The sequence below is a fragment of the Cupriavidus sp. PET2-C1 genome, assembly GCF_054515855.1.
In genome coordinates this window covers 516,315-629,528 of the sequence record NZ_JBTNRJ010000003.1, presented here as the reverse complement: position 1 = coordinate 629,528, position 113,214 = coordinate 516,315, and the positions used below count along the sequence as shown (strand labels likewise).

Sequence of the window (113,214 nt, the reverse complement as noted above, 5' to 3'; positions counted from 1 at the left end):
AGCGTTTGGCGATGGCAGCCCACTTGGAACTGGTGGGCTTGCCTTCGAAGCCATTGAGCAGTCGGTTTAGCAGCTTCACTTGCCGCTCGTTCAGTGGCGTGGTCGCTCGGCGCTGCCAGAACCGCGTCTTGACCAGCACAGCATCAAGCGTGTCCTGCGCCTGATCGAGGGCGCGATGCAGCGTATCGAGGAACCAGGCCAGCCACTCGGTGACATCCATCGACCGCTTCTGGATCCGCTCCAGGATATCGTAGTAGGCCTTGCGCTCCCGCTGGCTCTGCGCCGACAGGCTGTAGAAACGCTGCGGACTGCCATCGGCGCGCGCCAGCAGCAGGTCGCCGATCGCACGGGCGATACGGCCGTTGCCGTCGTCAAACGGATGCAAGGTGACAAGCCACAAATGGCCGAGGCCCGCCTTGCACCGGCGGCGGATCGGGCGGGCGTCTCGCTCACGCTGAATACCCTTCTGGCCGTCCAATGGCCAAATCGAGGCCGCCTTCTATAACGCAGGCGTTGCAGCCGCAAATCCCTCGATTCGACTATCAGGCGGATGCCAATGCCTGAAATTGTGTAAATCCTGACCATTCAGAACGGAACATCTCGCATAGCGTGGATGAAGTGGGCGTCCCCCTGATGCGAAACGCCCTCCGTTCGGCTCTCACCCCGCGGCCCTCCGCTGGGAGGTGCATCCCTAGCATTCCAGCCAGAACAGCTCAATGCTGCAAGAAATCCAGCACGGCGTGCGTGAACAGTTCGACCTGTTCGAGGTTCGAAAGGTGCGCAGCGTCCAGTTCGGCATAACGTGCGCCCGGAATCTTCTGCACCAAATACTGGCCGTCGCGCGGCGGCGTGGGGATGTCGCCAGAGCCGGCGATCACCAGCGTCGGGCGGGTGATGCCCGCCACGGCATCGCGCAGATCCGAGTCCCGCACCGCGCGACAGTTGGCGGCGTAGCCGGCAGCATCGGTGGCGGACAACATGGCTTGCAGCAATTGCACCAACGCGGGCTGTCCCGCGGCGTAGCCCGGCGTCAGCCATTTGTCGACCACGGCGTCGGCGATCGAACCCACACCGTCGCGTTCCACCGCAGCTGCGCGATTCGTCCAGTTTTCCGGTGGGCCAATATAGGCAGCCGTGTTGCACAGCACGATCTTGTCGAATCGGCCGGCATGGTTCAACGCAAGCCACATGCCCGTGATACCGCCCATCGAGAGGCCGCAGAAATGCGCGCGATCGATTTTCAATGCGTCGAGCAATGCGATCACATCTTCGCCGAGCTGCGGGATCGTGTACGGACCAGGCGTGACGGACGACTGGCCATGGCCGCGCGTGTCGTAGCGCAGCACGCGGAAGTGTTTAGCGAAGGCCTCGATCTGCGGATTCCACATGTCGAGGTTGGTGCCAAGCGAATTGGCCAGAACGAGGACGGGAAGCGTGTCATCCCCGTCGAGGCGGTAGTGCAGGCGCACGCCGGAAAATTCAGCAAAGGGCATGAACGATAGCAGGTTGAGGGCGCAACGTACAAGGCGCGCACCGGATTGACGGAACGGCAGTCTTAGTTCTGGGCAATGGCCGAGCCGTGCTGGGCCAGCGCCGTGACGCTGATCTCCATGTACGGGTACAGCGGCAGTGACGTCAGCAGCGTATGCAACTCGTCGTTGTCGCGCACATCGAAGATGCTGACGTTGGCGTACTTTCCAGCCACACGCCACAGATGGCGCCACTTGCCTTCCCGCTGCAACTGCTGCGACAGCGCTTTTTCGTTCGCCTTCAGTTTCTCGACGACTTGCGGATCGAGATCGTGCGGAATGCGGACGGTCATTTCGGCCATGAACAACATAGAGGTCTCCTTTTGCTAGCGGTATTGGGGATATTGGGGTGGCCGGTGCCTAACGCCTAGACAGTGGCGACGGGCGTGACGGGCGAACCCATTGCGCCCGGCAACCGCAGCGGCGGCGCGGTGAGGAAAAAGCGCGTGCGGCGGTGGCTGCGCAGCCACGTCGCCAACTCGCGCAGGTACCAGAGTTCGCCAAGCGGCAATCCCAGCTTGAACAGGCAATGGTGGTGCAGCGGCAACGCCGGGGCAGCGCCGGCCGCCTCGCGCGCCGGGAATCGTTCGACGGCGTAGTTATCGGCCGCGATGGCGGCGATGCCGGAGTCAGTGATCCATTGCAGCAGCCGTTCGTCGCGGCCATCTAGCGCGGCGCAACTGTTGTGCAAGCGATGGGGGTCGGGTTCGCGCTGCATTTCCAGCACCATCTCGGCAAAACCGGTGCGCAGTACCAGGATGTCGCCTGATTCGACGTCGACCTGGTGGGCCTCCATCAAGCGCATCAGGTCATCGTAGCCGATCGTCCGGAACTCCCGCCCAAAATACTCTGCCAGGTCAACCAACACGCCACGGCCCTGGATGCTGTGCTCGGCCAGAGTCTCGATGCCCAGCGCATTGGCGCGGCTGTGATCATGTCCGCAAGCGTGAGCAGCGAAACCATCGTCCTCGCGGTAGTCGACTGGTCCGACGATGTCAGCATTGGGACGGTAGCCGTTGTAGTAAACGCGCTCCGGCACGCCATCGCCGTCGGCGTCGAACAGGGCCCCAACATGGGCCAGCGAATCCCACTGGGTCGAATACTGGAGCGACAACAACACTTGGTCGTCGCTGAGCACGTCGGTCGCGCGAGGATCCACCTTGGTGAGGGGAAAGTTGACGTACGCGATATCCTCACGGTACGTGGGGCGCAGTACCGGCGGATGTCGCCGGACGTTGAGGCCGTTGCCGCCGGGATAGTCCAGCGGTAACGACAGGCAGAAGCGCTGGCCGGTGCGGATTTCGCGCGCTGCAGCAAGGATCCGCTCGGCGGTGAGCAGGTTCAGGCGACCGAGCTGGTCGTCGTGGCCGAAGTCGCCCCAGTTGGAGCCTTCCGGCCGATTCTTCCATCGCATGGCTTGCGTTTTCCAGTAGCGGGCTGGGGCGGCATGATGCCATGCCGCGCGCGCGGCGCCGAGGCCTGTCGTTGATAGCGGTTCAGAGGCAGCAGGTGCCCTCGAGATAGGCCTTGCGCCAGCGCGTGATGCGGACCTCGGCGAACAGGCTGACCTTCGTGAAGGGGTCGGCATCGATGAACGATTGGGCAGCTTCGCGCGTATCGACATCGATGATATAGACACCGCCGCCCGCATCGCTGCCGTCGTCGTTCAGCTTGGCACCGCACGCGAGCAGCAGTTGCTTGTGTTGCTCAAGGAACTCGAGGTGGACTTGGCGGGTCGCCTGGCGGACCGTCTGGTGGTTCGGCTTGTCCCAAGTCTCGATAAAGTAAGGCATCTAGCATCGCCTGGTCAATGGCCCGCCGGCAGCGGGCCGTGGCAAAAAAAGAGCGAACGTGTCGTCAGACGATCTGCGCGCCCCACAAGAGCATCGACACAATGAAGATGAAGCCCACCCAGAACATCATGATGACGGTATAGCCCATCACGTCCTTCAGGCTGAGCTTGGACAGCGCCAGCGCGGGCAGGATCCAGAACGGCTGCACAAGATCGTTCCAGGCGTTGCCAAGCATCACCGACATCGAGGTCTGGCTCACGGAGCTACCGATCGCCTTGGCGGCGTCGATCATGAACGGACCTTGTATCACCCAGTGGCCACCGCCCGATGGCGCGAAGAAGTTGATCACAAACGAGCTGACCAGACCCCAGAACGGCAGCGTCTGCGGCGTGGCTATATCGACGAACACGCGCGATATGGTATCGACCAGGCCCGAGCCCGCCATGATAGCCATGATGCCGGCGTAGAACGGGTATTGCAGGATGATGCCGGAGATCGTCTTGATGCCCTCGTTGAGCTTCGCCACGTACTTGACGGGTGTGCCCAGCAGCAGCACGCCGATGAACAGGATCAGGAAGTTGATCAGGTTCAGGTCCAGCGTGCCCCCCTGCGTGAAGTACAGCACGGCGTACGCGAGCCCGCACACGCCAATCACGAGGCTCAGCAACCGGCTGTTGTTCATGCGCCAAGCCAGTGTGCCGTCGCCGCCGATGCTATGCGAGACGGCAGCGGCAGCCTCGGCCTTGTCCTCGGCGCGCGTATCCAACTCGACCACGTCCTTGGCATCGCGTGGGTGCAGCCAGGCGTTGAGCAGCGGCAGCGTGACGATGACTGCCAGGCTGGTTAGCAGCATCGGCGTGGAAAAGATGGTTTCGGACAAGGGGATCACGCCCATCAGCTTTTCCATTGGGTGCCCCTTGGTGGAGATCAGCACCGGGATGCTGGCCGACAGGCCGAGGCCATACATCGTGAAGCCGCTATAGGCTGAGGCGATAATCAGCGGGTAGTGCACGCCCTTGATGCGGCGGGCCAGTTTCTTGGCGATGATGCCGCCGATGACCAGACCGAAGCCCCAGTTCAGGTAGCTGCCAATGCCACCCACCAGGGTGGCGACGATGATGGCGCCGCGCGGCGTGTTGACCTTGCCGACGATCCGGTCGAGCAGGCGGTCGGTCAGTGGCGCGGTGGCCAGCACGTAGCCCATGGCCAAGATCACCGCCATCTGCGTAGTGAACGCGAGCAGATTCCAGAAGCCCTTGCCCCAGCTAACTATCACGGCCGGCGCGGCCTGGCCTTGCACTAGCATCGCCATAACCATCGTCAGCAGCGTCAGCCCGATGGCGAAAACAAACGGATCCGGCAAATACCGGCGCATCAGTTCTGTAAAGAACCCGGCAATCTTGTTCACTTCACTGTCCCCTAAATGTAGCCAAACTCACCATATATCGAACATTAGTTCTATATGCGAACCTTTGTGGCGGTTGCGCGCATCCTAGACGCTTAGGTTTGTGGCGTCAAGTCAACAAAAATGGCGGATTATTGCGTTTTACGAAAATATATGAAATTTGTGCAGTGCGACATTGCGAGTCCAACGAGACCCGGTCGGAGCGGAGCTTGTCTCGTTCGCCGAAACACGCCCGCAGCCTCGATGAAATGGATCCGCGGGATTCATGAGGCTATGTCTATGTATGAATAGACTGTTGAGCTCAAGTTCTGCCCAGATTGCAGAGGTAGACGGACGCGTTTCCATACGACCGCGTCACCCGCGCGGAGCGTTTCGTTGCGTCCTTCTGCGCCTTGGTAGCCGATCCCAACAGTGAATCGTTGCCAGAATCGCAGCGACGCATCCACGCAGCATTCCGAGGCCAAGGGAAACTCGCGATCAACGCCGTTCGGAGGTGCGTCGGCGCGGGAACCGCCAACGGAGCCAGCCATATCTAAGGGCGCCCAGAAGCTAAATCCATGCCCCTTCTGCGGGCAACCGGCCGCCACGAAGACAGGCGGCGATTGGTACGCCGCCGGCTGCACAACCCACATGGCCCCGGGCGTGCTGTGTTGTGCTACGGGCAGTGAACTGTCGCCCGCAGTGCCGATGTTCTACCAGTTCGTCGGCAACCGCATGATGTGGTGGGAGTGCCGGCGCCTGAGTCCAACGGAACCGCATCCTGCTTCATGTGGGCCTTCCGGCCGCCCCTCACACCACGTCGCTCAGCTGACGTGCCGGAATTCCAGAGTGCGCTCTACTCGCCCGAGCCGCTATAATTCCTTCCCTGTCGTCGAGTGCTCGGACTTGGCCGACCGTACTGACGCGCTAGTGCGCGTAGACGGCCTCCCAGGCCTTGAATCCCTTGACCTCAATCGGATTGCCAAATGGATCGATGAAGAACATCGTCCACTGCTCTCCTGGCTCGCCTTCGAATCGAACGTGAGGCTTCAGTACGAAGTCCGTGCCGGCCGCAGTCAGCCGGTCAGCCAGCGCGCTCCATTCCGGGAGCAACAGGATGATGCCGAAGTGCGGCATCGGCACCAAGGCGTTGCCCACCCTCCCGGTGCGCGCCGTCTCGAACGGTTTGCCTAAGTGCAGCGAGATCTGGTGGCCAAAGAAGTCGAAATCAACCCAGGTGTCGGTACTACGACCTTCCTTGCAGCCCAGTACGTCGCCGTAGAAGCGGCGCGCCTCGTCGAGGTCGGTGATATTGAATGCCAGGTGAAAAACGGACTGCGTCATGATTCTTCAGTTTGCTGGGTTAGTGGATAGGAGTGGATAGGAGCATTATGCGCGATGGCCAGGCCGGATGACGGTACCGGCACGCGTGCCGGTCGCCGCCCTGTCGCGCCATGCCAGGCCTCCATTGACGAACACATATGCGATGCCCGTGGCCTGCGCCACCGGCTGTTCGAACGTGGCCGTATCGGCAATGCGCGCGGCGTCAAAGATCGTCACATCGGCGAAGTTGCCTTCGGCCAGAACGCCACGCCCGGCCAGGCCGAAGTGTCGCGCCGTCAGGCCGCTCATCTTGTGGACCGCCGTCTCGAGCGGAAACAGCCCCGCATCGCGACTGTAGTGGCCTAGCACGCGCGGAAATGTGCCCCACAGGCGGGGATGCGGCGCGGGATCGTGAGGCAGACCGTCGGAGCCGATCATGGTCTGCGGAAATGCCAGGATGCGGCGGACATCGGCTTCATCCATCAGGAAGTAGATCGCGCCCGCCGGCTGCAACGCATCGACGGCCTCTTCCTCTGAAAGGCCCATCGCAGCCGCGATCACGTCAAGATCCTGCCCTGCATACTCGGGATGCGGCCGCGAGCGGGTCACGATAACGCGGCTCGACATGGCAAGACGATCTTTGCGCAGGATCGTCGAGCCGGCCTGATACGGATAACAGTCGAGGCCCACGCACCGGTGGCGCATCGCCTGTGCAAGGTGACCGAGCGTTTCCACCGAGCGCCCGTGGTTCTTCGGGCCGATCAGCTTGTGATGCGAAACCACGGTCCGGGCCTCGCCCGCTGCACCGATGGCCACGGCTTCGTCGATGGCCTCGCATACGCGATCGCCCTCATCGCGGATGTGACTGGCATGTACCCCGCCGAAGCCCTGAAGCGCCGCGGCGACCCGCGCCATTTCATCGGTCGGGGCCGACATGGCCGCAGGATAGGCGGCACCGGTCGACATGCCGCAGGCACCGCTGACCATCGCATCGCGCAGCAGCGCCTGCATGGCGGTAATCTCGGTGTCGCTCGCGGCACGGTCCAACCGGTCCATTACCGCCACGCGCAAGGTGGTATGGCCCACCAAGCAGGTCACGTTGACGGCAGGCGCTGCGCGCTCCAACGCATCGAGGTAGTCGCCGAACCCGCTATAGTGGAAGGCCGAAGGGTCGTCGCCGAGCAGGTCCAGCGGCGGCGGCACGACTTGCCCTGGCGCCGCGCGCCACGGCGCCAGGCTGATGCCGCAATTGCCGGTGACAACCGTCGTCACCCCCTGGCTCAGCTTTGCTCGCATCAGCGGGTTCTGCATCAGGTAGCGGTCGTCGTGGGTATGCGCATCGATGAAGCCAGGCGCCACGATGCAGCCTCGCACATCGAGCTCGCACCGGCCGCGTGCCCCGGACAGGTCACCGATAGCCGCAATTCTTAGACCGTCGATGGCCACGTCGGCATCGAAGCGTGGCGACCCGGTGCCGTCGATAACCGTCCCGCCGCGCAGCACTACGTCGAAATCGGCCATGGACGTCAATCCAGCGTAGCGCCAGAGGTGCGGATCACCCCTGCCCAGATCGGACGTTCCTTGCGGGCCAGATCGAATAGCGCACCGCGCGGCCCCGTCGTGACCTCGTACGCCATGTCGGCCAGGCGCGCCTTGATGGCATCTGAGTTGGCAGCCCTGTTGAACGCGCGGTTCAGCAGGTCCAGGATCTGCGGATCGATGCCCGCCGGCGCGACATATCCGGTCCACGCCACGGCCTGATAATCCTTGAGCCCACTCTCGGCCATTGTCGGCAGTTGTGGCAGGCGGCTGTCGCGCTGCCTGCCCGTCACGGCCAGCGGCACGATGGAGCCGTTCTTGAGGTATGGGGAAATCGACGTAATGTTCTCGAACACGAGATCCACCTCGCCGCGCAGCACTGCCAGATCGGCCTCCGGCCCGCCCTTGTACGGAACGTGCGTGATCGAGACGCCGGCCATCGACTTGAACATTTCTGCGCTCAGGTGTCCCGTGGTACCGTTGCCGCCCGAAGCCACGGCCAGCTTGCCGGGCTCGCCCTTGGCCTTGGCGACCAGTTCGGCCACGCTCTTGACGCCAAGGTCCTTGCGCACGGCCAGAACGTTCTGCACGAAGCCGGTCAGCGCCACAGGCGCCAGTTGCTTGTCGGCGTCATACGGCAGCTTCTTGTAGAGTGACTGGTTTATCGCCAGCGTGGCCACGTTGGCAAAGCCAATCGTGTACCCATCAGCCGGCGCATTGACAATGGCCAGTGTGCCGATGATGCCGGACGCACCCACGCGGTTCATGACGACGATCTGTTGGCCGATGTCGCGGCCCACAGCGTCGGCCAGCAGGCGCGACACGATATCAGGCGTGGTGCCAGCGTTGAACGGCACGATCAGGGTGATCGGCCGGTCGGGGTACGCAGCAAAGGCCTGGGCGGAGAGCAGCAGAGACGCAGCCGCTAGTGCCATACGCGCGAACGCACGCAACGAGGTGAACTTGAGAGACATGACGAACAGTTCCTGAATCAGCGGGGGTGGACAGACATCCGACGGGGCTGCAAAGCACGCCGGCATGAGCGCGGTCGTCTCAAAATCCGTGCGAAGCGGCTGCAGTGGGCTGCAGCATCGTTTGTAGGAGCGGCAGGTCAACGTTCCCGCCGGATAGCACGAGAACGGCATCGCGTCCGGCGAGGTCGATCCGGCCCACCAGCAGCGCCGCCAGCGCCACGGCGCCGCCAGGCTCTACGAGTAGCCGCAATTCTTCGAGCGCGAAACGGATTGCGGCGACCACTTCGTCATCGCTGACCGCCACCGCCGCATCGAGATAGCGGCTATTGATCGCAAAGGGCAGTTCGGCGGGCGTGACCGCCTGCAGGGCGTCGCACAGCGATGTCGCGCCCGCTGCGTTGGTCTCGCGCTGGCCGCTGCGCAGCGAGCGCATGGTATCGTCGAATGCAGCTGGCTCGGCCGCCACGAGTCTGGTGCCCGGACTCAACGCTTCGATCGCCACGCCGCAGCCGGCCAGCATGCCGCCGCCACCGCACGGCGCGGCAAACGTGCCGAGGTTTTCGCGCGCAGCGTGCGGCAGATCCTGCAGCGCCTCCAGCGCAAGCGTGCCCTGCGCCGCCAGCACGTCGGGGTGGTCCCCGGGCGGCACAAGCGTACCGCCGGTTTCGCCCAGCAGCCGCATGCCGATCGTCTCGCGGCTTTCGTGTCGGCGGTCGTAGAGCACGACCCGTGCACCCTGTGCCAGCGCGCGCTCCACCTTGTTGCGCGGCGCGTCGGCCGGCATCACGATCGTGGCGGCCACGCCGAGCTGCTTCGCACTCCAAGCAATGGCCTGGCCGTGATTGCCGGTCGAATAGGCGATGACGCCGCGCGCCCGTGTAGCGTCGTCCATCGCCAGCAACGCATTGAACGCGCCGCGTGCCTTGAACGAGCCCGTGACCTGCAGGCACTCAGGCTTGATCCAGACCGGTGCGCCGGCCAGCGCATCAAGCCTGGCATTGCGCAGCAGCGGTGTCCTGACGATATGCGGGGTGAGCGCTCGCGCCGCACGTTCCACGTCGGCAAAAACAGGCAGGCGCATTTCGCCAAGCATCTCGTGGCGAATCGATGCCGGTAGCGCCGGCCTTGCCTGGGTGACGATCGTTTTCATGGGGCAGCTCCTTCAGACAGACGCCGGCGTCCAGACCTGTGGCGCTTCGCTGCCGGTCTGCCCCGTAATGCGGCCATAGGCTTCCACACGGCGGTGCAATCCGAAATTGAAGACTGTGGAGCGGCCCAGTTCGCACAGGTCGAGGTTGCAGTCGGCCACGACCAGTTCGTCATCCCACGTGGTGGCCTGCGCCATGATCTCGCCCTGCGGGTTGACGATGATCGAATGGCCGAACATCTCGTGACCGTCCTCAGTGCCTGCTTTGGCCACGGCAGCCGCGAACGTTGCGTTCTGGTAGCAGCCGGCTTGGATCGAGAGCTGCGAATGGAACACGCGCAGATGGTGGGCCTCGAAGCCACGGTTCTCCTGGTTCATGCTGGGCGTGTTGTAGCCCAGCATGACCAGTTCCACCTGCTGCAGGCCAAGCACCCGCCAGGATTCGGGCCAGCGGCGGTCGTTGCAGATCATCATGCCCACGTTCACGTCCACTTCGCCAATCGGCGCACGCTTGACCGGGAATCCAAGGTTGCCGATCTCGAAGTAGCGCTTCTCCAGATGTTGCACCTTGCGATGTGCCGCATATTCGGCATGGCCGGGCAGATGGACCTTGCGGTACTTGAGCACAACCTCGCCGGAAGGCGCGATCACGACTGACGTATTGAACCGGCGCTTGCGCACCACGCCAGTCTCGTCGGGCTCGAAAGCGATTTCGGCGTAACCCAGGTAGACGGTCAGCCCGTAGCGGCGAATCGCGTCGAACAGCGACTGCGTGGCCGGTGACGGCAATTCGGCCTCGTACCAGCCGTCGGCGTCAGCCAAATCTTCTTGATACCAGCGCGGAAAGAACGTGGTCAGCGCCAGTTCTGGGAACACGACAACCTGCGCCCCACGCTGGTGCGCGCGTTCGAGCAACCGCACCATGCGGCCAACCGCGACGTCGCGGCCCTCGTGTTTCTGGATCGGGCCGAGTTGCGCAGCCGCTACGGTGATGAGTCTGGTCATGAATCGGGGGTGCTTGGAGCATCAGGCGTTGAAGGCAAGGTCAGTGTAGGGAGCTCCCCGCCGTGCCGGAAGCGCGCGGCCCGCGCGCCGCGCCGCCCTGCGCCAATGCACGTCTTGCGTGTCATGCCCTTGGTTGACAAGGCAAAGCGCGGCATCGCGGGTGTCCCCGCCGCGCCCGGCTCATAACCTCGCGTTATGGTTGCCAGACAAACATTGATACTGTGGCGGGCGCCGCGCGTCGCTACGCCGCCACACTCAGGTCGGCTGCCGCTCCAGAAGATGGGTCAGCGTCGCGACAAAGCCCTTGGCAAGGGTCGACATGGCCTGTTGCCGCGCGTGGATCAGGTAAATCTTGTGGGACAGCGCAGGGCGAATCGGTTTGAGCACGATATCGCCGGCACCCTCGGGGGTGTACCCGAACGATTCCATCAGGGCCACCCCGACGCCTTCGCGCACCAGCGCCATGGCCTCGGGTGTCGAACGGATTTCGATATCCGGCGTCAGCGTGCCGCGTTCCGATGTCAGGAATCGTGCGGACAGCCTGCCGAATGGCGTATCGCCGCCATACCCAATAAACGTGGAGCCGCGAAGATCGTCAACCGTCAGCTCATCGCAATCGGCCAGCGCATGCCCGCGCGGCACTGCGCACATGATGTTGCCTTCGCCAATCTCGCGCGCACGTAGCTGCGATCCTTCAGGCGGCGCCATCGAGGCAATGCAGAGATCGGCCTGCCCCTGCGCCATAAAGGGCAGCAGCGCGTCGAACGGCATCGGCCGGTAGAGAACGCGCACCGAGGGATGCCGATGCCGGAAGCGCTGGATGGCGCGCGGCATCAGCCATTCGCTGTAACTGGGACTCGACACGATCGACAGCTTGCCGTCGCCATGCTCGGCCAGGCTGGCGGCCACGGCGTTGAAGCGGCTCACGCCATCAAGGATCGGCCGTACCTCGGCAAACAGCCGGTGCGCTTCTGGCGTGGGCTGCAGCCGGCCGCGCTCTCGGTCGAACAGGGTGAATCGGATGCGCGCCTCGATCGTGGCCAGTACCCGGCTGATTGCCGGCTGCGAAACGCACAGCATGCGGCCCGCTTCGCTGAGCGAGCCGGCCACCATGATGGCGTGGAACACTTCGATCTGCCGCAGGTTCAGCGGCGCGACGGGATGCCTGAGCGGCGGTGCGGAAGGAGACATGCAGGGCGAAAGTGGATGCAAGCGTACAGCTAGAGACTGCCGGACCGACGCAAGATCCACGCCACCACCCGTCGGAGACTACAGCGCACCCATGGCGTCGAGCGCCCCGTCCAGCATGTTGCGCAACACGGGTTGCACACGCGCAGCCGCGTCCGGCAGATACGCGAACGGCGGCTGCTCGCGCATGTAAATTGCCTGCACCATTTCGAGCTGGATGGTATGCACGCCTTCAGCGGGCCGGCCGTAGTGGCGAGTGATATGGCCACCCTTGAATCGATCATCCGCCACCCAGGTGAACGGACTGCCAGCCGCCGCCGCGATCACCGCATTGCGCATGGCCGGCGCGCAACTCGCACCGCTGTGGGTGCCAAGGTTCAGGTCGGGCAATCTACCGTCGAAGAGCCGTGGCAATACGCCGGCAATCGAATGGGCTTCCCAGACCAGAACATTGGCGTGCTGCCCACGCAGCCGCGTGATCTCGGCGGCGAGCGCACCATGGTACGGTTGCCAGTAATCGCGCTTGCGCGCGTCGATTTCCTCGGCCGATGGACCATTGCCCTGCAGATACAGCGGGGCACCGCGGAAAGTCTCCACCGGGCACAAAGTGGTCGTGGTCTGCCCGGGATACAGGCTGCTACCGTCGCCGGGTCGGTTCACATCGATGACATACCGCGAAAAGTTGGCCTCGACCACCGACGCGCCCTGCTCCGCCGCGAAAGCATACAGCCGGCGCAGATGCCAGTCGGTATCGGGGCGCAGGCACGCCACGGGCGTCAGGCGTGGCACTAGCCAGTCGGGCAACAACTCGCCGCCGTGTGGAATCGAGATGACCAGCGGCAGCCGGCCCTGGGCGACCTTGCAAACCGGGGCGTTCATGTCTGCACCTCCATTGCGCGTTGCACCGCGCCGTGCCGACGGCGCAGCCATACCGACGGATCGAGCATATGGTCGGGCTGCCGGCCGGCAAGCACGTCGATGACCTGCGTAGCGCACTGGCTGGCCGTGTCGGCCAGCGCCTCCTGCGTGGAGCCCGCCTGATGCGGGCTCAGTACGACATTGGGCAACGCCGCCAGCGGCGACGTCACCGGCAACGGCTCGCGTTCGAAGACGTCGAGCCCCGCGCCAAACAGCTTGCCAGCGCGTAACGCACCGACAAGCGCCGACTCATCGACCAGCCCGCCGCGCGACGTATTGACCAGGATCGCGCCGGGCTTCATCACCGCCAGCGCAGCAGCATCGATTGTGTGATGTGTATCGGGCCGCAGCGGGCGATGCAACGACACGACATCGGATACTTCAAGTAGTGCCTGCAAGGTCCCGACGCGCCCGGCGCCTTGTGCCGTTACCTCGGCCTCGTCGACGCGCGGCGACCACACCACCACGCGCATGCCGAAGCCGACCCGCGCCATTTGCGCCACGATCTGTCCCGTGCGGCCAAATCCCACGATGCCAAGCGTCTTGCCAGACAGCGAATGCATCGGCACGTTGTAGCGATGCTGCCAATCGGACCGGCGCGTGGCCGCATCGGCCTGCACCGCGCCACGCGCTACGGCCAGAATCAACATCATCGTATGTTCAGCTACCGCGCGGACGTTGGCTGCCGGCGTGGACACCACCGGTATGCCGCAGGCGTGCGCATGCGCCACCGCGATCTTGTCGGTGCCCGTGCCGTGGTTGCTGATGACGGCCAGGAGCGGCGCAGCATCAATGGCTGCTGCCGACAGGCCCTCGCGGACAATCACTGCGTCGACGTCACGAACTTCCGCGATGCGCTCGGCCTCGTTCGTGGCGGTGCTGTGGCGCACCTCGATACCAGCGGCACGCATGCGTTCGGCGCCAATGGCATGAATTGGCTGGGTTATCAAACAGACTGGCATGAATTCAACGTCAATGTGGAAACAGAAACACCGGCTCGCACGCCGAGCACGCCGGCCAGTACGCGCGTAGCCTGCGCAAAATCGTCGAGCCGCATCGACTCGTCCGGGTTATGGCTGCCGTGGGCGTTGCGAACGAACAGCATCGCGGCCGGTACGCCTTGGGCGGCAAACAACGCCGCATCGTGGCCGGCACCGCTGGGCATGGCACGGGCCGACACGCCGGCTTCAGCGGCAGCAGCCGTCAGCATGGCCTGCAATCCCGCGTCCATGGCCGCCGCCGCACTCGCCGTGACCGGACCAAGGTCTATCTCGACGCGGCAGGCCTGCGCGATGTCGGCCCGTATAGCCTGGACGGCCGAATCCATCGCATCGAGCGTGACACGGCTGCGGGAGCGCATGTCGATACTGAAGTCGACGCGCCCCGAGACCTTGCTGAAATCGGCCTGCGCCGCATCGGTACTGCATTGCCCGACCGTCACCGTCAGCTCATGGCCCGCGGCCTCGAGCTCCACCCAAGCGCGCTGCAATGCGGTAACCAGCGCCGCTGCTGCCACCACGGCATCGCGCCGGTGGCTGCGTGGCGTGGCGCCAGAATGCGCATACTGGCCGCAGATCGTGGCGTGCCGGTAGCGCTGGCTGCCACAGATGCCGGTCACCACGCCCAGCACATCGCCGCTTTCATCGAGCACGGGACCCTGCTCGATATGGAGTTCGACAAAACAGTCGATATCGGCAGCCTTCAGCATGGGAACGCCGGCCGCCACGACCCCGGGGTCACCGCCCGCTGCACGCATATGGTCAGCCAGCGTGCGACCGGTATCGGCGCGACGCGCATCCAGCGCCGCCGGGTCGAGCAGCCCGAACGCTGCCTTGCTGCCTGCATAGGACACAGGAAACCAGGCACTTTCCTCCGCACGGATGGCCATGACGGTCACGTCGCGGTCCGGCAAGATGCCCGCGCGGCGCCATCCCGCCAGAATGACCAGTCCGGCCACCACACCAGCGGCGCCGTCGAAGTTGCCGCCACGCGGCACGGAGTCAAGGTGAGACCCCGTCATCACGACCGGTGCGCTGCGGTCACGGCCCGGCAGGGTCAAATAGAGATTGCCCGCAGCGTCGCAGCGTACTTCTAGTCCCCGACTCTTCGCCGTCGCGCCAAGCAATTCGTGCGCGGCGTTTTCGCCAATGCCATAGCTATCGCGCGTGATGCCCACACCATCGTGGCTTTGCGCGACCAGTTGTTCGAAAAGCGATGCTGCCAGCGCGTGATCGGGTTCGACTGGCAGGTTCATGGCGCCTCCATCGCTTCGGCTTCCGGCGCGTCGGACGGCTGCACGGCCTGCGGATCCCACGACTTGCCGGGCATCGAGTCGATCAGGCGGCGCGTATAGGCATCACGCGGGGCGTCGAATATCTCGGCTGGAGTACCCTCCTCCACCACGCTGCCACGATGCATCACCAGTACCTTGTCGCAGATCTGCGCGGCCACGCGCAGATCATGCGTTATGAAGATCAGGGCGATGCCGAGGCGCTTCTGCACATCGGCCAGCAGCCTGAGCACCTGTGCCTGCACCGACACATCAAGCGCCGACACCGACTCATCCGCCACGATCAGACGCGGCTCCATGGCCAGCGCGCGGGCAATGCCGATGCGCTGGCGCTGGCCGCCCGAGAACTGACTCGGATAGCGGTCGAATGCGCCGGGTTCCAATTCCACGAGCTTGAGCAGTTCCCGGGCGCGTGTTTCGGCCTGCGCACGGGGCACACCGTTTGCCATCGGGCCGTCGCAGAGAATACGGCCCACCGTGTGCCGCGGATTCAGCGATGCGAACGGATCCTGGAAGATCATCTGGATATGGCGGCGCAGCGGGCGGAATGCCTGCTCGCTAATAGGCGCGATATCGCGCCCTTCGAATGCCATCACGCCACCATCGTTACTGGTCAGCTTCAGCAGGCATTTGCCAATCGTCGACTTTCCGGAGCCCGACTCGCCGACTATGCCCAGCGTCTCGCCGGCACGGATTTCGAAGCTCACACCTTTGACGGCTTCCACCACACGCTTGCGCTGGAACAGACCGCCCGGTGTCTTATAGGTCTTGCGTAGGCCCTCGACGCGCAGCACCGGGTATCTCGCGGAATCGTCCGCGGTCGTGCTGGCACGTGCCCGGTGCGACGGCACGCTGCCGATCAGGCGACGCGTGTAGGGATGCGCCGGGCGATTCAACACCTGCTCGGCCGGCCCTTGTTCAACGATGCGGCCCTTTTCCATGACGATCACGCGGTCGGCAATCTCGGCCACCACGCCGAAGTCGTGCGTGACAAACATCACGCCCATACCTTTCTCTTTCTGGATGCGGGCAATCAGCGCCAGGATCTGCGCCTGCGTGGTCACGTCCAGCGCCGTGGTGGGCTCGTCTGCGATCAGGAAGGCCGGTTCCAGCGCCAGGGCCATGGCGATCATCACACGCTGGCGCTGGCCGCCCGACAGCGCGAAAGGATAGGCGTGGTACAGCGACGGCGGATCGGGCAGGCCGACAAAGGCCAGCAGTTCCAGCACCCTCGCGCGGCGCGATTCCGTGTCGAGCGCCCCATGCACGCGCATCACTTCGGCAATCTGGTCGCCCACGCGATGCAGCGGGTTGAGCGCGGACAGCGGCTCCTGGAAAATCATCGCCATGTCTTTGCCGCGCATGCCGCGCAGCATAGCCTCGTCCAGCGTCAACAGGTCGCGACCCTGAAACAGGATCCGGCCTGATTCGGGTTTCAGGTACTGCGGCAGCAAGCCCATGATCGCGTTCGCGCTCATTGACTTGCCCGAGCCCGATTCGCCAACGATGCAGACCAGTTCGCCGGCACCGATATCGAAGCTGATGCCGCGTACCGCAAAAGGCCGGTCGCCGCCCTTTGGCAGGGCGATACTCAGGTTGCGGATCGACAGCAGTGGCGCGAGCGTCGCGTGATTGCGGGGTTCGTTCATCGGTCAGCTCCCTCGTTTGCGCAATTGGGGGTTCAGGGCATCGTTGAGCCCCTCGCCAATCAGGTTGATCGCGAGCACGGTCAGCATGATTGCCACCCCCGGGCACAGGCTCATCCACGGGGCCTCGCGCAGCATCGTGCGTGCCGCGCCGATCATGAAGCCCCAGCTCATCAGGTTGCGGTCGCCCAGGCCCAGGAACGAGAGCGCCGATTCCGTCAGGATGGCAGTGGCGGTCATCAGCGAGGCCGTGACGATCACCGGCGACGCTGCGTTGGGCAGGATCTGCGTGAAGATGATGCGCGCCGGCGATTGCCCGATCACTACTGCCGCCTGCACGAACTCCCGCTCCTTCAGCGTCATGAACTCGGAGCGGACCAGCCGCGCCACTGGAGGCCACGACACGATCGCGATGGCGCCCACGATTGAATAGAGCGACGGCTTGAAGATCGCCACGAGCACCAGAGCCATCGCCAGTTGCGGAATGGTCTGGAAGAACTCGGTGCCGCGCATCAGGGCATCGTCGATGCGACCACCGTAGTAGCCGGCCAGCGCACCGACCACGATGCCGATCAGCACGGCCACCAGCGTCGATATCACACCGATCATCAGCGAGACGCGCGCGCCGTAGGCAATGCCGGCGGCGATATCACGTCCGAGCATGTCGGTGCCTAGCGGATAAGCGCCGTCATGGAACGGCGCCAGCAGCGGGTCCGCCACCATCATCCAGGGGGGATCTTCATACAACGTGGAAGCCAGCGCCGCAGTCAGGATCACGACCAGCAACAGCACCAGGCCCACGGCGGCGCCACGATTGGCGCCAAAGCGTTTCAGGAAGGACATCTCGCAGCTCCTCAGGTCCGACCGATGCGCGGGTCGATCAGGCGGTACACCAGATCGGTCAGCAGGTTAAACACGACGACCATGGTCGACGTGACCAGGAACACACCGAGCAGCAGCTGGTAGTCGCGCTGGATCAGCGCGTCGAACATCAGGCGGCCGATACCGGGCCAGCCGAACACGGTCTCGGTCAGGACGGCGCCGCCTGCCATCTGTCCAAGCTGGATGCCCGCGAACGTCACCACGGGCAGCAGTGCATTGCGCAGCGCGTGGCGGCGAATGGTTTCGCCAAGCGGCACGCCCTTGGCGCGCGCTGTCTTGATGAAATCCATGCCGAGCACTTCTAGCATCGACGCGCGCGTGAGCCGGGCGTAGACGGCCATGAAAAAGCAGCCGAGTGATACGGTGGGCAGCACCAGATGGTGGGCGATGTCACTGACGCGCGCCCAGCCCGACAGATTGCCGCCCACCTGTTCCATACCGTAAGGCGGCAGCCAGCCGAGATGCAGCGAGAAGAACAGGATGGCCAGCAGCGCCAGCCAGAACTGGGGCGTCGCGTAGATCAGCAGCGAGCCTGTCATCAGCACGCTGTCGAGCCAGGTGCGCCGCCCGGCATAGCGGGCACGCGACGCGATTACGCCGAACAGCACGCCAAAGCCCAGCGCGAACACGAACGCGCACGACATCAGCAGCAGCGTGGCCGTCAGCCGGTCGAGAATCAGGTCGAGCACAGGCAGGCGCTCCCGATACGAGTACCCGAGGTCGAGATGCGCCACGCCCCAGAGATAGCGGCCAAGCTGCACCGGCAGCGGCTGGTCGAGGCCGAACTCCTTACGCAGTTCTTCCACATAGGCCGGATCGGACGAACCGGACTCGCCGGCCAATACCGTAGCGGGATCGCCAGGCGCCATGCGCACGAGCATGAAATTGATGATGACCACGCCAAGCACGACGAATAGCGCCTTGCCTAACCTGGCGATCAGGATGGAGAGTGCTTTTTCCACGTGATCGGATCCTTTTTGGGACTGGAACATCCGATGCACCGCCAACGCAGTGCATCGTCCTGTAGCAGAGTTACTTGCTGATATAGACGTCGGCGAACGTGTCGTTCAGCCCTATGGCCGTCTGGACCAGGTTGTGCACCTTGCCGCTATAGAGCGTGGGCAGCTCCATCTCGAATAGGTAGCCGTTGGCCACTTCCTGGACCAGCGTCTTCTGGATGTTCGAATAGAGCTGCTGGCGCTCGGTGTCGGACGTGGCGGCCGCGGCCTTGTCCCACAGCGCATCCACGCCCGGATTCACATAGCCCTGGTTGTTCACGAACGCCGAGCCCTTGACCTGATTGCGCGCCAAGTAGAGCCGCGAGACGCCCAGCGCGGGGTCGCCGTACTGTGATGTGAAACTGAAAGTCAGGTCGAAGTCGAAGTCGGACACGCGCTTGGCCCAAGTGCCCGCATCGGCGGACTCGATCTCCACCTTGAAGCCGAGCTGCTCCAAGCACTGGCGCGTGTACTCGCCAAGGCGGTCCCATGTGGCGCCGTACGGGTAAGAAAGGATGCGGATAGTGGTCTTCGACGGATCCACGCCCGATTCCTTGATCAGCGCGCGCGCCTTCTTGAGGTCGAAGCCATATCCCGGCACATTGGCATCATAGAACGGGGTGGTCGACGAGATTGGCCCAGTCGCGACCTTGCCCAGTCCGAAGAAGATGTTGTTCACCACGAACTTTCGGTTGATGGCTTCCATGATGGCCTGACGCACCTTCACATTGTTAAACGGTACCTTGCGCTGGTTCATCTGGATGTAGGCAAGCTTGGAGAACATCTCCCAGCCCTTGGTCGTGTACTCCACGTTGGGCAGCGCTCGCAGGCGCTTGATCTCCACGTTGTCGACGTCGCCAGCGCTGACCACCTGTACGTCGCCGCGTTCGAAGGCGACCGCACGCGAGGCCGCGTCCGGAATCACGTTGAAGACGATCTCGTCCAAGTAAGGCTTGCCCTTCTGCCAGTAGTTCGGATTGCGCGTGAGTACGATATAGGCGCCCTTCTTCCACTCCTTGAACATGAAGGGTCCGGTGCCGATCGGGGTCTGGTTGGCGGGGTTCTTCGCATAGTCGGTACCGTCATAGATGTGCTTCGGCACCATTGGCATGTTGTCGCTCACGAACGACTTCAGGAACGGCGCGAACGGCTCCTTGAGCGTGATGACCACCTTGTTCGGGCCCTGTGCCTTGATCGACTGCACGAACTGATCGATTACAACGCGGGCGCGCGGATGGACCGTACGCAGGAACTTGTCGATCGAAAACACCACGTCGTCTGACGAGAACGGCTTGCCGTCATGCCACTTGACGTTTGGCTGCAGCTCGAACGTGTAGACCTTGCCGTCAGGCGAGATGGTCCACGAGCTGGCCAGGCTCGGCTGGGGCTTCATGTCAGGGGACCAGGTCAGCAGGCTCTCGTAGATCTTGCCGGCCACGTATTGGGTAGGCGTCTGCTGGTTCAAACCCAGCATCAGCGTGGGCGGCTCGGGCTGAGCGATGGCGCGCAACGTGCCACCACGGGTCTGTGCGTGAGCACCCGCGGCAATACCGACGGTCAGGGCGATCGAGCACGCCGCGATTTTGAGCAGGCGGGCGGTGGGCAGGGGGAGCTTGGTGGACATGGATTTACCTGGTTATCGATGAAAACGAGGGGCGGGAGGTTACAGCGGTTGGACGACGACGCCGTCGGCAGCCAGTGCATCGCGGATGCGTTCGGCGAACAGGACGGCACCGGGCTGGTCGCCGTGGAGGCACAACGTGTCGGCCGCGATGGGCACCGACTTGCCTGACAGTGCCTGCACGCTGCCGTCCAGCACCATGCGGCGCACTTGGGCGATCGACGCCTCGACGTCTTCGATCATGGCGTGCGGCATAGAACGCGGCGTTAGCGTGGCGTCGTCCTGGTACGAACGATCCGCATAGACTTCATTGGCCACACGCAGGCCGGCCGCCGCTGCCGCCGCCGCCATGTTGGCGTTCGCCACATATATGAGCACGTCGGGCGCCACGGCCTGTACGGCGTCGGCCACTGCGGTGGCGAGCACCGCGTCGCGCGCGGTCATGTTGTAGAGCGCTCCATGCGTTTTGACGTGGTGGAGCGGCACGCCGACGGCGCGCGTAACGCCAAGCATGGCGCCGACCTGATACACGGTCAGCGCGTACACCTCGGCAGCCGTCATCGCCATGACGCGACGGCCAAACCCCTGCAGATCGGGCAGGCCAGGATGGGCGCCGACGGCTACGCCAGCGTTGGCGGCTGCGCGTACCGTGGCCAGCATCACGTCGGGATCTCCGGCATGGAAGCCGCACGCAATATTCGCGGACGTAACGTGACGCAGAATCGCTTCATCGTCGCCCATGCGCCAGGCGCCAAAGCTTTCGCCCATGTCACAGTTGATATCGAGAGTTGGCATCGAATGATCTCTTCGTGTTTTCTGAGGTTATTGGGGCGGAAGACCGAGCAGACGCGCTGCCTCGGCCGCAATGGCGTGCAGGCGGTCTTCCATCGCCAGCAGCTCGCGCTGCGCGGTATCGGCCGTCACGGCACGGAATTGCAGCGCAGTGCCCGGCATGGCTTGGGCCAGCGACGGCAGGTCGGCACTGATGACGTAGGCGATCTTTGGATAGCCACCCACGCTCTGCCGGTCAGCCATCAGTACAATGGGCGCGCCACCGGGTGGCACCTGAACGGTGCCAAAGCTGACGGCCTCCGACACCATCTCGAGCGGAGAGGACAGCGCCAGCACCGGCCCTTCGAGGCGGTAGCCCATGCGGTCCGACTGATTCGACACGGTGAAGCTCTCCTGCTCGAAGGCCTTTCGAGCCGCGGGCTTGAAGCGCTCCCATTGCGGACCGGGCAGAAAGCGAATCGCATCGCACGCCTCGGGACCTGTTACGCCGGCGGGCCTTGCGGCTGCGACGGATGCCATGGCGCTCTGCACCATCATTCGGGCCAGCGGCAACATTTCGCGGTACGGGGAAGCGACGGCGACGCGATCCCCGGCGCGTAGCGGGCGGCCCTCGAAGCCACCGAATCTGGCACGCAGGTTCGTACTTCGGCTTCCCAGCACCGCGTCGGGTGCAAATCCGCCGCGCACCGCCAGATATGCTCTGGCGCCACGACGGCAATGGCCAAACGCGATCGGCACGCCATGGCGCACCATCAGCGCGCAGTGCGTAGGCAGCGGCACGCCGGCGGCAGTCACGACGATGTCGGCGCCCGTCACGGCGATCAGCGTGTCCTGTGTGAAGCGCACGGTCGGACCATTGAGCGTCATTTCGAGCGCCGCTGTGTCGGCGGCGTTGCCCACCAGCACGTTCGCCAAGCGGTGCGACCATTCGTCCATCGCGCCATTGACCGGCACGCCAAAGCGCTGGTAGCCGTAGCGGCCGCCGTCCTGCAGCACCGAAAGCATGCCGGGTCGGTCCACACACATGAGGTTCATGGCCGTGGTTCCAGCATGGCATCGAACTCGGCCGGGGAAATGGGCACGAAGCGCAGCCGGTCGCCAAGCTGCAGGCGGGTCGGCGGGTTGCGGTTGACGTGAAACAGGTTCCAGGGCGTGCGCGCGATCACATTCCAGCCCCCGGGCGACGCGTTCTGATAGATCGACGAGATGCCATTGGCAATCGCCACCGAGCCGGCCGGCACCAGTGTGCGTGGCGTGGCACGGCGTGGTACGGCAAGACGTGGATGCAGCGGCCCGGCAAACGGATTGCCTGGTGAGAAGAAGAATGTGTAGAGCACCAGCGGCGTGGCGCAATGCAGCCGGATCACTTCGGCCGTATCGATCTCGCAGGCACGTGCTACGTCTTCGAGGTCGGGACCGTACTCGCCACCATAGCAGGCGGGCACCTCTACTTCGCGCCCAGCATGGACCACGGCGGGCACACCTTCGACCAGCACGTCCCGGATCTGCGCGGAAAGCTGCGCGAAGGCCGGGCCCTTGTCGCGCGCAAACATCTCGGGGCGGAAATGCACGGCGACCGTGGTAAAGGCCGGCATCACGTCGCGCACGACCGGCCAGTGCTGCTGCAGCAGCCACTCCGTCACGGCATGCACAGTCTGGCTGACCGCCACGCTGACCTGATCGCCCAGGCGGATCTGGAGGCAGCGGTCGCCAACGGGCTCGATGCGCCAATCGGTCAGCGCGAGCAGCCCGGATTCCGGTTGCGCGATGGCCATCACGCGCGTTCCAACGCGGCGCAGGCCATCACGATGCGCTCGCAAGCCATGCTCAGGCGAGCATCGGCCAGGGCAAAGGCCAAGCGCACATAGGGTGCCAGCCCGAAAGCCGAACCGGGCACCACCGCCACGTTGGCGACATGAAGCAGGTACATCGCGAAGTCGGTATCGGTTTCGATGCGCGTCCCGTCCCGCGTGCGCATGCCGATGGCCGCGCCGCAGTCTGCATAGAGATAGAAGGCGGCGGGCGGACGACGCATGGTCAGGACCGGTGCCGCGTCCGCGAGCACAGACAACGCCAGATCGCGGCGATCGCGCAGGCGGGCACGCCAGCCATCGAGGAAATCCTGCGGACCATCGAGAGCGGCGACCGCACCCGCCTGGCTGATCGCGCTCGGATTGCTGGTGCTTTGGGACTGCAACAGCGCCATGGCCTTGATCAGCCAGGCAGGGCCCGCTGCATAGCCCAGGCGCCAGCCGGTCATCGCGTAGGCCTTTGATACGCCATTGACGGTCAGCGTGCGGCCCCGCATGTCCGGTGCGGCTTGCGCGAACGACACGAACTCACCCTCGAACACGATCTCCTCATAGATCTCGTCCGACAGGACCAGCACATCAGGGTAGTCACACAACACGTCGGCCAGCACGCGCAGTTCGTCAGCCGAGTAGAGCGCGCCCGACGGGTTGCACGGCGAGTTGAGCATGAGCCAGCGCGTGCGTGGCGTCAGCGCCGCGCGCAGCGCGGCGGGCGTGAGTTTGAAGTCGTCGGCGGGCGTTGCCGTGACCAGCACTGGTGTGCCGCCAGCGATATGCACCATGTCGCTATACGACACCCAGTAAGGCGCCGTGACGATGACTTCGTCACCCGCGTCGACAGTGGCAAGCAGCGCATTGAACAGCATCTGCTTGGCACCGGTGCCGGCGATGATTTCTGCTTCGTCATAGTGCAAGCCGTTGTCGCGTGCCAGTTTTCGTGCAATCGCTGCCTTAAGTTGGGGCGTGCCGGCCACGCTCGTGTAGCGCGTTTCCCCCGCCGTCATCGCCTTGATGGCGGCAAGCTGGATATGGGCCGGGGTGTCGAAATCCAGCTCGCCCTCGGACAAGCTGATGACCGACTCGCCCGTGTCGGCAAGCCGCCTTGCGGCTTCGGACATGGCGCCGGTGGCGGACGGGCGCGCCATGGCGAGGCGCTGGGAAAGACGAGGGGCGGCAAATGAGGTCGGCATGAAAATCGCGTATTGTCGGAACCGGCATTCCCACTGAATGCCATTGGTATACCACTGGCATTCAAGCAAACCCCGTGCCATACTTCGAGACATGACGAAAAAGACTGCCCTTGCCTATTCAGTGTCCGCCGCGGAGACCGACCCGGACGCGGAGCCGTTGGCTGACGAACTGCCCAAGGAGCGCGCCTTGGGAAACGTCGCCTATGAGGCGGTACTCGATTTGCTGGTTTCCGGTGGACTGCATCCCGGAGACCCGATCCAGGAACGCGCTCTCGCCGTCCAGCTCGGCTTCTCGCGTACGCCGTTGCGCGAAGCCTTGCATCGGCTTGAAGGCGAACGGTTGCTCGAGCGCGGCGCGAACAGCCGGTTGTTTGTGAGGCAGGTGACCGTGCAGGAGATCCTCGAAGCATTGCACGTACGGCGCCTGCTCGAGCCCGATGCGGCCGCTCGCGCGGCTGGGCAAGTTCCTCGATTCGAACTGGACAGGCTTCGCCAGCGGGTGGAGGAGCTGCTCGCGCACAATGAGCCTGGAAATCCCGAGCATCAGGTACTGGACGCAGATCTGCACGGCGTCATCTGCAACTACTGCGACAACGAGATGTTGGCCGGCATCATCGGGGAGGTACGACGCAAGACACGCATGTTCTCGCTCAAACGGTTGGAGCGACGTCTGGGACCCGTTTGCCATGAACACCTCGCGATGATTGACGCCCTCGAACGAGGGGACAGCGAGGAAGCAGCGCGCCAGACGGCCCAGCACATCGACAATATTCGTGCTTCGATCCTGGAAAAGTTGGCGCGGTGGTAGCCGCAGGGCTTCGGTGCTGATGCGGGGTCGCCTAATGCCACGTGGCACCCCTAACTCTGATCCGGACACGCCACCGCCGGATCCAGATGTGCCCGCAAACGTGCCAGCCGGCGCAGATCACGGCGAAAAGCCAAACCAGGCATCGTGCCATGGTGGCGCTTCGCCGAGATGGGGAGATGGCAACTCGCCACGCGGCTCCGTCCGCCCTACCATAGTGAACAGGGAAAGGACGCGGCTGTAAGGCTGCACGCGTCAATGCGCATCTGATGAGGGATCGCGCCATGTGGACTGAATCAGCGACACGGGAACTTGTGATCCCGGCCGGGGACGTGTACCTGCAGGGCATACTCACACTGCCGCCGGGTGCGGGCTCCTTGGTATTGTTTGCGCATGGTAGCGGCAGTTCCCGACATAGCCCGCGGAACAAGTACGTGGCCGCCGAACTCAATCGAAGCGGCATGGGAACGCTGCTGATGGACCTCCTATTGCCGCAGGAGGACAGCATCCCGGCAACCCGTTTCGACGTTGATCTCCTGGCGGCGCGGCTAGTGCAAGCGACAAAGTGGGTGACAGAGCAGCAGGCGATACCGCTGCCGTTGGGCTACTTTGGAGCAAGCATTGGTGCCGCTGCGGCAATCCGTGCTGCGAGCACGTCGCCAACCCGAATCCACGCTATCGTCTCGCGAGGTGGCAGAGTTGACTTGGCCGGTCGTGACGCTCTCGCAAAGTTGCTTGCGCCTACCTTATTGATCGTTGGAGGGCTCGATTCAAGCGTTATCGAACGCAATGAGTCGACATTTGCTTTGCTTACATGCCAAAAGGAACTGGACATTGTGCCTGGTGCCTCCCACTTGTTCGAAGAGCCCGGCGCACTGGAAACGGTCGCTCGGCTGGCGACCCAATGGTTTGAGCGCCATCTTGCCAAGGCATAGAGCAACCAGCCATGCCGGCGCGGCGTACTCAAAATGCCTAGCGAAGCCCCGCCCTGGCACGGGGCGATCCTGGTCTGCGCGTACTCGTGAAGTGTAGTAATCGTGTTCCGTTTAAGTTGGTGTGCGCCTTGATTACGCCTATTTCACCGTGTCACGGCTATCCTTCACTGCTGCAGTTCGGGGAGCGCGTGTCTGCCCTTGTGGGAAGGGCCGGTGTCATGTGCGCCGCTGGCTGCCGGATTGTGGCGCAGCGAAGGGCCGCCGCCCCGGGTCGTCACTTCCGCCCGGCACGCCAGGGCGCCATGTCAGTCCGGTGCTTCGGCCTTGCGGAAGTACGCGCTCGGGCTGACGCCGAAGGTCTTGCGAAAAACCGCCGCGAACGCGCTGGGGCTGTCGTAGCCGTGATCCAGCGCCACCTCCAGGATGGCATCGCCCTGCGCCAGCCTGGGCAGGCTGAGCAGCAGTCGCGTGTGGCGGCACCAGGCGCCGAAGGTCATGCCGGTCTCGCGCTTGAACAATCGCGCGAAGGTGCGCTCGTTCATATGCAGCTCTGCCGCCCAGCCGGTCAGGGTGGCCGCCTGGGCGGGGCTCTGGATCAGGCGTGCGCACAGCTGCGCGGCGCGGGCGTGCTGCGGCATCGGCAGGTGCAGGGAGAGCACGGGCGCCGCCCGGATTTCGTCCAGGATCAGTGCCATGATGCGCTGGTCGCGCCCTTCCGGCGCATAGCTGGCCGGGATCCGTACCGCATGCAGGATGAGCTCGCGCAGCAGCAGGCTGACTTCGATGGCGCGGCAGTCCTGCGGCATGGCCGCGCAGGCGTCGCCGGCCACGAAGACCGTGCGCATGCGCACATCGCCGACGGCGCCGATGCGGTGCCTGAGCTGCGGCGGCACCCACACCGCGCGCCCGATCGGGACCACCCATTCGCCGCGCGCGGTGCGCACAATCATCACACCGGAGATGGCATGGATCAGTTGTCCGTGCTGGTGCCAGTGCTCGGCCAGCTCGGAGCCGTCCGGTTGGTCGTTGGCCACCACCACGATCGGCCGGGGCGTCTGCAGCGATTGCTGGAGGGCGGCGTCGGACAGGGTCTTCATGAGGCAGATCTATGGTCCGGTGAAAGCGTCATCGTGCGCGCCAGTGTAGCCCGGCCGCCGCCCATTGGCTGGCGACGGGCGGTGCCTCCTTACCGCTGGCTAGGCGGCGACAAGGCCCTGCTCGTCGATGCGCGGGGCGCGGTCGCGCAGGCGCAGGGCAAGCGCGCTGGCCACGCACAGCACGCCGAGCACGGTGGCCAGCGTGAAGGCAAGGCCGCGTGCGTCGGACAGCAGGCCGAACAGCGGCGATGCCATGCCGCCCACCGACAGTGCCAGGCCCAGCGTGATGCCGCTGGCCATGGCAGGGTTGCGCGGCAGGTAGTCCTGTGCCAGCGTGACCTGCGCCGTGAACGGCAGGAACATGGCAACGCCCAGCAAGACCGTGAACACCAGCGCCAGCGGCGCGCTCTGCACGAGCACCAGCCCAGCCAGCATGGGCAGCATCAGTACATAGCCGGCACGGATCGCGGTCATGCGGCCGCGGCGGTCACCAAGCCAGCCGCCCAGCAGCGTGCCCACCGCGCCGGACGCCGTGAACGCGGTCAGCACCGCGCCGCCGAAAAAGGCGCTGCCGCCGAGATCGCGCGTCATATGGAGCGATAGCATCGACAGCACCGTGACATAGGGAATCGACCAGCAGATGATGGTGGCTACCAGCAGGCCGAACGCGCGCCAGTGATTGGGCACCGGCGCCGCCTGCGAACGCCTGGCCGCGGCTGCGCCGGGCACGGCCGCCGGACGCGCCGACGCAACCAGCCACAGCACGGCCATCAGCACGGCCGGGATGCCCAGCAGGTAGCTGCGCGCCAGCGCGCCGCCACCAACCGCGAGCGCGGCCAGCAAAGGCGCGAACGACGCACCGACGGTGCCTCCCACGGAGAACACGCTCATTGCCTTTTGCGAGGTGCCGCCGGCAGCGCGGGCGGCCACCGTGGCCGGCGGATGGTAGGCAGCGATGCCGAGGCCGGTCAGCGCGATGGCCACCCAGGTGGCGAAATAGGTGGACGCCATGCCGGCAAGCACTACGCCGAGCGCGGCCACCAGGAAGCCGGTGGGCACCAGCCAGCCGCGGTGCGCGCGGTCGGCATAGGCGCCGAACAGGGGCTGCACCACGCTGGAAAGGCCGGTGGCTGCCAGCATCAGGCCGCTCACGGCCGCGTAGCTGTAGCCGCGCTCCAGCACCATGAAGGGCAGCAGGGCCGGCACGAGCCCCTGATAGAGATCGTTGACCGCGTGCGTGCCGGTGAGCAGTCCGAGCCGCTTCTTGTTCATGCGGCGTCTCCCGTGCGGCAGGCGAGGCGTGGCGAGGGGGCGAATAATGGCATGTCTGGATCCTCCTTGATGTTTGAATGGAAGATGGTAGACAGCACCCGGAAATTGATCTCGCGCGGAAACCACAAGATTCGTCGCGAAATGGACAAAAGGGCTTGTCGCAAAGGCTTGGAGTAGACTTTGTCGGTGTCGAACGGGCATTGTTAACTTACCGAGAGTAAGACGTGCCGGCGGCAGGTGCGAGCATCGTTCAGATCGGAGCCTGCGGATTTTGGGCGTGTTCGGTCAATTCGCGCCAGGCAACGAAACGTGCGGCAAGCTGCTTGCGATAGAGCGAGGCGCGCAACAGATGTCGCTTGAGCGCGAAGTGCCTCCCGGATGGGGCCGAAGCTCGACAGGAACGCCCGCGTACGCGTCAGGGCGCGAAAGCCACAGCATGCGCCGCTCCCGTTCGCGGGTTGGCTGGTGACTGTTCTCTGCCCGATTGTTCACCCTATTGCACCAGCAATGGATCGTCTCGTAGGTCACAGTCACGCTGCGCTCGAACAGCAATTCCTCGATGTCGCACAGGCTCAGGTTGAACCGGAAGTACCAGCGCACCGCCTAGCTGATGACCACCGCCGGGAAGCGGTGGCCGCGATAGTGCGATTTCGTCTTCATCATCGCACTATCTTACGCGACCGCCCCATCAACGTGACAGTGCCAGAGGGAGTCAACACCGTCATCACTTCAATCGGCGTTGGCGCAACTTGTCGGCTTCGGCAAATGCCCGCTACCGTGCGATCTCAGAACTGCGCTTCGCTCAACGCATTGACCGGCACCGCGCCCGCCACGATGGCATCGCGCAAACCCCTTGCCTGCGACAGGATGTGCTCCGCGAAGAAATGCGCCGTCGAGATCTTGGCGTCGTGGAAGGACGGATCCTCGGCGCGCTTCGCGTCCGCCGCGAGCATCGCGCGGCCAAGCTGCCAGCCTTGGATCGCGGTCGTGCCTTCGTAGATCGGCAGGATGCGGGCATCGCGATAATGCTGGGCCGCGCCAGTCTCCTCGATGAAGCCCATGCCGCCGTGCACCTGCACGCCGAGGCTGGTCACATCGATGGACAACTCGGTGCTCCAGCCCTTGACGATGGGCACCATGAACTCGTAGAACGCCTGGCTTTGCTTGCGCACCGCGTCGTCGGCATGCTGGTGCGCCGTGTCGCACGCGGCCGCGGCCACATACGCTACCGCGCGCGCGCCTTCGATCAGCGAGCGCATGGTCATCAGCATGCGCTTGACGTCCGGGTGATGGATGATGGCCACAGCCTCGCGCGCGGAACCATCGACCGGACGGCTTTGCACGCGCTCGCGGGCAAAATTCACAGCCTGCTGGTAGGCCCGCTCCGACACGGCGATGCCTTGCATGCCGACCGAGAAGCGCGCCGAGTTCATCATGATGAACATGTATTCCAGGCCGCGGTTTTCCTCGCCGACCAGCGTGCCGATGGCACCACCGTGGTCGCCGAACTGCAGCACGGCTGTGGGGCTGGCCTTGATGCCCAGCTTGTGCTCGATCGACACGCAGTGCGCATCATTGCGCGCGCCCAGCGAACCATCCTCATTCACCAGGAACTTGGGCACGATGAACAGCGAGATGCCCTTGACGCCCTCGGGCGCCGTGGGCGTGCGCGCCAGCACGAGATGGACGATGTTCTGCGCCATGTCGTGTTCACCGTAGGTGATGAAGATCTTGGTGCGCAATGGCCTTCTCGAAATAGCGCCGCGCCGCAGCCTTGTCGCGCTGGGCGCCCAGTAGAAAATCGATGGTGTGGCCCGCCCGCACGAAGCAGGATGCGGTTCCGTTGGACCCAGGTACCGGCACTCCCGACAAGAGGATGCGCGACACGAAGCCACGCAGTATAAGCACCGAATCGGGTGGACCCGCTAAGGCGGCCCCCGCCCTCCTGCCAGCGGGTCAAATTTGCTTGATTATCACGGCAAGTGATTAATTGCATCCCTTGAGAGCGGATATGGATTGCGAACACCGTCGCGCGGGCTCAAATCCTGGCTCAATCTAGCGCAGCGCGAATGAGCTTCTGCACTAGCAGTTCATGTCGCTCCAACGCTTCATCAAGGGTGCAGGCTCCATAGCTCTCGTTTTGGTCCGCCACCTTCCCAACAACACGAGTCACGAACAGTGGCGTGTCCCTAGGTGCTCGCTCAGACACTCCGCGGAAGCGGGTGGTGACCACGACGCCGCAGTCTTCCAACAGCGTGCGGCGGAAGATCAGTTCGTTTTCAGCCATCCAGCGCGACCACTCGCCCTGGCCCAACACCTGGACAGGCCGGTTCTTCGCATCCAGGATATAGAAACGACTCCATCTGGGTGGTACCGATCGGGATCTCATAGGAAAATGATCGGGGGCGTCGCAGCCCGTCGATACTGAATGATCTTCCTAAAGGGTATTGGAGAACATGCCCCCACCGAACACTCACAGAGCATATTCGGCACGCTCCCGTGTATCTTCACGCTGGCATGCCTGCGTCAAATTCCCCACTCATGCCATTGGATCGGGCGGGGTATCGCCAACCACGGCAAGCTCCAAGGCACCCTCGGAAGGCCTCCAGAATCGCAGAGCTGCCGAGGAAGTTGGCGTAGGCAATGCTGGCGCCCAGCCTGCCCTGCTCGCTGGCGCTACGCGGCCGCTTCTGCAGGGCTTCGTTCCGGTCGGCCACGACTAGCTTTGCTCCGGCCGGGACCGTCGGTTCCGGGGCACCCGGCTAGGTGAATGCATACGCGCCAAAGGCGCCGCACAAGGCGACGGAAAACAGTGCGCGGACAGCGCGAGCAAGAGTTCGAGGCGGCAAGATGCGCGAAGTGCTTGCCTCGCCGACGGAGAATTCGCGCCCGAGCTTTTCTCGCGGTGCCGGCGCGGCGGATTTTCCGGAGAGAAACAGGAGACTGCCCCACGACGTGGCATTCTGGTAGTGCGCCGCGGGCTTGCTTGCAGTTCGGGGGCCAGCGACAAATCTCGCAAGGCGTTCTCAGCAGCCCATGGTGGTTTTCTTTGATTGCACAGCGGGAGCAGCGAGGCCGCGCCGGAGAATTGAATCTCAGGCTGCGCCGCTGCCACTGCCAACCTTCAGCCGATACTCAGTGACCAGTCCCGCCGGCTTGTAGATCAGCGCCAGGATCAACCCCAGGCCGATCAGCATCAACCGCAGCGATGCCAGCTGGCCGGGCGTAAGCCAGGCTATGTAGTCGTTCAGAAAACGCGTTCCCTCCAGCAGGAGCACGACGGTGAACGCGCTCAGCAGCACACCCCGGTTGCTGCCGCGCCCACCGATGATCACCCCCATGAAGGCGTAGGCGGTGATGATGGGGCCGAACTGGGTGGGGTCGATGTACTGATAGTAAACGGCGTGGAGGCAACCGGCCAGGCCAATGACGCCGCCGCCCAGCGCAAACAGGCGCAGCCGCAGCGCCAGTACGTTCTTGCCCAGCGTGGCGGCCACCAGCGGGTCGTCGCGCAGGGCGCGGGCAGTGCGGCCCAGCGGAGCCCGCGCCACCGCCTCGAACAACAGGAACACCGCCGCCAGGCTGATCAGCGTCAGCGCCAGCAGCGCGCCATCGCTCGCCACCGGGCGCGCGATGTTGGCGATGCCCAGGCTGCCGCGCGTGAGCCATTCCTCATGGATGGCCACCAGCTTCAGGCATTCGGCAAAGCCCAACGTGACGATGGCCAGATAGTCGTCGGAGAGCCGGATGGAGATCAGGCTGGTGAGCGCGCTGGCAATCGTGGTCAGCGCAATGGCAGCCAGCAGCGCCAGCCATGGATTCCAGCCCACGTGCGTGAACTGCGCATAGGCGTAGGCGGCCAGCATATAGAAGCCGAACAGCCCGAAGTTGACGAGGCCGCTCAGGCCCCACTGCAGGTTCAGGCCGAGCGCGGCAATGCCGGCGATAGCCACCAGCATCAGGATGGAGATGAGGTAGGGGGTCATGACTTAACGGCTCACTTGTTGACGCGGGCCTGGCCAAACACGCCCCACGGGCGCACCAGCAGCAGCGCGCTGAGCACGGCGAAAGACACCAGCGTGCGGTAATGGGAGGGCAGCACCAGCGTGGAGGCCTCGGCCGCCACGCCCATCAACAGCGCGCCGAACACCGCTGCCATGGGGTTGGCGATGCCGCCCAGGATGGCGGCGGCGAATACCGGCAGGACGTAGTTCCAGCCCATCTGCGGATCGAGCGTAGCGTCAAGCCCCACCAGCAGGCCAGCAGCGCTGGCCAGGGCGCCGGAGATGAACCAAGTCAGCCCCACCACGCGCGCGCGCGAGATGCCCCGCACCGCGGCCAGCGCGGGGTTGTCGGCCACAGCGCGCATCGCGCGGCCCAGGCGGGTGTAGCGAAACACGGTCCATACCAGCGCCAGGCTAGCCACGCCGACCAGCACGATCAGCCACTGCTCATGGTTGACCCGCAGGCCGCCGAGCGGCTCCATCGCGGCAATGCGCAACGGCCGCGAAGGCTCTGTCTCGTACCCCAGCGGCGTACTGCCGGCAACGAAGCGCACCGCGTTTTCCAGGATGAATGCCACCCCCATGCTGGCCACCAGCAGGGTCACGCCAGAGCGTTCACGCAAGGGACGGTAGACCAGCCAGTCGACCGCCATGGCGATCACGCCACCCAGCAGCGTCCCGGCCGCGGCGGCCCACGGCAGCGGCCAGCCCAGGCCAGCGTTGAACAGGTAGATCAGGTAGGCGCCCAGCGTCAGCATGGCGCCGATGGCGAAGTTGGCAAAACGCAGCACGCTGAAGCTCAGCGCGAGAGCCAGCGCCGGCAGCGCCACCAGCAGGCCGGAAACCAGGCCGTTGAATACAAGTTGGAGCATCGGAATGGGGGTCTTCAGGAAGCAGCGGCTTCGGCGGGGCGAGAGCCCAGGTAGAGGCGATGCACCGCGTCATCGGCAGCCAGCCCCGCCGCCGGAGCGACGAGCCTGACCTGGCCAGCCGCGAGCACCAAGCCGGTGTCGGCCGCGGCCAGACCGAGCTTGACGTTCTGCTCGATCATCAACAGCGTGATCCCCGTGGCGCGGATGCGGGCAATCGATTCGAACAGCAACCCCGCATTGCGCGGCGACAGTCCCGCCGAGGGCTCGTCCAGCACCAGCAGCGAGGGCGTCTGCATCAGCGCCGAGGCGATCGCCACCATCTGGCGCTGGCCGCCGCTAAGCAGGCCGGCACTGGTCGCCAGGCGGCCACGGATCTCGGGGAACAGCTCAAGCACGTAGTCCAGCCGCTCGCGGCGCGCGCCGGCGCCGGCGCGGGGGTGCAGGAATTCCCAGCCCAGGCGCAGGTTGTCGGACACCGGCAGGTTGGCAAAGACGTTGCCTTCCTGCGGCACATAGGCAAGGCCGAGGCGGGCGCGGGCCGGTGCGTCCAGCGTGCCGATCGGCCCGTCGCCAAGATGGATGGTGCCAGCCGACAGCGGCAACAGACCCACTACCGACTTCAGCAACGTGGACTTGCCCGAGCCGTTGGGCCCGATCACAGTGAGCGCACCGCCCCGCGGAATCTCAAAGCTGACCTCGTGCAGGATGTCCTTGCCCTGATAGCCTGCACAGACGCCATGCAGCCTCAAGCCCGTCTTCATTGCAGTGCTCCCAGGTAGGCTTCGCGCACGCGCGCATCGGCGGTGACGGCATCAAAGCTGCCTTGCGTCAGCACGCGCCCTTCGGCCAGCACGTAGACGTGGTCGCACAGCGCTGCCACCATGTCCATGTTGTGCTCGACGATGGCAAAGGTCTTGCCCTCGTCGCGCAGCGCGAGGATGAACTGGCACAACTCCTCGATCAAGGCCGGATTGACGCCGGCTGCCGGCTCGTCGAGCAGCACGATATCCGGCTCCAGCATCAGCGCGCGGCATAGCTCCAGCAGCTTCTTCTGGCCGCCCGACAACGCGCTGGCGGATTCATCGGCCAGCCGAGTCAGGCGCACACGCGCCAGCAAAGACAGCGCGCGCTCGATGGCCTGCTCTTCCGCGCGCCGCACGCTGCGGCGGGAGAACAGCAGACGCCTCAGGCTTTCGCCGGGTTGCACGGGTGCTGCCAGCAGCATGTTCTCCAGCACGGTCAAGCTGTCCAACTCGCGCGCCAGCTGGAAGGTGCGGGCGATGCCGGCATGGGCACGCGCATGCACCGGCAAGCGCGTGATGTCCGCACCGGCGAGCCGCACGCTGCCGCGATCTGGGCGCAGCGAGCCGGCCAGCACGTTGAACAGGCTCGACTTGCCAGCGCCGTTGGGCCCGACCAGCCCGGTGATGCGGCCTGGCGCCAAGCGCAGTGTGGCACCATCGAGCGCGCGCACCCCGCCAAAGGCCAAGCTGACCGCTTCGGCCGACAACGTGCGTAGGGTACGTTCGGTGCGTTGAGAGTGCAACGGCGTGGCCGCGTGGACGTCCGCCACGAGGCCAGCCTGCAATGCAGCATCAGGCATCACTTCAGCGTTTCGAGCAGCTTATTGGCACCGTCCTTGACGACGAAGTGCCCGTACTGCCGGTTGAGCTGGTCGCCGGTGGGGGTGAACTGGAAGCGCGAGCCGGCACCGCTGTAGGCGATGGCCTGCCTGGCGCGCAACGCCTTCAGGCCGTCCACCGGGTTCTCGACGAGCTTAGCGCCGGTGCCCGTGCCATTGACCACGGGCAAGATGGCTTTGGAGAATACTTGCGGATCAGCGCTGCCGGCACGCTCGATGGCGAGCGCCAACACCGAGATCTCGTCCCACACATTGGACGGGAAGATAGCCAAGGTGCCAGCCGGGATAGTGGCCTGGCGCGCGAAGGTCTTGTAGGCGGTGGACTCGGCCGGCGGAATCGACTGGATATGGTGGATCCCCTCGGCCACGGCCTTGCCCACGTTCTTGACGAAGGCGCCCTCGGCATCGGCCGACGACGAATTGGCATAGATGCGCGTCTCGCTAAAGCCGCTGCGATAGACCTCCCGCGCGATGGCGGACAGGTCCGGCAGATAGCTCGGCAGGAACACCGCATCGGGCTTTTTACCGAAGACCTTCTCCACCTCCGCACGGTAGGAGGGCTGGTTCGGGTTGTAGTACACCACATCCAGGATCTGCCCACCGCCCTGCCTGAAGGCGTTGATGAAGGGATCAACCATGCTCAGCGTGAACGGCGTCTGCAGCACCAGCAGCGAGGCCTTGCGCGCGCCGTCCTTGAGCGCGGCGCGGGCGAACACCGCGCCCCAGTCGCTGCCGCGGGCCTGGAAGCGCCACACCAGGCCCTTGTTGTCACCCTGGGTCACTTCGTCGCCCGACCCGCTGACCAGCAGCGGCACGCCTTTCTCGATGGTCAACGGCTTGATGGCCATGGCCACGGCGCTGCTCCATACGCCGACGATGGCCGACACCTTGGACACATCCAACAGCTTGCGCACCGCGGCCACGCCGGCAGTGGGATTGCTTTCGCTGTCTTCGACCAGGATCTCCAGCTTGCGCCCCCCCAGCACGCCGCCGCCTTCGTTGTTGATGAACTCGGCCGCCTTGCGCGCGGCGTTGGCCATGCCCGGCCCGTAGGCGCCACCACCGCCGGACAGCGGCACCAGCACGCCGATGCGGATCGGTCCGTTGCCCTGCGCGACGGCGAGGTTGGGGATGGAAAGCGCGGCTAGCGCGGCGCCGGCGAGACCGAGGAATGCACGGCGGTCAAGGGAAGATTCAGGCATGAATACGTATTCGAGAGAGGGAAATGACTTCAATAGCGTGGTCAGTGCGAGCGCTCAAACCGGATGCACGGCGGTGGCGTCCTCGCCGATCTGCAGTGCCTGGTTGAAGCGGTTGAAGAAACCACACAGCGAGATACGCAGCGTCAGCTCCACCACCTGCGCCTCGCTGAAATGCGCGAGCAGCCGGGCAAATACCCCGTCGCGGATACGTTGCGGGGCATTGGTGACGGCAACGGCATACTCCACCACCAGCTTGTCCACGGCGTCCAGCTCGGGATGATCGGCGTAGTCGAGCAGGCGCTGCGCGCCGGCCTCGCTGACGCCTTCCACCGCCAGCCGCGGCGCATGGCTGCGTACGCAGTAGTCACAGTCGTTAAGCAGCGACACCACCACGATGGCCATCTCGATATAGCGGTGGGGCACAGCATTGCGCGCCTTCAGTTCCAGCAGCATGCGCGGCAGGTGTTCGGCTGCCGGGCCAACGTGGGACAGCACCGAGAACTGGTCGGCAAAGTGCGCGCCGTTGCCGGTGAACTGGTTGAACAGCTCGCGCTGGGCGTGGCCGAAGGTATTGGGGTCGAGTTCGCTGACGCGGGGCATGGTGGTCCTGCTATGGAATTGGTGGGAAAGGAATGCGGCTCAGGCCGCATCGCTGCCGCGGCGGAAACCTGCGCCGACATGCGGTGCCTGCAGCCGCGGGCCGCTGCCGAGCAGCTTCTCGCGCAGCGTGCCCGCCGCATAGCTGGTCTTGTAGGCACCACGGTGCTGCAACTCGGGCACGAGATACTCGACGATGTCATGGAAGGTCCGCGGCGATTCCACCCAGGCCAGGTTGAAACCGTCGATGCCGGTGTCCTCCATCCAAGCCTGCAGCTCGTCCGCCACCTGAACCGGGTCACCCACCACCACCGGGCCGCGCCCGCCGATCGCGATGAACTCCACCGCGTCGCGCACGGTCCAGATGCGTTCGGGGTCCAGCTTGCTAAACGAGGCCAGCGCGGATTGGCCGGCCTGGGTGTCCACATAGGTGAGGGTGTCGTCGGGCGCGTAGTGCGACAAGTCGATGCCGGTCCAGCCGGAGAGCAGTGCCATCGCCCCTTCGTAGCTGGCGCGCTGCTTGTAGGCGGCGTAGCGGGCCTGCGCCTTCTCGGCGGTTTCGTCGACGATCACGGTGAGCATGGCGAACAGCTGAGCGCTGTCGGGGGCGCGGCCGGCCGCTTCCAGCTCCGTGCGCAGTGCCTGCACCGACTTACGCAGGCCATTGCGCGTGGGTGCACCAACGAAGACGCATTCGGCATGCCTGGCCGCAAACCGCGTGCCGCGCGCCGAGCCGCCGGCCTGGAACAGCACTGGCGTGCGCTGCGGCGAGGGCTCGCACTGGAACACGCCGTCGAGCTGAAAGTAGCGTCCATCGTGCTTGATGGCATGGATGCGGGCAGGGTCGGCGTACACGCCGCGCTGCGCGTCGCGCTGCAGCGCGGCGTCTTCCCAGCTTCCCTCCCACAGCTTGTAGCAGACCTCCAGGTATTCGTCGGCACGCTCGTAGCGTTCGTCGTGGGCGCGCTGCTCGCGCTGGCCCAGGCTGCGCGCGCCGCTGTCCAGGTAAGAGGTGACGATATTCCATGCCACGCGCCCGCCGCTGAGGTGATCCAGCGTGGTCAGGCGGCGCGCCAGCAGGTAGGGGGCCTCGTAAGCCACGGATACCGTCACGCCGAAGCCCAGGTGCCGGGTGGCATGCGCCATCAGCGGGATCAGTGGTACGGGATCGTTCATCGGCACCTGGGCGGCAGTACGCAGCGCGACGTCGGCACTGTCGCCAAATACGTCATAGATCCCAGTGATGTCGCCGAGGAAAAGGCCGTCGAACAACCCCTTCTCGAGCAGCTTGGCGAGATCGACCCAATAGCTGGGGTCGAGGTAACCAATCGAATTGTCGTCCGGAGCGGTCCATTGACCAGGTGCGAGGTGCACCACGCAATTCATCAAGAAGGCATTAAAGCGAATCTGGCGAGGCATAGGAAAGCGCTGCTGGCCCTTGCGGAACGCAAGTACCGGAACATCAAAAGCGTAGATTCTGGACTGCGACGAGGGTCGGGCCAAGCGCCCATTTCGCCTGAGCATATGCGGGGCGGATGCATATGCTCAGGCGAAATTCGATAGGTGCATGGCTCGGGACAAGTGACCATCATCAAAGCGGATGTGCTGCGAGCCCGGGTCCGTGCAGGATGTGCCTAACAGCCCGAGCCCGAGGGAAGCCACCGGAGCGCTAGCTTGCGCAGCTTCCCCGGCTGCGCGAAGACTGGCGCCCCTTGACGGTTGATCTCTCACTGATTGAGATGGCGGCCACCACGAGGCGGCGGGGCGCCTCCCCCGCCCCGCACTGGTCTGCTATGCAGGAGCCCACCAGCGCTGCAGCCAGCGCGCGCAGCTGTCGAGTAGGAAACCCAGCAGCCCGATCACCAGCACGGTCGCAAGCAGCTCCGAGTACGCCAGCCGATCGCGCGTATCGAGGATGAAGTAGCCCAGGCCGGCATTCACCCCCAGCATTTCAGCCGGCACCAGCACGATCCACACGATGCCGATCGACAGCCGCAGCCCAGTCAGCACGCTGCCCACTACGCCTGGCAGCACCACCCGCATCAGCATCTCCCCGCGCGTGGCGGCCAGGCTGCGGGCGAGCGTGACCCAGCGGGGGTCAAGGTTGCGCACCCCGGCGGCGGTATTGAGCAGAATGGGCCAGACTCCGGCGAAGGCCAGCAGGAACAGCACCGGGCGGTCGCCCACGCCCAGCACCATCACGACCACGGGCATCCAGGATAACGGCGAGATCATGCGCAGGAACTGGAAAGCCGGCGACACCGCGGCATCCACCAGCGCCGCTCCGCCCACCAGCAAGCCAAGCGGCACGCCCACGGCAAGTGCCATCGCCAGTCCCAACAACACGCGTCGCAGGCTCACCAGCGCATGCTGGGCAAAGTCGGGCTGGCGCAGCAGTTCCGCCGCGCTGGCCAGCGCGGCGCCGGGCGTGAAGCGCGTGGCTAGCCCTTGCGCCTGCCCGGCACCGGTGGCCAGCCACCAAAGGAGGAGCAGCACCGCCATACCGGCCAATCCCGGCCACAACCGTGCCGCCAGTGCGCGCATTATGGCGCTGGCGGACCAGGCATCGTTGGCAGACTCGTTCACGCTGCAATCTCCTCCTGCCGCAAGAAGCCCTCGCCAAAGCCGAAGGCCTTGAGCCCACCCACCTCGGCCAGGCTGCGGCGCACGAAGCGATCGTCCACCAACTCACGTGCGGCGCGCTGCGGCTCCAACCCGGCCAGGAAGGCACTATTGCCCTCGATCAGCGTGCCCTTGAGCCGGCGCACGAGTTCTTCCGTGTAACTGGGGTAGGGATAGGGCTGGAAATCGATGCGCTTGTCGTTCCAGTCGGCATGATGAATGGCGCCGCTGGCCAGATAGCGGGCACGCTCGCCCGCATCGGGAACCAGCACCCGGCGCAACGCGTCCAGCGTGTGTGGCGTGTAGCGGTTGGCGCCATCCTTGGACAGGAGCGCGGCCGCCTCGGCGCGGTTGTCCTGAGTCCAGCGCTGCGCCTTGACAATGGCATTGACAACCTTCTGCGCCCACACCGGGCGCCGCTCCAGATCCTGCTGGTGCATGAACACCACGCAGCAGGCATGATTGCGCCACACGTCGCCAGTGAAGCGCAGTATCTTGCCGATCTTCATCGTCTCCGCTGCGGCGTTGAACGGCTCGGCTACGATATAGCCCTCGATCTGGCGTGTGGCCAACGCGGGCGGCATATCGGATGGCGCCATCACCACCAAGTTGACCTCATTGGACGCCAGCGCCCCGCTCTTGCGGCTCACCGGCACCAGGCCGTCCTTCTTCAGCATCGTCTGCAGCACGACGTTGTGAATCGAATACCAGAACGGGATCGCTACCGTCTTGCCCCCCAGGTCGCGCAGCGATCCGACCTGCGGCGCCACCGTCAACCCGGAGCCGCCCACGTGATTCCACGCCACCACCTTGGCGGGAACCTGGCTGCTGAAGCGCGCCCAGACGGTCATCGGCGACAGCAAATGCACCACATTGACCTGGCCGGAAATGAAGGCCTCCACCAACTGTGCCCAGCTGCGCAGCAGCGTGGGCTTCTCGGCTTGAATGCCTTCCTTGTCGAAATAGCCATTGTTGTGCGCCACCAGCAGTGGCGTAGCATCGGTGATCGGCAGGTAGCCGATGCGCACAGGTGCATCCGGCTCGCTGGCCGCGCGTGCGTTCAGTGCATTGAGCAGCGGCAGAGCACCGCCAGCGGTGAAAAGCGCGGAGAGCTTCAGAAGCTCGCGCCGGGACATCGGAACCTGGCACATCGTTGACCTCGTCTTGGTGTTTCGTGGTGTCTGTCGCGCTGCCTCAAATGGCCGCGGTCTGGTGCAGCGGCGCTGGATGCGCTGCCAGCGCGGTGGAAGTCCTGCCGCCGGGCCGCAGCAGGCTGCGCAGTGCCCGTACGATCTCCACGCGTAGGGCACCCAGAGCCTCGACCTCCGCCTCCCGCGGATGGGGCAACGCGATGCGCCATTCGCGCAGCACGCTGGCCGGCTCGCCGGGCGCGGCCCCCAATAGGACGATGCGGTCGGACAACAGCAGCGCCTCGTCAATGTCGTGGGTGATCAGCAGCGTCGCCGGGCCGTACTCGCGTACCATGCGCAGCAGCAGCGCCTGCATGTCGGAGCGCGTGATCTCGTCCAGCGCGCCGAAAGGCTCGTCGAGCAGCAGTGCCAGCGGTTGGCGCGCCAGACAACGCGCCAGGGCCACCCGCTGCGCCATGCCGCCGGACAATTGCGCGGGAAAGAGGTGCTGCGCATGGCTCAGCCCGACGGCAGCCAATGTGCGCGCCACACGCTGATGACGCCCTGCGCACGCCAGGGCTGGCTGATGCCGAAAGTCCAGGCCGAACCCCACGTTGCGCGCCACGGAAAGCCATGGCAGCAGGCAGGCATCCTGGAATGCCACGGCAATGCGTGGATGCGGTGCGTCCAGCACCTCCCCCTGCATGTGCACCCTGCCTCGCGTGGCCGGCTGCAGCCCGGCCAACAGGCGCAGCACACTGGACTTGCCGGCGCCGCTTGGGCCGATCACCGACACCACCTCGCCGGCTGCCAGCCGCAGGTCCACACCGCGCAGCACAGTGCGCGACGCCGCGCCGCTGCCGTAGACCAGCGTCAGGCCCTGCCCCTCCAGCAGCGCTCCGCTCATGCCGCCACCCGGGGGGCTAGCACCGCTTGCCTCGCCAGCTCTGTCTTCAGTTGCACCAGGCTGGGCGTGACGATGGGCAGGAACGCCGCCTCGCGCCAGCGCCGCGCAAAGCCATCGGTACGCGCGTGCAGGTAGGCTGCACCGCCGCGCGCTTGCAACTCCAGTTGCATCGCCGACGCGGCCAGCTCTACCAGGCGAATACGGATGCCAAACAGCGTGCGGGGAGCAGCGAGGAAGTCGCCGACTCCCAGTCCATCATGCAGCGTGCGTGTCTCGCCGACGAGCGCGGCGGCAAGCGCATCGAGTTCTTCATCCAGTACGGAACGACCGCTTTCGACACCGTCGCGTGCCGCCGCAATGCCGCGCCGGGCCAGACCGATTGCCAGGCCGCACTGCAGGCCCAGGAAGGCCGGCCGTACACGCGGCAAGAACTGGTGCGCGTCTTCGTGCAGCAACCAGCCGGCATCCAATGCGACGCCATCGAAGCGCACCGACGCGGTATGACTGCTGCGCAGGCCGATCAGGTCCAGGTCTTCGCTGCGCGCCACGCCCGGCAGGCCCGAAGGAATGGCATAGACGGCGGCACATCCGCCGGATGCGCTGGCCGCAGTCACTGCCACCGCAAAGCCCGCGGGATGCAGATTGGTGGCCCACGGCACCACACCATCGATCAGCCAGACGTTGCCCGCCTCGCCGACGCGCGCGGTTACCTGTAGCGATTCGATGCCACCAAGAAACTTCATGGCATTGGATAGCCCGGTGGCGCCGGCAAGGCGGCCATCCAGCAGCGCGCGCAGGCAGCGCTGCGCCAGTGCGCGGTTGGGTGTCTGCAGCAGGTATTCGATGAAAGCGCGCTGGCCCCACAACACGAATGCCGCCGTCTGCGAATATTCGGCCACTGCCGCCACTGCCTCGACAGCATCCGAGAGGGTGCCGCCATTGCCGCCCAGGATCTGCGGCACGCCGACGCCAAATAAGCCGGCCTGAGCCAGGCGTGGCAGTACCTCGCCCGGGTCGGCGGTGCCGTTGTCCAGCCCGTCGGCATGGGCGGCCAGCCATTGCGCCAGATCCGGCGGCAGCACGCTTGAGAATGTGGAGAAAGTCATCGGCGTTCCTCTGCGATTCAGCGATGTCAGGCCGCGGCAGGTGTCCACCGGTACGCGTCCAACTCGGGGTTCAAGGGTGTCTGCGCCAGGCTGTTGCCGAAGTTGCACAGCGTGGCCAGGCTCACGCCCAGCACCACATCCAGTGTCTGCGCCACGGTGAAGCCTGCTGCCAGGAAGGCATCGAACACGTCCTGCGGCACCGCGCCGCGCATGCTGATCACGGCGCGGGTGAAGTCGGCCAGTGCCTCCAGCCGGACTTCAGGCAACGCGGCCTGGGCGCGCAATGCGCCCACCGTGTCAGCATCCAGCTTGGCCTTCTTCACCGCGATTGCCGTATGGCCGGCCACGCAGAAGCCGCAGCCATGCGTGGTGGCCGCGGTGAGCTGCACCACCTCTCGCTCGGCCAGTGTCAGTGAGCCGCGGCTATTGATCTCCGACACGGTCAGGTAGGCCTCCAGCGCCGCCGGCGCGTTGGACAGTACGGCGATCAGGTTAGGCAGGTAGCCGTTGTTGGCGATGGCGCGCGCCACCAGGGGGCGGCTGGCTTCGGGGGCGGTCTCGGCGGATTGCAGCGGGATACGGCTCATGGCGTCACGTTGGGATTAGGTGGAACACCAGCCGATTTTGCGACGAGTGGCTGCCAGGAGCCATGCGCGAGCGTCGCGATTCCCTGCCATTTCGTCTGCGTTTCGCTGGCCGGTGTGCCATGCCCGCCCAGGGGAGTGCTACGACAGCGACAACCGCTGCCCCTGTCGCCGCATGGCTCCCGGCTGCAAGCCGGTTACCTTTTTGAAAGCGCGCGCGAAGGCCGCCTCCGAGCGATAACCAACACGCTCGGCCGCCTGGGCGATGCTGCATCGGCTGCCCAACAGCTGCTCGGCCACTTTCATCCGCAGCAACAGCAGGAAGGCAGCCGGCGACTGCCCGCTAGCCTCGACAAAGCGTTTGCAGAAGGTGGCGCGGGACATATGCACCAACGCCGCCATGGCCTCCACCGTCCACGCCCGTTCAGGATGCCGGATCAGCGCAAGCATCAGGCCCGAGAACTCAGCGCTGCGCAACAGCGGCCACAGTCCCTGCGCCACGTCGTCGCGCGCGGCCAGGTGACGCACCACATAAAAGAACAGCAGATCAATCAGCCGCGCGATCAGCGGCGAAGGCTCGCTGCCGCCACGCCGTGCCTCGGCGAGGATCAGATCAAACAAAGCGCAGGTGGCAGCCAATCCATCATCGGCATCGTCACGCTCACCGCCCTCCCCTCGCAATACCAAGTAGTCGGGGAATGGTGCCAGCAGCACCTCGCTCAGGCCGGGGCGGAAATCGAAGAAGCCGCAGGCGAGTCCGGTCGAGGACAGCGATGGCGGCAAGAGCGCATCCAATGACAGCATCTCGCCGTCTGCCACGCAGGCCTGCGGCTCGGCGTGTGGCCCCAGATGGTGTGGCACGTCGCGTAGGAAAAACACTGCATCGCCTGCCCGCAGCTGCACGGGGGCCATATCGCCGGGCAGGTGCAACCAGCAGTCGCCATGCAGCACCAGATGAAACCCTGCACGCAAGCGTCCAGCAACCGAGGCGCGCCAGTTGCCACAATACTGCCCTAAGTGAAAGAGGGTGGTCTCGAGTTCGAGGCTGCTCAGAACCCAATGGACCACGCGATCCGTGTGGTTCATGACGTGCTACAAAGTTTGCCGCGAAGACGAGCGCAGCATGCCTGCCGAACATAACGCAGGTGCCGTGCGGCACGGAAGGTACTTATACGTATTTGCTTATGCGGACTAGCGATAAGGCCAGCTTCGAATTCGAAATCAGAGTTGGCTAGAGAGCCGAAGCCCGGTGTATTCCATACTCCGCCCCTAGTGCACACCCATCCGAGTAAGCGTCTACGCAAGTATTCGTAGGAACGTCGTGGAAAGCATGCTGGAATCAGCGCTGGAGCGCTTTCCGATTCTAATTGCTCGCGGCGCTAGACGATGCGATCGTTGTTGCACGTCTGGCGCGGCGTGCCGCATGTGTGGCGGCGCGCTCTGCCATCATCACGTCGCCATAAGCGCATGCAGAGAACACTCTCCCGCAAGCGACCGCTTGGCCACCGCCCCGAACGCCCCCACCAGTGCATTTTCCGTATTGGTCAGCGAGGCCATCACCAGGGGATATCGCAACGAAGAACGGGATTCCGTCACGTCGATATAGACCACGCCCAGCGCCTGCACCCTCGTCATTGCCCTGGGCACAATGGCAATGCCCAGGTTCCCGGCGACCAGCGTGATGATGGTCTGCATCTGCGCCGCCTCCTGAACCACACGCGGAAAAAATCCCGCGCGCTGGCAAGCCGCCAGAATCACCCCTGAGTAGCCCGGCCCTTCCGCGAAGGGGAACGCGACGAAGGCTTCGGCCTTCAGCTCTTCCAGCCGCAGGCGCTTGCGCCTGGCCAGCGCATGCGCCGCCGGAACGGCGACCACCAGTGTTTCCTCGCACAGGATATCCATGCTCAGGTCCTTGGGCTCATACACCGGCGGCACCACGATGGCGACATCCGTATCGCCGCGCCGCAGCAGCTCCAGCTGTTTGCCGCTGCTCTCGCCTGTCAGGATCAGCTTGACCGCAGGGTACTCCTGCTGGAATCGCCTGAGGATGTCCGGCAGCACGTCAAGCGCCGCACTCGGCACGAACGAAAGCCGCAAGGTCCCGAACATGCCGCTAGCCGCGCGCCGCGCCGATTCGACCGCGATCTCGGCCTGGGCAATGGTCCTGCGCGCCTCCACCAGGAAGACTTCCCCGGCCGGGGTCAACCGCACCATGTGCCGGTTCCTCTCAAACAGTTCGGTGCCGATGGTTTCTTCCAGCTTCTTGATGGCCACCGTCAGGGGCGGCTGGGACATGTGCAACGCCTCGGCCGCGCGCCGGAAGCTCAGCAGCTCGGCCACGGCGACAAACTGTTGAAACTGGCGCAAGTCGGTCACGGTGATTCACTCCATGTATCAAGGATAGCTTTGAATAGTATTTGGAATATCAGGGCCGTGCAAACTACAGTGAGCCCATATAGCAAAACGCAAGAGCCCCACAGGACCACACAATGCGCCCCTCCCTGCTTGAAGAACTCACGCCCGTTCCCAACCCGTACCCCATCGTCTCCACCCTGGCCTACGAAGATGTCTGGGGCCTTTGCGAGCAGGCGCGTGCGCTGGCGTGGGACCCGACGCAGATCGATTACTCGGACCTGGAGCAGGCCGACATTCCCGCGGAAGTGCGCGAGGCTGGCGGCGAGTGGTGGAGCCTGCGCGCCTGGATGGAACACGGCGCCATTCCCTACGGCGCCGAGCGCTTGCGCGATGCGATCTTCGAGCACCAGCCGTTCGAGGTGAAGCAGCACGTCGTCAACTTCATCGCCGAGGAACTGCGCCACCACGAGGCCTCGTTCCGCGTAGCGCGTGCCATATCCGGCTACCAGGAGTCGCCGCGCTCGGATTACTTCCGCGCCATCATCCCCCGCTTCCACGATGAGCGCGATGAGAAGCAGATGAGCTTCTTCGCCGGCCTGGCGGTGAACACCTTGTTCGAGCAGCTATCCGGCGAACTGCTGCAGGCCCGCTACGAGAACGCGCGCTTCGCGTCCATTAGGACGGCCTGCAAGCTGATCCTGCGCGACGAGGCGCGGCATATCCAGTTCGGACGCATCATCATGCGGCGCTTCTTCTCGGAAATATCGGCGGACGACAAGGCGCTGCTCGGGCAGAAATTCGCCAAGAAGCTGCGCGGCAGCCTGCTCAATGGGGTCTACGCTGTCGTCAACCTGCCAGAGGACGAGCAGCGGCGCGCGGGCCGGGCACGCGCCCTCGCTGCCGAATACGGCCTGGGCGCCACGCATCCCGAGCAAGAGATGGCGATCATTAAGCGCTCGCTGGATGAGATCCGCGAAGACGTCGGCTGCCATGGCGTGGAGATCCCGGCGATTGCCGAAGTCGACGAAGGCAAAGCCCCGCTGCTGTCCTGAGCGTTCCGCGCCGACCGCGCGTCATTCTTCCTCTGCCTTGCTTATGCTGACATCTCTTTACCGGCTGCTTGCACTCGCCGTAGCAAGCACCACACTGGCCTTGCCAGTGCCCGCCGTCGCGCAAGTTTTTCCGGACCGCGCCATTCACCTCGTCGTGCCCTATCCGCCTGGCGGCACCGCCGATATCCTGGCCAGGTTGCTCGCCCAGCGGCTCGCCGAACGGGTGGGCAAACCTGTGGTGGTGGACAACCGCGCGGGTGCCGGCACCGCCATCGGGAGCAAGTTCGTGGCCCAGGCAGCACCCGACGGCTATACGCTGCTGATGGGCACGGTCAGCTCACATGCGATGAACCCCGCGCTCAATCGTGGCGTGGGCTATGATCCGCTCAAGGACTTCACGCCGATCTCCCGCGTGGCATCCGTGCCGTTTGTCGTGCTGGAGAACCCGTCCGTGCCGGCAAAAACCATGGGCGAACTGATTGCGCTGGCGAAAGCCCGCCCCGGCCAGATCACCTATGCATCGGCTGGCGCCGGCACCTCGAACCACCTCGCGGGCGAGCTGTTGGCCAAGGCTGCCAATATCCGGTTGCTCCACGTCCCGTACAAGGGCAGCGCACCTGCCCTGGCCGACCTGCTTGGTGGCCAGGTCAACCTGATGTTCGACCTCCAGGTCACCGCCAAGGCCCAGATCCAGGCCGGTACCGTCCGCGCCTTGGCCGTCACAGGAGCGCACCGCAGCAGCTTGCTGCCGAGCTTGCCCACGGTCGCCGAGTCTGGCGTGCAGGGCTTCGACGTGACCGCCTGGTTTGGAGTCTTCGGGCCGGCCGGCATGCCCGCCCCGGTTGTGGATGTCCTCAACCGGCATCTCGTCGCCGTCCTCAAGTCGCCTGAGGTGCGCCAGCAGTTCGCCGCGCAGGGAGCCGAGATCGAATGGAGCAGCCCCGAGGCGTTCAGGACCTTCGTGCAAAGCGAGTACGCGAAATGGGGCGACCTGATCCAAAGCAAGCACCTAGCGGTGCAGTAACCCATGCACGCGCCATCCGCCTCCGCCCCCGAGCGCTACCCTTCCTTCAAGGCTGCCGTGCATGGCAGCGAGATGGTCATCGCATCCCAACCGCTGGCCGCGCAGGCGGGGCTCGACATCCTCGCGTTCGGCGGCAATGCGGTGGACGCAGCCATCGCTGCGGCAGCCGCCATCGCGGTGGTGGAGCCCACCAACAACTCGATCGGCGGCGACGCGTTTGCCCAGGTCTTCGTTGCCGGCAAGCTGCATGGCCTCAATGCCAGCGGCCGGGCGCCACTGGGTATCGACGTCGCTCGTCTCGCCAGGCAGCCCGCGATGCCGCAGCGCGGATGGGATAGCGTCACCGTTCCCGGCGCCGTCTCGGCCTGGACCGCGCTGGTCACGCGCTTTGGCCGGCTCGATCTCGCTACCGTGCTGGAGCCGGCGATCCGCTACGCACGGGCCGGCTTCCACGTCTCTCCCAGTGTCGCGCAGAAGTGGCGGGAACAGGTGCCCAAGCTGCGCAGCCAGCCGGGCTTCGAGGCGGTGTTTCTCCCCGGCGGCGCAGCGCCCGTGGCCGGGGCGCTGTTCCTGCAGCCGACGCTTGCGCAGACGCTCGAACGCGTGGCGCGCACCAACGGCAAGGACTTCTACACCGGTGAGACCGCCAGGCGAATCGCCACGTTCGCCCGCGAAACAGGCGGTGCCCTTAGCGCCGAAGACCTACGCCTGCACGCACCCGAGTGGGTCGATGCCATACAGGCGCCCTACGGCACGCTACAGGTAAGCGAGTTGCCGCCAAACGGCCAGGGCGCGGTGGCACTGTTTGCGCTGGGCGTGCTCGCGCATCACGATGTCGCGCGCTTGCCGGCCGACTCGGCGGCCTCGCTGCATCTCCAGATCGAGGCCATCAAACTGGCGTTTGCCGAAGTCGGGCCGTTGATCGGCGATACGGACTACGCAATCGGGCAGGTCAGCGACCGCCTGCAAGCCCCCTGCCTTCAGGCCGCCGCGGCACGCATCAATATGCGGCAAGCTTCGGATTTCGGCCACACGTTCGGACCACTGGCGGGCACGGTCTACCTTGCGGCAGGCGACCGCGATGGCATGATGGTCTCGCTGATCCAGTCTAACTACATGGGATTCGGCTCGGGGATCGTGGTGCCCGACGCCGGTGTTTCGCTGCAGAATCGCGGCGCATGCTTTTCCACCGATGCCGGTTCCCCGTCTTTCCTCAGGCCCGGCAAGCGGCCCTTCCATACCATCCTGCCGGGATTCGCCTTTGCCGGCGACGGCGAGCCGATTGCCTTCGGCGCGACCGGCGGCACATTCCAGCCGCAGGGCCACGTCCAGATGATGGTGCGCCTGGACGATTACGCGCAGAGCCCGCAGGCCATTGTCGATGCACCGCGCTTCAAGGTCGGGCCGGGGCGACAGGTGGTGCTGGAACCCGGTTTTCCTGCCGAAACCATCTCGGGCCTCACCGCCCTGGGCCACGACGTGGTCGCCAGGACCGAGAGTACCTGGGACTTCGGGGGCATGCAGATCCTGCTCAGGAAGCGTGGCTCGTATGTCGGCGCCAGCGATTCCCGCAGGGATAGCCATATCGCGGTCAGATAGGAGCTGCTGTCTGGTGGTAGGTGCCCCATGTGGATCTGGCGGGTCAGCATGCGGGACACGTTACACAGGCCGGTGCGAAACGGGCACAGGGACTACAAGCCCAACGTGCGGCGCGCGTTATCTCAGCCAGCGACTGCGCCGAATCCCAACTGATTTGTCGTGGGGTGCGTGCACCTGCGCGTGTGTAGTGCGCTGCCGAAGCGCGATCCGGGCATCGCATCCCTGCACTCGACGACTGGAATCCATTGCTCGTTGTTGAGCTGCCGCGGACACCATCGCAGCTACCGCCGTCGCGCTCTGCGCTTCCTGCTCCAGGCCTTGCCCTACGCGCCTCTGGCGGCCGACATTTCCTGTTACGGGTTGGGGTGCGATTAATTGCATTAAAGCTGAAGGAGCACTGTCATTGTAAAACAACCCCTTCAATTCGCCTGCCGCCTTTGTACTCATCGTTGATGGATTGAGCCACGTGCGCGCTGTTGATCGCGGATAGAGGTCTCGGGTGCGTGAACAAGCCCAGATCGGATGCCTGTGCGAAATCGGCTTCGCGCGCGAACACACTGGCCATGATGACAAGTGGGCCGTGTTTCCCTGCCCTTCAACCCATGCCTGGATCAAGATGCGCATAGAACCTCTTCGCGAGAGTCTGTCGACAGATTCCCTTTCGCGACGGATTTCCCCATGCTTTTTGCTCATTCGCCAGCATGGACCTGGAACAAATAAAAAAGCAACGCTCACATGGGAAGATGGGGAATGCGGCTATGAGATCCACCACTACAAGTTAGAAGGCACGCATGGTTTCGAACCGCTCAGACCTTTACTTCAAACAAGCAGCCGGACTGCGTCGCCTTGGCCAGCGTTTCCAGCGGCACCTGCTGCCGCGAGGTGGTGATGTAGAGCGTGTCCAGGTTCGCGCCGCCGAGCGCCACATCGCTGGGACACGGCACGGGCATGCCCACCACGCGATCGAGCGTGCCGTCACGCGTGAAGCGCACCACGCTCCACCCCTCGCTCAGCGCCGTCCATATGCCGCCGCTGGCGTCCAGCGCAAGCCCGCTCAGCTTGCCCGCGCCCGGCGGCATGCTGGCCAGCCGGCGCACCGCCGCGGAGCCGGGTTGCAGCATCAGGATGGCGCCGGAGGCGGGCGTGGTGGCGTAGAGCGTGTCGTCCGCCGCGCTCCAGCACAGCGCCTGCACGGCCTCGCCGAGATGCCAGCGCACCTCAAGGCTGCCGTTGGCGTGCAGCAGGCCGACCGACGATCCGCCTTCGGCGGACTCCATGGCAGCCCACGTCGCTTGCGCAGCTTGCGCGCCGTTGCCTGCGTCGCCGCCATCGCAAAACGCCTGCAGCGGCGCGCGGGGCCAGCCCTCCAGCGGGCGGCGGCTGCCATCCGCCGCGATGGCGACCGCGCCATCGTCGTGCATGGCCCATACCTCCTCGCCGCGCAGCAGCATGCCCGTGATGGGCGCATCCAGCCGCAGCAATTGTTCATCGCGCGCGGGGACTTGCGTGGTGTCCAGCACGCGCACCGACGGTGCCAGCACGTCGGCCCAGTACAGCCGCTGGCGCCGCGCGCACCACAGCGGATGCCCGCCCTGGAAGGCCCACGGCCCAGGCACGGCAGTCACCGCGGCGTCTCCTGCCGGGGCGCGTACGCCTTCGAGCTGCGCGCCGATGCGGCGGGCGGCCTGCGCCACCTCGGGGCCGAGCAGCTCCAGCCGCGCGCGCGTGAGGCGATAGGCCGGGCCGGCCACGCTGATGGCGCCGCGCACCACGCCTTCGGGGTCGACGATGGGCGCGCCCACGCAACGCACGCCCATCACGATCTCTTCGTCGTCAATCGAGTAGCCGCGCGCCGCGGTGATATTGAGCTCCGCGTTGAGGCGGCGGCGATCGGTGATGGTGAGCGGCGTGAGCGCCTTCAACGTCAGGTCGCGCACGATGGCATCGCGCGCCGGGCCGTCCATGGCTGACAGGATGGCCTTACCCTGGCTGGTGCAGTGCAGAGGCTTGCGCTGGCCCAGCACCGCTGCCGAGCGTTCACTGTGGGCGCCGTCGCAGCGCTCCAGCGAGATCACCTCCAGCCCGTCCAGCGTGGCGAGGTAGCAGGTCTCGCCGGTCAGGTCGCGCAGGCCGCGCATCTCGTGCGCGGCGGCGGCCACCAGGTCCGGCATGGTGTAGGCCTGGCGCGCCATCTCGAAGCAGCGAAAGCCCAGCCGGTATACCTTGCGCAGCGGATCGCGGCGCAGCATGCCGCGCGCCACCAGCGTGGCCAGCAGGCGGTACACCGTGGTGCGCGGCAGCGCGAGTTGCGCGGCCAGGTCGCTCTGGCTGACGCCGCCGGGGGTGGCGCCCACCGCTTCGAGCACGTCGATGGCTTTCTCGATTGCGCCGGTACCGTCACCGGGATTCACTGACATGGTGGCTTGTCTCAATATATGGAAAAAACGAAGGAGTCTGGCGGCGCCGCCCCTCTGGTGAGCATTTTAAGTTTTCGTGAAGTTCAATACCATGCAATCAGCCAGCACAGCTGACACGCGGCCAGGTTTGTCCCACCGATTGGGACAAGGGCCGCCCCGACCACTTGCAACCTGGACCGCGCGCATCATGAGCACCAGCCCCACCCTCACGCCTCCCCCGCCCCTGGCCAATATCCCGCAACGCGCGCCCGCGCCGTTCGTGCCGGATTCGGTACTTGACCGCCTGGCCAAGGTGACCAGCGGCTCGCTGACCACGCAGCTCTACATCAAGGGCTTTCGCCAGCCGGTATTGCACGGCCTGACGCCGCTCAACCCCAAGGTCAAGCCCTTTGCCGGGCGCGCGTACACCATGCGCTTCATCCCGGCGCGCGAAGACATCGACATCTATGGCAACCTCACCACCGAGCCTTCCGCCGACAACCTGCAATGGGTGGGCGTGGAGCAGATTGAACCGGGCCATGTGCTGGTGATCGACAGCAACCGCGACGGCCGCGCCGCCTCCATGGGCAATATGCTGATCACGCGGATGATGATGCGCGGCGCCCGTGCGGTCATCACCGACGGCAGCTTCCGCGACGGCACCGAGCTCAGCCAGATGGATTTCCCGGTGTGGAGCACGGGCGTGACCGCCACCACGCGGCTGTCCTACCATCACGTGGCCGACCTGCAAGTCCCGATCGGCTGCGCCGGCGTGGCGATCTATCCTGGCGACGTAATCCACGGCGACGGCGACAACATCACCGTGATCCCCGCCCACCTAGCCGAGGAAATGGCCAGCCTGTGCGAGAAGCGCGACGACGTTGAAGCCTACCTGGCGCTGCGCGTGCAGGCCGGCGAAGCGCTGTGGGGCCTCTACCCGCCTAGCGAAGCCACGCGCGCCCAGCATCGCGAATGGATTGCCGCCGGCCGCCCGCCGATCCCTGCAGCCAAACCCGCCGGCAGCCGCTGAATCCGCCCAACCGGATACATGACCAAGATGACCGCCAAATTCACCCCCGAACAACACGCCGCGCTGATCCGCCGCTACTTCGACGCCTGCAACGCGGCCGACTACGACGCACTGGTGGACTGCTTCACGCCGGACGCGGTGCACTATTTCCCCGCCGGCCTGCCCGAAGTGCCCTGGCGCACCGCTGACACCATCGCCAAGAAATGGATCTGGTGCGTGGAAACGCTCGGCTCGCAATGGACCATCGAGCGCCTCATCGTCAGCCATGACAGCCCGGAGGCGATGATCGAATGGACGCACTGGAAGAACAAGAGCGGCACCGCGCTGCGTGGCGCCGAGTGGTACGACTTCGATCCCGAAACCGGCAAGATCGCCGAAATCCGTGCCTACTACGCCTCGCCCGCCGACAAGGCGACGCCCATCAATGAACTGGTGGCGTTCGACTACGCGGGCCGCGGCTATCACCTGAAGAGCGTATGACCATGTCCTCCCTGCTGCAATCCATCGACGCGCGCAGTGGCCAGCCCATCGGCGCAAGCTGGCCGGCCTCCACGCCGGCGCAGATCGACGCCACTGTCGCCGCTGCCGCTGCCGTGGCCGGCCAATGGGGCGCCAGCCCCGCCGCGCAACGCGCCGCCCTGCTGCGCGCGCTGGCCGCCGCGCTCGAAGCGGATCGCGAAACCCTGGTGCCGCTGGCCGACCGCGAGAGCGGTCTCGGCCTGCCGCGACTGAATGGCGAACTGGACCGCACCGCCTTCCAGCTGCGCGGCTTTGCCGATGTGCTGGAGCGCGGCGACGCGCACACCAGCCTTGACGATCCCGCCGTCGCCGGCGCGCCACCCGCGGGGCGGCCGCGCCTGACACGCGTGCGTGTGCCCGTGGGCCCGGTGGCGATGTTCTCCGCCAGCAATTTTCCGTTTGCGTTCTCGGTGCTCGGCGGCGACACCGCCGCCGCGCTGGCGGCCGGCTGCCCGGTGGTAGTGAAGGCGCATCCCGCGCATCCGGAACTGTCGCGCAAGACCGCCGCGCTGGCGCAACGTGTGGTGGCCGGGCAAGGCCTGCCAGCCAGCATCTTCGGCTTTGTCGAAGGCGCTGGCATCGAGACCGGCGTACGCCTGGTGCAAGCGGAGGCAATCGCAGCCATGGCATTCACCGGCTCGTTCAAGGGCGGCACCGCGCTGGCCAAGGTGGCGGCTGAGCGAGCGCATCCGGTTCCCTTCTACGGCGAACTCGGCTCCGTCAATCCGCTCGTGGTATTGCCAGGCGCGCTGAGCGGCAACGGCGCCGCGCTGGCGCAAAACCTGGCCAGCTCGATCTGCCTGGGCAGCGGCCAGTTCTGCACCAGCCCCGGCGTGATCGTGGTCGGCAAGGATGCGGCCGGCGACGCCTTCGTGGGCGAGTTGGCCGGCGCCCTGCACGCGCTCGCGCCGCATGCCATGCTCAGTGCCAGCATTCGCGCCGCGTTTGACCAGGGCGTAGCGCGCTGGCGCGCGTCCGACAAGCTCAAGCCACTGCTTGGTGAAGTGGCGCGAGCGGACGCCGGCGCCCTGCCGCGCCCCTACCTCGCCGAGGTCGACGCCGCGGACTTTATTGCCGACCACAGCCTGCACGAAGAAGTCTTCGGCGCCGCCGCGCTGGTGGTGCGGATCGACTCGCCCGAGCAGGCGCAGCAAGTGCTGCGCGCCGTAGGCGGCTCGCTCACCGTAACGCTGTGGGGCGTGGATGCCGGCAGCGAAGCGCCGGACGCCGCCACGCTGGAACTCGTACGCGCCGCCACCCAGGTGGCTGGGCGCGTGCTGTTTGCGGGCGTGCCCACCGGCGTGGCCGTGACCGCCGCCCAGCACCACGGCGGCCCCTTCCCCGCGTCGACGCAACCGTTCACCACCTCGGTGGGCTACGCCGCGCTCGATCGCTTCCTGCGTCCGGTGGCGCTGCAAGATGCACCAGCCTGGCTGATTGCGCGCGAGGGGGTGCCATGCTGAAGGCAAGAATGCGGCATATCGTGTTGTTCCGGCGCAAGCCGGATGTGCCCAAGGACGCCACGCTGGAAGCCGCGCTCGCCGCGCGCATGGCGGCCCTGGGCGCGCTGATCCCCGCCATACGGAGCTGGCGCTTTGCCGCAAATGAACTGGATCGCGCGATTTGCTCGGACTATGTGCTGGAGTCCGAGGTAGACGACAAGGCGGCGCTGGATGCTTATCTCTTCCATCCCTTGCACCAGGCCCTGGTGGCGGATCTGAAGCGCTATTTCGAGTGGGCTGCGGTGGATTACACGGTTTGAGGCGGCGGGGTTTTCCCGCGCATCGGGCGCGACCGTCCCATTGGCTGGGAGTGCGCTGTCGATCCCGCCCCGCGAGCATCGCCAGCGCACCCAAAGCTTCCTATTGTATTGATTCCCGCAAGATCAACACAAAGGAGCCCGGGCATGGAGACACAAGCCGATTCGCACCAACCTGAGGAGCATCCGCTTCCGCTTCAGCAAGCCACTTCGCCTCGGCGTCGCGGCTTCCTGATGGGTAGCCTCGCACTGGCCGCCAGCGCTACCGCCGCTAATGCCACCGCGCAGTGGACGCCATCGCTGCGCTACCCTGACCCCAGCGTCGTCATCCTCGATCCGTCCTTCGCGAAGTACCGCCTGTTCAACGCCAGCGTGGAACAGCTCGCCACTGGCCTGCGCTGGGCCGAGGGCCCGGTGTGGATCGGCGACGGCGGCTACCTGCTTGTCAGCGACGTGGCGTCCAACCGCATCATGCGCTGGGACGAGGCCAGCGGCCAGCTCACGAGCTTCCGCGCGCCCGCCAACTATCCCAACGGCAACACGCGCGACCGCCAGGGCCGGCTGATCACCTGCGAAGGTGCCATCACGCGGCGCATCAGCCGTACCGAGCACAGTGGCAAAGTGGTCACGCTGGCCGACAACTTCGTAGGCAAGCCCTTCAACTCGCCGAACGACATTGTCTGCAAGTCCGATGGCTCCATCTGGTTCACCGACCCGCCCTTCCAGCTCAGCAACAACTACGAAGGCCGCATCGGCAAGCCGGAGCTGCCGCACGCGGTGTATCGCATCGACGGCGAGACCGGCAAGCTCACCCAGGTCATCAACGACCTGGCCGGGCCGAACGGCCTGTGCTTCTCGCCGGACGAGAAAACGCTCTATGTGATCGAAGGCCGTGCCCAGCCCAACCGGCTGGTGTGGGCCTACAGCGTCGGGCCCGATGGACGCCTGGCGAACCGCACCAAGCATATCGACGCCGACGGCCCCGGCGCGCTGGACGGCATCAAGTGCGACGAGGACGGCAACATCTGGGCTGGCTGGGGCAGCGGCGGCGCGCCCGGCGTGGACCCGGCACCGCTGGACGGCGTGATGGTGTTCAACCCCAAGGGCAAGCCCATTGGCCATGTCCGCCTACCGGAGCGCTGTGCCAACCTGTGCTTCGGCGGCCTGGAGAACAACCGGCTGTTCATGGCCAGCAGCCATTCCATTTACGCGCTGTACGTCAACACGCGTGGCGCTGGCGCGGCGTAACGCGAAGCGGGCGTTAAACGCAAGCGGCGCGCCCTGGAGCGCGCCGCTTGCGTATGGCTTAGTGCGCTATCGCTAACGACTGCCTACGGCCTCGCCCCAAACTCCACCTTGTCCGCCGTCCACGCCAGCGCCTGGTCGCTCAAGCTAAACCCAAGACCCGGCCGGCTGGGCACGATCATCCTGCCGTCGCGCAGTTCCAGCCGTTCGTTGAACATCGGCTCCAGCCATTCGAAATGCTCCAGCCACGGCTCCTGCGGATAGGCGGCAGCCAGGTGCAGGTGGATCTCCATGGCGAAGTGCGGCGCCAGCTTCAGGCCCTTGAAGTCCGCCAGGCTCATGATCTGCAGGAAGGGTGTGATACCGCCAACGCGCGGCGCGTCGGGCTGCACGAAATCGCTAGCATGCGCGGTGATGAGCTGTGCGTGCTCGCCGAAGCTGGTGAGCATTTCGCCAGTGGCGACCGGCGTATCGAGCGAGGTGGCGAGCGCGGCGTGGCCTTCGATGTCGTAGGCGTCCAGCGGTTCTTCAATCCACGTCAGGTTGAACTGCTCGAGCACGCGGCCGAAGCGCTGCGCGGTGGTGCGGTCCCATTGCTGGTTGGCGTCCACCATGAAGGGGAAGTCGTCGCCCAGCAGTTCGCGCACCGCTTTGACGCGCTTGAGGTCGGTGGCGGTATCGGGCTGGCCGACCTTGATCTTGATGCCGCCGATGCCGTTGGCGCGGGAGGCGTCGATGTTCCTCAGCACCTGGTCCAGCGGCATCGACAGGTAGCCGCCCGAGGTGTTGTAGCAGCGCACGGAATCCCGGTGCGCGCCCAGCAGCTTGGCCAGCGGCAGGCCGGCACGCTTGGCCTTGAGATCCCATAGCGCGATATCGAACGGGGCGATGGCCTGGGTGGTCAGGCCGCTGCGGCCCATCGACGCGCCGGCCCACAGCAGTTTGTTCCAGATGCGGGCGATATCGTTCGGGTCCTCGCCGATCAGCTCCGGCGCGATCTCCTTGGCGTGGGCGTACATGCCGGGGCCGCCGGCACGCTTGGAATAGCCGAAGCCGATGCCTTCGTGTCCGTCGCGGGTACGGATCTCGGCGAAGATGAAGGCGATTTCGGTCAGCGGGCGCTGCCGCCCGGTCAGCACCTTGGCGTCGCTGATCGGGGCGGGCAGCGGCAGGTAGACCAGCGAGACCTTTACCCACGCGATACGGTCGCCCGAGGCTTGTGCCGATGGTGCCAACGCGGCGGTTGCTTGATGTGAAACGTTGCTCATGAGTCGTCCTCGTCTGTCTCGAAGTCTGTCTTGCGGCCAGGCGCGTGCGCCATCATTCCGGCTTGATGCCGGCCTCCTTGATCACCTTGCCCCAGCGCTCGGTCTCGGACTGCACGAAGCGCGCGTAGTCCTGCGAACTGGATGCCACCACCACGAAGCCGTTGGCCTCCAGCTTGGCTCGGACCTCCGGCTGGCGGAACGCCTTCATCATCTCCGCCTCCAGCTTGTCGACGATAGGCTTTGGCGTGCCCTTGGGTGCGGACAGGCCAACCCATGACACCGCCGAAAAACCGGGATAGCCGGACTCCGCCACGGTCGGCACATCCGGGAACAGCGCGTTGCGCTGCGCGCTGGTGACCGCCAGCGCCCGCAGCTTGCCGGCTTTCACATAGGGCAGCACCGCGTCCTGGTTCACGAACATGGTGGGGATCTGGTTGGCCAGCACATCGGTCAGGGCCGGGCCGCCGCCACGGTAGGGAATGCCGACCATGTTCAGGCCCGCCGTCTGCTTGAGCAGTTCCATCGCGAGGTGGCCGGACGACGCATTGGTCACGCCGTAGTTGACCTTGCCCGGGTTGGCCTTGACGTAGTCAACGAATTCCTTGAAGGTCTTGGCCGGAAAGGCGGGGTTGACCACCAGCACGTTGGGACCGGCAATCAGCTGCGAGATCTGGGTGAAGTCGCGGCTGGAGTCATAGTCGGGCTTGGGCGACATGCCGTGCGCGATGGCGTTGCTGCCAATGCCGGAGAGCAGCAGCGTGTAGCCATCCGCAGGCGCCTTGGCAGCCTGCTCCGCACCGATGGTGCCGCCCGCGCCGCCCTTGTTCTCCACGATAAAAGGCTGCTTGAGCGCTTTGCCGAGTTGCTCGGCGATCAGCCGGCCCATGATATCGCTGGTGCCGCCGGCAGGGAACGGCACGATCATGCGCACGGGCTTGGTCGGCCAGGTATCGCCCTGCGCGTTCGCGGTGGGCATGATGCCTGCGAGCGCCAGTGCGCAACCGGCTAGGAACGTTCTTTTGCTGATGCTGGTCATGCTGTGTCTCCTGGATTTCTTTTAATGAGATGCGGAAAAAGCAAGAACTGCAGGGGATCAATCCACCACCCCGATCGGCCAGGGCACGAACTCGTTCAGCCCGACCCCGAGCGCTTCGCTGCAGGTCTTCTCGCCGGAGGCGTGGCGCAGGATCTGCGCGAAGATCTGCTGGCCCATCTGTTCGATGGTGGCCTCGCCGTCGATCACCACGCCGCAGTTGATATCCATGTCCTTGACCATGCGCTGGTACATCGGCGTGTTGCTGGCCAGCTTGATGGTGGGCGCGGGCACCGAGCCAAAGCAGGAGCCGCGTCCGGTGGTGAAGCAGATCAGGTTGGCGCCGCCGGCAATCTGGCCGGTAGCGGATACCGGGTCGTAGCCCGGCGTGTCCATGAACACCAGGCCATGCTGCATCACCGGCTCGGCGTATTTGTAGACCTCCATCAGCGGCGCGTTGCCGCCCTTCTTGGCGCCCCCGAGGCTTTTCTCCAGCACGTTGGCCAGGCCGCCCGCGTTGTTGCCGGGGCTGACGCGGCCGTTGATCTGCGTGTCGCGGCCTTTGTTGTACTCGAGCCACCAGTTGATGCGGTCCACCAGCTTCTGGCCTACCTCGGGCGTGACCGCGCGCGCAGTCAGGGTCTGCTCCACGCCGAAGATCTCCGAGGTTTCCGAGAGGATCGCGGTGCCGCCGTGGCGCACCAGGATCTCCATCGCCGCGCCCAGCGCGGGATTGGCCGAGAGGCCGGAGAAGCCATCGGAGCCGCCGCATTGCAGGCCAACGGTGATGTGCTCCGCCGAAGCCGGCTCGCGCATGACGGCGTTGGCCGTGGCGAGCATCTGCTGCACCAGCGCGATACCGGCCTCGATGGCGCGGCGCGTGCCGCCGGCGTCTTCGATCACCAGCGTCTTCAGCATCGGGCCGGGCTGCAAACCCTGGTCGGCCAGGAAGGCGGGCAACGCGTTGTGCTCGTGCCCCAGCGCAATCACCAGCGCGCCCGCGGTGTTGGGATGGCGGATATAGCCGCCGAGCGTGCGGCGCAGCAGGTCCATCGGCTCGCCGCTCATTTCCATGCCGCTGCCCTGTTCGTGCACATAGGGCACCACGCCATCGACATTGGGAAAATCCACCATGCGCTGGCCGTCGAACCAGTTGGCGATCTTGCGCGCCACCGTGGCGCCGCTATGGCCCACCAGGAACACGCCGATGTAATTGCGCGTGGCCACGCGGCCGTCCGCGCGCACGATGCCCATGAACTGCGCGCGCTGCGCCGGCGGCACGTATTCCGTGGGCTGGTAGTCCTGGCCGTGGCGATACTCCTTTACCAGGTCGCCGAAAGCGATGTTGTGGCTGTGCATCCAGGTGCCGGGCGCCAAGTCCTCGGCGGCGAAGCCGATCACCGTGTTGTACTTGAGCACCGGCTCGCCCTTGGCGATAAAGCGCGCGGCCACCTTGTGGCCGGACGGCACGAGCTGCAGCGTGACGAGGCTTTCGCTGGGTACGGTGGTGCCTGCCGGCACTTCCATGCGCGCCACCACCACATTGTCCTGGGGGTCAAGGCGGATAAAGGGATTGCGCGCGTTGTCCTGCATACTGGGATTCATCTTGTTGTCCTTTCCGAGTTCGTTCAGGCGAGCACGCCGATGGGCCAGGGCACGAACTCGTTCTCGCCTACCCCCAGCGCTTCGCTGCAGGTCTTCTCGCCGGAGGCATGGCGCAGCATCTGCGCGAAGATGCGTTGCCCCATCTGCGCCACCGTGGCCTCGCCGTCCGTCACCGGGCCGCAATCGATGTCGAGGTCATCCTCCATGCGTGTGAAGGTGCGCGTGTTGGAGGCCAGCTTGATGGTGGGCGCGGGCAGCGCGCCAAAGCCCGAGCCGGTGCCGGTGGTCAGGCAGATCAGGTTGGCGCCGCCGGCGATCTGTCCGGTAGCGGAAACGGCTTCATAGCTGGGCGCATCCATGAACACCAAGCCGCGCGCCGTGACAGGCCGCGCGTACTCGTAGACCGCCGTCACCGGCGAGCTGCCGGCGCGGCGCACGCCGCTGGCGGCCTTCTCCAGCGCGTTGCTCAGGCCGCTGGCGCCGCCGTCGGCCCGCACGCGGTGGTTGAGCTGGGTATCGCGCCCCGCGTGGTACTGGCGCCACCAGGCGATGCGCTGCGCGAGCTGGCCAGCCACCTCGGGCGTGGCAGCACGGGACGTGAAGCGTTGCCCCAGGCTCACCAGATCCACGGTTTCCGACAGGATCGCGGTGCCGCCCTGCGCTACCAGCAGGTCCACCGCCGCGCCCAGCGCGGGGTTGGCCGAAACGGCACAGAGGCCATCCGGCCCGGCGGATTGCAGGCCCACCACCAGGTGCTCCGCCGAAACCGGCTGGCGCACATGCGCGTTGGCCGCCGGCAGCATCTGCTCGACGATGGCGATGCCCGCCTCGATGGTGTTGGCGGTGCCGCCGATCTCCTGCATCACCAATGTCTTCAGGGCAGGGCCTACGGCAAGTTGCTCCTGCTCCAGGAAGCCGTAGATATTGTTGCGCTCGCAGCCCAGCGCGATCACCAGCGCGCCGGCGATGTTGGGATGACGGATGGTGCCCGACAAGGTGCGGCGCAGCAGGTCCATCGGCTCGCCGGTCATCTCCATGCCGCAGCCGATTTCGTGCACGAAGGGCACCACGCCGTCGACATTAGGATACGCGGCCAGGCGCGGCACGGTGAACCAGTCGGCCACTCTGCGCGCGGCGGTGGCGCCACAATTGCCCACCACGAACACGCCGATGTAATTGCGCGTGGCAACGCGCCCGTCGGCACGCACGAAGCCCTGGAAGGTGGCGCGCTGCGCGGCGGGCACCGCTTGCAGCGATGGGGTCGCGCAGACGGCCTCGCCTTGCGCACCGCTGGCAGCAGCATCCACCGCCAGATTGTGCGCATGCACCCACGCGCCGGCAGGCACGTCTTCGGCGGAGCGCCCGATGGCGATGCCGCCCTTGATCACCGGCTCGCCTTTGCGGATGGCCCGCGCGGCGAGCTTGTGGCCTGCGGGGATGTCCTGCAATGCGTTGGCGCCGGCTTCCGGCAGGGCCGTGCCTGCGGCGATCTGCGTACGCGCCAGCACGACGTTGTCGGGCTCGGACAGCCGGACGGTGAGCTTGGATTGGGACTGGTTCATGGTGTCTCGATGAGGCTTGGCGCAGCGTTTTGCCGAACGATGGCGGGCGGCGGCGCGCTCTTATGGATGCGCTTCCATTTTTCGGGATGGTGGCCGACAATACAAGCCTGCCCGGCGCCGCCGGGGCAGCGGTTTCCCATGATCTGGGACAAAGCCGCAGGTGAATGCACGCTGAAGTGATTCGCACCGATCAAATCAGGGAAAACGCGTAGCGGACGGCGCCGCCCCACCCAACACCGATACCAAGTCAATGGCAACCAGCAAGCCCGCGTCCTCACGGCAAGACGACCCTGCACCGGGCGGCGGCCGCATGATCGACGTGGCCCGCATGGCCGGCGTATCGCGCGTGACGGTCTCGCGCGCCATCAGCCATCCACACCAGGTCTCTCCCGCCACATTGGCGGCAGTGCGGGACGCCATCGCCAGGTTGGGCTACGTGCCCAACCTGAACGCCGGCAGCCTGGCCTCGCGGCGCTCGCGCATCGTCGGCGCCATCGTGCCGACGCTGTCCAACGCGTGGTTTGCCGAGACCATGGACGGGCTGGGCGAAGTGCTGGAGGACGGCGGCTACCAATTGCTGCTTGGCCAGACACGCTACCGGCAAACGCAGGAGGAGAACCTGATCGACGCCTTTATCGGGCGGCAAGTGGACGCCGTGGTGCTGACGGGCGTGAGCCACACTGGCACTGTGCGCGCCAAGCTGCGCCGCTGCGCAATGCCGGTGGTGGAAACATGGGATCTCACCGACGACCCCATCGATATGGTGGCGGGCTTCTCCAATCGGGCAGCGGGCGCCGCCGTAGCCGGACACCTGCTGGCGCGCGGGCACCGCCATCTCGCCTTTATCGGCGCCGAGGAAGATCGGGCGCTCAAGCGGCTGGCAGGCTACAGGGAGACGATCGCCGCGCAAGGCCTGCCCGATGTGATGGTGCGCACGGTCGAGCCGCCCTCCACCATGCTTGACGGCGCCCGCGGCCTCGTCGAACTGGTGCGGCAAAACCCGCAGCTGCAAGCCGTGTACTGCAGCAACGACACCCTCGGCGTGGGCGCGCTGCTGGCCTGCCGCGAACAGGGCTGGGCCGTGCCGGCGCGCATGGCGGTGGTGGGGTTCTCCGACCTGGCCATCGCGGCGGCCAGCGTGCCGGCGCTGAGCAGCGTCAAGGTGCCGTCGCATGAGATGGGCAGGCGTGCCGGGCAGATGTTGCTGGCGCGCCTTGGCGCACCGAGTAGCGCGCTGGGGCGCGAATCCCGCATCGTCGATCTCGGCTTCAGCGTGGTCGCGCGCGAAAGCAGTTGAACCCCGCCATGAAGCACAGCAAACCCTCCGCCCTGCAACCGCAAACGCGACCCGGCGCCGTGCGCATGTCGGACGTGGCCCGCGCCGCTGGCGTGGCGAGCGTGACGGTATCGCGCGTGATCAACCACCCCGACACGGTGGCGCCGGCCACGCGCGAGCTGGTGCAAGCCACCATCCGGCAACTCGGCTATGTGCCGGACCTGACCGCCGGCAGCCTGGCCTCCGCCCGCTCGAAGATCGTCGGTGCCATCGTGCCCACGCTATCCAACGCGTGGTTCGCCGACACCATGGATGGCCTGGCCGCCGCGCTGGCGCCGCAGGGCTACCAGTTGATGCTGGCGCAGTCGAGCTATCACCCGCGCGAAGAGGCAGGCCTGGTCGACGCCTTCCTCGGCCGGCGCGTGGACGCCATCGTGCTCACCGGCGTGAGCCACGAAAGAAGCGTGCGCGACAAGCTGCGCCGGCTCGGCCTGCCGGTGGTGGAAACCTGGGACCTGACCGACGATCCGATCGACATGGCGGTAGGCTTCTCCAACGCGGGGGTGGGTGCCGCGGTGGCGCAATACCTGTGCGAGCGCGGGCACAAGCGCATCGGCTTTATCGGCGCGGATGAGTTGCGCGCACGCAAGCGGCTCGACGGCTTGCAATCGCGCCTCGCCGAGCTTGGCATGGCGCCTGCCGAGGTGGACCTGCTGCCGCCCCCCTCCACCATCGACGCCGGCGCGCAAGCATTGACGCGGCTGCTGGAACGCGCCCCGCGCATCCAGGCCGTCTTCTGCAGCAACGACATCCTGGGCGTGGGCGCGCTGCTGGCATGCCGGCAGCACGGCTGGCAAGTGCCGGGCCGTATCGCCGTGGTGGGCTTCTCCGACCTGGCGATAGCGGCGGCCAGCTATCCCACGCTGACCACCGTGCAGGTGCGGCCGCGCGAGCTCGGCCGCCACGCCGGCGAGGTCTTGCTGCGCCGGCTGCAAGGCGCAGCGCGGCCCGGCCGGCGCGCACAGCGGGTAATGGACCTGGGCTTTCGCATCGTGCCGCGCGAGAGTGCATAAGCGCATCGATCTGGATCAACGTGGCAGCGCGCGCCGAGAGCCGGGAAATCGTGATCGGCGCCTACACCAATACCCAGGACTTCGCGATGCTGCATATCGGAGAGCGCACGCCGACCATGCTGGCAATTGACCGCACCGCAGCCGGCATCGCTCAATATATATCCGGCTCCGGCGTCGGCTCCGTCCCCCGCAGCAACGTGAAGTCACACCCTTCATCCGCCTGCGTCACCTGCTGCGCAAAGATCGCGCCGTAGCCTCGCTGGTAACGCGGCGGCGGCGGCACCCATGCGGCGCGGCGGCGTTCCAGCTCCGCATCGTCCACCAGCAACGCCAGCTTGCGCGCCGGAATGTCCAGCTCGATCAGGTCGCCCGTACGCACGAGCGCCAATGGCCCGCCAACAAACGATTCCGGCGCCACATGCAGCACGCACGCGCCGAAGCTGGTGCCGCTCATGCGCGCATCGCTGATGCGCACCATGTCGCGCACGCCTTGTTGCAGCAGTTTCCTGGGGATCGGCAACTGGCCCCACTCCGGCATGCCCGGCCCGCCCAACGGCCCGGCGTTGCGCAGCACCAGCACGCTGTTGGCGTCGATATCGAGGTCGGGCGCGTCGATGCCGGCGTTCAGCGCTTCGTAGCTCTCGAACACTACCGCGCGGCCGGTATGGCGGTGCAGGTGCGGCTCGGCGGCGGCTGGCTTGATGACGGCGCCGTTGGGCGCGAGATTGCCGCGCAGCACGGCCAGGCTGCCGCCGCTCACCAGCGCGCGCTCAACCGGCAGGATCACGTCGTCGTCATGGACCGGAGCGCCGGCGATGTTGGCGCCTAACGTGCGGCCGTTGACGGTAAGCGCATCCACCCGCAGCAGCGGGCGCAAGCGTTCCAGCAATCCACGCAAGCCACCCGCATAGAAGAAATCTTCCATCAAGTACTTGCCCGCAGGCCGCAGGTTGGCGATCAGCGGCGTGCTGGCGGCGAGCGCGTCGAAGCGCTGCAAATCCAGCGCCACGCCGGCGCGCCGCGCCATCGCCACCAGATGCACCAGCGCATTGGTGGAGCCGCCCAGCGCCAGCACGCACACCACGGCATTGTCGAAGGCCTCTGCGCTCAGCACCGTGGACGGCGTGAGGTCCTCCCACACCATCTCGACGATGCGCCGCCCGGTCTGCACCGCCATCTGCGCGTGGCGCGAGTCCGGCGCGGGAATCGAGGCCGCGCCCGGCAAGGTCAGGCCCATGGCTTCGGTCGCGCTGGTCATGGTGGAGGCGGTGCCCATGGTCATGCAGTGCCCGGGCGAGCGGGCGATGCCGCCCAGCACTTCCTCCCAGTCATCGTGCGTGATGGTGCCAGCGCGCAACTCGGCCCAGTTCTTGAACATGTCGGAGCCCGAACCGAGCGTCTTTCCGCCGGCATTGCCGCGCAGCATCGGCCCGGCCGGCATGAAAATGGCCGGCAGATTCATCGAGGTGGCGCCCATGATCAGGCCGGGCGTGGTCTTGTCGCAGCCGCCCATCAGCACCACGCCATCCACCGGATAGGAGCGCAGCAGTTCCTCGGTTTCCATCGCCAGCAGGTTCCGGTACAGCAGCGCGCTGGGCTTCTGGAACGGCTCGGCCAGCGACATGGCTGGCATTTCCAGCGGAAACCCGCCGGCCTGCCAGACCCCGCGCTTGACCTCCTCCGCGCGCGCCTTGAAGTGGGTATGGCAGGGGTTGATCTCGCTCCAGGTGTTGAGGATGGCGATGACCGGCTTGCCGCGATACTCCTCGGCGCCAAAGCCGATCTGCGCCATGCGCGAGCGGTGGTTGAACGTGCGCATCGACGCCTTGCCGAACCAGCGGTGCGAGCGCAGCGTCTCGGGCGTCCTGCGGATGGGCTGCTGTGCCTCTGTCATGTTAGGCCACCGCGCTACTTAGCCGCGCACCGGCGTGGACCACACGCCGGTCGCTTGCAACAGCCCGCGCGTATAGCCCAGCGCGAAGGCCATGAAGCGCTCGCGGTTTTCGTCAAGGTCCGACACGGGCACGTGGTCCGGGCACAGCGGGCCCTTGTAGCCGCCGCGCTGGTAAGCCTTGATGGCCTGGAACATGTCGACGTCGCCTTCATCGGGGAAGACTTCCTGGAAGTCGAGATAGCCGCCGCGGATATTGCGGAAGTGGACCATGAAGATGCGGCCGGTGGCGGCGAACTCCTCGATCACGGGGATCATCGCGCGGCCCGGCTCCTTGAACATCTCGGCAACGGTGCCCTGGCAGAAATTCAGGCCGTGGTTGGCGCTCGGGCTGAGTGCGAGGAACTTGCGGATGCCGCCGGCGGAGCCAATCACATGCTCAATGCCGTTGAGGCCACCCACCGGATAGGCGGGATCGTGCGGATGGCAGGCCAGGCGCACACCGGCGCGGTCGGCGGCGGGCACCAAACCTTCGACCAGAAATTCGATGGCGTCCCAGCCGGCCCTCTCAGTCACCGGGGGCACGTCGCGCGCCATTTTCTGGCCGCACAGCATGGCGGTCTCCGCGTCGCCTTCGTCCTGGTTGGTGGGGTATCCCACGCCCCAGTAGGAGTGCTTGCGGTCGTCGTCGGCCGAGTACTCGGCATAGACAAAGCCGGAGTTCTGCGCGCCGCCGCGTCCTGGCTTGAGGCCGGTGCGGGTGATGCCAACCATCTGCGCGTTGTACTTGAGGCAGGTAATGCCTGCGTCTGCCGCCTTCTGGATGTTCTGCGCCAGCACATCGCGCTGCTTGCGCGCACCATCCAGGTCGACCAGCGAATCCAGCAGGATGGAGCCCACATCGAGCGCGAACACGTCGAGCTTCAGGCCGAAGCCCTCCACCCATTTGCGATAAGCAGTGAGCTTGCCGGCATCCCAGGCGCTGACGCCGCCGGTGGCCGACACCAGCTCGGTGCCGCGGTTGTCCAGCACCACGCTTTGGACCCCGAGCTGGGTGGACAGGCGCAGGCGGCGCTCGTCGGGGTTGAGTAGCTGTTCGCTGATGTACATGCTGCGTCTCCTGGATGCGAATGGGGCGCGGGCGTCCTGGCCGCCACGTCGCTCCACGCTGGAGCCGGGCATGTCCACCCGCGATGAACACGTGTCCATTCTTGGGTAAGCGCGGATGTGCCGCAAGCGCGGAACGCGGCTGGCGCACGGCGAACCCGCGCCTTGTCCCAGAGTGTGGGAAAAGTGGCGCAGCAGTAATCCACCCATGCGGATGACTGCCAATCGGCCCACCGGGCAGGCTGAAGCAACACATTGCCACCGCATTTCCCAAGGGCTGGGACGTGGCCCACCCTGGTCACCGGGCGCCGCTATCTTGTTTCCCGGTCCTTCTCTAGCATGCAGTCCATACGCCCCGGCAGCACCCTGCCTCGGGGACGCGCCGCCATACAGGGCCCGGCGCCTTCGTGCCATCAAACAAGACTGGAGACCGCCATGTCAGTCGTCATGACATCCGCCACCTCGAACGCGGCGGAGTCCGCGGCCGCATCCGCCGCTACATCCGCCGCACAGCCGACCGCAGCCGCTGTGGCCACCGGGCGCTACCGCTACCTGATGCTTGCCCTGATCACCATCGTGCTGGCGCTGAGCACCGGCGACCGCGCCACGTTGTCGGTGGCAGGCCCGCATATGGGCAAGGATCTCGGGCTCGATGCCGTCCAGATGGGCTGGCTGTTCTCTTCCTTCGCCTGGGCCTATGTGCTGAGCCAGGTACCGGCCGGCTGGCTGGTGGACAAGATCGGCGCCAAGCAGGCCATCGGCCTTGGGCTGGTGCTGTGGTCGCTCACCACCTTGCTGATGAGCACGGTGCACTGGTTTGCCTTTGCCTTTGTCGCGCTGCTGGTGCTGCGCTTCCTGCTGGGCGCGATGGAGTCGCCGGTAGGGCCGTCATCGGGACGGGTGATCGCGGCGTGGTTTCCCTCCACCGAGCGCGGCGTGGCCGGCGCGATCTTCAATAGCGCGCAGTATCTGTCGCTGGTGGTGTTCACGCCGCTGATGGGCTGGCTCGACCATCGCTTCGGCTGGCAGCATATCTTCTCGGTCATGGGCGCGCTGGGGCTGCTGCTGGCATGGGCGTGGTACCGCCTTTACCACGCTCCCGCCGCGCATCCGCGCGTGACGCAGGCCGAGATCGACTATATCGAGCAAGGCGGCGCGCTGGTGCATCTCGGCGGCAGGAGCGCCAAGGGCAGCAAGGGTCCAACGCTGGCGCAGCTCGGCCAGCTGTTCCGCAGCCGCATGCTGGTGGGCATCTTTATCGCGCAGTACTGCATCAGCGCGATCACCTGGTTCTTTGTCTCGTGGTTTCCGAGCTACCTGGTGAACGGGCGCGGCTTCTCCATCCTGCAAGCGGGCTTTGTGGCCGCGGTGCCAGCCATCTTCGGCTTTGTCGGCGGCGTGTCCACCGGCTTCGTGTCGGACGCGCTGCTGCGCCGCACCGGCTCGCTGACGATGGCGCGCAAGCTGCCCATCACCATCGGCCTGCTGCTCAGCGCCACCATGATTGCCTGCAACTACGTGGACACCGACTGGATCGTGATCGCGCTGATGAGCGTGGCGTTCTTCGGCAAGGGTTTCGGCTCGCTGGGCTGGACCGTGGTGGCCGATACCGCGCCCGCGTCCATCGTGGGCAGCACCGGCGGCGTGTTCAACGCGGTGGGCAACATCGCCGGCATCGTCACGCCGATCGTGATCGGCTACATCGTGGCCGATACGCACTCCTTTAATGGCGCCCTGGTGTACGTCGGCGCGCATGGCCTGCTGGCCATCCTTAGCTACTGGCTGATCGTGGGCAAGATTGAACGGGCAGTATTGCCGGCCCAAGGCTGAGGGAGCCATGCGCGATGAGCAGTCGCCGGCACGGCAAGCTGGAGCCAGCGCACGAAGCCCCCGCCCAACGCACTGGCCGGTCAGCCTTTGAAACCGAATCTTCCCTCTGCGGCGATGGCCTTCATGGCCAGCCGCGTGCTGGGTGCTTCGCGTGACTGCAGGGATACCGACAGGAAGCTCTTGTCTTCGCTGCGGCGGCCAATGGCGACCGCAGCCTGCACTGTGTAATCAGCCGGAATGCCGAGGCTGCTGCGTGCCAAATCCTTGTCGAAGCCGGCAATGCCATGGGCATGCCAGCCTAACAGCGTGGCCTGCAAGGCGACGTAACCCCAAGCAGATCCCGTGTCGAACTCGTGACTTGCGTTGGGCGTGGGCGCCGCTGCACCTGGCACTAACGCGCTGTTGGCCGACGCGATGATCAGCAAGGCCGAAGCGCGCTGCGCCCAGCTCTGGTTGAAGACGTTGAGCGTGGCAAACAGCGGCTGCCAGGCCGGAGTGTCGGCCCTGGCGTAGATGAAACGCCAGGGCTGCAAATTGAAAGCCGAAGGCGCCCAGCTGCCTGCCTCGATGATGGCCAGCAATTCCTCCTCGCTGATGCTCTCACCCGTGAATGCAGGGGGCGACCAGCGGTCGACGAAGATGGGGCTGACCCCGTATTCCGGTTGGCGGGTCGGTTCTGGCATAGAGAGACTCCTTTAATGTGACCGATATGGAAATGAAGCTGTTTGCCGCACCGGTCGCCGCTCGGTGCGCTGGCGGTGCGTATGCCCGTTCAGGCGTGAAATCTCATGCAAACGAGCACACTTCGCGCTCGACTCCACGATGCAAAGCACAAGGCCAAAAAGTAGATTTACCGGCCATCCTCGAGCGCGAACGCATTCACGAGCCTGCGTGCCTTGCGCCGCCAGAGCACCCAGGCCCGGTCGAGAGCCCAGCAGTTCGCGCCGCTGGCAGCCCGCCCAGAAGGCCGCGCTGTCTGGGTCCGGACGAACACCCGGTGGCAATGGAGACGTCATGCCCCCCTCCTTAGGATGAGCGCGCTGTCGCCGGATTCGCTGCCGACCAGCGCGAACTCGGCATTTCGCACCTGGCGACAACGGCAGCGGTCATAGTCGTGGCCGGTGCTGCACAGGTCGTCGCGCACGCCACCCTCGCGCAGCTGTTGCACGGCCTCGACAACGTGGCCAAGACCCGCGATGTTGCCCTCTGACAAGTGGCCACCGTGAGTATTGGTCGGGATGGCCCCGTCAAGAGCCAGCTCGCCGCTTCGGACCCGCGCCGCGGCCTGACCCGGCGGCGCAAGGCCGAACTGCTCGATGTGCAACAGCGCCATGCCCGTGAAGGGATCGTAGATCTCGGCGACGTCGATGTCCTCCGCCCGAATGCCGGCCTTTCGGTAAAGCGACTGCGCCAGCGTTCCTGCATGCAGGTCCCAGTGATTTGGGCCGATCCGCGAACGCACCGGCGCACCAAGGGTACCCCCCTCGATCGCTCGGATCGTGACCAGCGACGACCGCAGTTGCCGAGCGTCTTCCGTCGACGAGACGACGACGGCCATTGCACCGTCGTTCCATATGCTGCAGTCGAGCAGGCGAAACGGCTCAATGACCCACGGCGACTTCTGGTGGTCCTCAACCGTGATCACTTCGGTCATCAGCGCCTTGCGGTTGAGCCTGGCATTCGCCCGCTGCTGCACGGCCAGCTCGGCGAAATCACGGTTATGCAAGTTGTAGGCATGCATGTACGCGCTGACATCCTGCCAACCGGCTACCACGGTGCTGTGACCGCAGGTGTGCGTCCCGGCTCGACGGTTTATGTCGCCGGCGCTGGTCCGGTAGGCTTGGCAGCGGCTGCATCGGCTCGCCTCCTCGGCGCGGCTGTCACGATCGTCGGCGACGTCAACAAGGTTCGGCTGGCACACGCACGCAACGTCGGCTTTCACACGGTCGACCTTTCCGAAGACGCTTCGCTCGCCGACCAGATTGCGGCCATCTTGGGGGAGCCTCAGGTGGATTGCGCTATCGACTGCGTTGGCTTCGAAGCTCGGGGTCACGGTCACAGCGGCTCGCATCAAGAAGCGCCTGCAACGGTCCTCAATTCACTGATGGAGGTCACGCGGGCCGCAGGCAAGATTGGTATCCCCGGGTTGTACGTGACGGAAGATCCGGGCGCAACTGACGCAGCGGCGCAGCGCGGAAGCCTGTCCGTTCGATTTGGCCTTGGTTGGGCCAAGTCGCACAGCTTCTTCACCGGGCAAACGCCGGTCATGAAATACAACCGGAACCTGATGCAGGCCATTCTCTGGGATCGGATCACGATTGCTGACATCGTCAACGTGCAGGTAATCACGCTCGACGAGGCGCCTCAAGGCTATCTGGAGTTTGATTCCGGCGTGCCGAAGAAGTTTGTCATCGACCCGCACGGGCTGCTCGCTAGCTAACAAGAACCCCCAAGGCGCCACGCGCCCAGGCGCGTGGCGCGGAGAACCCTTGATCGCGTGATCGAGGCAGAACGTGTCACGAGAATTGGCAGCCAATCATGAAAGTGAAGATATTGAAGAAGGTCGAAACGGCTACGGATATTTTCTCCTTCGAACTTGTGGATCCCACCGGAAGACCCTTACCCGGGTTCTCCGCGGGATCGCATATCGACGTCCACGTCGGCAATGGGTTGGTACGGCAGTACTCCCTGAGTAACGATCCGATCGATACGCACCGCTACGTCCTGGGCGTGCTGCGCGACCCAAATTCCCGCGGGGGATCGATCGCAATGCATGCTCAGGAGGAAGGAGCGGAGATTGAAATCAGCGAACCCAGAAATCACTTTCCGCTCGCCAACGAAGCCAGGCACTCGATTCTTCTCGCCGGCGGTATCGGCGTAACGCCAATACTCTGCATGGCAGAGCGACTGGCTCATGTCAACGCGTCGTTCGAGTTTCACTATTGCACACGTGCGCCGGAAAGAACTGCCTTCCGTGAACAGTTGATGCGCCCTGGGATGAAAGACCGCGTCAGAGTCTACTTCGATACGGCTCCGCCCGAGGAGCATATCGATCTGGAGGCGATTCTCGCGGGCCCCGATGCCGACAAGCATGCCTATGTCTGCGGGCCTTCAGGCTTTGTCGATGCCGTGCTGTCGCGCGCCCGAAGTGCCGGCTGGCCAGAATCCAACCTCCATCGCGAATACTTCAGCGCTCAGAAAGGAGCCATCGCAGGAAATAGCGCGTTTCAGGTCAGGCTGGCTAGCTCCGGAAGAGTCATAAACGTTAGAGCTGAACAAACCGTGGTGGAGGCGCTTGGTGCGTGCGGCATCGAGATCCAGACCTCGTGCGAGCAAGGCATATGCGGCACGTGTCTCACTCGCGTGCTGGAAGGAGACCCCGATCACCGCGACGCATACCTGACCGATGAGGAACGCACAGCAAACGACCAGTTCCTGCCATGCTGTTCACGCTCTAGAACCCCGATCCTGACGCTGGATCTGTAGATGCGGCGCCCTGGAGACGGCGGCTTTGATTCCGAAGCACTCTAGTTCCAGGGTTGAGGCCTCGGCGCTTGAGGCATCGTGTGGAGAAGCGCTTTAGCTGCGCGTCGAGCGCGCTCGGTGTTGAGTACCACTATTTCGGCGAATGGTGCCCACTAGTTGCGTTAGTGCGCGTGCCCCGCAATTGGGATGGCTGACACAAGACAACAAACGACACATCTACTCCAGGCCGCCGGCCTTGGCAATAGCTTCCTGCCGAAGGCGGCACGGCTACTGCCTTGTAGCCATTCACCTCAATCGATGCGGATGTCGGCCCGCTGCGGAATGGCCCGCATCTGCGGCAACTCCCATTCGATCTGGGCCGACGCCGACACCGCATTGCCGTAGGCGGGCTCAAAACCGATCGCGGCCGAAGAAGGATGGATCGGATATGCGTGGTTCCAGGCGGGGCCCCGGATAGCACTCAGCTTGTCCAAGCCGCGCGCACCCGGCGTGCAGGCGAAGCCTCGGCCGCAATCACCGAAACAGACAAGCGCGGCGTGGAGTGTCAAACCGTGATGGGTCGACAGTCCATTTGCGCCAGGACATCCTCGCGCAGCCGGGCAAGGCGCGGATGTTGGCGCTGCCGCAGGCTTGCGGGGCCGCCAGGTACAGCCGGCACAGGCCCGACTCGTGGCACATCCACCTTGATGGCAGCCACGATGCGCCCCGGATCCGCATCCATCAGCAGTACCCGATCACTCAGGTAGAGCGCTTCGTCCACGTCGTGCGTCACCAGCAGCAAGGTAGTGCCATGGCGCGCCGTCAGCTGAAGTAGCAAATCCTGCAAGCGCATGCGGGTGAAAGGGTCAAGCGCGCTGAAGGGTTCGTCCAACAGCAACAAGCGGGGCTCGGTGAACAAGCCGCGCGCGATGGCCACGCGCTGCGCCATGCCGCCCGACAGCGCCTTGGGATACATGGCTGCGGCATGCGCAAGGCCGACCTCGCCCAGCAAAGCGGCAACGCGCCCGTGGCGCAGCGCCGCGGCCTTATCTAGGCCGGCGGCAAAGCCGACGTTCTCTGCCACGGTCAGCCACGGTAGCAGCCGCGGCTCCTGAAACACGAAACCGCTGCGGCCAGCGTGAGCCGCGGGCGCCTCGCCATGCACCGCCACGCGGCCGGCAAAGCCAGGCTCCAGCCCCGCCACGAGCCGCAGCAGCGTGCTCTTTCCGCATCCGCTGGGTCCCAGCACCGCCAGCACCTCACCGCACGCGACCTCGAACCGCATCGCACCTAGCACGCGCCGCTCGCCAAAGCACAGCGCATCCACGCGCACGGACACAAGCGGCCCTTCCTCCCCGACTCCGGCAACGACCGACATGTCAGCGCTCATCACAACACCGCGCTGTCGCGCCAAGCCAGGCTGCGCGCTTCCAGCCAGCGCAGCAAGCCATCGCTGAGCTTGCCGATCACGGCCAGGATCAGGATGGCGACGATGACGATATCGGCCCGGCCGGTTTCGCGGCCGTCGCTGAGCAGATAGCCTAATCCGCGCGTGGCGGCGATCAGTTCGGCCGCCACCAGGAACATCCACGCCAGGCTCAGGCCCGTGCGCAGTCCGGTAAACAAATGCGGCAGCATAGCCGGCAGCAGGATGCGGCGCGCCATAGCCGCCCTGCCCAGTCCCGCCATGATGCCCACCTCCACCAGCTTGCGGTCCACGTTGCGGATGCCTGCCTGTGTGCCCAGATAGACGGGAAAGAAGGCGCCGATAGCGATCAGCGTGATCTTCGGCGCTTCGTCGATGCCCAGCCACAACAGCAGCAGCGGCACCCACGCCAGCGACGGTATCGCGCGCAGCGCCTGCAAGGTCGGGTCGAACAGCGCCTCCAGCAGACGGCTGAGCGCCACCAGCATGCCGGCGGCGACACCCAGGAGCGCGCCCAGCGCAAAACCCGCCAGCACCCGTGCGGCACTGATACCCACATGGGCAGGCAATGCCTGGTCGAACAACAGCTCGCGCAGCGTCAGCGCCAGCTCGGTGGGCGGCGGCAACAGGTTGGCGGCGATCCAGCCGATCCGCACCGCGCCCTGCCATAGCAACAGCGCGGCCACCGGCACCAGCAGGCCCAGCCAGCGACGTCCCAGGCCGCCGCCACGCGGATTGGGTGCGGCGGTGGCTTTAGTGCTGTTGCTGTTGCCCTGGGCTGCGGGCGTGGCAGCTAGCGTTGCGCGCGTGGCCGGTGCGTTCGTCGCCATCGTCAGCGCACTACCGTGCGTGCATAGCGTGGCTCGATCAGCGCCTTCACCACCTTGCCCACATCGGTGCCGGGCTTGACCAACGACTCCTGTGTCAGGATGGGCGCGGCCGACGTCAGAGCCTGCACCAGTTGCGGCGACGGCACGGGCTGCGTGAAGTCATTGCGCAGCAACTGCACCTTGATCACCGCCAGCGGCAACTTGCTTTCCTCGGAGACGATCTTCGCGGTCTCGGCGGGATTGGCGGCGATCCATGCACGCGCCTTCTCGTAGGCGGCCAGCACGCGCTCTACCGCTCGCGGGTATTTTTCGGCGAAGGCCTCGTTGACGTTGAGCAGCCCGTAGGTGTTGTAGGCCACGTTGCGGTACAGCAGCCGCGAGCCGGACTCCAGCTCGCTGGCTGCCATCAACGGATCCAGTCCGGCCCAGGCATCCACCCTGCCCTGCTCCAGCGCGGCCCGGCCATCAGCGTGCTGCAGGCTGACGATTTCTACATCCGACTTGCGCAGGCCGGCGTCGTGCAGGCTACGTAGCAGGAACAGATAGGGATCTGTACCCTTGGTGGCCGCAACCTTCTTGCCCGTGAGGTCCGCCACCGTGCGGATCGGCGAATCCTTGGGCACCAGTAGTGCGGTCCACTCCGGCCGGCTGTACAGGTAGACGCCCTTGATCGGGTTGCCATTGGCGCGCCCCAGCACCGCGGCCAGGCCTGCGGTGGAACCGAAGTCGATACTGTTGCTGTTGAGAAATTCGAGCGCGCGGTTGCTGCCCTGGCTGAGCACCCAGCGCACGCTGACCTTGTCGGCCTTCAGCGACTCTTCCAGCCAGCCGAAGCGCTTGAGTACCAGGCTGGGCGGAGAGTAGTAAGCGTAGTCCAGGCGGATCTCGCGCGGCAGCGCATCCTTCGACTCCTGGGCGTGCGCGGCGGCTGGCAAGCCAATGCACACGGCAATGGCCAGCGCCGGCGCCATGCATGCCACGCGCACGGAGATGAGGGAACTCGAGGCAACACGGGCAAGCATGCTCAGCAGACGGGCAATGGGACGCATAGGCAGAGGTGTGATGGAGACAGCGGTTGAGGATGGCAGGCATGCCATGCCAGCGTGGTACCAGCGGCATATTCTAGGAGCGCGCGCGCGCCAGAACAAAGAAGCAATGCGCAGATGGATAGACGTCCGCTGCCCTCCCCGGCCGTGCCGGGCCGGTCTGCTATGCCGGCGCCCACCCGCGATGACGCGAGGCAGCCCGTGTCCTGCGACGGCTGCAGCGCGTGGAGGCCGGCGTACTCGGCGGAAGAAAGCGCCGGCCCCGTGTGGCGCGAAGACACCAGCTGCAGTCCGGGGGCGGCCTCGGTGCGGCCAATCTGGCGCAGCGCGGCAAGACGCTCGGGCAGGTGATCGCGCGCGAACGCCAGCGTGACGCAATCGATGGCGGCGACGTCCGCCGCGCCGTTGGCCACCGCGTCGAGCGATGCAAGATGCGAGCCGGTGCGCACCGTACCAGAGCAGATTGCACGCCACGCAATATTGGGGCGCCGTGCACTGCCCCTCCGACAGAGCTTCGGACTCCTCGCCGAGCCAGCTGGCTTCAGTTTTGCCGCTCTGCATTCGCTCGATAGCGTACTTCTGCGGCGAGCACAAGCACAGAACCGAGTAAGCATCTACGCAAAAATTCGTGGGAAGGTACCGGGGCACCATGCTGCAATACGCGAATGGTCTACTTAGCGCATCCAGCCTCCAAGCCGGGCAGCCACGCTGCTTCATCGCCCTCCGCGTTCATGCAAACCAGCGCACAGGCCGGCGCGGGGACCCTGCGGCCATTGCTAAACATCCACGGCCTCAACGTGTACTTTCCCGGCCATCATGCGCTGCAAGACCTGAACCTGCAGGTCGCTGCAGGAGAGATGCTGGCGCTGGTCGGCGAATCCGGCTGCGGAAAATCGACGACGGCCTTGGCGCTGATGCGCCTGCTTCCTGCGCATGCGCGGCTGTCCGGCACAGTCAGCTTCGATGGACTGGACCTGCTTGCGCTGCGCGAGGCGGAGATGAGCGCCACGCGGGGGCGCGCTGTGTCGATGATCTTCCAGGAGCCGATGACTTCGCTGAACCCGGTGCTAAGCATCGGCCAGCAGGTCGCCGAGGCCTTGACGCTACACGAGCCGCTGTCGCGCCGCGCAGCACGGGCGCAGGCCATCGAACTGCTAAGCCTGGTCCAACTGCCCGACCCCGCGCGCCGCTTCGATGCGTACCCACACCAGTTCTCCGGCGGGCAGCGCCAGCGCGTGATGATTGCCATGGCGGTGGCCTGCAAACCGCGCTTGCTGATCGCGGACGAGCCCACCACCGCGCTGGACGTGACCATCCAGGCGCAGATCCTCGAGTTGATCGATAGTCTGCGCCATGAACTCGGCATGGCCGTGCTGCTGATCACGCACGACCTGGGCGTAGTGGCCCAGTATGCAGACCGCATTGCGGTGATGTACGGCGGGCGCAAGCTGGAAGAAGGCGCAACGGCGAGCGTGTTCGCCGCGCCACGACACGAGTACACACGAGGCCTGCTTGGCGCGTCGCTGCACGTCGCGCGGGATATGCACTACACCACCCACCGCATGGCCGAGATCCGCACCGATGGGCAAGGCCGCTTCCAGCTTGCCCGACCGCCAGCAACCCATTCCGCCGCCGCCCAACGCACGCCAGCCGCCAACGCGGCGCCGCTACTCTCGGTGCGGGGCCTGCGTGTCTCGTACGCCAGCGGCGAGCACCGGGTGCGCGCGGTCAACGATGTGTCGCTCGACATCGCCGCCGGCGAAACGCTCGGGCTGGTGGGGGAATCTGGCTGCGGCAAGTCCAGCCTGTCGCGCGCCATCCTGCGGCTGACACCTGCCGACGCTGGCCGCGTCTCGTTTGCCGGACAGGACTTGCTAGCACTGGCGCCCGCCGCGCTGCTGCCCTGGCGCCGCCGCGTGCAGCTGATCTTCCAGGACCCCTACGGTTCACTCAACCCGCGCCACCGCGTGGAAGACATCCTTGGCCATGCCCTGGCCATCCATGGCGTGCGCGAGCGTGCCGAACGCACGCACCGCATCGACGCCATCCTCGACGACGTCGGGCTGGGCACGCGCGCGCGCAGCCGCTACCCGCACGAGTTCTCGGGCGGGCAGCGCCAGCGCATCGCAATTGCACGCGCGCTGGTGCTGCGCCCTGAGCTGGTGATCTGCGACGAGCCCGTATCCGCACTGGACGTTTCCATCCAGGCGCAGATCCTGAACCTGCTGGTCGACCTGAAGGCAGAGCACGGCCTGACCTACCTGTTCATCTCGCACGACCTGTCGGTCGTGCGCTATATCGCCGACCGTGTGTGCGTGATGCAGGCGGGCCGGATCGTCGAATCAGGTGATTCCGAGACCATCTGGACGCGCCCGCAACATCCCTACACCCGCACCCTGCTGGCGGCCGTGCCCGGCCATGCCCGGCTGAGCTGTCTTCCGGACGCTGCCGCTCAAGCGCCACTGCCTGCCCCCGCGCACAGCTGAACTCTCGCAGTCTCTCTCCGCAGTTACCGCATCACCGAAACCTCAACGCCCCATGAACGAACACGATTTTCCCTTCGCCAAGCCGGACCCCCTTGCCCTGGACAAAGCTGCCCCGCATAGCGCGCAACGCCGTCAACTACTTGGCGCCACCGGCGCCCTGCTTGCCGGCGGTCTGTTTGGCGGCCTGCTGCCCGAGGCCAGCGCACTGACCAAGCCGCTGCCGAATACCGAAGACGGTGCTCAGCGCGGCGGCTCTCTCGATGCCGTGGTCCACCCCGAGCCACCCACGCTGGCATTTTTCATCAACACCTCCACACCGGGCCGCACCGTAGTCAGCAAGATCTTCGACGGCCTCCTGGACTACGGCCCCGACCTCAAGCCGCGCCCGCAACTCGCGGAGAGCGTCGACGTCTCATCCGATGGCCTCACCGTGCGGCTCAAGCTGCGCAAGAACGTGCTGTGGCACGACGGCAAGCCCTTCACCGCCGCCGATGTGAAATTCTCCGCCGAGGAAATCTGGCGCAAGCACGCGCCTACCGCGCGCCGCGTATTCCAGCACCTGCGCAAGGTCGATACGCCGGACAGCCATACCGTGGTGCTTACGCTCGGCAAGCCGACCCCGGTGATCCTGAACGCGCTCGACGTGGTGGCCGCGCCGATCCTGCCCAAGCACCTGTACGAAGGCACGGATATCCCGAACAATCCGTACAACAACAAGCCGGTCGGCACCGGCCCGTTTATCTTCAAGGAGTGGGTGCGCGGACAGCACATCGCGCTGGAGCGCTTCGACAAATACTGGGCGCCGGGGCTGCCCTACCTCGACAAGCTCACCTTCAAGATCATCCCGGATGTGGCCGGCCGCGCCACCGCGCTGGAAACCGGCGCGGTGCAATACGGCGAGCGCAACCCGGTGACCTTTGCCGACGCCGACCGCCTGGCCAAGTCGCCCAACCTGGTGGTCAGCACCGAGGGCTACAACGGCTTTGCCGGTTGGCTCTGGCTGATTCCCAACCTGCGCGACCCGATCATCGGCAACCTCAAGGTGCGCGAGGCCATCCTGTACGCAATCAACCGCGATGCGCTGGCCAAGACGGTGTGGGGCGGCTACGCGGTGCCTGCCACTGGGCCGGTGTCCTCGCTGCTCAAGACCTTCTATACCAAGGACACTGAGCAATACCCGTTCGACCGCAAGAAGGCCGAGGCCCTGCTCGACCAGGCCGGCTTCCCGCGCAAGGCGGATGGGTTCCGCTTCAAGCTCAACCATGACTTCATCCCCTTTGGTGACGATTACCGCCGCACCGGCGAGTTCGTGCGCCAGTCTCTGCGCGCCGTCGGCATCGATGTGAACCTGCGCGGCCAGGACCTGCCTACCTGGACCAAGAACGTGTTCACCGACTACAACTACCAGCTGGTCAGTTCCTGGGGCATCAACTGGCAGGACCCGCAGATCGGCGTGGAGCAGCATTACTGGTCCAAGGCGGAATCCAAGGGCACGCCTTGGCAGAACGCCTCCGGCTATGCCAGCCCCGAGGCCGACAAGCTGATCGAAGCAGCACAGGTCGAGCGTGACCCGGCCAAGCGCGTGCAGCTCTACCAGGATTTCCAGAAGCTGGCGCAGAAGGACCTGGCGCTGCTGAACCTGTTCGAGTTCCGCTGGTTCGGCGTCTGGGACAAGCGCCTGCGCAACGTCACGGATACTTTCGACCACAGCCAGAACAATTTCGCCCGCGTCTGGCTCAGCGCCAAGTGAGGAGGCCGTGCGCATGATCCGACACCTGCTTCGCCGCCTGCTGCAACTCGTTGGCGTGATCGTCGCGACCGCCGTGCTCAACTTCGCGCTGCTCAAGGCGCTGCCCGGCGACCTGGTGGATGTGATCGCCAGCGAAAGCGGCAGCGTGCCGCCGGAGTACGTGACGCAGTTGCGCCAGCTCTATGGGCTGGATCGCAGCCTGCCGGAGCAGTTGGTAAGCTATCTCGGTCGCATCGCGCATGGCGACCTGGGCTACTCGTTCCGCTTCGGCGAGCCGGTGCTCGATCTCGTGCTCAGCCGGCTGGGGCCCACGCTGGCGCTCGTCGGCGCCGCGCTGCTGCTGTCCACGGTCGTCGGCGTGCTGCTGGGCGTGGCGGCGGCACGGCGCCCGCATGGCCTGACCGACACGGTGCTGTCCGCGCTGGCCACGGTGGGCTACTCAGCCCCGATGTTCTGGACCTCGCTGATGCTGATCGTGCTGTTTGGCGTGCAGCTGGAATGGCTGCCGATCGGCGGGCTGCGCGAAGTCAATGCGGGCTACCACGGCCCGCGGCTGTTGCTCGACTACGCCCATCACCTGGTGCTGCCGGTGCTGACGCTGGCGATCTACTACGTGGCGGTGTACGCGAGGCTGGCGCGTGCGTCGATGATCGAGACGCTGGCCGAGGACTTTATCCGCACCGCCCGTGCCAAGGGTGCGCGCGAGGCGCGGGTGATCTTCGGCCACGCCTTGCGCAACGCCGTGCTGCCGGTGATCACCATGCTGGGCGTGCAAAGCAGCGCCCTGCTGGGCGGGTCGATCGTGGTGGAAACGGTGTTCGCCTGGCCCGGGCTGGGCCAGCTCTCCTTCGAGGCAATCAAGAGCCGCGATATCCCGGTGCTGCTGGCCGTGCTGATTTTCAGCGGCGTGCTGGTGGTACTGGCCAACCTGCTGGTGGACATGGCGCAGGCCGTGCTTGACCCGCGCGTGCGGGCCGGCTCGGCACCCGTGTCTTCAGCGCCACAAGGAGGCGCCGCATGAAGCGCTGGTACCTGCAACCTTCCATCTGGCTCGGCGGTGCCATCCTGCTGGTGGTCTTCGCCGCGGCGGCGCTGGCTGGCGTGGTGTTCCCGGCGGATCCGCTCGATATGGTGGGCGCGCCCTTCGTCTGGCCCGGCGCGGATCCGGCCATGCCGCTCGGCACCGACCTGATGGGCCGCGACCTGCTGGCCGGGCTGGCTCACGGCGCGCGGGTGTCACTGCTGGTTGGCGTGTCGTCGGCCGCGGTAGCGCTGGCGATCGGCGTCACGATCGGCGCGGCGGCGGGCTTCTACCGCGGCGCCGTGGATGCGGTACTCAGCCGCATCACCGAGTTCTTCCAGACCATCCCCGCCTTCCTGCTGGCGATTATCCTGGTTGCGGTGCTCAAGCCCAGCCTCGGCACCATCGTGTTCGCGCTCGGCGTGACCTCATGGACCAGCGTCGCCCGGCTGGTCCGCGCGGAGTTCCTGACCCTGCGCGAACGCGAATACGTGCGCGCCGCCGTGGCGGTGGGCGCCAGCAACGCCCACCTGATCTTTCGCGAGATCCTGCCCAATGCCTGGACCCCGATCATCGTCTCCACCGGCCTGCTGGTGGCCAACTCGATCCTTTCCGAAGCGGGCTTGGCCTTTCTCGGACTGGGCGATCCCAACGTGGTGAGCTGGGGTTCGATGATCGGCCTGGGCCGCGACGCGTTGCGCACCGGCTGGTACATGACCGCCATCCCCGGCCTCGCCGTGGTGCTCACCGTCCTCGCGCTCAACCTGCTCAGCGACGGCCTGCAGGCCGCGCTCAACCCACGGCTGCGCCGCGTGCGCCGGGCTGCTTCACCGGCCTGAACCGCCGACTCGAACCGCCGGCCTGAACCGCGCGAACCCTACACACGACAGCCATGACCAAACTGAACGATCTCCCCGCCACACCGATTCCCGCGCCACCGGCACGATTGCCGGACCCAGCACGCGTGCGCCGCATCGCCAGCGATGCCGAGGCACTGCAGGCCGCCCACGATCTCGCCGCGGTGTTCGCCGACGGCGCCTCCGAACGGGATCGCGAACGCCGCCTGCCCTGGGACGAGCTGGACCGCTGGTCCGAGAGCGGCCTGGGTGGCATCACCGTGCCGCGCGAGTACGGTGGCGCCGATGTGTCCTACACGACGCTGGCCGAAGTCTTCGTCATCCTTTGCGCCGCCGACCCGGCGCTCGGCCAGATCCCGCAAAACCATTTCGGATTGCTGGGCGTGCTGCGCGAAATCGGCAGCGAATCGCAGAAGCGCCGCTTCTACGGCGAGGTACTGACCGGCGCGCGCCTGGGCAACGCCGGCCCGGAGCGCCGCTCCGAGAGCAGCCAGACCATCCTGCAAGGCACCACGCGCCTCACCGGAACCGCCCAAGGCCTGCGGCTGAACGGGCACCGCTTCTATTCCACCGGGGCGCTGTTCGCGCATCGCGTTCCCGCGCGAGCGCTCGACGACCAGGGCCGCAGCGTGCAGGTGTGGACGCCGCGCGAGGTACGTGGCCTGAGTATCGTCGACGACTGGTCCTCCGTCGGCCAGCGCACCACGGCCAGCGGCAGCGTGGTCTTCGACAACGTCCCGGTGGCGCCCGAGGACGTGCTGCCGATCTGGCAACTGGCCGAGCGGCCGGGCCTGTACGGCCCCACCTCGCAACTGATCCAGGCCGCCATCGACCAGGGCATCGCCGAGGCCGCGCTGGCCGATGCCATCGCCTTCGTCCGTCAGTACGCCCGCCCGTGGATCGACTCCGGCCTGGAGCACGCCACGCAAGACCCCTACATCATCCAGGACGTGGGCCGCCTGCAGATCGACGTGCACGCCGCGCGCGAAGTGCTGCTCGAAGCCGGGCGCACGCTTGACGCCATCGCCGCTGGGCCGCTGGATGCCGAGGCCAGCGCGCGTGCCTCCGTCGCGGTGGCCGAGGCCAAGGTACTGACCACCGAGATCGCGCTGGAAGCCAGCCAGAAGCTGTTTGAACTCGCCGGCTCGTCCGCCACGCGCGCCAAGCACAACCTGGACCGCCACTGGCGCAACGCGCGCACCCACACGCTGCACGACCCGGTACGCTGGAAGACCCACCTGATCGGCAACTACCACCTTAACCACGTGCTGCCCGCGCGCCACTCCTGGAACTGATATGTCCGTGCTCCTCTCCCCGGTTCCCACCGATAGCCGGCCCGCGCCTGCCGCACCGCCCGCCCAGCCACCCGAACTGATCCGCGACGATGCGCACGCCATCCTGACGGCTCGCCAGCTCGCAGTCCGCTTTGCCCCCGAGGCTGCATTGCGCGACCGCGAGCGACGCCTGCCCTGGGCCGAGCTGGACGCCTTCAGCGCCAGCGGACTGTGGGGCATCACGGTGCCGCGCGAGTACGGCGGCCCCGGCGTGTCCAACGTCACGCTGGCCGAGGTCATTGCCACCATCGCCGCCGCCGACGGCTCGCTCGGGCAGATCCCGCAGAACCATTTTTACGCGCTGGAGGTGCTTCGCGTGGGTGGCAGCGAGGCGCAAAAGCGCTTCTTCTACGAGCGCGCACTCGCCGGCGAGCGCTTTGGCAATGCCCTTGCCGAGATCGGCCACAAGGATTTCAAGCGCCGCACCCGGCTTACGCCGGACGGCGACGGCTGGCGCGTGGACGGCAAGAAGTTCTACTGCACCGGCGCGCTGTACGCCCACTGGATCCCGACGCTGGTGGTGGCCGAGGAGCAAGGTCGCGAGGTCACCTACCTGGCCTTTGTGCCACGCCGCGCCGAAGGCGTGTCCGTCGTCGACGACTGGGACGGCTTCGGCCAGCGCGTCACCGGCAGCGGCTCGGTGTCCTTCGACAATGTCCGGGTCGAGGCGGAGTGGGTGGTGCCCTTCCTGGCCTCCTTCGAGCAACCGACCACGATTGGCCCAGTGGCGCAGATCCTGCACGCGGCGATCGACCTGGGCATCGGCCGCGGCGCCTTCGAATCCACCCTGCCCTTCGTGCGCGAACGCGCCCGCCCCTGGGTGGACGCGGGCGTAGAACGCGCCAGCGACGACCCGCTCACCATCCACCAGGTGGGCGAGGTCTCCGTAAGGCTGCGCGCCGCCGAAGCGCTGATGCGCCGCGCCGGGCGCATCGTCGATGCCGCCCAGGCGGCCCCCACCGAGCGCAGCGTGGCCGAGGCCTCAATCGCCGTGGCCGAGGCACGCGCGCTGACCACTACGGCGTCGCTGCTGGCGGGCAGCAAGCTGTTCGAGCTAGGCGGCACCGCGGCCACGCTCGACCACCTCGGCCTGGATCGCTTCTGGCGCAACGCTCGCACCCACACCCTGCACGACCCGGTGCGCTGGAAGTATCACGCCGTCGGCAACTTTTACCTTAACGACCGGCTCCCCACCCGGCATGGAGCGCTGTAAATGGCACGCAAGGAAATCCTGCTGAACGCCTTCAACATGAACTGCGTCGGGCATATCAACCACGGCCTGTGGACGCACCCGCGCGACCGCGCGACCGACTACAACACGCTGGAGTACTGGACTAGCCAGGCGCGCACGCTGGAGCGCGGCTTGTTTGACGGGCTCTTCATCGCCGATATCGTCGGCGTCTACGATGTCTACCAAGGCAATGTGGACGTGACGCTGCGCGAGTCGATCCAGCTGCCGGTCAACGATCCGTTGTTGCTGGTGCCTGCGATGGCCGCCGTCACGCAGCACCTCGGCTTCGGCGTCACCGTGAACCTGACCTACGAGCAGCCCTACCTGCTGGCACGCCGCTTCTCCACGCTGGATCACCTGACGCGCGGACGCGTCGGCTGGAACATCGTCACCGGCTACCTGGACAGCGCCGCGCGCGCCATGGGCCTCGCCGGCCAGATCGCGCACGACGAACGCTACGACCGCGCGGACGAATACCTGGACGTGCTCTACAAGCTCTGGGAAGGCAGCTGGGAAGACGATGCGGTGCAGCGCGACAAGGCCACCCGCGTGTTCACCGATCCGCGCAAGGTGCATAAAATCAGGCACGAGGGCAAGTACTACAAGGTCGATGGCTATCACCTGGCCGAGCCCTCGCCGCAACGCACGCCGGTGCTGTTCCAGGCGGGCAGCTCCGGGCGCGGCCAGCAGTTCGCCGCGCGCCATGCCGAGTGCGTGTTTATCTCGCCGCCCAGCAAGGATGCCGCCCGCAATACCGTGAGGGCGCTGCGCGAGCAACTGGTGGCCGCCGGCCGCAGGCCGGATGACATCAAGATCTTCGCCGGCACCGCCGTCGTACCAAGCAAGACCGCCGCCGAAGCCCGCCAGAAGTACGCCGAGTACAAGGACTACGCCAGCCGCGAAGCCGGGCTGGCGCACTTCGCCGCGAGCACTGGCGTGGACTTCGGCCGCTATGACCTCGACGCGCCGGTTGACTACGGTGGCGCCAACGCCATCGAGTCGGCCACGCGCACCGCGCAGCAGCATGGGTGGACCCGGCGCAAGCTGCTGGAGCTGTTCGAGCTCGGTGGCCGCTATCCCGCCATCGTGGGCGACGCGCAGCAGGTTGCGGATGAACTGCAATCCTGGGTGGGGGAAACCGGCATCGACGGCTTCAACCTCAGCCGCACCGTGGTGCCGGAGAGCTACGAGGACTTCGTGGACCTGGTGGTGCCCGAGTTACAGAACCGCGGCATCTACAAGACAGCCTATGCCCAAGGCAGCCTGCGCAAGAAGCTGTTCGCCGAAGACGACCGGCTGCCGGCGCGGCACGCGGCGGCGCGATTTCGCAGTAGCCAGGGCTGAGCCCCGTAGACATCAACCACTTTGAAGGCATCGAAGATCATGAAACTGAAACGACTATTGTTGGCCGGCATCTCCACCTTCGCCCTGGCCGCAGCGGCGCATGCCGCGCCACTCAAGATCGGTGTCACGCCCGGCTCCCTGGCGGACTCTGTCGAAGTAGCCGCAGCCGAAGCGCGCAAGCAAGGACTCGACGTCAAGGTGGTGGAACTGACCGACTGGACCACGCCGAACGTCGCCCTGGCAGCCGGCGACCTCGACCTGAACTACTTCCAGCACCAGGCTTTCCTCGACAACGCCGTCAAGGAGCGCGGTTATGCGTTCAAAAGCGTGGCGGTCGGCGTGCTGCCCAACATCGGCCTGTACTCGAACCACGTCAAGCGCTTTGAGGACATCAAGGAGGGCGCCCGCATCGGCGTGGCCAATGACCCGGTCAACCAGGGCCGCGGCCTGCTGTTGCTGCAAAAGGCGGGGCTGATCAAGCTGCGCGACGGCGTAGGCGCGCGCGGCAGGGTGGACGACGTCGTGGGCAACCCGAAGAAACTCAAGTTCGTCGAGATCGAAGGCCCGCAGCTGGTGCGCGCGCTGGATGACGTGGACCTGGCACAAGGCTATCCGGCGCACTTCGTCAACGCGGGCAAGCCGCAGATCGCCGGCGCCGGGCTGCTCTACTCCGGCGTGGACGACCTCTACTTCGCGATCCGCTTCGTCAGCCGACAGGACAACGCCAGCGACCCGCGTGTCGCCCGCTTCGTCAAGATCTACCAGGAATCGCCGGCGGTGCGGCAGCAACTGAAGAAATCCTTCGCCAATAACGACAAGCTTTATAGCCTGCCGTGGCTGAAGCAGTGACGCCATGGACTCCCTAAGCTCCCTAGGCTCTCCAAGCGCCCTCCATCGGCATGAGCACATCGCGCCGGCACCCTCGCCCGGCGAGCACGCCGCGGTGGGCGGGCGCGCCCCATCAAGGCCTGGGCCGTCCGGCGTGGGCTCGGTTGCATTCGCGCATCTGGGCAAGGTGTACCGCTCGCCGGCTGGCGATGTCCACGCGCTGCATGACATCGACGTGGAGATTCCCGCTGGCGGGATCTTCGGCATCATCGGCCGCAGCGGCGCCGGCAAGTCCAGCCTGCTGCGCACCATCAACCGGCTGGAGCGGCCCACCACCGGCCGCGTGCTGGTGGATGGCCACGACATCGGCGCGCTCGACGAGCGCGGCCTCGTCAGCCTGCGCCGGCGGATCGGCATGATCTTCCAGCATTTCAACCTGCTGTCCGCCAAGACCGTCTGGGACAACGTGGCCCTGCCGCTGAAGGTGGCCGGCGTGCCCCGCGCGGAAATCGCGCAACGGGTGGAAGAACTGCTGGCGCTGGTCGGGCTGGAAGACAAGCATCGCGCGTATCCCGGGCGGCTTTCGGGCGGCCAGAAACAGCGCGTGGGTATCGCCCGCGCGCTGGTGCACCGGCCAGAGATCCTGCTGTGCGATGAAGCCACCTCCGCCCTGGACCCGGAAACCACGCACGCCATCCTGGCGCTGCTGCGCGACGTCAATCGTCGCTTCGGGCTGACCGTCGTGCTGATCACGCACGAGATGCGGGTGATCCGCGAGATTTGCGACAACGTGCTGGTGCTCGAACGTGGCCGGATGGCCGAGCAAGGTCCTGTGTGGCAAGTGTTCGGCAACCCCGGCCACGACGCTACCCGTGCCCTGCTGCGGCCGCTGCAGACGGGCTTGCCGGATGACCTGGCGCGGCTGCTGCAACCCAAGCCCCCCGCGCACGGCGCGTTCGAGCAACTGATCGAACTGCATTACACGGGCATCGGCGATACGGCGCCCGAGCTGGCCCGCATCGCCGCGGCGCTGGGGGGCCGTGCCCGGCTGCTGCACGCCGGCGTGGACCGCATCCAGGGCCATACCCAGGGCCGCCTGCTGCTGGCCGCCGCGGGTGCCGGCCTGTCGCCCGAGATGCTGGCCTCCCAACAACTGTCCCAATACACCAAGGTCCTCGGCTATGTCCCCGCTAACCATTGAACGCATCTGGCTAGGCCTGTTCGACACCCTCACCATGGTGGGCGCGTCCGCATTGATCGCGGTGTTAGCCGGCATCCCGCTCGCCCTGGTGCTGGTATTGACGTCGCCTGGTGGCGTGCTCGAATCTCCGCGGCTGCATCGCGCGCTGGGCAGCGTCATCAACGGATTCCGCGCCACGCCTTTTATCGTGCTGCTGGTGGCGCTGCTGCCGTTCACGCGGCTGGTGGTGGGCGCTACCATCGGCGTTTGGGCGGCCGTGGTGCCGCTGGCGATCAGCGCCACGCCGTTCTTTGCCCGCATCGCGGAAATCAGCCTGCGCGAAGTGGACCGTGGCCTGGTCGAAGCGGCGCAGGCAATGGGCTGCCAGCGCTGGCATATCATCTGGCACGTGCTATTGCCGGAAGCATTGCCGGGGATCATTGGCGGCTTCACGATTACCGTGGTGTCCTTGATCGGCGCGTCGGCAATGGCGGGGGCGGTGGGCGCCGGCGGGCTCGGGGATATTGCAATCCGCTATGGCTACCAGCGGTTCGACACGACCGTGATGGTGGTGGTGATCGTGCTGCTGATCGGGCTGGTCAGCACGATCCAGTGGGCAGGCGACCGCTGCGTGCGGCTTCTCAAAGCCCGTGGATAGGCCGGGGCGGGCAATACTGCCCGCTCGTCCCGTGCGTCGCGTTCAGGCAGCCTTCGCCCCAACCGACCAGTAGTAGGCCGGCGCGGAGCCATTGATGGCGTCCTTGCCTTGTAAATGGTCGGGTTGTGCGAGGCCAGCGTGCGGGCATTGCGCCAATGGCGATCCAGCCGACGGTCCTCATCCAGCGCGGAGGCGCCGTCGATATCGAACAGCCGTGTAGCCGCCGCCAGTACCTGGTCCGCCACGACAACCTGCGCCTTGCCGGCACGCAACTCGACATCGTCCAGCAAGCTTGCTGGCACGGCTTCACCCCGCTGCCGCAGGCGATCGATCTCGCCAAGGCCTTGCGCTACGGCGGCGACGGTGGCGGTGGCCGCAAACGCCGCGCCGGCCAGGTGGCCCACCACTTGCTGCACCTGCGGATCTTCCGCGGGCGTGCGTCCGCTGCCATGGCTATAGACGCGCTTGCGCGCGCGCACAAAGGCAGCGGCGTCGCGCTCGATGGCCCGGGCGATGCCAGCGAGCGTCGCCAGGTGCACCAGCTGGACGTAAGCCGTGATGGACGTGGGCACATTGCGCGGGAAGCTCAGCACCTGTTCGCTGGACACCGCGACGTCGCGGAAGCGCGTGGTGCCGGAGCCCGTGAGGCGCTGGCCAAAACCCCGCCAGTCATCGATGCGGTCGATGCCCGGCGCATTGGCCGGCACCAGCACATAGACCGGATCGGCACAGCCCGCGCGGCTGGCGCTAACCGCAATCTAGTCGGCATAGAGCGTACCGGTGCTGTAGAATTTCTCACCGTCGAGACGCCAGCCTTCGCCGTCGGGCGACAAGGTGATCTTGCGCTGGCCCAGGGTGCCCTCGCCAAGCTCGGTGGTGGCATTGCCGAAAATTGCGCCCTGCGCGACGAGCCGTAGCCAGCGCTCCCGCAGTTCGGGCGCCATCTCCGCATAGAGCCGCTCGACAAAGCCAAAATGCGCGCGCAAGCGGCATCTCGGACCGGCTTGCGCCCAGCCCGCCAAGCTCGACGAGAATGGTCAGGGCCAGCAGCCGGCTCTCCCGCAGCGCATCGCGCTCGGCCTTGGGCGTGCCGCCTTCGACGTTGCGCTCCACCGCGATCTGCGCGAAGTCGCGCGCCAGCGCCTGCGCCGTGCGTTGCGGGTCCAGCGGTACCCGGCGCTCAGGCTCAGGCTCAGGCTCATGCCGACGCCTTGCTGCCCGGCAGCACGTCGTTGGCGATCATCTCGCCGAACGGCCCCGTCAGGTTGGTCGCGCCGCCGCGACCCAGGCTGGCGTACGGCTCCGGCAGCAACGGGAACACCAGTTCGGCAAAGCGATACGCTTCCTCAAGGTGCGGGTAGCCCGAGAAGATGAAGCTCTCGATGCCGAGGTCCGCATATTCCTTGATCCGCGCGGCCACTTCCCGTGGGTTGCCCACCAGCGCGGTGCCGGCACCGCCGCGCACCAGGCCCACGCCGGCCCAGAGGTTCGGATAGATTTCCAGCTGGTCGCGGCGGCCGCCGTGCAACGCGGCCATCCGGCGCTGGCCGACGGAGTCGAAGCGCGAGAAGGACTTCTGCGCGGCAGCGATCGTTTCGTCTGAGATCTGCGCGATCAGTTCATCCGCGGCCCGCCAGGCTTCCTCGCTGGTCCGCCGCACGATCACATGCAGGCGCACGCCAAAGCGCACTTTGCGGCCAAGGCGCGCAGCGCGCGCGCGCACGTCGGCGATCTTTTGCGCCACGGCCTCGGGTGGCTCGCCCCAGGTCAGGTACACGTCGACCTGTTCCGCGGCAAGGTCGTGCGCTTCATCCGACGAACCACCAAAGTAAAGCGGCGGGTAAGGCCGCTGCACCGGCGGATACAGCGCCTTGGCGTTCTCCACCTTGATATGCTCGCCATCGAAGTGAACAGCCTCGCCCTCCAGCACGCGGCGCCAGACGCGCAGGAACTCGGCGGATGCGGCATAGCGCTGGCTGTGGTCAAGGTACAGGCCATCCCCACGATTCTCGTCCGGGTCGCCGCCGGTCACGACGTTGATCAACAGCCGGCCATTGGTAATACGGTCAAGCGTGGCGGCCATACGCGCCGACACGGTAGGCGAGATGATGCCCGGGCGGATTGCCACCAGGTAGCGCAGGCGCTCCGTCCAGGGCGCCACCGCGGAGGCTATGACCCACGAATCCTCGCAGGAGCGGCCTGTGGGAATCAGCACGCCGTAGTAACCCAGGTTGTCGGCCGCCTGCGCGATCTGCTTCAGATAACCCAGCGAAACGGGGCGCGCGCCCTCCGTGGTGCCGAGATAGTGGCCATCGCCGTGCGTGGGAAGAAACCAGAAGACATTCATTGCCGCGGTTCTCCCCTTCAAGCCGCACGCTGCAGCAGCAATTTGCGGCTGGCTTCGAACAACGGCGCGCAACGATCCGCGGCCAGGCGAATGCGTTCGGCCAGCGTCGCGCTGCTGACCTGGTAATTCTGGAAATCCCCCGGGCTGCCGTACACGCCGATGGGCAGCGTGAGCGCCTGCAGGAAGCCGAACAGCGGCCGCAACTGATGCTCCAGCACCAGCGCGTGGCGGTCGCTGCCGCCCGTGGCCCCCAGCAGCACTGGCTTGTCCACCAGCGCCTCCTGCCCTACCAGGTCGAAAAGATGCTTGAAGTGGCCAGGATAAGAACCGCGATACACAGGCGCGGCCACCACCAGCAGGTCGGCGGACTCGATGGCGACCAGCTCGCTTTCAATCTCGGCCGGCAACTCTGCCCGCGACAGCGCCGCACCCAGCGGACGCGCGATGTCGCCGAGATTGACAATATGGCTTTGCAAAAGCAGCCGGCTATCCAGTTCCGCGAGCAGTGCCTGCACGAGCGCGAGCGTGCGCGAGGGCTGCTGAGCGCTGCCGTTGACGGCGACCACTTTCAGCGGTGTAGCCATGGGAAACCTCCTGTCGATGTCGATGATTTGTGGATTCACGCGTGCGGCGTATTTCGTTGCCGGCAATGCATTAGACAAGAAGCAGGCCCGCGTGAATCGCCATGTTTCTTGCCTGATTCGGCCTCCTTGACGCGATCGGTACCGCCCTCGCCGTGCACTCTGCCGATCCGCTGTTGCGCACCCAACGGCGCGGGAGCGCGCCCACCCCCGCCGTCTTAGGCAGACGCTTAGAAGCGCCCTACGATAGCGCAGCGTAGTTGGCCGCCGAAGGATGAATTTCATCTATGCATAGACATGCGAAACGCATATAGGCATGCGAGATTTGCATCCCACTCGGACCCTGCCGGGCGCACCAACGATAGGTGCCTGCCCTAGCCCGCGAACCATACGACGAAGAACGCATAGCGAAGAGGACCCCGCTTGCGGGGCCCTCTTCGTTCACGCCTTGCCGGACCAGTCTTCAGCCAATGGCCTCAGAAATCCAGTCCACCACCTCCGCCAGCCGCGCCCGGCACACTGAGCTGCCCCTCATCCTTCGGCAGTTCAACGATCGCAGCATCAGTGGTAAGGATCAGGCCTGCCACCGAGGCAGCATTCTGCAAAGCCGTGCGCGTGACCTTGGTCGGATCAACCACGCCGCCCTCCACCAGGTCGCCATACTCACCAGTAGCCGCGTTGTAGCCAAAATTGCCCGTCCCTTCAGCCACGCGCGCCACCACCACGCTGGCTTCTTCGCCGGCGTTGGCAACGATCTGGCGCAACGGCTCCTCCAGTGCCCGCAGCACGATCTTGATGCCGGCCTGCTGGTCCGGGTTGATGCCCGTCAGATCCTTGATAGCCTGGCGCGCACGAATCAGCGCTACGCCGCCGCCCGCCACGATGCCCTCTTCCACCGCGGCACGCGTGGCGTGCAGCGCGTCTTCCACGCGGGCTTTCTTCTCCTTGACCTCGACCTCGGTGGCACCGCCGACCTTGAGCACGGCCACCCCGCCGGCCAGTTTGGCCACGCGCTCCTGCAGCTTCTCCCGGTCATAGTCGGAGCTGGCCTCGTCGATCTGGGTGCGGATACGCTTCACCCGCGCCTGGATCTGCACGGCGTCGCCCGCGCCATCGATGATGATGGTGTTCTCCTTACCGATTTCCACGCGCCCGGCCTGGCCCAGTTGCTCCAGCGCGATCTTTTCCAGCGACAGCCCGACCTCTTCCGACACCACCTGGCCGCTGGTCAGGATCGCGATGTCTTCCAGCAGTGCCTTGCGGCGGTCGCCAAAGCCAGGAGCCTTGACCGCGGCGGCCTTCAGGATGCCGCGGATATTGTTGACCACCAGCGTGGCCAGTGCCTCGCCCTCTACGTCCTCGGCCACGATCAGCAGCGGACGTCCTGCCTTGGCCACCTGCTCCAGTACCGGCAGCAGGTCGCGGATGCTGGAGATCTTCTTGTCCACCAGCAGCAGGTACGGCTGCTCCAGCACCGCCACCTGCTTGTCGGGGTTGTTGATGAAATACGGCGACAGGTAGCCGCGGTCGAACTGCATGCCTTCCACCACTTCGAGCTCGTCTCCCAGCGACTTGCCGTCTTCCACGGTAATCACGCCTTCCTTGCCGACCCGGTCGATGGCCTGGGCGATACGCTCGCCGATGGCACTTTCACCGTTGGCCGAAATGGTGCCGACCTGCGCGATCTCGAGGCTGGTGGTGGTGGGCTTGCTGATGCGGCGCAGTTCCTCGATGGCCGCCGTCACGGCCTTGTCGATGCCGCGCTTCAGGTCCTGCGGATTGAGCCCGGCCGCGACGTACTTGACGCCCTCTCGCACGATGGCCTGCGCCAGCACGGTGGCGGTGGTGGTGCCGTCGCCAGCGTTATCGCTGGTGCGGGAAGCGACTTCCTTGACCAGTTGCGCGCCGATGTTCTGCAGCTTATCCTTGAGCTCGATCTCCTTGGCCACGGAGACGCCATCCTTGGTCACGGTGGGGCTGCCGAAACTGCGCTCCAGCACCACGTTGCGGCCCTTGGGGCCGAGTGTCACCTTGACCGCGTTGGCGAGGATATTGACGCCTTCGACCACCTTGGCGCGGGCGACGTCGCTGAACACTACATCTTTTGCTGCCATTGCTGTCTGTCCTGTCTTTGATTGTCGGGTTCGTTCTGGAAATTCGAATCGATGCTGGCGGGTACGCAGAGATTCAGCGCTCTACCACGGCGAGGATGTCTTCCTCGCGCAGCACCAGCACTTCGTCTCCATCAACCTTCACCGCCTGCCCGGCGTACTTGCCGAACAGCACGCGGTCGCCTGCGCGCAGGTCCGGCGCGATGCGTTCGCCCGCTTCATTTCGCCGGCCCGGTCCGACGGCAATCACTTCGCCCTGGTCGGGCTTTTCGGCAGCGCTATCGGGAATCACGATGCCGGATTGCGTGCGGGTTTCGTTGTCTGACCGTTTGACGAGAACGCGGTCGTGCAGTGGGCGAAGGCTCATACTGGCTCCAGGAAGTAAGGACAAAAGAAGGCTGATGCCGGTGCTGGAGCTGGCGCTGGTGTTGTGTCCAGGCAATCAGCAATCGTTGCCGGTGAGTGCCAAGTATAGAAAGCAGCGGCATGCGCGGCCAACTGATCGTTTCGCATTTGCTTAGAAGCAGGCATGAAGGCGCCGACCCGCCCCCGCTGCTAGAAACGCAGCAGCACTGCGCAGCAGGCTGTTGATTCCCAGGGGGTTGCAGCCCCCTTCTCTCGGCGGCTGCCCGGCAGGCAGCAACGCTGCTCCTGCCGTTGCTTCGCCAACAGCATATCGGCGAGGGAAAGCCCGGAATACAGCGGCTTTCAACGGGCCCGGCAGCTTGGTACAGCGCTTGCTATTCACTATCACCGCCAGCGCGCAGACGCCATCGGCGGCCTCCCTCCAAATCCGCTTCGCAAGGACACACCATGAGCTACCAGCACATCACCGTCAGCCAGGTTGCCGGCCACATCGGCGCCGAGATCGGGGGCATCGACCTGTCGGGGCCGTTGCATGAAGACGCCGTTGCCGAGATCCGCCGCGCCTTACTGAAATGGAAAGTTGTCTTCTTCCGCGGCCAACATATTGACCACGCCGCCCAAGTCGCCTTTACCTCGCGCTTCGGCGAAGTCACCTACGCGCATCCGCACGAAGACGAGCCGATCGAGGACTTCCCGCAGTTGCTGCCGATCGACCGCAGCCGCTATGAGCGCCGCAATGGCATCCGCCGCAGCAGCTACGAAAGCCGCTGGCACACCGACGTCACCGCCGTGGTCAATCCGCCGCCGGCCTCCATCCTGCGCGCGGTCAATGTGCCGGCGTTCGGCGGCGATACCACCTGGACCAATCTGGTGGCGGCCTATGAGGGCTTGTCCTCGCCGCTGCGCGCGCTGGCCGACGGGCTGCGCGCCGAGCATCGCTTCAACGCACGTGCCACGCTGCCATCGGAGAGCCGCATCGCCAAACGGATCGCTGCCCAGCCACTGGTTTCGATCCATCCGGTGGTACGCGTCCACCCCGAGACTGGAGAGCGCGCACTGTTCGTCAACCCGGGCTTCACCTCGCATATCGTCGGCGTCTCGCCGCATGAAAGTGAGCTTTTGCTCGAGTTGTTCTTCGACCAGATCGCCAAGCCGGCCTACACCACGCGCTTTCGCTGGAACAACGGCGATATCGCCTTCTGGGACAATCGTGCCACCGCGCATCTGGCGCCCCAGGATCTCGACCATATCGAGGTCGAGCGCGTGCTCTACCGCACCACGCTGACCGGCGACGTACCGGTGGGACCGGACGGCTTCCGTTCGCAGAGCGTGGAGGGCGAAGCCTTCGGCACTCGCGCGCCGGGCGCGCTGGCGCAGCCGGTCAATACGCCCGCTCAGCCGGAACCGGCCCTGGCCTGAGTACCCGAGCCGGCAGGCCGCGGCCAACGGCACCGGCCTGCCACCACAGACGCTCCTTTTCACAGAGAACCCATGAGCCAGACTACTTTGCTCGAATCCGTTCCGCGCCGGCAGGTCAGCTTCGCGCTCGACTCGCCGGAGCTCGCCGCCACCTATGAGCGGGTGGGCGTGCGCCAGTTCAACCACGGCAAGCTGCTGATCGAGGCGCTCGCCCTCCGTCCCGGCGAACGCGTGCTCGACATTGGCAGCGGCACCGGCCGGCTTGGTGTCTACGTGGCGCAAAAAGTGGCGCCCGGCGGCCACGTAACCGGCATTGATCCGCTGCCGCTGCGGGTGGACATCGCCGCCGCCAAGGGGCAAGCCAACTTCGCGGTGCGCGTCGGACGCGCCGAGGACCTGTCCGCCTTTGCCGACAGTAGCTTCGATGTGGTGTACCTGAACAGCGTGTTCCACTGGGTGGACGACAAGCCCCGCGCGCTTGCGGAGATCTTCCGGGTGCTCAGGCCGGGCGGCCGGCTTGGCCTAAACAGCGGCGACGCCGACAACCCGCATCAGTCAGGCGCCCTGCTGCGTGCAGCCACGGAGGCTGCCGGCATCGATCCGGCGCGCCGCCCGCACGGCCGCAACCTCGGCGCGGTCAGCAACACACAGCTCCGCGCGCTGGTGGAAGCGGCCGGCTTTGCCGGCTACGATGGCGCGACCCGGACCATCATTGACTTGGTGCCGGACGCGGCCAACCTGGTCGAATGGAGCCGCAGCAGCTCCTTCGGCAACACACTGGCCGCCTTCGACGACGTGGAGCTTGCGCACGTGCTGGCGGCCCTGGGCGAACAGCTGGAACGCTACCGCACCGCCGAAGGCATCCGCCTGGAACGTTACCTGATATTCGCCACGGCACACAAGCCGCTGGCGTCCTGAGCCAGGCGCGGGCCCCAAAGATGCGCGCTTGGCTCCGGCACAATCGCTTCCTCGTCGTCTTCGCACTGCTGGCCTCGCTGATGGGCACCAGCGTGGGAGTCGCCAAGATCGTCACCTCGCTCTATGCGCTGGAACTGGGCGCCAGCCACGCGCAGCTTGGCGTGATTGCCAGCGGGCAGATGATCGGTACCCTCGTCATGAGCGTGCCGATCGGCTTCCTGGTGGACCGTTACGGCCCCGCCCGGCTGTTCCTCACCGGCAGCGCGCTTGCGGGGCTTGGCTATGCCATCGTGCCGTGGGCGGCCACGCCCTGGTTCCTGCTCGGCTGCAGCACGGCGATCAGCTTCTTCATGCCGCTGCGCTTTGTCTCGCTCAACAGCGTGTTCTTCGAGCAGATCCGCACGCTGGGTGAAAACAAGGCGGGCTGGTACCGCGGCACTCATATGAGCGGCATGTTTCTGGTCGGACCGGCGCTGGGCGTGAGCCTGGTCGCCTGGATTGGCTATCGCGGCACATGGTGGGCCATCGCAGCCAGCTTCGCGCTGACCATTGCGCTCTCGCCCATCGTGTTCGCGCGCTACGCCCGCCCTGCGCAGTCCGGCCCGCGCAGCGGCCCGGCCGCCGTACTCAGGGAGTTGGGCGCCCTGCTTCGTGACCGCGACCTGCGGATCACCAACCTCGTCGATTTTTGCGCTCAGTCCACCCACATGTATTTCAGCACTTTTATCCTGGTGATCGCGCTGGACAGCATGCGGCTGGACGCCGCCCACGCCTCGGCCTACCTCACGGGCTCCGGACTGGCGTATATCGCCACCTTGTTCCTGCTTGGCAACGCCACCGCGCGGCTGGGGCTGCGACGCAGCTACCTGGCCGGCTTCGGGCTGGTGGCGTTGGCACTCGTGCTGCTCGGTCGAGCGCCCGACGCGGCCTGGCTGTGGCCCGGCGTGTTGCTGCAGGGACTGGGGCTTGGCCTGCTGCAGATCGTCAGCCTGACCCGAATCGCGCGCATTGGCGCGCGCCTGGGGCGGGGCAAGGTGTCCGGCGCCAACCTGTTGGTGGGGCCACTCGGCTCGCTTTGCGGCAGTGTGGCCGGCGGGCTGCTTGGCGATGTGATCGGCCTGCAGAATGTGTTCTTCATTTTCCTCCCGCTCTATGGCCTGCTTGCGTTCAGGTTCCTGCGCATAGCGGATAGCACGCCCGCTGTCGCGCCTTCGTCAAGCAACATGCCGTCGGGCTGAACGCGCAGTTCTTATCCCTCCCCCGCACCTTTACCCAACCACGAGCTACCATGTCCCAGTCCCGCAGCACCGAACACGATATCCATCCCCTCTTCCTGCAGCGCTGGTCGCCGCGCGCCTTCACCGGCGAGGCCATCGACCAGGCGATCTTGCTGCGTTTCTTCGAGGCGGCGCGCTGGGCGCCGTCCGGGTACAACGCGCAGCCCTGGCGCTTTATCTATGGGCGCCGCGACACGCCGGCCTGGCAGCCGGTGTTCGCGGCGCTGTCCGAATACAACCAGCGCTGGGCGGCGAACGCCTCGGCCCTGGTGGCCATCCTGTCGCGCAAGGTCTGGACGCCGCCGGGCAGGACCGAGCCGCAGGCCATCGACACTCATTCCTTCGACGCCGGCGCGGCCTGGGCCAGCCTTGCCTTCCAGGTCACGCTGTCGGGCTGGCATGCGCATGGCATCGGCGGCTTCGACAAGGCCCGGCTGCGCGAATCGCTGGCTGTCCCGGACGACTACGCCATCGAGGCAGTGGTCGCCATCGGCAAGCAGGGCGACAAGTCGCAACTGCCGGAAGCCCTGCAGGCGCGCGAGCATCCCAACCAGCGCCATCCGTTGGAACAGCTGGTGGCCGAAGGCCGCTTCGCCTTCGCCGCGGATTGACGCATCGCGCGCCGGCCTGCCCGCCGCACTACCTGGACGGGCAGGCACGCTAGCTCAGGCGGCCGAGGCGGCCGCGGCCTCGCGCCGCAACGCGAAGATGTTGGCGGGCCGCGTCAGGCCAAGGTTCTCGCGCAGCGTGCGGCCCTCGTACTCGGTACGGAACAAGCCACGGCGCTGCAGCTCCGGCACCACCAGGTCGACGAAGTCGTTCAGCGATTCGGGCAGTACCGGCGGCATGACGTTGAATCCGTCCGCGCCCTCGTTGCGGAACCAGGATTCGATCTCGTCCGCGATCCGCTCGGGCGACCCCACCACCACGCGGTGGCCGCGCGCGCCAGCCAGGTGCTCGTACAACTGCCTGAGCGAGAGCTTTTCGCGCTGCGCCAGTTCCGTGACGAGGGCCAGGCGGCTGGTATTGCCATTGGTGCTTTGGGCGAACGGCGGCGGCGGGCCGTCCAGGTCGTACTGGCTCAGGTCCACGCCGGGGAAGTAGCGCGACAGGATACCGAAGCCGACCGACGGATGGATCAGCCCCTGCAAGGCGGCGTACTTCTCCTCCGCTTCCTCCTGCGTGCGGCCGATCACCGGCGAGATCCCCGGCATAATCTTCAGCTCGTCGGCATGGCGGCCGTACTTTGCCAGCCGCCCTTTGACGTCCCGGTAGAACTTCTGCGCTTCTTCCAGCGTCTGCCACGCGGTAAAGATCACCTCTGCGGTACGCGCGGCCAGCTCGCGGCCGGCGTCCGACGCGCCCGCCTGCACCACCACCGGATAGCCCTGCGGCGGACGCGAGATATTGAGCGGCCCCTTGACCGAGAAGTGCTTGCCCTTGTGGTTGAGCGTGTGCAGCTTGCCGTTGTCGAAATAGACACCACTCTGCTTGTCGCGCAGGAAGGCGTCGTCCTCGAAGCTGTCCCACAGGCCCTTGACCACGTCGAGGAATTCCTCGGCGCGCTCGTAGCGCAGCGGATGGGCCGGGTGCTCTTCCTTGCCGAAGTTGCCGGCGGCATTCTCGTTGCCGGTGGTCACCACGTTCCAGGCGGCGCGGCCCTTGGAGATGTGGTCCAGCGAAGCGAACTTGCGCGCCAGCAGGTAGGGCTCTTCGTAGGTGGTGGAGGCGGTAGCGACAAAACCGATATGCCGGGTCACTGCGGACAGCGAGGCGAACAGCGTGACCGGCTCGAAATGCGCGATGCGGCCATAGCGGCTGCTCGCCTCGTCGTCGCCGCGCTCCACCACGCCGACGCTGTCGGCCAGGAAGACCAGGTCGAACTTGCCGCGCTCGGCGGTCCGGGCTACCTCTTGGTAGTGGTCGATATTGGTCCCGGAATCCGCCTGTGAGCCGGGATGACGCCAGGCGGCGATATGGTGGCCGGTAGCCTGGATAAAGGCGCCGAGTTTGAGTTGACGTTCGCTCATGGGAATACTCGCTAGGGATGGTCTGGCGGGTTGATCGGCACCACGCGTGGGGCGCGGCGACCATCCCAAAGCGCAAACTCCATGCCATCCTCCGGGGCCGCGTGCTGCCGTGGCGACGGCGGATTTGCTGCTGCGCGGCGAGCAGCGCTCAACGCAGCAGCTGTCTCTCGTGTAGCAACGCGACCACCTCGAGCACGTTGTCCTGCAACGCATCGCGGCCGTCCAGCAGCAGGTCCGGCGATTGCCAGCGCAGCCGTGCGCAGCGGCAAGCGTCCAGCCAGGTTGCCTGCAGGTGTGGCCAGCGCCCCAGCATATTGGTACCCCACTGGCGGTCGCGCATGGCAATACGCTCGCGCCGAAGCGCGGCCGGGGCGTCGACGCGGATCAGCAGATCGGAGCGAGGATGCGGCCGCATGGCATCGAACAACATGGCCGGGCGGATAGCGAAGCGCAGGCCGCCGCTATCGCTGCGGCGAATAAAGCTGGTGAGGTCCACATCCGGCGTCGACGCCGGGCTGCCGGGCCGGTACGCCAGCAGCCGGTCGATCAGTCCCCAGTCGTAGTCCAGCGGCCTCGTCAGGAAGGTGCGCAGGGTCATGCCAGGCGGCCGGGGCAGGAAGAAGTAATCGGTCGGCACACGCCCCACGCGCCCTTCCCCGAGCGCCTGCGCGATCGCCATGCCAAGCGCGGACTTGCCGGCCCCCGCGGGGCCGACCACGGAAATGCGTAACGGAGGACAGGGAAGTTGCATAGGCTGACAGTGGAAGTCCAGGGACGCTGCGCCGGCCTCACCCGCGCAGCAGCTTATAGCTCTGGTCATGGTCGCGCCGCGTGCCCGGCGTCCAGCCGATGGACTGCCGGTAGCTGCCAAGCAGGGCGGCGCCGGCCAGTTCCCGTTCGTCCACCGCCTTGCGCTCGTCGGCGAACGGCGCCACATAGAGCGCATCCACCGGGCAATAGGCCTCGCACATAAAGCAGGTCTGGCAATCCTGCTGCCGGGCGATCACCGGGTTCTCGCCCGGCACCGCGTCGAACACATTGGTCGGGCAGATCTTGACGCAGAGATCGCAGCCGACACAGCGATCCTGGCTGACGAGCTCGATCATGCCGCCAGCTCCAGCAGCTGTGCCTGCGGCGCGGGTCGCGTGGCATGCCAGGCGGCCCGCTGTGGGCGCACCCATACCTCATCCAGGCCGCCGCTGAATACGAAGTGCTGCTGCGCCGCGTCCTGGCCGGCGAAATCCGTGCGCTTGTGCATGCCGCGCGTCTCGGTGCGGAACAATGCGCTGCGGTACATCCAGCGCGCGTTCGCCAGCATCGCCACGGCTTCGCGCGTGCGCGCCGTCGCGCTCGGCCCGGGCGCGGCGGCGCCGCGCAACGCATCCCAGCGGGCATCCAGCCGCGCCAGCGCGCCGCGCAGCCCGTCCTCGTCGCGGAAGTAGTTGCGCGCGTAGGGGAACACTTCGTCCTGCACCGCGCGGATCAGCGCCACCGCATCGACGGGTTCTCCACGCCCACGCAAGCGCTCCGCGGCCGCCCCGCGCACCGGCCGCCCCGCCGCGTTCGCGCCCAGGCCAAGCGCGAAGGCCGCGGCGGACTCGCCGGCCCAATACCCCGACGAAGTCGCCCACGCCGCATTGCGGCTGCCGCCCCCCGTAAAGCCGCCGCAGATCAGTTCCCGCGTGGCCGCGTCGCCGGCCGCAAACAGGCCTGGCACGGTCGTGCCGCAGCCGTGGTCGACGATGCGCAAGCCGCCGGTGCCGCGCACGGTGCCTTCCAGTCGCAGCGTCACCGGGAATAGCTGGGTGAATGGATCCAGCCCGATGCGATCGAACGAGAGGAAGAAGTTTGGCTGTGCGAAGCGTGCCAGCCGGCGGTCTTCATCGGTTGCCTTGTCGAGGATTGCGTAGACCGGCCGGCCCTGCTGCAGCAAGCGCGCGATGGGGCTGCGGCTGCGCCCGCCCGCGCCGGGTATCTCGGTGCCGTCCCGGTGCCGGAACGTGGCCCAGCGATAGAACGCAGACTTGGTCACCGACGAAAAGGCCGGCCCCAGTCCATAAGCATTCGAAAACTCCATGCCCGACAATTCCGCGCCCGCCTCGGCCGCCATCAGCTGGCCGTCGCCGGTCAGCACGTTGCAGCCGAGCGCCTTGCTCAGGAAGGCGCAACCACCGGTGGCGATAACCACGGCGCCGGCGCGTACCGTCCAGGCGCCTTCCGGCTGCCGCCGCGTGCCGCGCGCGCCCGCAACGCGGCCATCGTCATCGAGCAGCAGTTCGGTGGCGGGGCTCTGGTCGAAGATCTTCACGCCGGCCTCGCGCACGACCCGCCGCATCAAGCGCATATACTCCGGCCCCTGCAGCGAGCGCCGCTGCTGCTTGCCGTCTTCGTCGACCGGGAAGGGATAGCCCCATTCGGCCACCAGGTTCAGGTTTTGGTAGGTCTGGTCGAGTACCCGCGCGCTCCACCCATGATCGGCCAGGTGCCCGCCCAGCGCATCGCGCTCGCGGATGGCCGCCGCCCGCGCCTCGGGCTCCGGGGGGATGTACCAGACGCCGGTGCCGGAGGGTGCGGTGGCGCCGGATGTGCCCACATACCCCTTGTCCGCCAGCACCACGCGCGCGCCCTGCCTGGCCGCGCGCCATGCGGCCCAACATCCTGCCGGCCCGCCGCCGATCACCAGCACATCCGCCGGCTGCGCCGCCGCCGGTCCTTCCGATCCGTTCGTGCCCATGCCTTGCTCCCGTGGTTTAGCCTTGCTTGCCGGGGAAAATGCACGATGCGTGCCACGCGTCCGGCGCGACTTCCTCCGCGCTTGTGGCGTGATTGCATCACCAGTGTTGCTGCGCTCGCAGCAGTCAGGTGCCGCAACTGGTGCGCCAGCAACACGCCGGGTGCCGGATCTCGCGGTCTTGCACGCCATTGACGGTGGCATGCGACTTGCGCCTCAGGCCCGATTTAACGAGACCTTCCCATGCGCCTCCTGCCCACCCCTCGCCGTTTGTCCGCCTCGGTTGCGTTCGCCCTGTTTGTATTCGCCATCGCCGCGCTGGCGCAGTCGCCCCAAGTCATACGCATCGGCATTGCCAATGCCCCGTCCGGCAACCCGCCACGGCTGTCCTCGGGCAGCGCCATGGCCATCGCCAACGTGCGCGGCCTGATCGAGGAGGAGTTCCTCGCCGACGGCATCAAGATCGACTGGTACTTCTTCAAGGGCACCGGCTCAGCTGTCAACGAGGCGCTTACCAATCACCAGCTCGACTTCGCCCTGCAGGGCGACCTGCCTTCCATCATCGGCCGCGCCAATGGTCTCAAGACTCGCGTGCTGCTGATCCTGGGCAGCCGCACCAATGCCTACCTGCTGGTGCCGCCGCAATCCACGGTGCGCTCGGTGGCGGATATCCGCGGCAAGCGCATCGCCTTCGGCAAGGGCACCATGACGCAGCTACCGGTGAACCGCATCCTGGAAGCCAATGGCATGAACGAGCGTGACATCCGCGCCGTCAACCTGGATACCGGCTCGGCGCAGGCGGCCCTGGTCAACCAGGACATCGACGGCCTGTTCGGCGGGGCTGCGCTGCTCAAGCTGCGGGACCAGGGCGTGGCGCGCGTGGTGTACTCGACGAAGGTGGCACCGACCTTTACCGGCCAGTCGGTGATGCTGGTCACCGAGACGTTTGCCGACAAATACCCGAAGCTCACCCAGCGCACCGTCAAGGCGCTCGCCCGCGCGGCGCTGTGGGCCTCCGACGATGCGAACCGCGAGGAAGTGTTCAGGATCTGGTCACTGGGCGGCACGCCAGCGTCCGTCTGGCGCGAGGAGTTCGAAGGCACACCGCTCGCGGTAAGGCTGTCGCCGCGCTTCGATCCCTTCCTGGTGGCGCGGCTCAAGGACGCGGTGGCCGATGCTTACCGCTTCCGGCTGATCCGCAAGAATTTCGAGGTTGCGCAGTGGATTGCGTCAGCCTATCTGGATGCGGCGCTCAAGGAATTGAAGCTGGAAAAGGCCTGGCCGCAGTTCGACGCCAATGGCAAGCCGCTGGCGCCTTGATCGCACTAGCGGCAGCCCGGCTGCCGCCGACGTCAGGCGGCGACCTTCAGCGTCGCCTCGAACAGGCCGAGCAGTTCCTGCCAGTGCCGGGCTTCGGACTCGGCCTGGTGGGCCGGGTTGTCCGCCACGGCAAAGCCGTGTCTGGCCGGGTAGCGGGTGGCGCTGTGCTCCACGCTGGCCACGGCCAGCGCTGCCTCCAGGCGGACGATATCGGCCTCGGGCATGGAGGCGTCATCCTGCGCGTGGCCGAAATGAAGGCGCGCGCGGATGGCATCGGCCCGCAGATGCGGGCTGTCCGCTGCCGTGGTGGCGAGATTGCCGCCATGGAAGGACGCAACGGCGGCGATGCGCGCGGGATAGTCCGCCGCCGCATGCAGCGCGATGGCTCCGCTCAGGCAATAGCCGGCGATGCCCACCGCCTCGCCCGCCACGCGCGGGTGGGCGCCGAGCCAGGCCAGCAGCGCGGCGTGATCGCGCTGCAACCCCTGCGCGCTCAAGCTGGCGCGCAATGCCGCATAGCGCGCCTTGGCGGCATCTGTGCCAGGCGCCAGCGCGGCATCGACGACGGGCGCCCGCTCCGTGCGGTAGTAGAGATTCGGCAACACCACCACATAGCCTTGCGCGGCCAGTTTCCGGCCTTTTTCGATGAAGACCGGGCGCACGCCGCGTATGTCGGTATGGAGAATGACGGCCGGCCAGGTGCCCTCGCATTCAGGCTGGAATACCCAGGCGTCCAGTTCGCCGTCCTGGGTGGGGAGATTGATCTGCTTCTCGCTCATGTTCGTTTCTCGTCAATGCCTTCAATGAACTGGGTCATGTTGCATGCCGGATTGCCCTACAGGGTCGCGAGGGAAACTTCGGTCGCCTTCACCAAGGCGATGACTTCCGTCCCCACGGCCAAGCCCAGGTCGCGCACCGAGCTGGTGGTAATGACCGAGGTTACGATGCCGCCCGGCGTCTCGACGTCGACCGCCGAAACGACCGGTCCTTCGATGATGTGCGAGATGCGGCCTCGGAACTGATTGCGAACGTTGATGGCTGCGATGGTCATGCTTTGCGTTTTCCCTTGATCGATAACAGGCAGTTGGTGGCTGGCTTGGGCCAGTGCTTACGCTTCTCCGCCCCTGCCTTGACTGGCAAGCTCTATGCCAGCCGTCCTGACCCGCGCGGCGCCGGATGGTGCCCCTCGGGCTGCTGCTGGCGCAGCAGCGCCGGGACAAGGCTGCTCCAAAGCGAGCAGTTGCCGCCCCACCTCACGCCACACCAGGCAGCACATCCTCCCGACCAGCCCGCAACCCATCCCGCACATCCTCATCGACCGACCGCGGCTCCGGCAGCACCACCGGACCAGGCCGTGCCGCGGGCGGGTTGCGATCCTCTCGCACCCGTTCACCATCCACATCCTCCGGCAAGAACCCACCCGCCTGCTTGCTCCACAGTGCAAAGTACGCGCCGCGCCGCTGCAGCAACTCCGCATGGGCACCGTCCTCGATAATGCGCCCGGCATCAAACACCAGGATACGATCCAGGTGCGCGATGGTGGAAAGCCGGTGCGCCACCACGATCACGGTCTTTCCGACCATGACGTCGTCGAGCGTGTCCTGTATCGCCTTCTCGGTGATGGAGTCCAGACTGGAGGTGGCTTCATCCAGGATCAGCACCGGCGCGTTCTTGAGGATCACCCGGGCAATCGCAATACGCTGGCGCTGCCCGCCCGACAGCTTGACGCCGCGCTCGCCCACCATCGCGTCATAGCCCTCGCTCATCTGCATGATGAAGTCGTGCGCATGGGCCGCACGCGCCGCCGCCTCCACCTCGGCATCCGTCGCTTCAATGCGCCCGAAGCGGACGTTCTCGCGCAGCGAGCGGTGAAACAGGCTGGGATCCTGCGGGATCAGGCTGAGCTGCGCATGCAGGGAATCCTGCGTCAGATCACGGATATCGATGCCGTCGATCAGGATCTGGCCACGCTGCGGATCGAACAGCCGCAACACCAGGCTGGTGAAGGTCGACTTGCCCGAGCCGGAAAAACCGACCAGGCCCACCCGCTGCCCCGACGGAATCGACAGGTTCATTTGCCGGAACACCTGCTTGCCGTCGGCGTAGGCAAAGTCCACGTCGCGAAAGGCGATGCTGCCGCTTCGCAACGGCACGGCGCGCGCGCCTGGCGCATCGACCAGTTCGTGTGGCTGCACGACGGTGGCCACGCCGTTGGCCACGTTGCCGATGTACTCGAAGAACTCCAGAAAACGCCGGCTGAGGTTGCGTGCTTCATTGATGATCAGCAGGGACAGGCTCACCGCCATCACGAACTCGCCGACGCCGATCTCTCCCTGCCCCCACAGCCTCAGCGCGTAGTACAGCACGCCGATCTTGAGCGCAGCCGCGGCCGAGAACTGAAACCAGCGTACCCGCTCCGAGTAGCCGTTGGATTTACGAATCGCCGTCATCTCCCTGGTCAGGTATTGCTCCAGGTGGTCACGCTCGAAACCGAGGCGGGCAAACAGCTTGACGCTGGTCAGGTTGCTGACCGAGTCGACCACCTTGCCGGTGGTTTCGCTGCGCGCCGACGAGGCCTTGAAGGCATACGGTTGGCAGCGCGTGGCGAGCCAGTAGGAACAGCCGACGAACACCACCGCCCAGGCCGCCACAAACAACCCCAGTTGTGCATGGGCCCTGTACAGCAGCGCGATCGATACGGTGAAGACGATGGCGATGGGCCAGAAATCCGTGATGATGGCCCACAGGGTCTGCGTGACACCCTGCGAGGCTTCGCTGATGCGGTGCGCGAGCGAACCCGCGAAGTTGTTGCTGATGTAGCGGTGCGAGTGGTGCTGCAGGTAGTGATAGATCTCGCGCGTGACATTCTGGCGCTGGCGCGGGCCCAGCCGGATCTGGATGGCCCCAGCCAGGCGCCCGAACACCACCTCGCCCAGCGAGAACGCCACGAACAGCAGCAGCGGTTGCTGCAACGCCGCCACCAGGGCCATGGAGTGGCCCGACGCGGTGGTCACCTCCTTGATGATGCGCGCCAGCGCATAGGGAATCAGAATGCCGCTGCCGGCGGCGAGCCCCTCGAACAACAGCATCATCGCGTACCAATAGCGGTAGCGCGCCACAAAGTGACAGATAAAGCGAAAGGGCGTGGCCGGCAGGTCGGGGGTGCCCGGCGCACGCTGGAACGTCGGCGAGGAAGACATGGTCGTGGTGTGATGATATGGAGACTATGTAGGAAAGAGGGGCCGAGGTAGCTCGTGCCTCGGCCTCGTGCCTCAGGGCTGGGCGAAGGTGAGCGAGCGAATCGCGGCAAGCCCCTCCTCCACCGGCGCGCGCAGTGCAGGGGCCCCGCGCGCGCGCAGGTAACGCTCGGTGACGAAGGCCTGCACCGGCGCCGCGCCGCCGGCTGGCACGCAGAGATAGCCCTGATGGGAAACCTCGAAGCGCGGCGCGACCGAGTCCGGTGCGAAGCGGTCGACCTGGGTTGCGCGGTACTGGACGCAACGCGCCCCGCCCAGGCTGGCGACCTGGGCCTCCAGCCCGGCAAGATCGTGGCCATGGTCGGCCAGGCGCGCCACCAGCAAGTCCCGCGCCCATTCGAGCAGCGCCGCCTCCGGCTCCACCGCCGGAAGCGGCTTGCCCGTATCCACCACCACGGTCCCGGCCAGCACCGCGTAGGGCTCGCCGTCCGCGCCGACGCGCGCGGCGGCGGCGTTATCGACGAAGACAATGGCGTCCCGCCGTTGCCGGACTACCTTCCAGCCTGCACCGACCGGCGCCGCCACGCTAAAGCCGGCGGCCTGTATGCGCGCAGGTGCCGGCCCGGCGGCGGCGCCTGCCATGGCAAACACCGTCGCGGCCCCGGCCAGCAGGCCCACAAGCCAGCGGCGCGATGACATGGCAGCCTCGGCCAGCGGGCGCGCCCTCATGCCTCCAGCCCGGCAAACAGCCCTTCCAGGCGCTGTGCGATCTCGCTGTCAAGCCGCGGCAGCAGCGTAAGTGCGCCGAGGTTGTCGCGCAGTTGTTGCACCTGCGAAGCCCCGGTGATAACAGTGGAAACGTGCGGGTTGCGCAAGGCCCAGGCCAGCGCCAGTTGCCCCGGCGTGGCGTCCAGCATGCGGGCGATGCCCGCCAGTTGCCCCACCGCCTGCCGCACGCGCGCATCGCCGATGCGTTCGCGCAGGCGTTCGTTGCTGTTCAGCGCGGCGCGGCTGTCCGGTGCAATTCCGTCCGTGTACTTGCCCGTCAGCACGCCACCGGCAAGCGGGCTCCAGGTGGTCAGCCCGAGGCCGATGTCCGCGTAGAGCCGTGCGTATTCCTGCTCGACGCGCCTGCGCGCCAGCAGGTTGTACTGCGGCTGCTCGGTGACCGGCTTGTGCAGGTGCGCGCGATCGGCAAATTCCCAGGCGGCGCGGATCGAATCGGCGTCCCACTCGGACGTCCCCCAGTAGAGGGCCTTGCCGCGCGCGATGATGTCGTGGAAGGCCCAGACGGTTTCCTCGATCGGAGTGTCCGGGTCCGGACGGTGCGCATAGGCCACGTCAACGTAGTCCAGGCCAAGTCTGGCCAGCGAGCCGTCGATCGCGCCCAGCAGGTATTTGCGGTTGAGCGTACGCCGCTGGTTGGGGCCGTCGTTGAGGCCGCCATAGAATTTGGTGGTGATGACGAAGTTCTCGCGGGCCCAGCGCAGCTCACGCAATGCGTCTCCCATCACGCTTTCCGCCTTGCCTTGGGCATAGCTCTCGGCGTTGTCCAGGAAGTTGATGCCGTGATCCCGCGCGGCGGCAAGGATCTCCACCGCTTCGCCCACCCCCACCTGGCCACCGTAGGTCACCCATGCGCCCAGCGACAACGCGCTCACCTTCAGCCCGGCGCGCCCCAGTCTGCGATATTCCATTTGCCTTGTTTCCTTCCGCTTCGTGATCAGTCCTGGCGCGGCCCCCTGGGCCGCGCGCAGCTTCATGCGTGCCCCACCAGCGGCACCACCTCTTGCCCCACCAGCAACGCTTCTTCCAGGTTCGGATAGCCGGAAAAGATAAAGCTGCCAATGCCAAGCGAGATGTACTCTTCGATCCGTTGCGCCACCTGCCGGTAGGAGCCGATCAGCGCCGTGCCGGCGCCGCCCCGCACCAGCCCCACGCCGGACCAGATGTTCGGATAGATTTCCAGGTCGCGTGCCCGGCTCACGGCGCGCCCGGGATGCAGGCTGCGCATGCGCGCCTGCCCGACCGACTCGGATTCCGTCAACTGCCGCTGCGCGACGTCGATCAGTTCCGGCGGCACCTCGCCGAGCAGGCGTTCGGCCTCGCTCCACGCCAGCTGCTCCGTCTCGCGGGCAATCACATGGATGCGCAATCCATAGCGCAAGGTGCGGCCGTGGCGCGCCGCCAGCGCATTGGTGCGCGCCAGCCGCTCGCCCAGCATTGGCGGCGTCTCGCCCCACATCAGGTACACATCCGCGTGTTCGGCGCCGGTGCGCTCGGCCGCGTCCGACGCGCCGCCGAAATAGATCGGGGGCAGCCCCGCCAGCGTCCCAGCCAGTGCCTCGCCGTCCACCACGTAGTACTTGCCTCCGTGGACCTGCCCGGCGCCGCCAAAGGCGCCACGCAAAACCTGCAGGTATTCTCCCGCGCGCTCATAACGCGCGTCATGGCCAAGAAAATCGCCCAGCGAACGCTGCTCGGTGCTGCTGCCGCCAGCCACCGCCTGCAACAACAGTCGCTGGTTGCTGAGCACCTGCAGCGTGGCCGCCTTCTGGGCCAGGTGCACGGGCAGCTCTAGCCCCGGCCGGAACGACACCAGGAACTTCAGCCGCGAGGTCTCGTGCGCCAGCGCAGCCGTCACCAGCCAGCCGTCTTCTGCGGTCAGGCCGGTCGGCAGCATGACCGCATTGAAGCCGGCGTACTCTGCGGTGCGCGCCACGCTGGCCAGGTAGTCGATATCGGGCGAGCGCGTGCCGCGCGAGCCGTGCCGTACGCTGCGCACCCCGGTATTGACGAGGTGCCTGCCGTCACCGCTGGTGGGCAGGAACCAGTTGAATTCGATGCTCATGGGAATCGCTTTCCTGGTGAACAGTTCATACGGCAAGCGGGGCCTGCGGCGTCGCGAGCGGCCTTTTGCGCAGCAATGGCAAGACTTCCTCCCCAAGGCGAAGCAGCTCCTGGAGCTCCGGCTCTGCGGAAAGCACGAAGCTATCCAGCCCCAGTGCGTGCAGCGCTTCCAGCCGCTGCGCGACCTGCTTGTAGGATCCCACCAGAGCAGTGCCTGGCGCGCGCCGGGCGCGCGCGGCGTCGTCCGCGGCCTGCCGTTCGGTCTCCCGCGCGATAACATGCACGCCATAAGCGAAACGCAGGCTGCGCCCGAACCCGGCTGCCAGCTCGCGCAGCCGGCGGATGCGCTCGCCGGCCTGCGCGGGGGATTCGTTCCAGCGCAAGTGCACGTCACCCAGCTCGGCCGCGAGCTGCTCCGCCTGGGCCGAGCCCCCGCCCAGGTAGATGGGTGGCGGGTTACGCAGCGGCTTGAGCAGGCCGGCGTTCTCGACACGGAAATAAGACCCGTGGAAGTGCAATTGCCCGGCAAAGACCGCCCGGCCCTTCCACGTATGCCGCAGCACCTGCAGGAACTCATGCGTGCGCTGGTGACGGTCCTCGTGCTCGAGCAGGTCGCCGTAGGCGCGGCGCTCGGCCTGGCTGCCGCCGGTGACCACATTGAGCAAGAGCCGGTTGCCGGAGATCGATTGCAAGGTCTGCGTGCTTTGCGCCGCCACGGCCGGCTGCACCGAGCCCGGCCGGCAGGCCACCAGGAAGCGCAGCCGCGCGGTATGGCGCGCCAGCAAGGCAGCCGCCAGCGAAGGCTCCAGGCCGCCCGGCCCCGTCGCCAGCTGTATACCGTGAAAGCCGGCATACTCCGCCGCCCTGGCGACGTTGATCAGGTATGCCGCATCTCTGTAGTGCAAGGCTGCGCTGCCGTGCGACGGCACATGCCAAGTGAATTCCAGGCTCAAGATGTCTCCTCCCCCCGTTGGCCGCCGCTATAGCAGCTCGAAGCCCTGGCCGGCCAGCGCCTCGCGCAGGCGATCGCGGCCTTTCAGGCTGTCCGGGCCGCGCAGGCGTGCCACCGAATGGGCGCTCCAAGCGTCCGGTGGCAGTTGCTGCGAGCCATAGAAGGCTTTCATGACTTCGTCGTAGGCGGCAACCTCCTCGCGCGCGGACGCCGGCGTGTATTGCTCGCGGTACAGCACGGTGCGTTGCGACAGCCGCGGCTTGACCGCCGCAGGCCTGGCTAGGTCGGGAAAGCCGATGCAAAGTCCGAACACGGGGAACACGCTGGTGCCGGTGTTCAGCTCGCGCGCCACCGCTTCGGGCTGGTTGCGCAGCGCGCCGATATATACCGTGCCCAGACCGAGCGACTCGGCCGCGGTCACCACGTTCTGCGCGGCCAACGCGGCATCGATCACCGCCATCAGGAAGGTATCCAGGTAGCGCAAGCCCTCGGCCTGCTCATCCCGGTGATCGGCGATACCGCGCAGGCGCGACAGGTCAGCCAGCCAGGCCAGCACCAGCGGCGCCTCGCGGACCTGGGCCTGGTTCCCGGCCAGCGCGGACAGGCGGCGGCGCCGGCCCTCGTCCCCGATCGCAATCACGCTCCACGTCTGCAGGTTCGACGAACTGGGCGCGGACTGGGCCGCGCCGATCAATAGCTCCAGCGTGCCGGCGGGCAACGTCTCTGGCAGGAACGCGCGCACCGAGCGATGCGCCAATATGGTCTCCAGCACCGGGTTGAGCGCCTCTACCGCAGGCGTATTGCTTACCCCGTCCACCTTTTTCTCGCCATAGCGGGTGGCAAGCAGCTTCAACAGTTTCGACATTGCGAGGTCCTTCCTTTTCGTCGTTCGGCTTACCAGGCGAATTTCCAGTCGGACAACACCGGCTCCGGCAGCGCGGCCGTCAGCAGCTTTTCCGCCGGCGAGTCGGCAAACTCACTCATCACGTCTTCCTTGATCGCCGAGAAGGTATAGCTTCCCCGGTCCCGCGGGCGCAGCAGCGGTACGTCGACAATGCGCTTGATGCGCCCGGGGCGCGGCTGCATCACCACCACCCGGTCGCCCAGGTAGACAGCCTCTTCGACGTCGTGCGTCACCAGGATCGCCGTAATGCCCTCCAGCTCCCAGATGCGCTGCAGCTCCTGTTGCAGGTAGGCCCGGGTCAACGCATCGAGCGCGCCAAACGGCTCGTCCAGCAGCAGCACTTCAGGCCGGTTGACCAGCGCGCGCGCGATCGCCACGCGCTGCGACATGCCGCCCGAGAGCTGGTAGGGATAGGCGGTCTCGAAGCCCTTGAGCCCGACCAGTTCGATATGCTCCTGCACCGAGCTGCGCTTGTCGGATTCCGGAATCTTGGCGTTGAGCAAGCCCAAGCTGATGTTTTGCTCGACAGTCAGCCAGGGGAACAGCCGGTGTTCCTGGAACACGATGCCGCGGTCCAGGCTGGTGCCAAGGATACGGTTGCCATCCAGCAGGATCTCTCCTTGGTAGTCCTCCTCCAGCCCGATGATTAGCCGCAGCAGCGTGGATTTCCCGCAGCCGCTGGAGCCGACGATGCTGACGAACTCACCCGGCTGGATGGTGAGGTCGATGTGTTCAAGCACGGGCAATGGCTCGCCCTTGACCTGGTATTGCTTGGAGAGATCCTTGATCTCCAGTGTTGCGGCTTGTGGCATATGGGTCCTTATTGCCTTTTAGACTTTCAGTCTGGTTCAATACTGCGCAATCGATTTGCCGCGCCAGCGCAGCAGGCGTGCCTCCAGGCGCGCGGCGATCCCGTTCAGCGCGAAGCCCACCGCGCCCACCACCACCACGCCAAGCAGCACCTGGTCCATCCAGAAATGCTCGCGCCCATCTGTCAGCAGGTTGCCGATCCCGGCGCCGGCGCTGAGCAGGTATTCAGCGCCCAGCGTGGCCAGCCAGGAATAGATCAGCGCCAGGTAGATGCCGGTGAAGATCGACGGCAAGGCCGCCGGCAGCACCACACGGCGCCACAACTGCCAGCGGCTGAAGGTCAACACGCGCGCCACCTCCGGAAACTCGCGCGGCACGCTGCGGATGCCCTCGAAGGTATTGAGGAACATCGGGAAGAAGGCCGCCAGCGACAGGAACACCACCTTGGCCGGATCGCCCAGCCCGAACCACACCGAGATCAGCGGAATCCACGCCAGCAGCGAAACTTGCTTGACGGTGTGCAGGGTCGGGCCAACCAGATTTTCGAACAGACGGGACAGCGCCAGCGCGGTGCCGAACGCCAGCCCGGCGGTGGTACCGATGGCAAAGCCAAGCAGCATCCGGTTCACACTGGCCGCCAGCGAGGCCTGCAGGTAGCCGTTGCCCACCAGGCGCACCGCGGTATCCCAGACCTCACCGAGCGGCACGAACAGCTTGGAATCGGTCCAGTGGAAGGCATAGGCCGCCCACCACAAGGCGAAGACCAAAGCCGGCAAGGCGATGCCGCGCCGGAATTGCCGCCATTGCACGCGGCGGCGTTGCCGGCGCGCCTGCCGTTGCCAGGCACGGGTGCCGCTCGCGGTGTCTTGAAACGAAGTCGTCATGGCATTCCCCTCAGAAGCTCTCACGGCGCCAGCGCAGCAGGCGGCCTTCGACCAGCGCCAGCAGCCGGTCCAGAACGAACCCCACCGCGCCGACCACCACCACCGCTGCCAGCACTACGTCCAACTGGTACAACTGCCGCCCGTAGACCATCAGGAAGCCCAGCCCTTCGGACGAGGCCAGCAACTCGACCGCCACCAGCGCCAGCCAGGCGTGCGTGAGGCCGTAGCGCACCCCGTTCCAGATCGGCGGGAAGGCCGCAGGAAAGACCACCTTGCGTAATAGCTGCCAGCAGCTGAAGCGGAACACGCGGGCCACTTCGACAAACTGGGCCGACACGCCCTGGATGCCCTTGAACGTATTCATCGTCACCGGCACGAAGGCAGCCTTGGCGATCAGGATGATCTTGAGCGCCTCATCGATGCCGACCAGCATCATCAGCAAGGGCAGCCAGCCCAGCGATGGCACCTGCGCGAACAGGCGGAAGGTGGGATAGAGGTACTCCTTGATCACCGTGGACAACCCCATCCCCACGCCCAGCAGCAAGCCCAGTGCGCTGCCCACCAGGAAGCCGTAGATCACACGCTCCAGGCTGATGGCCAGGTGCATCTGCAGCTCGCCGCTGGCCAGCAGG

General features: G+C 66.0%; 101 protein-coding genes and 6 pseudogenes (2 of these 107 running past the window's edge). 30 read left to right on the top strand and 77 right to left on the bottom strand.

Going from position 1 to position 113,214, the window contains the following annotated elements; all coding sequences use genetic code 11:
- From ACX12D_RS36615 to ACX12D_RS36505, 23 genes and pseudogenes are all read right to left on the bottom strand, one after another.
- Positions 1-418, bottom strand: a pseudogene (locus ACX12D_RS36615) (Fic family protein) (its annotated part extends 113 nt beyond the left edge of the window); the annotation flags it as partial.
- Positions 419-713: 295 nt separating this feature from the next.
- Entirely contained in the window at positions 714-1,493 is a 780-nt protein-coding gene (gene pcaD, locus ACX12D_RS36610) for a 3-oxoadipate enol-lactonase (protein WP_459376724.1), read from the bottom strand.
- Between the two features lie 62 nt (positions 1,494-1,555).
- A complete protein-coding gene (catC, locus tag ACX12D_RS36605; RefSeq protein ID WP_459376722.1) occupies positions 1,556-1,840 on the bottom strand; it encodes a muconolactone Delta-isomerase in 285 nt (94 codons plus the stop codon).
- 56 nt (positions 1,841-1,896) lie between these two features.
- A complete protein-coding gene (locus tag ACX12D_RS36600; protein WP_459376721.1) occupies positions 1,897-2,943 on the bottom strand; it encodes a cyclase family protein in 1,047 nt (348 codons plus the stop codon).
- An 82-nt stretch (positions 2,944-3,025) separates the two neighbouring features.
- Complete coding sequence (locus ACX12D_RS36595) at positions 3,026-3,322, bottom strand: YciI family protein (RefSeq protein WP_459376719.1); 297 nt, start codon at positions 3,320-3,322, stop codon at positions 3,026-3,028.
- A gap of 64 nt (positions 3,323-3,386) precedes the next feature.
- Positions 3,387-4,730, bottom strand: coding sequence for a short-chain fatty acid transporter (locus ACX12D_RS36590; protein ID WP_459376718.1), 1,344 nt, complete (start codon positions 4,728-4,730; stop codon positions 3,387-3,389).
- 903 nt (positions 4,731-5,633) lie between these two features.
- Positions 5,634-6,050, bottom strand: a complete 417-nt coding sequence (locus tag ACX12D_RS36585) for a VOC family protein (protein WP_459376717.1) — start codon at positions 6,048-6,050, stop codon at positions 5,634-5,636.
- Positions 6,051-6,095: 45 nt separating this feature from the next.
- Complete coding sequence (locus ACX12D_RS36580) at positions 6,096-7,550, bottom strand: N-acyl-D-amino-acid deacylase family protein (protein WP_459376716.1); 1,455 nt, start codon at positions 7,548-7,550, stop codon at positions 6,096-6,098.
- Between the two features lie 5 nt (positions 7,551-7,555).
- On the bottom strand, positions 7,556-8,542 hold the full coding sequence (locus tag ACX12D_RS36575; RefSeq protein WP_459376715.1) for a Bug family tripartite tricarboxylate transporter substrate binding protein: 987 nt from the start codon (positions 8,540-8,542) through the stop codon (positions 7,556-7,558).
- Between the two features lie 79 nt (positions 8,543-8,621).
- Complete coding sequence (locus ACX12D_RS36570) at positions 8,622-9,635, bottom strand: threonine ammonia-lyase (protein WP_459377426.1); 1,014 nt, start codon at positions 9,633-9,635, stop codon at positions 8,622-8,624.
- Positions 9,636-9,704: 69 nt separating this feature from the next.
- Positions 9,705-10,694 carry an N-carbamoyl-D-amino-acid hydrolase gene (locus ACX12D_RS36565; RefSeq protein ID WP_459376714.1) on the bottom strand — a complete coding sequence of 330 codons (990 nt, stop codon included), beginning with the start codon at positions 10,692-10,694 and terminating at the stop codon, positions 9,705-9,707.
- Positions 10,695-10,949: 255 nt separating this feature from the next.
- Positions 10,950-11,885, bottom strand: coding sequence for a LysR substrate-binding domain-containing protein (locus ACX12D_RS36560; protein ID WP_459376713.1), 936 nt, complete (start codon positions 11,883-11,885; stop codon positions 10,950-10,952).
- Positions 11,886-11,963: 78 nt separating this feature from the next.
- On the bottom strand, positions 11,964-12,761 hold the full coding sequence (hutG, locus tag ACX12D_RS36555) for an N-formylglutamate deformylase (RefSeq protein WP_459377425.1): 798 nt from the start codon (positions 12,759-12,761) through the stop codon (positions 11,964-11,966).
- Complete coding sequence (locus ACX12D_RS36550) at positions 12,758-13,711, bottom strand: hydroxyacid dehydrogenase (RefSeq protein WP_459376712.1); 954 nt, start codon at positions 13,709-13,711, stop codon at positions 12,758-12,760. The genes hutG and ACX12D_RS36550 overlap by 4 nt, the downstream gene beginning before the upstream one ends.
- A gap of 35 nt (positions 13,712-13,746) precedes the next feature.
- The gene (locus ACX12D_RS36545; RefSeq protein ID WP_459377424.1) at positions 13,747-15,054 is read right to left on the bottom strand and encodes a Zn-dependent hydrolase; all 1,308 of its coding nucleotides are present in this window, start codon (positions 15,052-15,054) and stop codon (positions 13,747-13,749) included.
- Positions 15,051-16,739: an ABC transporter ATP-binding protein gene (locus ACX12D_RS36540; protein ID WP_459376711.1), complete on the bottom strand. Its 1,689-nt coding sequence runs from the start codon at positions 16,737-16,739 to the stop codon at positions 15,051-15,053. Before ACX12D_RS36540 ends, ACX12D_RS36545 begins: the two co-directional genes overlap by 4 nt.
- Positions 16,740-16,742: 3 nt before the next feature.
- Positions 16,743-17,579 carry an ABC transporter permease gene (locus ACX12D_RS36535; RefSeq protein WP_459376710.1) on the bottom strand — a complete coding sequence of 279 codons (837 nt, stop codon included), beginning with the start codon at positions 17,577-17,579 and terminating at the stop codon, positions 16,743-16,745.
- 11 nt (positions 17,580-17,590) lie between these two features.
- Positions 17,591-18,610, bottom strand: a complete 1,020-nt coding sequence (locus tag ACX12D_RS36530; protein WP_459376709.1) for an ABC transporter permease — start codon at positions 18,608-18,610, stop codon at positions 17,591-17,593.
- Positions 18,611-18,650: 40 nt separating this feature from the next.
- Positions 18,651-20,240, bottom strand: coding sequence for an ABC transporter substrate-binding protein (locus ACX12D_RS36525; RefSeq protein WP_459376708.1), 1,590 nt, complete (start codon positions 20,238-20,240; stop codon positions 18,651-18,653).
- Positions 20,241-20,279: 39 nt separating this feature from the next.
- The gene (locus ACX12D_RS36520; RefSeq protein ID WP_459376707.1) at positions 20,280-21,032 is read right to left on the bottom strand and encodes a LamB/YcsF family protein; all 753 of its coding nucleotides are present in this window, start codon (positions 21,030-21,032) and stop codon (positions 20,280-20,282) included.
- Positions 21,033-21,059: 27 nt separating this feature from the next.
- Positions 21,060-22,064: a 5-oxoprolinase subunit C family protein gene (locus ACX12D_RS36515; protein WP_459376706.1), complete on the bottom strand. Its 1,005-nt coding sequence runs from the start codon at positions 22,062-22,064 to the stop codon at positions 21,060-21,062.
- Positions 22,061-22,804: a 5-oxoprolinase subunit PxpB gene (pxpB, locus tag ACX12D_RS36510; RefSeq protein ID WP_459376705.1), complete on the bottom strand. Its 744-nt coding sequence runs from the start codon at positions 22,802-22,804 to the stop codon at positions 22,061-22,063. The genes ACX12D_RS36515 and pxpB overlap by 4 nt, the downstream gene beginning before the upstream one ends.
- Positions 22,804-24,030: a pyridoxal phosphate-dependent aminotransferase gene (locus tag ACX12D_RS36505; RefSeq protein WP_459376704.1), complete on the bottom strand. Its 1,227-nt coding sequence runs from the start codon at positions 24,028-24,030 to the stop codon at positions 22,804-22,806. Before ACX12D_RS36505 ends, pxpB begins: the two co-directional genes overlap by 1 nt.
- A 91-nt stretch (positions 24,031-24,121) precedes the next feature.
- On the opposite strand from ACX12D_RS36505, the gene ACX12D_RS36500 reads away from it, so the two are divergent.
- Together ACX12D_RS36500 and ACX12D_RS36495 are read left to right on the top strand one after the other, a co-directional pair.
- Entirely contained in the window at positions 24,122-24,838 is a 717-nt protein-coding gene (locus ACX12D_RS36500; RefSeq protein ID WP_459376703.1) for a GntR family transcriptional regulator, read from the top strand.
- A 281-nt stretch (positions 24,839-25,119) separates the two neighbouring features.
- Positions 25,120-25,770: a dienelactone hydrolase family protein gene (locus tag ACX12D_RS36495; protein ID WP_459376702.1), complete on the top strand. Its 651-nt coding sequence runs from the start codon at positions 25,120-25,122 to the stop codon at positions 25,768-25,770.
- Between the two features lie 305 nt (positions 25,771-26,075).
- Here ACX12D_RS36495 and ACX12D_RS36490 read toward each other — a convergent pair whose 3' ends face one another.
- From ACX12D_RS36490 to ACX12D_RS36395, 20 genes and pseudogenes are all read right to left on the bottom strand, one after another.
- Positions 26,076-26,867 carry an AraC family transcriptional regulator gene (locus ACX12D_RS36490; protein WP_459376701.1) on the bottom strand — a complete coding sequence of 264 codons (792 nt, stop codon included), beginning with the start codon at positions 26,865-26,867 and terminating at the stop codon, positions 26,076-26,078.
- A gap of 99 nt (positions 26,868-26,966) precedes the next feature.
- Entirely contained in the window at positions 26,967-28,139 is a 1,173-nt protein-coding gene (locus ACX12D_RS36485; protein ID WP_459376700.1) for an MFS transporter, read from the bottom strand.
- A gap of 250 nt (positions 28,140-28,389) precedes the next feature.
- Positions 28,390-28,739: pseudogene (locus tag ACX12D_RS36480) on the bottom strand (hypothetical protein).
- Between the two features lie 185 nt (positions 28,740-28,924).
- Positions 28,925-29,875, bottom strand: a pseudogene (locus ACX12D_RS36475) (acyl-CoA dehydrogenase); the annotation flags it as partial.
- A gap of 4 nt (positions 29,876-29,879) precedes the next feature.
- A pseudogene (locus ACX12D_RS36470) lies at positions 29,880-29,960 on the bottom strand (IS6 family transposase); the annotation flags it as partial.
- A gap of 229 nt (positions 29,961-30,189) precedes the next feature.
- Positions 30,190-30,528: a hypothetical protein gene (locus ACX12D_RS36465; protein WP_459376699.1), complete on the bottom strand. Its 339-nt coding sequence runs from the start codon at positions 30,526-30,528 to the stop codon at positions 30,190-30,192.
- 706 nt (positions 30,529-31,234) lie between these two features.
- Positions 31,235-32,125 (bottom strand): branched-chain amino acid ABC transporter permease, encoded by an 891-nt coding sequence (locus tag ACX12D_RS36460; RefSeq protein ID WP_459376698.1) that lies wholly within the window; start codon positions 32,123-32,125, stop codon positions 31,235-31,237.
- 11 nt (positions 32,126-32,136) lie between these two features.
- Positions 32,137-33,015, bottom strand: coding sequence for a branched-chain amino acid ABC transporter permease (locus ACX12D_RS36455; protein ID WP_459376697.1), 879 nt, complete (start codon positions 33,013-33,015; stop codon positions 32,137-32,139).
- 14 nt (positions 33,016-33,029) lie between these two features.
- Positions 33,030-33,776, bottom strand: coding sequence for an ABC transporter ATP-binding protein (locus ACX12D_RS36450; RefSeq protein ID WP_459376695.1), 747 nt, complete (start codon positions 33,774-33,776; stop codon positions 33,030-33,032).
- Positions 33,773-34,618 carry an ABC transporter ATP-binding protein gene (locus tag ACX12D_RS36445; RefSeq protein ID WP_459376694.1) on the bottom strand — a complete coding sequence of 282 codons (846 nt, stop codon included), beginning with the start codon at positions 34,616-34,618 and terminating at the stop codon, positions 33,773-33,775. The genes ACX12D_RS36450 and ACX12D_RS36445 overlap by 4 nt, the downstream gene beginning before the upstream one ends.
- Entirely contained in the window at positions 34,618-35,859 is a 1,242-nt protein-coding gene (locus ACX12D_RS36440) for an ABC transporter substrate-binding protein (RefSeq protein ID WP_459376693.1), read from the bottom strand. The genes ACX12D_RS36445 and ACX12D_RS36440 overlap by 1 nt, the downstream gene beginning before the upstream one ends.
- Before the next feature lie 54 nt (positions 35,860-35,913).
- Positions 35,914-36,459 (bottom strand): carboxymuconolactone decarboxylase family protein, encoded by a 546-nt coding sequence (locus tag ACX12D_RS36435; protein ID WP_459376692.1) that lies wholly within the window; start codon positions 36,457-36,459, stop codon positions 35,914-35,916.
- Positions 36,460-36,498: 39 nt separating this feature from the next.
- Entirely contained in the window at positions 36,499-37,875 is a 1,377-nt protein-coding gene (locus ACX12D_RS36430; protein ID WP_459376691.1) for an LLM class flavin-dependent oxidoreductase, read from the bottom strand.
- Positions 37,876-38,247: 372 nt separating this feature from the next.
- A complete protein-coding gene (locus ACX12D_RS36425) occupies positions 38,248-39,000 on the bottom strand; it encodes an ABC transporter permease (RefSeq protein ID WP_459377423.1) in 753 nt (250 codons plus the stop codon).
- Between the two features lie 38 nt (positions 39,001-39,038).
- Positions 39,039-40,229, bottom strand: coding sequence for an ABC transporter substrate-binding protein (locus ACX12D_RS36420; protein ID WP_459376690.1), 1,191 nt, complete (start codon positions 40,227-40,229; stop codon positions 39,039-39,041).
- Positions 40,230-40,272: 43 nt separating this feature from the next.
- Entirely contained in the window at positions 40,273-41,115 is an 843-nt protein-coding gene (locus tag ACX12D_RS36415; protein ID WP_459376689.1) for an ABC transporter ATP-binding protein, read from the bottom strand.
- Complete coding sequence (locus ACX12D_RS36410; RefSeq protein WP_459377422.1) at positions 41,112-42,197, bottom strand: acyl-CoA dehydrogenase family protein; 1,086 nt, start codon at positions 42,195-42,197, stop codon at positions 41,112-41,114. The genes ACX12D_RS36415 and ACX12D_RS36410 overlap by 4 nt, the downstream gene beginning before the upstream one ends.
- Positions 42,198-42,247: 50 nt before the next feature.
- Complete coding sequence (locus ACX12D_RS36405) at positions 42,248-42,808, bottom strand: carboxymuconolactone decarboxylase family protein (protein WP_459376688.1); 561 nt, start codon at positions 42,806-42,808, stop codon at positions 42,248-42,250.
- A 138-nt stretch (positions 42,809-42,946) separates the two neighbouring features.
- A complete protein-coding gene (locus tag ACX12D_RS36400; protein WP_459376687.1) occupies positions 42,947-43,891 on the bottom strand; it encodes a cupin domain-containing protein in 945 nt (314 codons plus the stop codon).
- A 363-nt stretch (positions 43,892-44,254) separates the two neighbouring features.
- On the bottom strand, positions 44,255-45,181 hold the full coding sequence (locus tag ACX12D_RS36395) for a LysR family transcriptional regulator (RefSeq protein ID WP_459376686.1): 927 nt from the start codon (positions 45,179-45,181) through the stop codon (positions 44,255-44,257).
- 113 nt (positions 45,182-45,294) lie between these two features.
- On the opposite strand from ACX12D_RS36395, the gene ACX12D_RS36390 reads away from it, so the two are divergent.
- The 3 genes from ACX12D_RS36390 to ACX12D_RS36380 are packed head-to-tail and all read left to right on the top strand — an operon-like array spanning position 45,295 to position 48,835.
- Entirely contained in the window at positions 45,295-46,212 is a 918-nt protein-coding gene (locus ACX12D_RS36390) for a ferritin-like domain-containing protein (protein WP_459376685.1), read from the top strand.
- Positions 46,213-46,255: 43 nt separating this feature from the next.
- Positions 46,256-47,236: a Bug family tripartite tricarboxylate transporter substrate binding protein gene (locus tag ACX12D_RS36385; protein ID WP_459376684.1), complete on the top strand. Its 981-nt coding sequence runs from the start codon at positions 46,256-46,258 to the stop codon at positions 47,234-47,236.
- A 3-nt stretch (positions 47,237-47,239) separates the two neighbouring features.
- Positions 47,240-48,835, top strand: a complete 1,596-nt coding sequence (locus ACX12D_RS36380) for a gamma-glutamyltransferase family protein (protein WP_459376683.1) — start codon at positions 47,240-47,242, stop codon at positions 48,833-48,835.
- Between the two features lie 806 nt (positions 48,836-49,641).
- Here the strand turns inward: ACX12D_RS36380 and ACX12D_RS36375 are convergent.
- Entirely contained in the window at positions 49,642-51,252 is a 1,611-nt protein-coding gene (locus ACX12D_RS36375; protein ID WP_459376682.1) for an IclR family transcriptional regulator domain-containing protein, read from the bottom strand.
- Between the two features lie 187 nt (positions 51,253-51,439).
- Between ACX12D_RS36375 and ACX12D_RS36370 the strand changes: the two genes are divergently transcribed.
- The 5 genes from ACX12D_RS36370 to ACX12D_RS36350 all read left to right on the top strand — a co-directional run bounded on the left by ACX12D_RS36370 (position 51,440) and on the right by ACX12D_RS36350 (position 55,787).
- Positions 51,440-52,261, top strand: coding sequence for an RraA family protein (locus tag ACX12D_RS36370; RefSeq protein WP_459376681.1), 822 nt, complete (start codon positions 51,440-51,442; stop codon positions 52,259-52,261).
- Between the two features lie 27 nt (positions 52,262-52,288).
- Entirely contained in the window at positions 52,289-52,741 is a 453-nt protein-coding gene (locus tag ACX12D_RS36365; RefSeq protein ID WP_459376680.1) for a nuclear transport factor 2 family protein, read from the top strand.
- A complete protein-coding gene (locus ACX12D_RS36360) occupies positions 52,738-54,243 on the top strand; it encodes an aldehyde dehydrogenase (NADP(+)) (RefSeq protein ID WP_459376679.1) in 1,506 nt (501 codons plus the stop codon). The genes ACX12D_RS36365 and ACX12D_RS36360 overlap by 4 nt, the downstream gene beginning before the upstream one ends.
- Positions 54,237-54,542, top strand: a complete 306-nt coding sequence (locus tag ACX12D_RS36355) for a Dabb family protein (RefSeq protein ID WP_459376678.1) — start codon at positions 54,237-54,239, stop codon at positions 54,540-54,542. The genes ACX12D_RS36360 and ACX12D_RS36355 overlap by 7 nt, the downstream gene beginning before the upstream one ends.
- A 144-nt stretch (positions 54,543-54,686) precedes the next feature.
- Positions 54,687-55,787: an SMP-30/gluconolactonase/LRE family protein gene (locus ACX12D_RS36350; protein ID WP_459376677.1), complete on the top strand. Its 1,101-nt coding sequence runs from the start codon at positions 54,687-54,689 to the stop codon at positions 55,785-55,787.
- 83 nt (positions 55,788-55,870) lie between these two features.
- Here ACX12D_RS36350 and ACX12D_RS36345 read toward each other — a convergent pair whose 3' ends face one another.
- The 4 genes from ACX12D_RS36345 to ACX12D_RS36330 are packed head-to-tail and all read right to left on the bottom strand — an operon-like array spanning position 55,871 to position 61,252.
- Positions 55,871-57,052 (bottom strand): L-talarate/galactarate dehydratase, encoded by a 1,182-nt coding sequence (locus tag ACX12D_RS36345; protein ID WP_459376676.1) that lies wholly within the window; start codon positions 57,050-57,052, stop codon positions 55,871-55,873.
- 52 nt (positions 57,053-57,104) lie between these two features.
- Positions 57,105-58,088 carry a Bug family tripartite tricarboxylate transporter substrate binding protein gene (locus tag ACX12D_RS36340; RefSeq protein ID WP_459376675.1) on the bottom strand — a complete coding sequence of 328 codons (984 nt, stop codon included), beginning with the start codon at positions 58,086-58,088 and terminating at the stop codon, positions 57,105-57,107.
- Between the two features lie 57 nt (positions 58,089-58,145).
- The gene (locus ACX12D_RS36335; protein WP_459376674.1) at positions 58,146-59,690 is read right to left on the bottom strand and encodes a UxaA family hydrolase; all 1,545 of its coding nucleotides are present in this window, start codon (positions 59,688-59,690) and stop codon (positions 58,146-58,148) included.
- Positions 59,691-59,713: 23 nt separating this feature from the next.
- Positions 59,714-61,252: a UxaA family hydrolase gene (locus tag ACX12D_RS36330; protein WP_459376673.1), complete on the bottom strand. Its 1,539-nt coding sequence runs from the start codon at positions 61,250-61,252 to the stop codon at positions 59,714-59,716.
- A gap of 250 nt (positions 61,253-61,502) precedes the next feature.
- On the opposite strand from ACX12D_RS36330, the gene ACX12D_RS36325 reads away from it, so the two are divergent.
- Both ACX12D_RS36325 and ACX12D_RS36320 read left to right on the top strand, forming a co-directional pair.
- Positions 61,503-62,549: a LacI family DNA-binding transcriptional regulator gene (locus tag ACX12D_RS36325; protein WP_459376672.1), complete on the top strand. Its 1,047-nt coding sequence runs from the start codon at positions 61,503-61,505 to the stop codon at positions 62,547-62,549.
- 8 nt (positions 62,550-62,557) lie between these two features.
- Positions 62,558-63,601, top strand: coding sequence for a LacI family DNA-binding transcriptional regulator (locus ACX12D_RS36320; RefSeq protein WP_459376671.1), 1,044 nt, complete (start codon positions 62,558-62,560; stop codon positions 63,599-63,601).
- Positions 63,602-63,752: 151 nt separating this feature from the next.
- Here the strand turns inward: ACX12D_RS36320 and araD are convergent, their stop codons facing one another.
- On the bottom strand, positions 63,753-65,495 hold the full coding sequence (gene araD, locus ACX12D_RS36315; protein ID WP_459376670.1) for an L-arabinonate dehydratase: 1,743 nt from the start codon (positions 65,493-65,495) through the stop codon (positions 63,753-63,755).
- An 18-nt stretch (positions 65,496-65,513) separates the two neighbouring features.
- The gene (locus ACX12D_RS36310; protein WP_459376669.1) at positions 65,514-66,602 is read right to left on the bottom strand and encodes a mannonate dehydratase; all 1,089 of its coding nucleotides are present in this window, start codon (positions 66,600-66,602) and stop codon (positions 65,514-65,516) included.
- Between the two features lie 552 nt (positions 66,603-67,154).
- Between ACX12D_RS36310 and ACX12D_RS36305 the strand changes: the two genes are divergently transcribed.
- The gene (locus tag ACX12D_RS36305) at positions 67,155-68,429 is read left to right on the top strand and encodes an MFS transporter (RefSeq protein ID WP_459377421.1); all 1,275 of its coding nucleotides are present in this window, start codon (positions 67,155-67,157) and stop codon (positions 68,427-68,429) included.
- An 80-nt stretch (positions 68,430-68,509) separates the two neighbouring features.
- Here ACX12D_RS36305 and ACX12D_RS36300 read toward each other — a convergent pair whose 3' ends face one another.
- Together ACX12D_RS36300 and ACX12D_RS36295 are read right to left on the bottom strand one after the other, a co-directional pair.
- Entirely contained in the window at positions 68,510-69,112 is a 603-nt protein-coding gene (locus tag ACX12D_RS36300; RefSeq protein WP_459376668.1) for a nitroreductase family protein, read from the bottom strand.
- A gap of 329 nt (positions 69,113-69,441) precedes the next feature.
- Positions 69,442-70,170, bottom strand: a complete 729-nt coding sequence (locus ACX12D_RS36295) for a thiolase family protein (RefSeq protein ID WP_459376667.1) — start codon at positions 70,168-70,170, stop codon at positions 69,442-69,444.
- Positions 70,171-70,176: 6 nt separating this feature from the next.
- Between ACX12D_RS36295 and ACX12D_RS36290 the strand changes: the two are divergent.
- Positions 70,177-70,869: pseudogene (locus ACX12D_RS36290) on the top strand (zinc-binding dehydrogenase); the annotation flags it as partial.
- Between the two features lie 98 nt (positions 70,870-70,967).
- Positions 70,968-71,915: a PDR/VanB family oxidoreductase gene (locus ACX12D_RS36285; RefSeq protein WP_459376666.1), complete on the top strand. Its 948-nt coding sequence runs from the start codon at positions 70,968-70,970 to the stop codon at positions 71,913-71,915.
- Positions 71,916-72,205: 290 nt separating this feature from the next.
- Here ACX12D_RS36285 and ACX12D_RS36280 read toward each other — a convergent pair whose 3' ends face one another.
- The 5 genes from ACX12D_RS36280 to ACX12D_RS36260 all read right to left on the bottom strand — a co-directional run bounded on the left by ACX12D_RS36280 (position 72,206) and on the right by ACX12D_RS36260 (position 75,645).
- Complete coding sequence (locus ACX12D_RS36280; protein ID WP_459376665.1) at positions 72,206-72,388, bottom strand: hypothetical protein; 183 nt, start codon at positions 72,386-72,388, stop codon at positions 72,206-72,208.
- A 71-nt stretch (positions 72,389-72,459) separates the two neighbouring features.
- Positions 72,460-73,272, bottom strand: a complete 813-nt coding sequence (locus ACX12D_RS36275) for an ABC transporter ATP-binding protein (protein ID WP_459376664.1) — start codon at positions 73,270-73,272, stop codon at positions 72,460-72,462.
- An 11-nt stretch (positions 73,273-73,283) separates the two neighbouring features.
- Positions 73,284-74,150, bottom strand: coding sequence for an ABC transporter permease (locus tag ACX12D_RS36270; RefSeq protein WP_441637279.1), 867 nt, complete (start codon positions 74,148-74,150; stop codon positions 73,284-73,286).
- A gap of 2 nt (positions 74,151-74,152) precedes the next feature.
- Complete coding sequence (locus ACX12D_RS36265) at positions 74,153-75,172, bottom strand: aliphatic sulfonate ABC transporter substrate-binding protein (RefSeq protein WP_441637281.1); 1,020 nt, start codon at positions 75,170-75,172, stop codon at positions 74,153-74,155.
- Between the two features lie 2 nt (positions 75,173-75,174).
- Positions 75,175-75,645, bottom strand: coding sequence for a hypothetical protein (locus ACX12D_RS36260; protein WP_459376663.1), 471 nt, complete (start codon positions 75,643-75,645; stop codon positions 75,175-75,177).
- A gap of 282 nt (positions 75,646-75,927) precedes the next feature.
- Here ACX12D_RS36260 and ACX12D_RS36255 point away from each other — a divergent pair, with 282 nt between their 5' ends.
- The 10 genes from ACX12D_RS36255 to ACX12D_RS36210 are packed head-to-tail and all read left to right on the top strand — an operon-like array spanning position 75,928 to position 87,885.
- Positions 75,928-77,682 carry an ABC transporter ATP-binding protein gene (locus ACX12D_RS36255; protein ID WP_459376662.1) on the top strand — a complete coding sequence of 585 codons (1,755 nt, stop codon included), beginning with the start codon at positions 75,928-75,930 and terminating at the stop codon, positions 77,680-77,682.
- Positions 77,683-77,734: 52 nt separating this feature from the next.
- Positions 77,735-79,432: an ABC transporter substrate-binding protein gene (locus tag ACX12D_RS36250; RefSeq protein WP_459376661.1), complete on the top strand. Its 1,698-nt coding sequence runs from the start codon at positions 77,735-77,737 to the stop codon at positions 79,430-79,432.
- A gap of 13 nt (positions 79,433-79,445) precedes the next feature.
- Positions 79,446-80,453, top strand: coding sequence for an ABC transporter permease (locus tag ACX12D_RS36245; protein WP_459376660.1), 1,008 nt, complete (start codon positions 79,446-79,448; stop codon positions 80,451-80,453).
- Positions 80,450-81,292 (top strand): ABC transporter permease, encoded by an 843-nt coding sequence (locus tag ACX12D_RS36240; protein ID WP_459376659.1) that lies wholly within the window; start codon positions 80,450-80,452, stop codon positions 81,290-81,292. Before ACX12D_RS36245 ends, ACX12D_RS36240 begins: the two co-directional genes overlap by 4 nt.
- Before the next feature lie 53 nt (positions 81,293-81,345).
- Positions 81,346-82,605, top strand: a complete 1,260-nt coding sequence (locus ACX12D_RS36235; protein WP_459376658.1) for an SfnB family sulfur acquisition oxidoreductase — start codon at positions 81,346-81,348, stop codon at positions 82,603-82,605.
- A 1-nt stretch (position 82,606) separates the two neighbouring features.
- The gene (locus tag ACX12D_RS36230; RefSeq protein WP_459376657.1) at positions 82,607-83,857 is read left to right on the top strand and encodes an SfnB family sulfur acquisition oxidoreductase; all 1,251 of its coding nucleotides are present in this window, start codon (positions 82,607-82,609) and stop codon (positions 83,855-83,857) included.
- The gene (locus tag ACX12D_RS36225) at positions 83,858-85,219 is read left to right on the top strand and encodes an LLM class flavin-dependent oxidoreductase (protein WP_459376656.1); all 1,362 of its coding nucleotides are present in this window, start codon (positions 83,858-83,860) and stop codon (positions 85,217-85,219) included.
- Between the two features lie 39 nt (positions 85,220-85,258).
- Positions 85,259-86,068, top strand: a complete 810-nt coding sequence (locus tag ACX12D_RS36220; RefSeq protein ID WP_459376655.1) for a MetQ/NlpA family ABC transporter substrate-binding protein — start codon at positions 85,259-85,261, stop codon at positions 86,066-86,068.
- Between the two features lie 4 nt (positions 86,069-86,072).
- Entirely contained in the window at positions 86,073-87,248 is a 1,176-nt protein-coding gene (locus ACX12D_RS36215; protein ID WP_459376654.1) for a methionine ABC transporter ATP-binding protein, read from the top strand.
- Positions 87,229-87,885: a methionine ABC transporter permease gene (locus ACX12D_RS36210; protein ID WP_459376653.1), complete on the top strand. Its 657-nt coding sequence runs from the start codon at positions 87,229-87,231 to the stop codon at positions 87,883-87,885. The genes ACX12D_RS36215 and ACX12D_RS36210 overlap by 20 nt, the downstream gene beginning before the upstream one ends.
- Before the next feature lie 42 nt (positions 87,886-87,927).
- On the opposite strand, the pseudogene ACX12D_RS36205 reads toward ACX12D_RS36210, so the two are convergent.
- From ACX12D_RS36205 to groES, 5 genes and pseudogenes are all read right to left on the bottom strand, one after another.
- A pseudogene (locus ACX12D_RS36205) lies at positions 87,928-89,052 on the bottom strand (acyl-CoA dehydrogenase family protein).
- A 31-nt stretch (positions 89,053-89,083) separates the two neighbouring features.
- The gene (ssuD, locus tag ACX12D_RS36200) at positions 89,084-90,232 is read right to left on the bottom strand and encodes an FMNH2-dependent alkanesulfonate monooxygenase (RefSeq protein ID WP_459376652.1); all 1,149 of its coding nucleotides are present in this window, start codon (positions 90,230-90,232) and stop codon (positions 89,084-89,086) included.
- Between the two features lie 17 nt (positions 90,233-90,249).
- Positions 90,250-90,816, bottom strand: coding sequence for an FMN reductase (gene msuE / locus ACX12D_RS36195; RefSeq protein ID WP_441637309.1), 567 nt, complete (start codon positions 90,814-90,816; stop codon positions 90,250-90,252).
- A gap of 473 nt (positions 90,817-91,289) precedes the next feature.
- The gene (groL, locus tag ACX12D_RS36190; RefSeq protein ID WP_459376651.1) at positions 91,290-92,927 is read right to left on the bottom strand and encodes a chaperonin GroEL; all 1,638 of its coding nucleotides are present in this window, start codon (positions 92,925-92,927) and stop codon (positions 91,290-91,292) included.
- A 73-nt stretch (positions 92,928-93,000) separates the two neighbouring features.
- Positions 93,001-93,291 (bottom strand): co-chaperone GroES, encoded by a 291-nt coding sequence (gene groES, locus ACX12D_RS36185; RefSeq protein ID WP_459376650.1) that lies wholly within the window; start codon positions 93,289-93,291, stop codon positions 93,001-93,003.
- A 446-nt stretch (positions 93,292-93,737) separates the two neighbouring features.
- On the opposite strand from groES, the gene ACX12D_RS36180 reads away from it, so the two are divergent.
- From ACX12D_RS36180 to ACX12D_RS36165, 4 genes are all read left to right on the top strand, one after another.
- Complete coding sequence (locus ACX12D_RS36180; protein ID WP_459376649.1) at positions 93,738-94,709, top strand: TauD/TfdA dioxygenase family protein; 972 nt, start codon at positions 93,738-93,740, stop codon at positions 94,707-94,709.
- Positions 94,710-94,781: 72 nt separating this feature from the next.
- The gene (locus ACX12D_RS36175; RefSeq protein ID WP_459376648.1) at positions 94,782-95,627 is read left to right on the top strand and encodes a class I SAM-dependent methyltransferase; all 846 of its coding nucleotides are present in this window, start codon (positions 94,782-94,784) and stop codon (positions 95,625-95,627) included.
- 20 nt (positions 95,628-95,647) lie between these two features.
- Entirely contained in the window at positions 95,648-96,865 is a 1,218-nt protein-coding gene (locus ACX12D_RS36170) for an MFS transporter (RefSeq protein WP_459376647.1), read from the top strand.
- Positions 96,866-96,915: 50 nt separating this feature from the next.
- A complete protein-coding gene (locus tag ACX12D_RS36165) occupies positions 96,916-97,515 on the top strand; it encodes a nitroreductase family protein (protein ID WP_459376646.1) in 600 nt (199 codons plus the stop codon).
- A 54-nt stretch (positions 97,516-97,569) separates the two neighbouring features.
- Here ACX12D_RS36165 and ACX12D_RS36160 read toward each other — a convergent pair whose 3' ends face one another.
- The 4 genes from ACX12D_RS36160 to ACX12D_RS36145 form a co-directional block, all read right to left on the bottom strand.
- Positions 97,570-98,934, bottom strand: coding sequence for an LLM class flavin-dependent oxidoreductase (locus ACX12D_RS36160; RefSeq protein WP_459376645.1), 1,365 nt, complete (start codon positions 98,932-98,934; stop codon positions 97,570-97,572).
- A 148-nt stretch (positions 98,935-99,082) separates the two neighbouring features.
- Positions 99,083-99,613 (bottom strand): hypothetical protein, encoded by a 531-nt coding sequence (locus ACX12D_RS36155; RefSeq protein ID WP_459376644.1) that lies wholly within the window; start codon positions 99,611-99,613, stop codon positions 99,083-99,085.
- Between the two features lie 109 nt (positions 99,614-99,722).
- Positions 99,723-100,040 (bottom strand): 4Fe-4S binding protein, encoded by a 318-nt coding sequence (locus tag ACX12D_RS36150; protein ID WP_459376643.1) that lies wholly within the window; start codon positions 100,038-100,040, stop codon positions 99,723-99,725.
- Positions 100,037-101,668 carry an FAD-dependent oxidoreductase gene (locus ACX12D_RS36145; protein WP_459376642.1) on the bottom strand — a complete coding sequence of 544 codons (1,632 nt, stop codon included), beginning with the start codon at positions 101,666-101,668 and terminating at the stop codon, positions 100,037-100,039. The genes ACX12D_RS36150 and ACX12D_RS36145 overlap by 4 nt, the downstream gene beginning before the upstream one ends.
- 240 nt (positions 101,669-101,908) lie before the next feature.
- Between ACX12D_RS36145 and ACX12D_RS36140 the strand changes: the two genes are divergently transcribed.
- Complete coding sequence (locus ACX12D_RS36140) at positions 101,909-102,985, top strand: ABC transporter substrate-binding protein (protein WP_459376641.1); 1,077 nt, start codon at positions 101,909-101,911, stop codon at positions 102,983-102,985.
- A 32-nt stretch (positions 102,986-103,017) separates the two neighbouring features.
- Here ACX12D_RS36140 and ACX12D_RS36135 read toward each other — a convergent pair whose 3' ends face one another.
- The 11 genes from ACX12D_RS36135 to ACX12D_RS36085 all read right to left on the bottom strand — a co-directional run.
- Positions 103,018-103,764 carry a dienelactone hydrolase family protein gene (locus ACX12D_RS36135; RefSeq protein WP_459376640.1) on the bottom strand — a complete coding sequence of 249 codons (747 nt, stop codon included), beginning with the start codon at positions 103,762-103,764 and terminating at the stop codon, positions 103,018-103,020.
- 56 nt (positions 103,765-103,820) lie between these two features.
- Complete coding sequence (locus ACX12D_RS36130) at positions 103,821-104,036, bottom strand: TOBE domain-containing protein (protein ID WP_459376639.1); 216 nt, start codon at positions 104,034-104,036, stop codon at positions 103,821-103,823.
- Between the two features lie 202 nt (positions 104,037-104,238).
- Complete coding sequence (locus ACX12D_RS36125) at positions 104,239-106,185, bottom strand: ABC transporter ATP-binding protein (RefSeq protein WP_459376638.1); 1,947 nt, start codon at positions 106,183-106,185, stop codon at positions 104,239-104,241.
- Positions 106,186-106,257: 72 nt separating this feature from the next.
- A complete protein-coding gene (locus ACX12D_RS36120; protein WP_459376637.1) occupies positions 106,258-106,881 on the bottom strand; it encodes a hypothetical protein in 624 nt (207 codons plus the stop codon).
- A gap of 26 nt (positions 106,882-106,907) precedes the next feature.
- Positions 106,908-107,879: an aldo/keto reductase gene (locus tag ACX12D_RS36115; RefSeq protein WP_459376636.1), complete on the bottom strand. Its 972-nt coding sequence runs from the start codon at positions 107,877-107,879 to the stop codon at positions 106,908-106,910.
- Positions 107,880-107,941: 62 nt separating this feature from the next.
- On the bottom strand, positions 107,942-109,033 hold the full coding sequence (locus tag ACX12D_RS36110) for an LLM class flavin-dependent oxidoreductase (RefSeq protein ID WP_459376635.1): 1,092 nt from the start codon (positions 109,031-109,033) through the stop codon (positions 107,942-107,944).
- A gap of 25 nt (positions 109,034-109,058) precedes the next feature.
- Positions 109,059-109,985 carry an LLM class flavin-dependent oxidoreductase gene (locus ACX12D_RS36105; protein ID WP_459376634.1) on the bottom strand — a complete coding sequence of 309 codons (927 nt, stop codon included), beginning with the start codon at positions 109,983-109,985 and terminating at the stop codon, positions 109,059-109,061.
- A gap of 27 nt (positions 109,986-110,012) precedes the next feature.
- Positions 110,013-110,849 carry an NADPH-dependent oxidoreductase gene (locus tag ACX12D_RS36100; RefSeq protein WP_459376633.1) on the bottom strand — a complete coding sequence of 279 codons (837 nt, stop codon included), beginning with the start codon at positions 110,847-110,849 and terminating at the stop codon, positions 110,013-110,015.
- Between the two features lie 29 nt (positions 110,850-110,878).
- Positions 110,879-111,700, bottom strand: coding sequence for an ABC transporter ATP-binding protein (locus tag ACX12D_RS36095; protein WP_459376632.1), 822 nt, complete (start codon positions 111,698-111,700; stop codon positions 110,879-110,881).
- A gap of 36 nt (positions 111,701-111,736) precedes the next feature.
- Positions 111,737-112,582, bottom strand: a complete 846-nt coding sequence (locus ACX12D_RS36090; RefSeq protein WP_459376631.1) for an ABC transporter permease — start codon at positions 112,580-112,582, stop codon at positions 111,737-111,739.
- A gap of 10 nt (positions 112,583-112,592) precedes the next feature.
- On the bottom strand, positions 112,593-113,214 hold the 3' portion of the coding sequence (locus tag ACX12D_RS36085; protein WP_459376630.1) for an ABC transporter permease. It continues 269 nt past the right edge of the window; only the last 622 of its 891 coding nucleotides appear in the window; its start codon lies beyond the right edge, outside the window; it ends in the stop codon at positions 112,593-112,595.

Bases quoted from the DNA above. Each gene is read 5' to 3' on its own strand.
- pcaD (WP_459376724.1), bottom strand. From the start codon at position 1,493: ATGCCCTTTGCTGAATTTTCCGGCGTGCGCCTGCACTACCGCCTCGAC.
- catC (WP_459376722.1), bottom strand. From the start codon at position 1,840: ATGTTGTTCATGGCCGAAATGACCGTCCGCATTCCGCACGATCTCGAT.
- ACX12D_RS36600 (WP_459376721.1), bottom strand. From the start codon at position 2,943: ATGCGATGGAAGAATCGGCCGGAAGGCTCCAACTGGGGCGACTTCGGC.
- ACX12D_RS36595 (WP_459376719.1), bottom strand. From the start codon at position 3,322: ATGCCTTACTTTATCGAGACTTGGGACAAGCCGAACCACCAGACGGTC.
- ACX12D_RS36585 (WP_459376717.1), bottom strand. From the start codon at position 6,050: ATGACGCAGTCCGTTTTTCACCTGGCATTCAATATCACCGACCTCGAC.
- ACX12D_RS36580 (WP_459376716.1), bottom strand. From the start codon at position 7,550: ATGGCCGATTTCGACGTAGTGCTGCGCGGCGGGACGGTTATCGACGGC.
- ACX12D_RS36575 (WP_459376715.1), bottom strand. From the start codon at position 8,542: ATGTCTCTCAAGTTCACCTCGTTGCGTGCGTTCGCGCGTATGGCACTA.
- ACX12D_RS36570 (WP_459377426.1), bottom strand. From the start codon at position 9,635: ATGCTTGGCGAAATGCGCCTGCCTGTTTTTGCCGACGTGGAACGTGCG.
- ACX12D_RS36565 (WP_459376714.1), bottom strand. From the start codon at position 10,694: ATGACCAGACTCATCACCGTAGCGGCTGCGCAACTCGGCCCGATCCAG.
- ACX12D_RS36560 (WP_459376713.1), bottom strand. From the start codon at position 11,885: ATGTCTCCTTCCGCACCGCCGCTCAGGCATCCCGTCGCGCCGCTGAAC.
- hutG (WP_459377425.1), bottom strand. From the start codon at position 12,761: ATGAACGCCCCGGTTTGCAAGGTCGCCCAGGGCCGGCTGCCGCTGGTC.
- ACX12D_RS36550 (WP_459376712.1), bottom strand. From the start codon at position 13,711: ATGCGTGCCGCTGGTATCGAGGTGCGCCACAGCACCGCCACGAACGAG.
- ACX12D_RS36545 (WP_459377424.1), bottom strand. From the start codon at position 15,054: ATGAACCTGCCAGTCGAACCCGATCACGCGCTGGCAGCATCGCTTTTC.
- ACX12D_RS36540 (WP_459376711.1), bottom strand. From the start codon at position 16,739: ATGAACGAACCCCGCAATCACGCGACGCTCGCGCCACTGCTGTCGATC.
- ACX12D_RS36535 (WP_459376710.1), bottom strand. From the start codon at position 17,579: ATGTCCTTCCTGAAACGCTTTGGCGCCAATCGTGGCGCCGCCGTGGGC.
- ACX12D_RS36530 (WP_459376709.1), bottom strand. From the start codon at position 18,610: ATGTTCCAGTCCCAAAAAGGATCCGATCACGTGGAAAAAGCACTCTCC.
- ACX12D_RS36525 (WP_459376708.1), bottom strand. From the start codon at position 20,240: ATGTCCACCAAGCTCCCCCTGCCCACCGCCCGCCTGCTCAAAATCGCG.
- ACX12D_RS36520 (WP_459376707.1), bottom strand. From the start codon at position 21,032: ATGCCAACTCTCGATATCAACTGTGACATGGGCGAAAGCTTTGGCGCC.
- ACX12D_RS36515 (WP_459376706.1), bottom strand. From the start codon at position 22,064: ATGAACCTCATGTGTGTGGACCGACCCGGCATGCTTTCGGTGCTGCAG.
- pxpB (WP_459376705.1), bottom strand. From the start codon at position 22,804: ATGGCCATCGCGCAACCGGAATCCGGGCTGCTCGCGCTGACCGATTGG.
- ACX12D_RS36505 (WP_459376704.1), bottom strand. From the start codon at position 24,030: ATGCCGACCTCATTTGCCGCCCCTCGTCTTTCCCAGCGCCTCGCCATG.
- ACX12D_RS36500 (WP_459376703.1), top strand. From the start codon at position 24,122: ATGACGAAAAAGACTGCCCTTGCCTATTCAGTGTCCGCCGCGGAGACC.
- ACX12D_RS36495 (WP_459376702.1), top strand. From the start codon at position 25,120: ATGTGGACTGAATCAGCGACACGGGAACTTGTGATCCCGGCCGGGGAC.
- ACX12D_RS36490 (WP_459376701.1), bottom strand. From the start codon at position 26,867: ATGAAGACCCTGTCCGACGCCGCCCTCCAGCAATCGCTGCAGACGCCC.
- ACX12D_RS36485 (WP_459376700.1), bottom strand. From the start codon at position 28,139: ATGAACAAGAAGCGGCTCGGACTGCTCACCGGCACGCACGCGGTCAAC.
- ACX12D_RS36465 (WP_459376699.1), bottom strand. From the start codon at position 30,528: ATGAGATCCCGATCGGTACCACCCAGATGGAGTCGTTTCTATATCCTG.
- ACX12D_RS36460 (WP_459376698.1), bottom strand. From the start codon at position 32,125: ATGACCCCCTACCTCATCTCCATCCTGATGCTGGTGGCTATCGCCGGC.
- ACX12D_RS36455 (WP_459376697.1), bottom strand. From the start codon at position 33,015: ATGCTCCAACTTGTATTCAACGGCCTGGTTTCCGGCCTGCTGGTGGCG.
- ACX12D_RS36450 (WP_459376695.1), bottom strand. From the start codon at position 33,776: ATGAAGACGGGCTTGAGGCTGCATGGCGTCTGTGCAGGCTATCAGGGC.
- ACX12D_RS36445 (WP_459376694.1), bottom strand. From the start codon at position 34,618: ATGCCTGATGCTGCATTGCAGGCTGGCCTCGTGGCGGACGTCCACGCG.
- ACX12D_RS36440 (WP_459376693.1), bottom strand. From the start codon at position 35,859: ATGCCTGAATCTTCCCTTGACCGCCGTGCATTCCTCGGTCTCGCCGGC.
- ACX12D_RS36435 (WP_459376692.1), bottom strand. From the start codon at position 36,459: ATGCCCCGCGTCAGCGAACTCGACCCCAATACCTTCGGCCACGCCCAG.
- ACX12D_RS36430 (WP_459376691.1), bottom strand. From the start codon at position 37,875: ATGCCTCGCCAGATTCGCTTTAATGCCTTCTTGATGAATTGCGTGGTG.
- ACX12D_RS36425 (WP_459377423.1), bottom strand. From the start codon at position 39,000: ATGCGCGCACTGGCGGCACGGTTGTGGCCGGGATTGGCCGGTATGGCG.
- ACX12D_RS36420 (WP_459376690.1), bottom strand. From the start codon at position 40,229: ATGTGCCAGGTTCCGATGTCCCGGCGCGAGCTTCTGAAGCTCTCCGCG.
- ACX12D_RS36415 (WP_459376689.1), bottom strand. From the start codon at position 41,115: ATGAGCGGAGCGCTGCTGGAGGGGCAGGGCCTGACGCTGGTCTACGGC.
- ACX12D_RS36405 (WP_459376688.1), bottom strand. From the start codon at position 42,808: ATGAGCCGTATCCCGCTGCAATCCGCCGAGACCGCCCCCGAAGCCAGC.
- ACX12D_RS36400 (WP_459376687.1), bottom strand. From the start codon at position 43,891: ATGAACCACACGGATCGCGTGGTCCATTGGGTTCTGAGCAGCCTCGAA.
- ACX12D_RS36390 (WP_459376685.1), top strand. From the start codon at position 45,295: ATGCGCCCCTCCCTGCTTGAAGAACTCACGCCCGTTCCCAACCCGTAC.
- ACX12D_RS36385 (WP_459376684.1), top strand. From the start codon at position 46,256: ATGCTGACATCTCTTTACCGGCTGCTTGCACTCGCCGTAGCAAGCACC.
- ACX12D_RS36380 (WP_459376683.1), top strand. From the start codon at position 47,240: ATGCACGCGCCATCCGCCTCCGCCCCCGAGCGCTACCCTTCCTTCAAG.
- ACX12D_RS36375 (WP_459376682.1), bottom strand. From the start codon at position 51,252: ATGTCAGTGAATCCCGGTGACGGTACCGGCGCAATCGAGAAAGCCATC.
- ACX12D_RS36370 (WP_459376681.1), top strand. From the start codon at position 51,440: ATGAGCACCAGCCCCACCCTCACGCCTCCCCCGCCCCTGGCCAATATC.
- ACX12D_RS36365 (WP_459376680.1), top strand. From the start codon at position 52,289: ATGACCGCCAAATTCACCCCCGAACAACACGCCGCGCTGATCCGCCGC.
- ACX12D_RS36360 (WP_459376679.1), top strand. From the start codon at position 52,738: ATGACCATGTCCTCCCTGCTGCAATCCATCGACGCGCGCAGTGGCCAG.
- ACX12D_RS36355 (WP_459376678.1), top strand. From the start codon at position 54,237: ATGCTGAAGGCAAGAATGCGGCATATCGTGTTGTTCCGGCGCAAGCCG.
- ACX12D_RS36350 (WP_459376677.1), top strand. From the start codon at position 54,687: ATGGAGACACAAGCCGATTCGCACCAACCTGAGGAGCATCCGCTTCCG.
- ACX12D_RS36345 (WP_459376676.1), bottom strand. From the start codon at position 57,052: ATGAGCAACGTTTCACATCAAGCAACCGCCGCGTTGGCACCATCGGCA.
- ACX12D_RS36340 (WP_459376675.1), bottom strand. From the start codon at position 58,088: ATGACCAGCATCAGCAAAAGAACGTTCCTAGCCGGTTGCGCACTGGCG.
- ACX12D_RS36335 (WP_459376674.1), bottom strand. From the start codon at position 59,690: ATGAATCCCAGTATGCAGGACAACGCGCGCAATCCCTTTATCCGCCTT.
- ACX12D_RS36330 (WP_459376673.1), bottom strand. From the start codon at position 61,252: ATGAACCAGTCCCAATCCAAGCTCACCGTCCGGCTGTCCGAGCCCGAC.
- ACX12D_RS36325 (WP_459376672.1), top strand. From the start codon at position 61,503: ATGGCAACCAGCAAGCCCGCGTCCTCACGGCAAGACGACCCTGCACCG.
- ACX12D_RS36320 (WP_459376671.1), top strand. From the start codon at position 62,558: ATGAAGCACAGCAAACCCTCCGCCCTGCAACCGCAAACGCGACCCGGC.
- araD (WP_459376670.1), bottom strand. From the start codon at position 65,495: ATGACAGAGGCACAGCAGCCCATCCGCAGGACGCCCGAGACGCTGCGC.
- ACX12D_RS36310 (WP_459376669.1), bottom strand. From the start codon at position 66,602: ATGTACATCAGCGAACAGCTACTCAACCCCGACGAGCGCCGCCTGCGC.
- ACX12D_RS36305 (WP_459377421.1), top strand. From the start codon at position 67,155: ATGCTTGCCCTGATCACCATCGTGCTGGCGCTGAGCACCGGCGACCGC.
- ACX12D_RS36300 (WP_459376668.1), bottom strand. From the start codon at position 69,112: ATGCCAGAACCGACCCGCCAACCGGAATACGGGGTCAGCCCCATCTTC.
- ACX12D_RS36295 (WP_459376667.1), bottom strand. From the start codon at position 70,170: ATGCATGCCTACAACTTGCATAACCGTGATTTCGCCGAGCTGGCCGTG.
- ACX12D_RS36285 (WP_459376666.1), top strand. From the start codon at position 70,968: ATGAAAGTGAAGATATTGAAGAAGGTCGAAACGGCTACGGATATTTTC.
- ACX12D_RS36275 (WP_459376664.1), bottom strand. From the start codon at position 73,272: ATGTCGGTCGTTGCCGGAGTCGGGGAGGAAGGGCCGCTTGTGTCCGTG.
- ACX12D_RS36270 (WP_441637279.1), bottom strand. From the start codon at position 74,150: ATGGCGACGAACGCACCGGCCACGCGCGCAACGCTAGCTGCCACGCCC.
- ACX12D_RS36265 (WP_441637281.1), bottom strand. From the start codon at position 75,172: ATGCTTGCCCGTGTTGCCTCGAGTTCCCTCATCTCCGTGCGCGTGGCA.
- ACX12D_RS36255 (WP_459376662.1), top strand. From the start codon at position 75,928: ATGCAAACCAGCGCACAGGCCGGCGCGGGGACCCTGCGGCCATTGCTA.
- ACX12D_RS36250 (WP_459376661.1), top strand. From the start codon at position 77,735: ATGAACGAACACGATTTTCCCTTCGCCAAGCCGGACCCCCTTGCCCTG.
- ACX12D_RS36245 (WP_459376660.1), top strand. From the start codon at position 79,446: ATGATCCGACACCTGCTTCGCCGCCTGCTGCAACTCGTTGGCGTGATC.
- ACX12D_RS36240 (WP_459376659.1), top strand. From the start codon at position 80,450: ATGAAGCGCTGGTACCTGCAACCTTCCATCTGGCTCGGCGGTGCCATC.
- ACX12D_RS36235 (WP_459376658.1), top strand. From the start codon at position 81,346: ATGACCAAACTGAACGATCTCCCCGCCACACCGATTCCCGCGCCACCG.
- ACX12D_RS36230 (WP_459376657.1), top strand. From the start codon at position 82,607: ATGTCCGTGCTCCTCTCCCCGGTTCCCACCGATAGCCGGCCCGCGCCT.
- ACX12D_RS36225 (WP_459376656.1), top strand. From the start codon at position 83,858: ATGGCACGCAAGGAAATCCTGCTGAACGCCTTCAACATGAACTGCGTC.
- ACX12D_RS36220 (WP_459376655.1), top strand. From the start codon at position 85,259: ATGAAACTGAAACGACTATTGTTGGCCGGCATCTCCACCTTCGCCCTG.
- ACX12D_RS36215 (WP_459376654.1), top strand. From the start codon at position 86,073: ATGGACTCCCTAAGCTCCCTAGGCTCTCCAAGCGCCCTCCATCGGCAT.
- ACX12D_RS36210 (WP_459376653.1), top strand. From the start codon at position 87,229: ATGTCCCCGCTAACCATTGAACGCATCTGGCTAGGCCTGTTCGACACC.
- ssuD (WP_459376652.1), bottom strand. From the start codon at position 90,232: ATGAATGTCTTCTGGTTTCTTCCCACGCACGGCGATGGCCACTATCTC.
- msuE (WP_441637309.1), bottom strand. From the start codon at position 90,816: ATGGCTACACCGCTGAAAGTGGTCGCCGTCAACGGCAGCGCTCAGCAG.
- groL (WP_459376651.1), bottom strand. From the start codon at position 92,927: ATGGCAGCAAAAGATGTAGTGTTCAGCGACGTCGCCCGCGCCAAGGTG.
- groES (WP_459376650.1), bottom strand. From the start codon at position 93,291: ATGAGCCTTCGCCCACTGCACGACCGCGTTCTCGTCAAACGGTCAGAC.
- ACX12D_RS36180 (WP_459376649.1), top strand. From the start codon at position 93,738: ATGAGCTACCAGCACATCACCGTCAGCCAGGTTGCCGGCCACATCGGC.
- ACX12D_RS36175 (WP_459376648.1), top strand. From the start codon at position 94,782: ATGAGCCAGACTACTTTGCTCGAATCCGTTCCGCGCCGGCAGGTCAGC.
- ACX12D_RS36170 (WP_459376647.1), top strand. From the start codon at position 95,648: ATGCGCGCTTGGCTCCGGCACAATCGCTTCCTCGTCGTCTTCGCACTG.
- ACX12D_RS36165 (WP_459376646.1), top strand. From the start codon at position 96,916: ATGTCCCAGTCCCGCAGCACCGAACACGATATCCATCCCCTCTTCCTG.
- ACX12D_RS36160 (WP_459376645.1), bottom strand. From the start codon at position 98,934: ATGAGCGAACGTCAACTCAAACTCGGCGCCTTTATCCAGGCTACCGGC.
- ACX12D_RS36155 (WP_459376644.1), bottom strand. From the start codon at position 99,613: ATGGCGATCGCGCAGGCGCTCGGGGAAGGGCGCGTGGGGCGTGTGCCG.
- ACX12D_RS36150 (WP_459376643.1), bottom strand. From the start codon at position 100,040: ATGATCGAGCTCGTCAGCCAGGATCGCTGTGTCGGCTGCGATCTCTGC.
- ACX12D_RS36145 (WP_459376642.1), bottom strand. From the start codon at position 101,668: ATGGGCACGAACGGATCGGAAGGACCGGCGGCGGCGCAGCCGGCGGAT.
- ACX12D_RS36140 (WP_459376641.1), top strand. From the start codon at position 101,909: ATGCGCCTCCTGCCCACCCCTCGCCGTTTGTCCGCCTCGGTTGCGTTC.
- ACX12D_RS36135 (WP_459376640.1), bottom strand. From the start codon at position 103,764: ATGAGCGAGAAGCAGATCAATCTCCCCACCCAGGACGGCGAACTGGAC.
- ACX12D_RS36130 (WP_459376639.1), bottom strand. From the start codon at position 104,036: ATGACCATCGCAGCCATCAACGTTCGCAATCAGTTCCGAGGCCGCATC.
- ACX12D_RS36125 (WP_459376638.1), bottom strand. From the start codon at position 106,185: ATGTCTTCCTCGCCGACGTTCCAGCGTGCGCCGGGCACCCCCGACCTG.
- ACX12D_RS36120 (WP_459376637.1), bottom strand. From the start codon at position 106,881: ATGTCATCGCGCCGCTGGCTTGTGGGCCTGCTGGCCGGGGCCGCGACG.
- ACX12D_RS36115 (WP_459376636.1), bottom strand. From the start codon at position 107,879: ATGGAATATCGCAGACTGGGGCGCGCCGGGCTGAAGGTGAGCGCGTTG.
- ACX12D_RS36110 (WP_459376635.1), bottom strand. From the start codon at position 109,033: ATGAGCATCGAATTCAACTGGTTCCTGCCCACCAGCGGTGACGGCAGG.
- ACX12D_RS36100 (WP_459376633.1), bottom strand. From the start codon at position 110,849: ATGTCGAAACTGTTGAAGCTGCTTGCCACCCGCTATGGCGAGAAAAAG.
- ACX12D_RS36095 (WP_459376632.1), bottom strand. From the start codon at position 111,700: ATGCCACAAGCCGCAACACTGGAGATCAAGGATCTCTCCAAGCAATAC.
- ACX12D_RS36090 (WP_459376631.1), bottom strand. From the start codon at position 112,582: ATGACGACTTCGTTTCAAGACACCGCGAGCGGCACCCGTGCCTGGCAA.